112 protein-coding genes and 1 tRNA gene (1 of these 113 cut by a window edge) are annotated in these 111,656 nt (G+C 69.4%); 43 read left to right on the top strand and 70 right to left on the bottom strand.

Annotation, left to right across the window (positions count from 1 at the left end):
* Positions 1 to 43 precede the first annotated feature (43 nt).
* Both G9C85_RS06115 and G9C85_RS06110 read left to right on the top strand, forming a co-directional pair.
* Positions 44 to 583 carry a hypothetical protein gene (locus tag G9C85_RS06115; RefSeq protein ID WP_193570663.1) on the top strand — a complete coding sequence of 180 codons (540 nt, stop codon included), beginning with the start codon at positions 44 to 46 and terminating at the stop codon, positions 581 to 583.
* A gap of 90 nt (positions 584 to 673) precedes the next feature.
* Entirely contained in the window at positions 674 to 1,330 is a 657-nt protein-coding gene (locus tag G9C85_RS06110) for an HAD family hydrolase (RefSeq protein ID WP_166037951.1), read from the top strand.
* A gap of 8 nt (positions 1,331 to 1,338) precedes the next feature.
* Here G9C85_RS06110 and G9C85_RS06105 read toward each other — a convergent pair whose 3' ends face one another.
* Both G9C85_RS06105 and G9C85_RS06100 read right to left on the bottom strand, forming a co-directional pair.
* Complete coding sequence (locus G9C85_RS06105; RefSeq protein ID WP_166037919.1) at positions 1,339 to 1,851, bottom strand: hypothetical protein; 513 nt, start codon at positions 1,849 to 1,851, stop codon at positions 1,339 to 1,341.
* Between the two features lie 72 nt (positions 1,852 to 1,923).
* Positions 1,924 to 2,379, bottom strand: a complete 456-nt coding sequence (locus G9C85_RS06100; protein WP_166037918.1) for a DUF2240 family protein — start codon at positions 2,377 to 2,379, stop codon at positions 1,924 to 1,926.
* A 150-nt stretch (positions 2,380 to 2,529) separates the two neighbouring features.
* On the opposite strand from G9C85_RS06100, the gene G9C85_RS06095 reads away from it, so the two are divergent.
* Together G9C85_RS06095 and G9C85_RS06090 are read left to right on the top strand one after the other, a co-directional pair.
* A complete protein-coding gene (locus tag G9C85_RS06095) occupies positions 2,530 to 2,901 on the top strand; it encodes a 30S ribosomal protein S8e (RefSeq protein WP_166037916.1) in 372 nt (123 codons plus the stop codon).
* Positions 2,902 to 3,063: 162 nt separating this feature from the next.
* Complete coding sequence (locus G9C85_RS06090; RefSeq protein WP_166037914.1) at positions 3,064 to 4,380, top strand: carboxypeptidase-like regulatory domain-containing protein; 1,317 nt, start codon at positions 3,064 to 3,066, stop codon at positions 4,378 to 4,380.
* Between the two features lie 55 nt (positions 4,381 to 4,435).
* On the opposite strand, the gene G9C85_RS06085 is transcribed toward G9C85_RS06090, so the two are convergent.
* The 10 genes from G9C85_RS06085 to G9C85_RS06040 form a co-directional block, all read right to left on the bottom strand.
* Complete coding sequence (locus G9C85_RS06085; protein ID WP_166037912.1) at positions 4,436 to 5,494, bottom strand: NAD(P)/FAD-dependent oxidoreductase; 1,059 nt, start codon at positions 5,492 to 5,494, stop codon at positions 4,436 to 4,438.
* Positions 5,495 to 5,722: 228 nt separating this feature from the next.
* Positions 5,723 to 6,484, bottom strand: a complete 762-nt coding sequence (locus tag G9C85_RS06080) for a hypothetical protein (protein WP_166037910.1) — start codon at positions 6,482 to 6,484, stop codon at positions 5,723 to 5,725.
* 143 nt (positions 6,485 to 6,627) lie between these two features.
* Entirely contained in the window at positions 6,628 to 7,821 is a 1,194-nt protein-coding gene (locus G9C85_RS06075) for a redox-regulated ATPase YchF (protein WP_166037908.1), read from the bottom strand.
* Between the two features lie 117 nt (positions 7,822 to 7,938).
* Complete coding sequence (locus G9C85_RS06070; protein WP_166037906.1) at positions 7,939 to 8,562, bottom strand: GNAT family N-acetyltransferase; 624 nt, start codon at positions 8,560 to 8,562, stop codon at positions 7,939 to 7,941.
* On the bottom strand, positions 8,559 to 9,206 hold the full coding sequence (locus G9C85_RS06065) for a GNAT family N-acetyltransferase (protein WP_166037904.1): 648 nt from the start codon (positions 9,204 to 9,206) through the stop codon (positions 8,559 to 8,561). Before G9C85_RS06065 ends, G9C85_RS06070 begins: the two co-directional genes overlap by 4 nt.
* A complete protein-coding gene (locus G9C85_RS06060) occupies positions 9,203 to 9,841 on the bottom strand; it encodes a GNAT family N-acetyltransferase (RefSeq protein WP_166037903.1) in 639 nt (212 codons plus the stop codon). The genes G9C85_RS06065 and G9C85_RS06060 overlap by 4 nt, the downstream gene beginning before the upstream one ends.
* 72 nt (positions 9,842 to 9,913) lie before the next feature.
* Entirely contained in the window at positions 9,914 to 10,675 is a 762-nt protein-coding gene (locus G9C85_RS06055; RefSeq protein ID WP_166037901.1) for a GNAT family N-acetyltransferase, read from the bottom strand.
* 26 nt (positions 10,676 to 10,701) lie between these two features.
* Positions 10,702 to 11,328, bottom strand: coding sequence for a GNAT family N-acetyltransferase (locus G9C85_RS06050; protein WP_166037900.1), 627 nt, complete (start codon positions 11,326 to 11,328; stop codon positions 10,702 to 10,704).
* A 78-nt stretch (positions 11,329 to 11,406) separates the two neighbouring features.
* Positions 11,407 to 12,936 carry a hypothetical protein gene (locus G9C85_RS06045; RefSeq protein ID WP_166037898.1) on the bottom strand — a complete coding sequence of 510 codons (1,530 nt, stop codon included), beginning with the start codon at positions 12,934 to 12,936 and terminating at the stop codon, positions 11,407 to 11,409.
* Between the two features lie 93 nt (positions 12,937 to 13,029).
* Positions 13,030 to 13,470 (bottom strand): pyridoxamine 5'-phosphate oxidase family protein, encoded by a 441-nt coding sequence (locus tag G9C85_RS06040; protein ID WP_166037896.1) that lies wholly within the window; start codon positions 13,468 to 13,470, stop codon positions 13,030 to 13,032.
* Between the two features lie 172 nt (positions 13,471 to 13,642).
* Here G9C85_RS06040 and G9C85_RS06035 point away from each other — a divergent pair, with 172 nt between their 5' ends.
* Positions 13,643 to 14,311, top strand: a complete 669-nt coding sequence (locus G9C85_RS06035; RefSeq protein WP_166037894.1) for an alpha/beta fold hydrolase — start codon at positions 13,643 to 13,645, stop codon at positions 14,309 to 14,311.
* An 85-nt stretch (positions 14,312 to 14,396) separates the two neighbouring features.
* Positions 14,397 to 14,558: a hypothetical protein gene (locus G9C85_RS06030; RefSeq protein WP_166037892.1), complete on the top strand. Its 162-nt coding sequence runs from the start codon at positions 14,397 to 14,399 to the stop codon at positions 14,556 to 14,558.
* 41 nt (positions 14,559 to 14,599) lie between these two features.
* Here the strand turns inward: G9C85_RS06030 and G9C85_RS06025 are convergent, their stop codons facing one another.
* Together G9C85_RS06025 and G9C85_RS06020 are read right to left on the bottom strand one after the other, a co-directional pair.
* The gene (locus G9C85_RS06025; RefSeq protein ID WP_166037890.1) at positions 14,600 to 14,827 is read right to left on the bottom strand and encodes a hypothetical protein; all 228 of its coding nucleotides are present in this window, start codon (positions 14,825 to 14,827) and stop codon (positions 14,600 to 14,602) included.
* A 101-nt stretch (positions 14,828 to 14,928) separates the two neighbouring features.
* Positions 14,929 to 15,735: a MarR family transcriptional regulator gene (locus G9C85_RS06020; protein WP_166037887.1), complete on the bottom strand. Its 807-nt coding sequence runs from the start codon at positions 15,733 to 15,735 to the stop codon at positions 14,929 to 14,931.
* 179 nt (positions 15,736 to 15,914) lie between these two features.
* Between G9C85_RS06020 and G9C85_RS06015 the strand changes: the two genes are divergently transcribed.
* Complete coding sequence (locus G9C85_RS06015) at positions 15,915 to 16,919, top strand: PhzF family phenazine biosynthesis protein (RefSeq protein WP_166037885.1); 1,005 nt, start codon at positions 15,915 to 15,917, stop codon at positions 16,917 to 16,919.
* A gap of 22 nt (positions 16,920 to 16,941) precedes the next feature.
* Here G9C85_RS06015 and G9C85_RS06010 read toward each other — a convergent pair whose 3' ends face one another.
* Complete coding sequence (locus G9C85_RS06010) at positions 16,942 to 17,649, bottom strand: DUF2270 domain-containing protein (RefSeq protein WP_166037883.1); 708 nt, start codon at positions 17,647 to 17,649, stop codon at positions 16,942 to 16,944.
* A gap of 143 nt (positions 17,650 to 17,792) precedes the next feature.
* On the opposite strand from G9C85_RS06010, the gene G9C85_RS06005 reads away from it, so the two are divergent.
* The 3 genes from G9C85_RS06005 (at position 17,793) to G9C85_RS05995 (ending at position 22,736) form a co-directional block, all read left to right on the top strand.
* Positions 17,793 to 19,361: a replication factor C large subunit gene (locus tag G9C85_RS06005; protein ID WP_166037881.1), complete on the top strand. Its 1,569-nt coding sequence runs from the start codon at positions 17,793 to 17,795 to the stop codon at positions 19,359 to 19,361.
* Positions 19,362 to 19,487: 126 nt separating this feature from the next.
* A complete protein-coding gene (locus G9C85_RS06000) occupies positions 19,488 to 21,026 on the top strand; it encodes a hypothetical protein (protein ID WP_166037879.1) in 1,539 nt (512 codons plus the stop codon).
* Between the two features lie 171 nt (positions 21,027 to 21,197).
* On the top strand, positions 21,198 to 22,736 hold the full coding sequence (locus tag G9C85_RS05995) for a hypothetical protein (protein WP_166037877.1): 1,539 nt from the start codon (positions 21,198 to 21,200) through the stop codon (positions 22,734 to 22,736).
* A 105-nt stretch (positions 22,737 to 22,841) separates the two neighbouring features.
* Here the strand turns inward: G9C85_RS05995 and bioD are convergent, their stop codons facing one another.
* The 9 genes from bioD to G9C85_RS05950 all read right to left on the bottom strand — a co-directional run bounded on the left by bioD (position 22,842) and on the right by G9C85_RS05950 (position 31,707).
* Positions 22,842 to 23,531 carry a dethiobiotin synthase gene (gene bioD / locus G9C85_RS05990; protein ID WP_166037875.1) on the bottom strand — a complete coding sequence of 230 codons (690 nt, stop codon included), beginning with the start codon at positions 23,529 to 23,531 and terminating at the stop codon, positions 22,842 to 22,844.
* Positions 23,532 to 23,537: 6 nt separating this feature from the next.
* The gene (locus G9C85_RS05985; protein ID WP_166037873.1) at positions 23,538 to 24,770 is read right to left on the bottom strand and encodes an 8-amino-7-oxononanoate synthase; all 1,233 of its coding nucleotides are present in this window, start codon (positions 24,768 to 24,770) and stop codon (positions 23,538 to 23,540) included.
* A 251-nt stretch (positions 24,771 to 25,021) separates the two neighbouring features.
* Positions 25,022 to 26,152, bottom strand: a complete 1,131-nt coding sequence (locus G9C85_RS05980; RefSeq protein ID WP_166037871.1) for a transcriptional regulator — start codon at positions 26,150 to 26,152, stop codon at positions 25,022 to 25,024.
* 19 nt (positions 26,153 to 26,171) lie between these two features.
* The gene (bioB, locus tag G9C85_RS05975; protein WP_166037869.1) at positions 26,172 to 27,341 is read right to left on the bottom strand and encodes a biotin synthase BioB; all 1,170 of its coding nucleotides are present in this window, start codon (positions 27,339 to 27,341) and stop codon (positions 26,172 to 26,174) included.
* Between the two features lie 160 nt (positions 27,342 to 27,501).
* A complete protein-coding gene (locus G9C85_RS05970; protein WP_166037867.1) occupies positions 27,502 to 28,410 on the bottom strand; it encodes an amino acid ABC transporter permease in 909 nt (302 codons plus the stop codon).
* Complete coding sequence (locus tag G9C85_RS05965; protein ID WP_166037865.1) at positions 28,410 to 29,165, bottom strand: amino acid ABC transporter ATP-binding protein; 756 nt, start codon at positions 29,163 to 29,165, stop codon at positions 28,410 to 28,412. Before G9C85_RS05965 ends, G9C85_RS05970 begins: the two co-directional genes overlap by 1 nt.
* A 54-nt stretch (positions 29,166 to 29,219) precedes the next feature.
* Positions 29,220 to 29,960 carry an amino acid ABC transporter permease gene (locus G9C85_RS05960; RefSeq protein ID WP_166037862.1) on the bottom strand — a complete coding sequence of 247 codons (741 nt, stop codon included), beginning with the start codon at positions 29,958 to 29,960 and terminating at the stop codon, positions 29,220 to 29,222.
* Between the two features lie 4 nt (positions 29,961 to 29,964).
* Positions 29,965 to 30,756 carry a basic amino acid ABC transporter substrate-binding protein gene (locus tag G9C85_RS05955; protein ID WP_166037860.1) on the bottom strand — a complete coding sequence of 264 codons (792 nt, stop codon included), beginning with the start codon at positions 30,754 to 30,756 and terminating at the stop codon, positions 29,965 to 29,967.
* Between the two features lie 105 nt (positions 30,757 to 30,861).
* Positions 30,862 to 31,707, bottom strand: coding sequence for a COX15/CtaA family protein (locus G9C85_RS05950; RefSeq protein WP_166037859.1), 846 nt, complete (start codon positions 31,705 to 31,707; stop codon positions 30,862 to 30,864).
* A gap of 131 nt (positions 31,708 to 31,838) precedes the next feature.
* Here G9C85_RS05950 and msrB point away from each other — a divergent pair, with 131 nt between their 5' ends.
* Positions 31,839 to 32,249, top strand: coding sequence for a peptide-methionine (R)-S-oxide reductase MsrB (msrB, locus tag G9C85_RS05945; RefSeq protein ID WP_166037856.1), 411 nt, complete (start codon positions 31,839 to 31,841; stop codon positions 32,247 to 32,249).
* A 24-nt stretch (positions 32,250 to 32,273) separates the two neighbouring features.
* Here the strand turns inward: msrB and G9C85_RS05940 are convergent, their stop codons facing one another.
* The 4 genes from G9C85_RS05940 to G9C85_RS05925 all read right to left on the bottom strand — a co-directional run bounded on the left by G9C85_RS05940 (position 32,274) and on the right by G9C85_RS05925 (position 34,660).
* Positions 32,274 to 32,534, bottom strand: a complete 261-nt coding sequence (locus G9C85_RS05940) for a HalOD1 output domain-containing protein (protein WP_166037854.1) — start codon at positions 32,532 to 32,534, stop codon at positions 32,274 to 32,276.
* A 105-nt stretch (positions 32,535 to 32,639) separates the two neighbouring features.
* Entirely contained in the window at positions 32,640 to 33,110 is a 471-nt protein-coding gene (locus tag G9C85_RS05935; RefSeq protein WP_166037852.1) for an Lrp/AsnC family transcriptional regulator, read from the bottom strand.
* 136 nt (positions 33,111 to 33,246) lie between these two features.
* Positions 33,247 to 33,858 (bottom strand): translation initiation factor IF-2 subunit beta, encoded by a 612-nt coding sequence (locus G9C85_RS05930; RefSeq protein ID WP_166037850.1) that lies wholly within the window; start codon positions 33,856 to 33,858, stop codon positions 33,247 to 33,249.
* Positions 33,859 to 34,186: 328 nt separating this feature from the next.
* Entirely contained in the window at positions 34,187 to 34,660 is a 474-nt protein-coding gene (locus tag G9C85_RS05925) for a dihydrofolate reductase (RefSeq protein ID WP_166037848.1), read from the bottom strand.
* Between the two features lie 227 nt (positions 34,661 to 34,887).
* On the opposite strand from G9C85_RS05925, the gene G9C85_RS05920 reads away from it, so the two are divergent.
* The 4 genes from G9C85_RS05920 (at position 34,888) to G9C85_RS05905 (ending at position 39,198) form a co-directional block, all read left to right on the top strand.
* A complete protein-coding gene (locus tag G9C85_RS05920) occupies positions 34,888 to 35,172 on the top strand; it encodes a translation initiation factor eIF-1A (protein ID WP_166037846.1) in 285 nt (94 codons plus the stop codon).
* 469 nt (positions 35,173 to 35,641) lie between these two features.
* Positions 35,642 to 35,992, top strand: a complete 351-nt coding sequence (locus tag G9C85_RS05915) for a hypothetical protein (RefSeq protein WP_166037844.1) — start codon at positions 35,642 to 35,644, stop codon at positions 35,990 to 35,992.
* A gap of 305 nt (positions 35,993 to 36,297) precedes the next feature.
* Positions 36,298 to 37,878, top strand: coding sequence for a type IV pilin (locus G9C85_RS05910; protein ID WP_166037842.1), 1,581 nt, complete (start codon positions 36,298 to 36,300; stop codon positions 37,876 to 37,878).
* 78 nt (positions 37,879 to 37,956) lie between these two features.
* Positions 37,957 to 39,198: a TIGR00300 family protein gene (locus G9C85_RS05905; RefSeq protein WP_166037840.1), complete on the top strand. Its 1,242-nt coding sequence runs from the start codon at positions 37,957 to 37,959 to the stop codon at positions 39,196 to 39,198.
* Positions 39,199 to 39,223: 25 nt separating this feature from the next.
* On the opposite strand, the gene G9C85_RS05900 is transcribed toward G9C85_RS05905, so the two are convergent.
* The 3 genes from G9C85_RS05900 to G9C85_RS05890 all read right to left on the bottom strand — a co-directional run bounded on the left by G9C85_RS05900 (position 39,224) and on the right by G9C85_RS05890 (position 41,296).
* On the bottom strand, positions 39,224 to 40,534 hold the full coding sequence (locus G9C85_RS05900; protein ID WP_166037838.1) for a S8 family serine peptidase: 1,311 nt from the start codon (positions 40,532 to 40,534) through the stop codon (positions 39,224 to 39,226).
* A 177-nt stretch (positions 40,535 to 40,711) separates the two neighbouring features.
* Positions 40,712 to 40,909, bottom strand: coding sequence for a heavy-metal-associated domain-containing protein (locus G9C85_RS05895; protein ID WP_166037836.1), 198 nt, complete (start codon positions 40,907 to 40,909; stop codon positions 40,712 to 40,714).
* 192 nt (positions 40,910 to 41,101) lie between these two features.
* Complete coding sequence (locus G9C85_RS05890) at positions 41,102 to 41,296, bottom strand: cold-shock protein (protein WP_166037834.1); 195 nt, start codon at positions 41,294 to 41,296, stop codon at positions 41,102 to 41,104.
* Positions 41,297 to 42,150: 854 nt separating this feature from the next.
* On the opposite strand from G9C85_RS05890, the gene G9C85_RS18815 reads away from it, so the two are divergent.
* On the top strand, positions 42,151 to 45,126 hold the full coding sequence (locus G9C85_RS18815) for a hypothetical protein (protein WP_240148781.1): 2,976 nt from the start codon (positions 42,151 to 42,153) through the stop codon (positions 45,124 to 45,126).
* 541 nt (positions 45,127 to 45,667) lie between these two features.
* Positions 45,668 to 47,728, top strand: coding sequence for a hypothetical protein (locus G9C85_RS05880; protein ID WP_166037831.1), 2,061 nt, complete (start codon positions 45,668 to 45,670; stop codon positions 47,726 to 47,728).
* A gap of 75 nt (positions 47,729 to 47,803) precedes the next feature.
* Here the strand turns inward: G9C85_RS05880 and G9C85_RS05875 are convergent, their stop codons facing one another.
* Both G9C85_RS05875 and G9C85_RS05870 read right to left on the bottom strand, forming a co-directional pair.
* A complete protein-coding gene (locus G9C85_RS05875; RefSeq protein ID WP_166037829.1) occupies positions 47,804 to 48,583 on the bottom strand; it encodes an NAD(P)-dependent oxidoreductase in 780 nt (259 codons plus the stop codon).
* A gap of 80 nt (positions 48,584 to 48,663) precedes the next feature.
* Entirely contained in the window at positions 48,664 to 50,160 is a 1,497-nt protein-coding gene (locus tag G9C85_RS05870) for an FAD-dependent oxidoreductase (RefSeq protein ID WP_166037827.1), read from the bottom strand.
* Positions 50,161 to 50,399: 239 nt separating this feature from the next.
* Between G9C85_RS05870 and G9C85_RS05865 the strand changes: the two genes are divergently transcribed.
* On the top strand, positions 50,400 to 52,265 hold the full coding sequence (locus G9C85_RS05865; RefSeq protein ID WP_166037825.1) for a glycoside hydrolase family 15 protein: 1,866 nt from the start codon (positions 50,400 to 50,402) through the stop codon (positions 52,263 to 52,265).
* A gap of 57 nt (positions 52,266 to 52,322) precedes the next feature.
* Here G9C85_RS05865 and G9C85_RS05860 read toward each other — a convergent pair whose 3' ends face one another.
* Positions 52,323 to 52,814 carry a ferritin-like domain-containing protein gene (locus tag G9C85_RS05860; RefSeq protein ID WP_166037823.1) on the bottom strand — a complete coding sequence of 164 codons (492 nt, stop codon included), beginning with the start codon at positions 52,812 to 52,814 and terminating at the stop codon, positions 52,323 to 52,325.
* A 208-nt stretch (positions 52,815 to 53,022) separates the two neighbouring features.
* Between G9C85_RS05860 and G9C85_RS05855 the strand changes: the two genes are divergently transcribed.
* The 3 genes from G9C85_RS05855 (at position 53,023) to G9C85_RS05845 (ending at position 57,098) form a co-directional block, all read left to right on the top strand.
* Positions 53,023 to 54,240, top strand: a complete 1,218-nt coding sequence (locus G9C85_RS05855; RefSeq protein WP_166037822.1) for an NAD(P)/FAD-dependent oxidoreductase — start codon at positions 53,023 to 53,025, stop codon at positions 54,238 to 54,240.
* A 104-nt stretch (positions 54,241 to 54,344) separates the two neighbouring features.
* The gene (locus G9C85_RS05850; protein ID WP_166037819.1) at positions 54,345 to 55,595 is read left to right on the top strand and encodes a hypothetical protein; all 1,251 of its coding nucleotides are present in this window, start codon (positions 54,345 to 54,347) and stop codon (positions 55,593 to 55,595) included.
* Between the two features lie 159 nt (positions 55,596 to 55,754).
* Complete coding sequence (locus tag G9C85_RS05845; protein ID WP_166037817.1) at positions 55,755 to 57,098, top strand: glycosyltransferase family 2 protein; 1,344 nt, start codon at positions 55,755 to 55,757, stop codon at positions 57,096 to 57,098.
* A 273-nt stretch (positions 57,099 to 57,371) separates the two neighbouring features.
* Here G9C85_RS05845 and G9C85_RS05840 read toward each other — a convergent pair whose 3' ends face one another.
* The 5 genes from G9C85_RS05840 to G9C85_RS05820 form a co-directional block, all read right to left on the bottom strand.
* On the bottom strand, positions 57,372 to 57,659 hold the full coding sequence (locus G9C85_RS05840) for a hypothetical protein (protein ID WP_166037816.1): 288 nt from the start codon (positions 57,657 to 57,659) through the stop codon (positions 57,372 to 57,374).
* Between the two features lie 80 nt (positions 57,660 to 57,739).
* Complete coding sequence (locus G9C85_RS05835; RefSeq protein ID WP_166037814.1) at positions 57,740 to 57,976, bottom strand: hypothetical protein; 237 nt, start codon at positions 57,974 to 57,976, stop codon at positions 57,740 to 57,742.
* Positions 57,977 to 58,186: 210 nt separating this feature from the next.
* Positions 58,187 to 58,846: a cyclase family protein gene (locus tag G9C85_RS05830; RefSeq protein ID WP_166037812.1), complete on the bottom strand. Its 660-nt coding sequence runs from the start codon at positions 58,844 to 58,846 to the stop codon at positions 58,187 to 58,189.
* A 97-nt stretch (positions 58,847 to 58,943) separates the two neighbouring features.
* Positions 58,944 to 59,408: a universal stress protein gene (locus G9C85_RS05825; RefSeq protein WP_166037810.1), complete on the bottom strand. Its 465-nt coding sequence runs from the start codon at positions 59,406 to 59,408 to the stop codon at positions 58,944 to 58,946.
* 94 nt (positions 59,409 to 59,502) lie between these two features.
* Positions 59,503 to 60,588: a deoxyhypusine synthase gene (locus G9C85_RS05820; RefSeq protein ID WP_166037808.1), complete on the bottom strand. Its 1,086-nt coding sequence runs from the start codon at positions 60,586 to 60,588 to the stop codon at positions 59,503 to 59,505.
* Between the two features lie 119 nt (positions 60,589 to 60,707).
* On the opposite strand from G9C85_RS05820, the gene G9C85_RS05815 reads away from it, so the two are divergent.
* Positions 60,708 to 62,159 (top strand): PAS domain S-box protein, encoded by a 1,452-nt coding sequence (locus G9C85_RS05815; RefSeq protein ID WP_166037806.1) that lies wholly within the window; start codon positions 60,708 to 60,710, stop codon positions 62,157 to 62,159.
* A gap of 20 nt (positions 62,160 to 62,179) precedes the next feature.
* On the opposite strand, the gene G9C85_RS05810 is transcribed toward G9C85_RS05815, so the two are convergent.
* Positions 62,180 to 63,043, bottom strand: coding sequence for a mechanosensitive ion channel family protein (locus G9C85_RS05810; RefSeq protein ID WP_166037804.1), 864 nt, complete (start codon positions 63,041 to 63,043; stop codon positions 62,180 to 62,182).
* Between the two features lie 164 nt (positions 63,044 to 63,207).
* Between G9C85_RS05810 and G9C85_RS05805 the strand changes: the two genes are divergently transcribed.
* On the top strand, positions 63,208 to 63,435 hold the full coding sequence (locus tag G9C85_RS05805) for a hypothetical protein (protein ID WP_166037802.1): 228 nt from the start codon (positions 63,208 to 63,210) through the stop codon (positions 63,433 to 63,435).
* Positions 63,436 to 63,469: 34 nt separating this feature from the next.
* On the opposite strand, the gene G9C85_RS05800 is transcribed toward G9C85_RS05805, so the two are convergent.
* From G9C85_RS05800 to G9C85_RS05785, 4 genes are all read right to left on the bottom strand, one after another.
* Complete coding sequence (locus G9C85_RS05800) at positions 63,470 to 64,246, bottom strand: Nif3-like dinuclear metal center hexameric protein (protein ID WP_166037800.1); 777 nt, start codon at positions 64,244 to 64,246, stop codon at positions 63,470 to 63,472.
* An 87-nt stretch (positions 64,247 to 64,333) separates the two neighbouring features.
* Entirely contained in the window at positions 64,334 to 64,606 is a 273-nt protein-coding gene (locus G9C85_RS05795; protein WP_166037798.1) for a ubiquitin-like small modifier protein 1, read from the bottom strand.
* A gap of 81 nt (positions 64,607 to 64,687) precedes the next feature.
* Positions 64,688 to 65,860 (bottom strand): TrkA C-terminal domain-containing protein, encoded by a 1,173-nt coding sequence (locus tag G9C85_RS05790; protein ID WP_166037797.1) that lies wholly within the window; start codon positions 65,858 to 65,860, stop codon positions 64,688 to 64,690.
* Entirely contained in the window at positions 65,857 to 67,131 is a 1,275-nt protein-coding gene (locus G9C85_RS05785) for a potassium channel family protein (protein WP_166037795.1), read from the bottom strand. Before G9C85_RS05785 ends, G9C85_RS05790 begins: the two co-directional genes overlap by 4 nt.
* 184 nt (positions 67,132 to 67,315) lie before the next feature.
* On the opposite strand from G9C85_RS05785, the gene G9C85_RS05780 reads away from it, so the two are divergent.
* The gene (locus tag G9C85_RS05780) at positions 67,316 to 68,497 is read left to right on the top strand and encodes an NAD-binding protein (RefSeq protein ID WP_166037793.1); all 1,182 of its coding nucleotides are present in this window, start codon (positions 67,316 to 67,318) and stop codon (positions 68,495 to 68,497) included.
* 256 nt (positions 68,498 to 68,753) lie between these two features.
* On the opposite strand, the gene G9C85_RS05775 is transcribed toward G9C85_RS05780, so the two are convergent.
* Positions 68,754 to 69,479, bottom strand: a complete 726-nt coding sequence (locus G9C85_RS05775; RefSeq protein WP_166037791.1) for a nucleoside phosphorylase — start codon at positions 69,477 to 69,479, stop codon at positions 68,754 to 68,756.
* Between the two features lie 669 nt (positions 69,480 to 70,148).
* On the opposite strand from G9C85_RS05775, the gene G9C85_RS05770 reads away from it, so the two are divergent.
* The 4 genes from G9C85_RS05770 to dpsA all read left to right on the top strand — a co-directional run bounded on the left by G9C85_RS05770 (position 70,149) and on the right by dpsA (position 72,930).
* Positions 70,149 to 70,853, top strand: a complete 705-nt coding sequence (locus G9C85_RS05770) for a thymidine kinase (RefSeq protein ID WP_166037789.1) — start codon at positions 70,149 to 70,151, stop codon at positions 70,851 to 70,853.
* A 93-nt stretch (positions 70,854 to 70,946) separates the two neighbouring features.
* Positions 70,947 to 71,549 (top strand): YIP1 family protein, encoded by a 603-nt coding sequence (locus tag G9C85_RS05765; RefSeq protein WP_166037787.1) that lies wholly within the window; start codon positions 70,947 to 70,949, stop codon positions 71,547 to 71,549.
* Positions 71,550 to 71,681: 132 nt separating this feature from the next.
* Positions 71,682 to 71,972 (top strand): twin-arginine translocase TatA/TatE family subunit, encoded by a 291-nt coding sequence (tatA, locus tag G9C85_RS05760; RefSeq protein ID WP_166037786.1) that lies wholly within the window; start codon positions 71,682 to 71,684, stop codon positions 71,970 to 71,972.
* A 415-nt stretch (positions 71,973 to 72,387) separates the two neighbouring features.
* On the top strand, positions 72,388 to 72,930 hold the full coding sequence (dpsA, locus tag G9C85_RS05755) for a DNA starvation/stationary phase protection protein DpsA (protein ID WP_166037784.1): 543 nt from the start codon (positions 72,388 to 72,390) through the stop codon (positions 72,928 to 72,930).
* Positions 72,931 to 72,970: 40 nt separating this feature from the next.
* Here the strand turns inward: dpsA and G9C85_RS05750 are convergent, their stop codons facing one another.
* The 8 genes from G9C85_RS05750 to G9C85_RS05715 form a co-directional block, all read right to left on the bottom strand.
* Complete coding sequence (locus G9C85_RS05750; RefSeq protein WP_166037782.1) at positions 72,971 to 73,135, bottom strand: hypothetical protein; 165 nt, start codon at positions 73,133 to 73,135, stop codon at positions 72,971 to 72,973.
* An 86-nt stretch (positions 73,136 to 73,221) separates the two neighbouring features.
* Positions 73,222 to 73,818, bottom strand: a complete 597-nt coding sequence (locus G9C85_RS05745) for a hypothetical protein (protein WP_166037780.1) — start codon at positions 73,816 to 73,818, stop codon at positions 73,222 to 73,224.
* 94 nt (positions 73,819 to 73,912) lie between these two features.
* A complete protein-coding gene (gene pstB / locus G9C85_RS05740) occupies positions 73,913 to 74,842 on the bottom strand; it encodes a phosphate ABC transporter ATP-binding protein PstB (RefSeq protein WP_166037778.1) in 930 nt (309 codons plus the stop codon).
* Positions 74,835 to 77,495 (bottom strand): phosphate ABC transporter permease PstA, encoded by a 2,661-nt coding sequence (gene pstA / locus G9C85_RS05735; RefSeq protein WP_166037776.1) that lies wholly within the window; start codon positions 77,493 to 77,495, stop codon positions 74,835 to 74,837. The genes pstB and pstA overlap by 8 nt, the downstream gene beginning before the upstream one ends.
* A complete protein-coding gene (gene pstC / locus G9C85_RS05730; RefSeq protein ID WP_166037774.1) occupies positions 77,492 to 78,613 on the bottom strand; it encodes a phosphate ABC transporter permease subunit PstC in 1,122 nt (373 codons plus the stop codon). Before pstC ends, pstA begins: the two co-directional genes overlap by 4 nt.
* A gap of 90 nt (positions 78,614 to 78,703) precedes the next feature.
* Positions 78,704 to 79,834 (bottom strand): PstS family phosphate ABC transporter substrate-binding protein, encoded by a 1,131-nt coding sequence (locus tag G9C85_RS05725; RefSeq protein ID WP_166037772.1) that lies wholly within the window; start codon positions 79,832 to 79,834, stop codon positions 78,704 to 78,706.
* Between the two features lie 809 nt (positions 79,835 to 80,643).
* Positions 80,644 to 80,718, bottom strand: a tRNA-Val gene (locus G9C85_RS05720).
* A gap of 44 nt (positions 80,719 to 80,762) precedes the next feature.
* Complete coding sequence (locus G9C85_RS05715; protein ID WP_166037769.1) at positions 80,763 to 81,032, bottom strand: hypothetical protein; 270 nt, start codon at positions 81,030 to 81,032, stop codon at positions 80,763 to 80,765.
* Between the two features lie 285 nt (positions 81,033 to 81,317).
* On the opposite strand from G9C85_RS05715, the gene G9C85_RS05710 reads away from it, so the two are divergent.
* Positions 81,318 to 82,265: an MBL fold metallo-hydrolase gene (locus tag G9C85_RS05710; RefSeq protein WP_166037767.1), complete on the top strand. Its 948-nt coding sequence runs from the start codon at positions 81,318 to 81,320 to the stop codon at positions 82,263 to 82,265.
* 29 nt (positions 82,266 to 82,294) lie between these two features.
* On the opposite strand, the gene G9C85_RS05705 is transcribed toward G9C85_RS05710, so the two are convergent.
* Together G9C85_RS05705 and G9C85_RS05700 are read right to left on the bottom strand one after the other, a co-directional pair.
* Positions 82,295 to 82,828 carry a cob(I)yrinic acid a,c-diamide adenosyltransferase gene (locus tag G9C85_RS05705; RefSeq protein WP_166037765.1) on the bottom strand — a complete coding sequence of 178 codons (534 nt, stop codon included), beginning with the start codon at positions 82,826 to 82,828 and terminating at the stop codon, positions 82,295 to 82,297.
* Positions 82,829 to 83,341: 513 nt separating this feature from the next.
* Positions 83,342 to 83,590 carry a hypothetical protein gene (locus G9C85_RS05700; RefSeq protein WP_166037763.1) on the bottom strand — a complete coding sequence of 83 codons (249 nt, stop codon included), beginning with the start codon at positions 83,588 to 83,590 and terminating at the stop codon, positions 83,342 to 83,344.
* A 318-nt stretch (positions 83,591 to 83,908) separates the two neighbouring features.
* On the opposite strand from G9C85_RS05700, the gene G9C85_RS05695 reads away from it, so the two are divergent.
* Complete coding sequence (locus G9C85_RS05695) at positions 83,909 to 84,082, top strand: hypothetical protein (protein ID WP_166037761.1); 174 nt, start codon at positions 83,909 to 83,911, stop codon at positions 84,080 to 84,082.
* Between the two features lie 74 nt (positions 84,083 to 84,156).
* On the opposite strand, the gene gcvPB is transcribed toward G9C85_RS05695, so the two are convergent.
* From gcvPB to G9C85_RS05680, 3 genes are all read right to left on the bottom strand, one after another.
* Positions 84,157 to 85,647 carry an aminomethyl-transferring glycine dehydrogenase subunit GcvPB gene (gcvPB, locus tag G9C85_RS05690; protein ID WP_166037760.1) on the bottom strand — a complete coding sequence of 497 codons (1,491 nt, stop codon included), beginning with the start codon at positions 85,645 to 85,647 and terminating at the stop codon, positions 84,157 to 84,159.
* Positions 85,644 to 86,981 carry an aminomethyl-transferring glycine dehydrogenase subunit GcvPA gene (gcvPA, locus tag G9C85_RS05685; protein WP_166037757.1) on the bottom strand — a complete coding sequence of 446 codons (1,338 nt, stop codon included), beginning with the start codon at positions 86,979 to 86,981 and terminating at the stop codon, positions 85,644 to 85,646. The genes gcvPB and gcvPA overlap by 4 nt, the downstream gene beginning before the upstream one ends.
* A gap of 288 nt (positions 86,982 to 87,269) precedes the next feature.
* Complete coding sequence (locus tag G9C85_RS05680) at positions 87,270 to 88,229, bottom strand: PfkB family carbohydrate kinase (protein WP_166037755.1); 960 nt, start codon at positions 88,227 to 88,229, stop codon at positions 87,270 to 87,272.
* A 118-nt stretch (positions 88,230 to 88,347) separates the two neighbouring features.
* On the opposite strand from G9C85_RS05680, the gene G9C85_RS05675 reads away from it, so the two are divergent.
* Complete coding sequence (locus G9C85_RS05675; protein ID WP_166037753.1) at positions 88,348 to 89,304, top strand: nucleoside hydrolase; 957 nt, start codon at positions 88,348 to 88,350, stop codon at positions 89,302 to 89,304.
* 174 nt (positions 89,305 to 89,478) lie between these two features.
* Here the strand turns inward: G9C85_RS05675 and G9C85_RS05670 are convergent, their stop codons facing one another.
* The 3 genes from G9C85_RS05670 to gcvT all read right to left on the bottom strand — a co-directional run bounded on the left by G9C85_RS05670 (position 89,479) and on the right by gcvT (position 91,574).
* Positions 89,479 to 89,910, bottom strand: a complete 432-nt coding sequence (locus G9C85_RS05670; protein WP_166037751.1) for an ester cyclase — start codon at positions 89,908 to 89,910, stop codon at positions 89,479 to 89,481.
* Between the two features lie 120 nt (positions 89,911 to 90,030).
* Positions 90,031 to 90,414, bottom strand: a complete 384-nt coding sequence (gcvH, locus tag G9C85_RS05665) for a glycine cleavage system protein GcvH (protein ID WP_166037749.1) — start codon at positions 90,412 to 90,414, stop codon at positions 90,031 to 90,033.
* Complete coding sequence (gcvT, locus tag G9C85_RS05660) at positions 90,411 to 91,574, bottom strand: glycine cleavage system aminomethyltransferase GcvT (protein WP_166037747.1); 1,164 nt, start codon at positions 91,572 to 91,574, stop codon at positions 90,411 to 90,413. The genes gcvH and gcvT overlap by 4 nt, the downstream gene beginning before the upstream one ends.
* Before the next feature lie 152 nt (positions 91,575 to 91,726).
* Here gcvT and G9C85_RS05655 point away from each other — a divergent pair, with 152 nt between their 5' ends.
* The 7 genes from G9C85_RS05655 (at position 91,727) to G9C85_RS05625 (ending at position 96,078) form a co-directional block, all read left to right on the top strand.
* Positions 91,727 to 92,158 carry a universal stress protein gene (locus G9C85_RS05655; RefSeq protein WP_166037745.1) on the top strand — a complete coding sequence of 144 codons (432 nt, stop codon included), beginning with the start codon at positions 91,727 to 91,729 and terminating at the stop codon, positions 92,156 to 92,158.
* 45 nt (positions 92,159 to 92,203) lie between these two features.
* Positions 92,204 to 92,782, top strand: a complete 579-nt coding sequence (locus tag G9C85_RS05650; protein ID WP_166037743.1) for a hypothetical protein — start codon at positions 92,204 to 92,206, stop codon at positions 92,780 to 92,782.
* A gap of 6 nt (positions 92,783 to 92,788) precedes the next feature.
* The gene (locus G9C85_RS05645) at positions 92,789 to 93,391 is read left to right on the top strand and encodes a hypothetical protein (protein WP_166037741.1); all 603 of its coding nucleotides are present in this window, start codon (positions 92,789 to 92,791) and stop codon (positions 93,389 to 93,391) included.
* A gap of 113 nt (positions 93,392 to 93,504) precedes the next feature.
* A complete protein-coding gene (locus tag G9C85_RS05640) occupies positions 93,505 to 94,833 on the top strand; it encodes a DUF92 domain-containing protein (RefSeq protein WP_166037739.1) in 1,329 nt (442 codons plus the stop codon).
* Positions 94,830 to 95,294 (top strand): N-acetyltransferase, encoded by a 465-nt coding sequence (locus tag G9C85_RS05635; RefSeq protein ID WP_166037737.1) that lies wholly within the window; start codon positions 94,830 to 94,832, stop codon positions 95,292 to 95,294. Before G9C85_RS05640 ends, G9C85_RS05635 begins: the two co-directional genes overlap by 4 nt.
* 107 nt (positions 95,295 to 95,401) lie before the next feature.
* Positions 95,402 to 95,686: a HalOD1 output domain-containing protein gene (locus G9C85_RS05630; protein WP_166037735.1), complete on the top strand. Its 285-nt coding sequence runs from the start codon at positions 95,402 to 95,404 to the stop codon at positions 95,684 to 95,686.
* 107 nt (positions 95,687 to 95,793) lie between these two features.
* Entirely contained in the window at positions 95,794 to 96,078 is a 285-nt protein-coding gene (locus G9C85_RS05625; protein WP_166037734.1) for a HalOD1 output domain-containing protein, read from the top strand.
* Between the two features lie 44 nt (positions 96,079 to 96,122).
* Here G9C85_RS05625 and dnaG read toward each other — a convergent pair whose 3' ends face one another.
* The 3 genes from dnaG to pdxS all read right to left on the bottom strand — a co-directional run bounded on the left by dnaG (position 96,123) and on the right by pdxS (position 100,137).
* Positions 96,123 to 97,532, bottom strand: coding sequence for a DNA primase DnaG (gene dnaG / locus G9C85_RS05620; RefSeq protein WP_166037732.1), 1,410 nt, complete (start codon positions 97,530 to 97,532; stop codon positions 96,123 to 96,125).
* Between the two features lie 406 nt (positions 97,533 to 97,938).
* A complete protein-coding gene (locus tag G9C85_RS05615; protein ID WP_166037730.1) occupies positions 97,939 to 98,916 on the bottom strand; it encodes a helix-turn-helix domain-containing protein in 978 nt (325 codons plus the stop codon).
* A gap of 312 nt (positions 98,917 to 99,228) precedes the next feature.
* Complete coding sequence (pdxS, locus tag G9C85_RS05610; RefSeq protein ID WP_166037728.1) at positions 99,229 to 100,137, bottom strand: pyridoxal 5'-phosphate synthase lyase subunit PdxS; 909 nt, start codon at positions 100,135 to 100,137, stop codon at positions 99,229 to 99,231.
* A gap of 208 nt (positions 100,138 to 100,345) precedes the next feature.
* On the opposite strand from pdxS, the gene G9C85_RS05605 reads away from it, so the two are divergent.
* Positions 100,346 to 101,080: a DUF1405 domain-containing protein gene (locus G9C85_RS05605; protein ID WP_166037726.1), complete on the top strand. Its 735-nt coding sequence runs from the start codon at positions 100,346 to 100,348 to the stop codon at positions 101,078 to 101,080.
* Positions 101,081 to 101,105: 25 nt separating this feature from the next.
* On the opposite strand, the gene G9C85_RS05600 is transcribed toward G9C85_RS05605, so the two are convergent.
* The 4 genes from G9C85_RS05600 to G9C85_RS05585 form a co-directional block, all read right to left on the bottom strand.
* Positions 101,106 to 103,766, bottom strand: a complete 2,661-nt coding sequence (locus G9C85_RS05600; protein ID WP_166037724.1) for a valine--tRNA ligase — start codon at positions 103,764 to 103,766, stop codon at positions 101,106 to 101,108.
* Between the two features lie 321 nt (positions 103,767 to 104,087).
* Entirely contained in the window at positions 104,088 to 105,182 is a 1,095-nt protein-coding gene (locus tag G9C85_RS05595; protein WP_166037722.1) for a phosphotransferase family protein, read from the bottom strand.
* A 106-nt stretch (positions 105,183 to 105,288) separates the two neighbouring features.
* Entirely contained in the window at positions 105,289 to 106,977 is a 1,689-nt protein-coding gene (locus G9C85_RS05590) for a TrkA family potassium uptake protein (protein WP_166037720.1), read from the bottom strand.
* 90 nt (positions 106,978 to 107,067) lie between these two features.
* Positions 107,068 to 107,976: a DUF6293 family protein gene (locus G9C85_RS05585; protein WP_166037718.1), complete on the bottom strand. Its 909-nt coding sequence runs from the start codon at positions 107,974 to 107,976 to the stop codon at positions 107,068 to 107,070.
* A 151-nt stretch (positions 107,977 to 108,127) separates the two neighbouring features.
* Between G9C85_RS05585 and asd the strand changes: the two genes are divergently transcribed.
* The 4 genes from asd (at position 108,128) to G9C85_RS05565 (ending at position 110,070) form a co-directional block, all read left to right on the top strand.
* The gene (gene asd / locus G9C85_RS05580) at positions 108,128 to 109,162 is read left to right on the top strand and encodes an aspartate-semialdehyde dehydrogenase (protein WP_166037716.1); all 1,035 of its coding nucleotides are present in this window, start codon (positions 108,128 to 108,130) and stop codon (positions 109,160 to 109,162) included.
* Between the two features lie 64 nt (positions 109,163 to 109,226).
* Positions 109,227 to 109,583 carry a phosphatidate cytidylyltransferase gene (locus tag G9C85_RS05575; RefSeq protein ID WP_166037714.1) on the top strand — a complete coding sequence of 119 codons (357 nt, stop codon included), beginning with the start codon at positions 109,227 to 109,229 and terminating at the stop codon, positions 109,581 to 109,583.
* Positions 109,584 to 109,658: 75 nt separating this feature from the next.
* Positions 109,659 to 109,829, top strand: a complete 171-nt coding sequence (locus G9C85_RS05570) for a hypothetical protein (protein ID WP_166037711.1) — start codon at positions 109,659 to 109,661, stop codon at positions 109,827 to 109,829.
* A 34-nt stretch (positions 109,830 to 109,863) separates the two neighbouring features.
* On the top strand, positions 109,864 to 110,070 hold the full coding sequence (locus G9C85_RS05565; protein ID WP_166037709.1) for a hypothetical protein: 207 nt from the start codon (positions 109,864 to 109,866) through the stop codon (positions 110,068 to 110,070).
* Between the two features lie 66 nt (positions 110,071 to 110,136).
* Here G9C85_RS05565 and G9C85_RS05560 read toward each other — a convergent pair whose 3' ends face one another.
* Both G9C85_RS05560 and G9C85_RS05555 read right to left on the bottom strand, forming a co-directional pair.
* Positions 110,137 to 111,114, bottom strand: a complete 978-nt coding sequence (locus G9C85_RS05560) for a D-2-hydroxyacid dehydrogenase (RefSeq protein ID WP_166037707.1) — start codon at positions 111,112 to 111,114, stop codon at positions 110,137 to 110,139.
* A gap of 2 nt (positions 111,115 to 111,116) precedes the next feature.
* Positions 111,117 to 111,656, bottom strand: the 3' portion of a protein-coding gene (locus G9C85_RS05555; protein WP_166037705.1) for an enoyl-CoA hydratase/isomerase family protein. The gene runs 258 nt beyond the window's last position; 540 of the gene's 798 nt are visible here — the last part of the coding sequence; its start codon lies off the right edge, out of view; it ends in the stop codon at positions 111,117 to 111,119.

Below are 111,656 nucleotides of genomic sequence, written 5' to 3'. Positions count from 1 at the left end.
CATGGCCACTGTCGACGAGAGTGGGGCTCGCGGCATCCGTGGGATGGCCGAGCGCGCGAACCCAGCGTTCGCCGCGGGCGCCGTTGCCGTCCCGATACTCGCACTGGCGGTCGCGCTCGCGACCGGGAACACGCGCTACCTCTTCTATGTGCACGTCATGGCCGGCGCGCTCTGGACGGGCGTCGACGTCTTCATGGGCGCCGTCCTCGGGCCCGTCCTCGGCGGCCTCGACCTCGAGGAGCGCGCGAGCGTCTTCGAGCGGTTCACGCCGAAGATGACGTTCCTCATGCCCGTCCTCGCCGCCGTCACGATAACGGCCGGCGTCGAACTCGCGACCACGCTCCACGGCGGCCTCGGCACGTTCTGGATACAGGTCGCGCTCGCCGTCGCCCTCGTCCTCTCGGTGATCGGGTTCGGCGTCATCCTCCCCGGCGAGGTCGCGATCTACCGCGAACTCGTCTCCCCCGACCCCGACACGGAACGCATCAGCGACATCGGGATGCGGAACGCGAAACTCGGCGGCGTCCAGGGACTGCTCCAGCTCTTCATCATCTTCGTCATGATGCAACTGCGATTCCTCTAGGCGAGCGATCGACGACGGGTAGAGCGTTCGCCGACGGAGCACGAACCGATATCGGGCACGCTCAAGTACGGGGAGCGCGTTCCCCTCACCGTGACAAACGCCGTCGGGTTCGACCTCGACCACACGCTCGCCGTCCCCGGCCGGGACCGTCGACGGATCCTCGCCGCGGCCGTCGACGACGTCGACGCGCCCCCGGTGTCTCGGGAGGCGTATCTCGCCGCGCACCGCGAGACTCACGACGCGGTGACGCGCGCGCCCATCTTCGACGCCGTCCTCCCCGAGGACGCGACCGTGTCCCCGGACGCGCTCGCGGCGGCGTACCGGCGACGCATCGCCGAAGGCATCCGTCCCGTCGACGACGCCGCCGCGCTCGTCGAGTCCCTGCGCGCGGACCGCCCGGTCGGTCTCCTGACGAACGGCCCGGTGAAAGCGCAGGGCGACAAGCTCGACGCACTGGACTGGTGGCAGGCGTTCGACGCCGTCCTCGTCACCGGCCAGCTCCCCGCGGGGAAACCAGACCGGCGCGCGTTCGACGCGCTCGCGAGCGCACTTGGCGTCGACGTCGTCGACCTCGTGTACGTCGGCGACGAACCCGTCGTCGACGTCGAGGGCGCGGTCGACGCCGGCGCCCGCGCGGTCCAGGTCGTCTGGCCAGAGGGCCCCGAGAGGAGCCCGCACGCGGACGCCGTCGTCGACCGCGCGCACCTCGCCCGCGACCTCCCCGGCGTCCTCGACGACCTCGACTGAGACCGATCCTACGCGTCGTCTTCGCTGCCTTCGGCGTCCTCTGCATCATCGACGTCGTCTTCGCCGGTGTCCTCGAGGAGTCCGTCGACGACTGCGACGACGACGTCCGCGGCGTCCTTCGCGGCCGCACCCGACTCCACGAACGCGAGCGTCCGCGGTGGCGTCGTCCCCTTCGGTCGCACACGGAGTCGCGTCCCATCGGCGGCCTCGGCGGCGATGGCCGCACCGGCGACGAACTCGACGCGAGCGCGCTCGGGGTGCACGTACACCGACGCGACCGTCTCGCCGGTCGCCGACCCGACGTCGACCTCGAGGACGTCGACGTCCTGCTCGGGTTCCGCGACCAGCGGCTCCGCGGCGTAGACGACGTCGTACGCGCGCTCGCCGTCGACGCTCGGCTCGACGTCCGCCACCGCGTCCGTCACCGCGACGTGCACGAGCACGCCGTCCGTGCGGCCGTGCAGCTCCGAGGACAACAGCTCCGCGATGCGGACGCCGTCGGTCACGCGCTCGCCCGTCACGCGTCCCCACCGCCTCGTTCGGTCGCGTGGTCGATCACTCGTTTTCACCCTCCGGTTCGGTCGCGCGGTCGGTCACGCGTCTTCACCCTCCAGTTCCGTCATCGCCTTCGACGCGGCGTCGGCGACGTCCACGCCCTCGCGGCGACCGTAGACGACCGCGGCCGCGGACACCGTCACGCCGAGGCGCTGCTGGAGGTCGTTGATGCCCGCGACCGCCTCGTGCTTCTGGGCGCCCGCGTCGACGAGCGCGTCCAGCACGCGCTCGAACGTCGACCGCTCCCGGAGCACGTCGTCGTCCGGCACGAACCCGTCGGGGACCTCGACGCCGCTCGGGTCGAACGTCGGCGACAGCTCGCCGTCGTCGCGCTCCAGCAGTCCCTCGCCGGCCGCGACGTCGACGAGGCGCTTGGCCTGGTCGGGCGAGAACCAGTCCCGGTCGAGGGACAGCGCCACGACGAACTCGCTCTCGGCGAGGCTGTCCGTGCCTCGCTGGCGGAACGGGGCGGCGACGGCGACGCGCAAGCTCACGCCAGACACCTCTGCCCGCGCGGCGCGTAAAGACTGCGATTCCACGCCAGCGCGGGGACCGCACCGACGCAACCCCGGCGGCGCGAGCGCGCGTCGTCGCCGCGGGGGCGTTCCGAGCCTTTCAAGTAGTTCCTGGGGCTTCTCTCGGGTATGCAAGACCAGGGTCCGTCGCCGCGCAAGCGCACCGGCGGTCGACGTCGACGCTTCAACAAGCGCAAGAAGCACCAGCTCGGTCGCCTGCCGACCGAAACGCAACTCGGCGAACCCCGCTTCCGCGTCATCGACACGCGCGGGAACACCGAGAAGACGCGCGCGCTCGCCACCGACGTGGCGTGCGTCGCCGACGCCGGCGACACCGTCGAGACCGAGATCGAGGACGTCGTCGAGAACCCGGCGAACCCGAACTACGTCCGCCGGAACATCATCACGAAGGGCGCACTCATCGAGACGGGCGAAGGCACGGCTCGCGTCACGTCCCGTCCGGGCCAGACCGGACAGGTCAACGCCGTCCTCGTCGAGTAATCGATACTCGCTTCTCTCCCGACCGCTCCGCTCCGGTAGTGACTGGTTTCGAGCACCGAGCCTGCGGTATCGACCGTTCTCCGCCGGGATCTGGTCGGCGAAAGCGACCAATCGTTAACGGTCGGGTGTATTTATGTGTAAACCCGTTCCACAGTAGCGTACATGAGAACTCTTCTGGGTCTACTCGTCGTCGCGATCTGTCTCGCCCCGGTCGCGTCGGCCGCGCCGGTCGCGTCGACAACGGGTGCGGACGAAGTCGCGTCGAGCGCACAGGTGACGATCACGGTGGCAGTGGTCGACGAGGCCGGCGATCCGGTCGACGGCGCGAACGTGACGGTGACGTACGACGATACCGTGTTGAGAACGGAGACGTTCGCGAACGGGAAGGCGTTCGTCGACGTCCCCGAGGGCGCGGACGTGACGGTCGACGTCTCCAAGTCGGGGCTCGCCCTGAACAGACCGGCGTCGGTCGCGAACGTCGACGGGGAGACGGTCGTGGACGTGCAGTTGTTCCCGGTGGCGACGGCGCTCGTGACGGTGAAGACGCCGAACGGCGAGGCGATCGAGGGCGCGCGCGTCCGCCTCGAGAAGGACGGCGAGGTGCTCGCGGCGGCGACCGGTGAGACGGCGGCGAACGGGACGTTCGTCGCGAGCGGCCTCGAGCGCGGGGACTACTCGGTCGACGTGTCCGGCGACGGCTACTACTCGACGACGACGTCGTTCGTCGTCCGGAACCGGGCAGGGAAGACGGTGACCCTGGAACCGGGGACGGTGTCGGTGAACTTCCGGACGGTCGACGGGCACTTCTCGGATCGCCGGCCGGTGTCGGCGACCGTCGAGATACACGACGGCGACCAGTTCGTGTCGAACGTCTCGACGGGCGAGTCCGGGTCGCGGACGGTGAGTCTGGACGTGAACACCGAGTATCGCGTGGTCGTGAAGAAGAACGGCTACGAGCGCGAGCGCAACACGTTGACGACCGGCGAGGGCGATTCGAACGCGACGTACGCCATCAATCGCACGCCGTCGCTGTCGCTGTCGGCAACGAACTCGCAGGTCGTGACCGGCCAGACGGTGCAGGTGTCCGTGACCGACGAGTACGACGAACCGGTGTCGGGTGCGTCCGTCCGCGTCGGCGATGAGACGGTGGCGGAGACGGACGACGCCGGGGAGGCGGTCGTCACCATCGAGAGCGACGGCGACGTGACGATCACGGCCGTCAGCGGGTCGCTGGAGGCGACGACGACGGTCGAGAGCGTGTCGCCGGGATCGGACGAACCGACGACGACGGCGACGACGACGCCGACGACCCAGGAGACGACGACGATGCCGACGACGAGCGAGACGGCGACGACCGCTGGACCGCCTGACGACGGCGACGACGACGGTGTCCTCCCGACGCCCGGGTTCGGGAGCGTCGCGGCGCTGCTCGCGGTCGCGCTCGCCCTCGTGGCGCTGGCGGCACGCCGGACGGCGTAGGGCTGGGGCTGTCTGGGCTTCGGTCGCGGAATACGGTTCGCTCGCTTTCCACGGACTATCCTCGCTCGCGGAGTCGACGCCCGACCGTGCGTCCGTTCTCGAACGCGCGGTGGACGCGGCCGTCACCGACGACCCAGTCGCCCGCGCAGTAGAGGCCGGCGGCTTCGGCGGCGCGGACCGCGTCGCCGGCCGCGTTCTCGGGGAGTGCGTACCGCCAGCCCTGCGAGTCCACCCAGTTCGGGTCGCGGTACCGGTCGTCCGCGAGGAGGTCGGCGACGCGGTCCGCGGCCGCGCTCGCGGCCGTCTCGGTCGGGTCGTCGTCGTGCGCGACGGACCACGCGGGACTCATCTGGGCTATCAGGAGGCTCTCGCCGTCGGGGACGTGCCCGGGTTTGCACTCCTCGCGCGCCAGCCACCCGACGGGATGGGTCTGCTCGGGGTCGACGAGCGCGTACCACGGACGGTCCACGCGGAAGTCGTAGTGGAGGACGAGCGTGCGGACGGTCCGGTACGCGACGCCGTCGGCGGCCGCGCGAACGGCGTCGCGTCGGTCGTCGTCCCACGCCGTCGCCGCAAGCAACGCGGCGGTCTGGGGTGCCGGTGGCGTCAGTACGACCCGGTCGAAGCCGGCGTACCGCTCGCCGTCGGCGTCGACGAGGGACCACGGACCGGTGGCGGTTGCGTCGTCACTCGCGGCGTCGTCGCGTTCGAGGCTCTCGATCTCGGTCTCGAGTTCGACGGTGGCGTCGCTCGCGTCGAGGACGCGCTTGGCGAACTGCGTGATGCCGGCCTCGTACGTCCACTTGCGCGCGTCGCGCTCCCGACCCGGCTGGATGTCGCCGTCGGCGTCGTGCACCCACACCGGCTCGGCGACGTCGTGCAGTCCCTCGACGCCGAAGGACTCGAGGACGCCCGTGAACTCGTCGTCCTCGCCGGGTTTGACGTAGTTCGCGCCGTGGTCGTAGCGACAGCCGTGTTTGCGTCGCGTCGCCGCGCGGCCGCTCACGCCGCGGGCCTTCTCGACCACCACGACCTCGCGGTCGGTCCCGGCGAGGGCGTCCGCGACCCCGCAGCCGGCGACGCCGGCGCCGACGACCGCGACTCGCTCGCTCATGACCGAGGCTACCCGCGGTAGGAGTAAGTACGGCTAGGTCGCGGCAGGCGCGAGCGACCGCGCCGCCCGCTCCTCGCGACCGCGACGCTCACGGTCGATGCTCCGGTGGCGAACAGGGAGTGCGTGGCGTACCCGGGACGTCGGCGCACTCCGCTCCGGCCTGGACCGACGCCCCACGGGAACGGGGGGACGTCGACACTGGTCGCGGCCTGCTACAAGAACCGTCGTCTACGCTGGCGTCGGCGTTCGGTCGCTCGCGCGGTGTTCGTCCTGGCGGTGTTCGCCCGCGCGGGCTGCGGTGATGGCGGTCGCCATCCCGCAGGCGCGACCGAGCGCGTCGAGGCGCGCGCCGAGCGTGGGGTTGCGGAAGTGCGGGTCGTCGCGGAGCGCCTGGACGAGGCGTCCCGCGGTCTCGAACGCGACGGCGGCGTCCTGCTCGCGGTGTGCGGCGAGTGCGGCGTCGGCTTCGGCGAGGTCGTCGCTCGCGGCGATCCCGCCGCCGGCCAGCTTCTCGCGGAGGAAGCGGACGGAGACGAACCGCCGCCCGGCGCCGAGGACGTACAGAGTCGGGCCGACCCACGGAACCGCCCAGGTGAGGACGAGGACGTGCTCGTAGCGCCGCGGCCGCCAGCCGCGCCTGACGCGCTGGCCGGGGCCGCGAGCGAGCGCGACGACCGCGACGCCGACGGCCACGGCGACGGCCGGTGCGACGACGAGGGCGAGGTACGTCGAGACGCTTCCGGGGGCGATGCCGGCCCACGTCGCGATCGCGTCGCGGAGCACGCCAGTCCGTGGGAGTCCGAGGACGACGACGGCCACCTGTGCGGCGAGGAGAGCGAGCGCGAGCGCCGGGAGGACGCCCGCCCAACCGGCCGAGTACCCGAACGTGTCACGGAGTTGGTCTCCCGGGTGCGTCTCCGCGACGTGTCGAGGGAACCGACGCCGGGGCGTCTCGGTCCCGCAGACGGGACAGCGAACGCGCGCATTCATCTATCAGAATCGACACGTCGGCGCGTAAAAAATACCACGGTCCAGCGAAGCGAGTGCGGCGGCGTCCGCGGCCGCCGACCGCGCTGGCCCGCGCTCGGCCGGGACTGCGCTCGGCCAGGACTGCGCTCGCTCGCGGCCGGTCCTCAGCTCGTCGTGACGAGTTCGACGACGTCGCGGTGGTCGAGTTCGTGACTCGTCGAGATCTGGCGGCCGCTCCGGCAGTCCATCGCGTGCAGGAGGCCGTCGCCGATGTCGCTGTGGAGGTGGTACGCGAGGTCCTCGGTCGTCGCGTGGTCGGGGAGGAGCCAGCAGTCCCGCATCACGCGCCCCTGGTCGTCACCCATCGCGTCCGCGCCGCCAGGGAACACCGCCTTCGTGCCGAGCTCGTCGAAGAGTGCGGTCTCGATGGCGTCCTGGACGCCCGTGCCGTCGAACGCCGTCACGAACTCGCGGATCTGCTCGAGGCCGGCTTCCTGTTCGTCGCTGACGTCGCCGACGATCTCGAACTCGCCGGCGCCCGGCGTGTACTCGACGACGCCGCTCTCGGCCGCCGACTTGAGGGCCTTCTCGGCGTGCGCGCTCGCGGGGACGATCGTGAGGTGCTCGTACTCGGGGTCGCTCGTGATCGCCTCGAAGTTCGCCTGTGCCTCCGGGGTGTCCATCTTGTTCGCCGCGATCACCATGGGCTTCGTGCGCTTGCGTAGTTCGCGAGCGAGGCGTTCGCGGTCGTCGTCGTCCCACGCGTCCGGGTCGAGTTCGAGGTCGAGCGCGAGGATGACCTGCTTGATCTCGTCCTTGTTCGTCCCGAACGCGTTCATCTGCTCGGCGAGGTCCACCTCGATGTCGCCGTCGTTCCCGTGGTAGCCCGACCGGTGGCGTTCGATGCCCTTCTCGAGGACGTCGACGTACCACTGGTCGAGTTCGTCCTCGAGGAACGCGACGTCCTCGCGCGGGTCGTGGCCCTCCGTCGGTTCGCCCTCGAGATCGGTCTCGCCGGAGAAGTCGACGACGTGCACGAGGACGTCCGCCTCGTTCAGGTCCGAGAGGAACTGGTTCCCCAGGCCCTTCCCCTCGTGAGCGCCGGGGACGAGGCCGGCAACGTCGACGAGTTTCGTGGGCACGAACCGCGTCCCGTCGGCGCAGTAGCCGGTGTCCGGCGTACAGGACTCGTCGAACTCGGGCGCCGCGCAGTCCACGCGGACGTACGCTTCGCCGACGCTCGGGTCGATCGTCGTGAACGGGTACGCGCCCTCCGGGACGTCGTTCATCGTCGCCGCGTTGAACAGCGTCGACTTGCCCACGCTGGGCTTGCCGACGAGTCCGATCTTGTAAGTCATTGCACCATCGGAGGCCGTGGTCGGGCTTGAGGTTTGATACTCGCCCCCGCCCAGTCACGCGATTGCATAGCACGGGCGACGGCGTTCTCGGTCGCGCTATCCGCGCCGCGTCGCGCCTCACTCGACGACGATGAGGTCGACGTCGACGCCGGCCGTCTCGTAGTGGTTGCGCGCGATGCTGTACCGGTGGAGGGTCACTGGGTCGTCGCCGTGCGTCCGGAGGTGCCGGAAGTGGCCGTCGTGGCGGCCGCCCCAGCGGTCGACGTACTTCTCGATGGCGCGCACCGACCGGTCGTTGTCGTCGACGACGGTGACGGTGACCGCGTCGAGGCCGAGGCGCGCGAACGCGAGTTCGACGAACGCGTCGGCGCGCTCGCCCGAGTATCCGCGCCCCCAGAACGGCTTGCGGAGCCAGATGCCGAACTCGGCGGTCCGCCGGTCCCAGTCCGGACTCAGGCCGGCGTTCCCCGCGAACTCGCCGGCGCCGTCTTCGCCAAGCTTCGGGTAGAGCGCGTAGTTCCCGCTCTCGGCCGCGTCGTTCGCGTCCCCTACGTGCGAGACGTACTCCATCGTCTCCCTCGGGTGCGCGTGGGGGTCCCAGGTCATGTACTGCGTGGCCTCGGCGATCCCGGACTCGCTGGAGACGTACGGATACAGTTCGCGGGCGTCGAGCGTCTCCGGCTGGACGCGCTCGAACCGGAGTCGCTCGGTCTCGAAGACGCGCGGGAAGAGGTCGGTCACGCGTCCGCACCTCCATCGGCGTCGTAGACGAACTCGCAGTTCGGTCGCTCGCCGCTGGCCTCGTAGTCCGCGGCGGTGATGGCGTACCGCAGGAGGTCGACTGGCTCGCCGTCGACGACGTGCATCTTCCGGAACCGGCCGACGCGCTCGCCGCCGAACCGGTCGACGTACTTCTCGATGGCCCGGCGCGAGTTCTCGTTCTCGACGAGGTGCGTGACCGACACGAGATCGAGGTCCAGGCGCTCGAACGCCAGCAGGAGGAGGGCGGCGGCACGTTCCGCGGAGTACCCGCGTCCCCAGAAGCGCTTCCGGAGTCCGAACGTCATGAACGCCGTCCGTTCGTCCCACATCGCGAACAGCTCGGCCTCGCCGGCCACCTCGCCAGCGCCTGGTTCGCCATTACGTGGGCGGACGACGTACGTGCCCGCGTCGCCGCTCTTCATGCGCTCCTCGCGTTGTGCGACGAACTCGCGGGCGTCCTGCAGGTGCTCGAACGGCTCGACAGGGACGTACGCGAGCTCGTCGTCGTCGACCGCCTCGGTCGACAGCGACGCGTAGCGCTCCCCGAGGTCGCTCTCGGCGACAGACTCGCGGACGAGCCGCAGCCGCTCGGTCAGGATCTCGTCGGCGAACAGCGCGCTCACGCGCCGGCACCTCCGTCGCGGAACGCGACCGGCGGGCGTTCGCCGCTGTCCGCGTACCCGCGCCGCGGAATGGTGTACCAGACGAGGTCGCAGGGCTCGCCGTCGAGCCGGCCCTCGTTGCGCGTCCGTGCGGTGCGCTCGCCGCCGAAGCGCTCGACGTACGTCTCGACGGCGCGCCGCGAGTTCTCGTTCCCGACGGCGTGACACGTTCGGACGACTTCGAGGTCGAACCGCTCGAACGCGAGCGCGATGAGTGCCGCGGCGCGTTCGCCCGAGTACCCGCGGCCCCAGAACGGCTTCCGGAGAGAGCACGAGAGGTGGCCGGCTCGCTGCGGCCAGTCCATCGACAGCTCGGCTTCGCCGGCGAGTTCCCCCGCACCGCGTTCGCCGTCCCGCGGCCGGATGCCGTAGACGACCCCTCTCCGCTCCTCCCAGTGGTCCTCGCGTCTCTCGACGTACTCGCGAGCGTCGCCGAGGTGCTCGAACGTCTCCACGCCGGCGTACTCGACTTCCTCGTCGCTCACCGAGTCGGCCGCGAGGGACGCGTAGCGCTCGGCGAGGTCCACGTACGCGTCTGTCTCGCGGACGAGCCGCAAGCGGTCGGTGCGGACGACGTCCGGGAACAGATCGGTCACGCCGACTCACCGCCGAGCGCTGTCGATTGGTCGGTCACGCCGACTCACCGCCGAGCGCTGTCGATTGGTCGGTCACGCCGACTCACCGCCGACAGCCGTCGGGTCGTCGGTCGCGACCGGCACCGTCTCGGGGTCGAGTTCGACCTCGGGTGCGCCGCCCGCGTCCCGGTAGTTCTCGGCGCTGATGCTGTATGACCGGAGGTCCCACGGCTCCGCGTCACCGTCGTCGCGCGGCACCCAGTTCCGGAACCGGCCGTCCTCCTGGCCGCCGAAGCGGTCGACCCACGACTCCATCTGGCTGCGCGAGTTCTCGTTCCCCTCGAAGTGCGCGACGGACGCGACGTCGAGGTCGAGGCGCTCGAACCCGACCTTCAGGAGCGCGGGCGCGCGCTCGCCAGCGTACCCGCGGCCCCAGTACGGTCGATGGAGCGCGACGCCCGTGTGGAAGCGTCGTCGGTCCCAGAGCGGGTCGAGACTCGCGACGCCGACGTGCACGCGGTCGCCCGTCTCGCGGACTCCGTCCGCTCGACCGTCCGAGACGCGTGGCGCCTCGCCTGCCTCGACGGGGTCGCCGCCGGCGTCGGGTTCGCCGGGGCGGAGGAAGATCGTCCACTTCGCCCCGTCAGCGTCGCCCCACGCCTCGCGCGCGGCGCCGAGGTCGTCGACGGTCGCCTTCGGGTGCGAGTCCGGCGTATCCGTGACGAAGCGCGTCTCGCGCTCGCGGGCGTCGCGACTCGCCCGCGTCCACTCGTAGCGCTCGAACGCGTCCACGGCCTCGTCCAGTCGCTCGAACCGCAACCGGGGCGTCCGCATCGTCTCCGGGAACAGCGTCATCGTCGGTGGTGTCCTCGCGGCATCGACTACTCCTCCAGGGTCTCCTCGACGGCGAGGTCGACGTCGACGCCGGCCTCATCGTACTCCGCGGCGCTGATGGAGTACCGGTGGAGGTCGCGCGGTTCGTCGTCGAGCACCACCCAGTTCCGGAGGACGCCCTCGTACTCGCCGCCGTAGCGCTCGACGTACCTCTCGATGGCCTTCCGCGAGGCGTCGTTCGCGTCGGTGTGCCCGGCGGCGACGAGTTCCAGGTCGAGCCGGTCGAACGCGAGCGCGATCAGGGCGTCGGCGCGTTCGCCGGCGTACCCGCGACCTTGGTACTCCTCGAGCAGCCAGACGCCGAGGCGCGCCGTCCGGCGGTCCCAGAGCGGGATGAGGCTCGCGACGCCCGCGAACTCGCCGGCGCCTCCCTCACCGTCGCGCGGGAACATCGCCCAGTTCGCGCGGTCGCCCTCGCGCCACTTCTCGGCGCTCTCCTCGAGGTAGTCGAGGCTGTCCTTCGGGTGGTGATGACGGTCCTTCGAGATGTGCTCGCTGAGGCGCTCGAACTCGTCGGTTCCCATGTGCTCGTAGCATTCGAACGCGTCCATCGCCGCGTCGAGACGCTCGTACCGCAGTCGCTCGGTCTCGAACGCGTCCGGGAAGAGGTCCATACGCCGTCATCTTCGGCGGTCGACGTAAGGATTCGGTCGCCGTGCGATATAGTATCACGCCCGCGGCCGCTGCAGAACTCAGTCGGTGATCTCGCCGCGAGCGACGTCGACGGCGTGCTCGAGTGCGCTCTCGGTCGCGCACGCCGCGATCCACTCGAGGTCGACCGCGTCCGCGGCGTCGAGCGCGTGCAGTGCGTGGACAGCTTCGCGGACGACGCGCTGGGGGTACCGGGACGGGTCCGCGTACTCGACGGCGCGGTCGACCGCGACGGCGCGCCCGACGGACTCGCCGGGGAGGGAAGCGAGCGCGCACGTCGCCGGGACGCTCGCCGGGTCGCCCGTGCGAGCGGCGAGGAACTCGAGTTCGTCCGTCGCCGCCACGCCGACCTCCGGGTAGCGCGCGCTCGACCCGGCGACGGCGACCGCCGCGTACAGGCGTATCGTCGGGTGGTCGTCGGCGAGGTGCGAGCGGAGTTCGCCGGCGAGCGGGTAGACGGCGTTCGGGTGCGTGCGAGCGAACTCGCGGAGCGCGCCCAGGGCTTGCTCGCGCGAGTCCACGGCCGTCTCGCCGAGCATCGCGGCGAGGTGCCGGACGACGAGCGGTGCCTCGTCCACGGGCTCGCCGTCGTCGCCGAACACCTGCTTCAGGTACCCCGTCGGCACCGCGTCGTCCCCCACTGCAAGGAGGCTCTCCGGGCGCTCCCACGCGAGGCTCGCGACCGCCGCCGCGCTCGCCTGCCGGATGCGGGCGTCGTCGTCCGCGAGCGACCGCACGAGCCGCGCGCGCACCGACCCGTCGACGAGCCCGAGGTGCGTGAGCGCGCGCGCCAGCTCGCGGAGGTACTCGACGTTCACGAGGTCCGCGCCGCGCTGGGACTCGAACTCCTCCAGTACCGCGTCGACGACCGGCCTGACCGCGTGCGGGTCGTACGCGGCGACGTCCGCGATCTCGCGCGCCGCGTCGATCGCGAGCGCTTCCTCGGTGAGGCGGTTCGCGTGATCGAACGCCTCCGACGGCGTCGGGTGGTCGACCTCGTCGCGAGCGGCCTCGACGTACTCGCGGTGGAGTTCGCGGTGATGGCGCTCGCAGCACTCGTAGATCGTCGCCGTCGCACCGTCGCCGTCGCTCGACTTGCCACCGACACCGCCATCGCCGCCGTCGCCGCCACCGGGGGCTGCGGCGTCGTCGGCGCCGGTCTCGAACTCGCGCACCGAGCACTCCGGGCAGTCGGTCGCGACCGCGGTGGCGCGCTCTCTGCAGTCGGCGTCGTCCTGGTAGCTCTCGACGGTCGCACCGGGTCCGCCGAGGCGTGCGTCTGCGGCGGCGAGCGCGCGCAGGAACCGCGTCAGGTCCCGGAACTCGACGGGATCCCGCGGTCGGTCGTAGCGCTGCCCCCACGTGGGATGCCATTCCTTCGAGGCGAGCCGGCCGGCGGCCGCGGCGAGCGCGCTCGCGTCGGCATCGCCCGTGGCGTCGAACCCGACCTCCTCGCGGAGGAACGGCCGGTAGGCCGGGTCGAGGCCGTCGTCGACCGTGGCGACCGACAGCGGCGCGTCGAACGCGACGAACGTCCGCGCCGGGAGCGTCCACCGGATCGGCTGGTCCATGTCGAGTCCGCAACGGCCCGCGACGTAATAAACCCGCACCAATGCCGCGAGAATCGACGGTCGAACGCGGCCGCCGGCGCAACCGCGTCGCGATCACTCGAGTGTGCGCTTCCCGGTGGCGTCCGCGGCGTCCAGTCGGACGAACTCGAACTGGATCTCACGCGTGTCGCGCTCGAACGCGTCGAACAGCGGGATGTCGACGCGCGAGAGCCCGTCGAGGACGGACGGGTCGACGTCCTCCTCGGCGATGGACTCGAGTTGCCCCTGCGCGACGACGCTCTCGTAGCCGTCCTCGCCCTCGCGGTAGACGGTGAACGTCGCCGGGGCGTCGAGGAGTTCCGCCTTCGTGCTGTCGCCGCCGACGGCGAGCCGGAAGAATAGCGACTCGGTCTCGGCGTCGTACCCGTAGGAGACTGGCACCGAGTGCGGGGGGTCGTCGGCGCCGCTGGCGAACGCGAGCACGCCGACGCCGCCCGTGCTCAGCACCGCGTCCAGCGCGTCGTCGTCGAGCCGGTGAGAGTCGGTATCGCCCATGCATGCTACGTCGAGACGTACCACGAAAAGGGTGCCGTCGATTCCCGGCGCGGCGGGACCGACCAGACTGGGTATGAACCACCGGGTCCGACCCTCTGACCGCCAGCCAGACCGGCGGTGCCGGCGCCGACTCGCCCAAAGAGATACCGGGCTCGCGGTCGCAGGCCGTGGCATGCAAGTGGACGCGTTCGGGAGCGACCGCGACCTCGCGTGGGTGATGGGGTGGGGGAACGTCGTCGAGAGCCGGCACGAGCGCTGGTTCGTCGACAGACTCGTCGACGCCGGCTACCGCGTGCACGCCGTCGAGTTGCCGACGACGACCCCGGACTTCCAGCGCGACTGCGTCGCCCCCGTTCGCGAGTTCCTCGACGGACTCGACGACCCCGTCGTCCTCGCGCACTCGATGGGCGGCCTCGCGCTCGCGCACGCCGACCCGGACCCGCCCGCGGTCTACCTGAGTCCGTGGTGGGGGATGCACGACCTCCCCATCGTCGTCGAACCACTGCTCGCGCTCCCCGTCGCCACGCCGTTCCTCCCCATCAGCGTCGACCCCGAGGACCTCGGCGGGCTCGCGACCGCCGCGGACGCGACCGCCCCGAACCGCGTCGCCCCGAAGTGGATCCAGACGATTCGCGCCGCCCAGCGCTCGCTCCCCGACCTCGATCCCGAGGACCACGTCTTCTACACGCCAACGGACCGCGTCGTCGACCCGCGCGCGATCGAAGCACACGCCCCCGAGGACCAGCGGACGGCGTACGACGGTGGCCACGAGTTGTTCGCCTCCGAGCGCCGCGACGAGTACGTCCAGTGGGTGCTCGACGCACTCCCCGACGCCGCCTGACGCCCCACCCGTCGGTCTCCGGCGAGAGTCGTCGCGCCCGACCACCCGACAGAATCCCTATGCTACCACGCAACATAGAGCTGGTATGGCGCAAGACACCGTCCAACCCGCTCGAACCACATGCAAGAACTGCGGCTTCAGCGCCGAGGTCGGCGCCGACGTCTGGGAGACCGCAGTCCATCCCACGCTCGGGGACCTGATGCAGTGCCCCGAGTGCGGGAGCACAGACACGACCAGCGGCGGCTGACGCGTCGCGAGGGCGTCGCGCGTCGACCCGCGGGAGGCCGCTCAGCGGTACTCGCGGCGCTCGTGCGCGAACCGCTCGCGGTACTCGCGGAGCGCGACCCGAGCGCGACGCCGGGACTCGAACCCGAACCCGATCGCCTGACAGTCCTCTCGCGGACACCGCCACCCGCAGCGGCGCGTCGCGGGATCCGGACCGGGTTCGTAGAATATCTCCGTCTCCCCGTCGCAACGCGGACAGTTCCACCCACGCAAGAAGCCGTATCTCGCCATGCACGCCAGTAACTGGATGCTACGTCTTCAATACGTCGCCGCCAGGAATCGCTCTCGAGTCGGCGTCTCCCTGCTGCCCGTCGCGCGAGTGTCGGCGTCGGTCAGTCCGCGGGGTCGACGACCTCGTAGGAGATGTTCGCGTCCCGCAGGCGGTCGGTGTGCGCGCTCAGTTCCGCAGTCGCCGCGAGCAGGAGGACGGACAGGCCCTTCGTCGCGGCCTCCTGGACGGCCGCGGCCGTCCCGAACCGGACGTCCGGCGTGAGGTCGGCGCGACCCGCGGCGACGTACGCCTCCGTGCCGGCGGTCGCGAGCAGGTCGTGGTCGTCGGCGAGCGACCGGACGCGCTCGATGTCGACCGCGCGACTCCCGCCGTCCTGCACGCGCGGCACGGACACGACCGTCACCGACCCGAGCTCGTAGTCGACGACGCCCTCGAAGTTCGTCACGCCGACGTCCTCGCCCGCCGCGGCGTCGGTCACCGCAACCGCAGTTGCACTGCCGGCGTCGCCCGCGATGGCGCGCTGGACGCCATCGCGCATCGTCACCGACACCGTCTCGCCCTCCGAGACGTCGGTCCGTGCGACCACCGTCTCGACCTCGACCTGCCCGATGACGTCGTCCGCGACGTGACTCACGTACTCGCGGAGCCCGTCGGTCTGCCCGATGAGCCAGTCCACGCCCTCCTTCGTCACCTCGTACCGGCCGCGGCCCTCCTTCACGACGAACCCCTCCTCGACGAGCCCCTGGAGGTAGTCGCTCACGGCCTGCGCGGTCACGCCGATCTCGTCCGCGATCTCCTGCTGGCTGACCGCCGGCTGACGCTCCGCGATCTGCACGAGGATCTGGTAGCGCGTCGCGTTGCGTTTGCTCCGGAGGACGTCCGCGTCCGACTGCGAGTGGTCGGCCATCACCACCGCTTCGAACCGAGAAAACAAGTACCTTTGCGATAGCACCGGGCGAGTTGTCCTCTGGGGTGCGTTCGCGCGTCGCTCGACAACCTGAGTTGACCGACCGGCATCGACTCGAGTCGTTGCGTGCTAGCACGCCAGGCACAGAACTTTCCCGGCGGCGGTCGCACTCGAACGCAATGGGAGGCCGTCGCTTCCACACCGTCGACGTGTTCGCACGCGAACCCTACGCAGGCAACCAGCTCGCCGTCTTCCACGACGCCGACGCTTCCGACCCCGAGGCTGCCGACTTCGAGGTTGCCGACCTCGACGACGAGACGATGCTCGCGCTCACGCGGGAGACGAACTATTCGGAGGCGACGTTCGTCGAGGACGCCGACCCCGACGACGACCGCTACCCCGTCCGCATCTTCGACCCTGCCGAAGAGATCCCGTTCGCAGGGCATCCGACGATCGGGACCGCCGCCGTCCTCCGCGAGTTCGTCCGCGACGACCGCCCGGACGAACTCGTCCTCGACCTCGCGGTCGGCGACGTCCGCGTCTGGGTCGAGACCGACGCCGACGGCACCGAACGGTACTGGATGGACCAGGTCGAACCCGAGTTCGGTGCGTCCATCGAGCGCGACGCCGTCGCGAGCGTGCTCGGCCTCGCCTCGGACGACGTCCGGGACGCGCCCATCGAAGTCGTCTCCACGGGGCTGCCGACGCTCGTCGTCCCGCTCGCGTCGCTCGACGCCGTCGAGCGCGCCGCCACCCAGCCCGCGGCCTACGAGCGCGAGATCGTCGACGGCCTCGGCGGCGCGAACGTCCTCGTCGTCGCGCCCGAGACCGTCGACGCCGACGCCGACCTCCACGCACGCGTCTTCGCCGACTGGGCGGGCGTCCCCGAGGACCCCGCGACCGGGTCCGCAGCCGGCTGCCTCGCCGCCTACCTCGCCCACCACGACGACGCCGCCCGCCGCATGGGGCTCCACGTCCCCGAGAGCGGCCGCGAACGCGACGACGGCGGGGACGCCGTCGACCTCGCCGTCGAACAGGGCTACGAGATGAACCGGCCGTCGCGACTCCACCTCCGCGCCAGCGTCCGCGACGGCGGCGACGGCGACTCGGAAGGCGGGATAGACGTCCGCGTCGGCGGCCGCGTCGTCCCGATCTCCGAAGGCCACCTCCTCCAGCCGACGTAATCGCGCTCGTCCCGGACGCACGTCACTGCTTGCGGTCGAGCATGCCACGGTCGCCTGCCTCGTCGACCTCCGAGGCGACCGCCGCGTCCGGGACGAACGCGAGGGCCGCGAGCCCGAGAAATCCCGTCCCGACGACGGCGAGCACGACCACGCCCGGGACGTCGAAGACGCCCGCCGCGTCGACGAGCGACCCGGACGCGCCCCGCAACCGAAGCAGCCAGACGACCCCGAGCGCGACCAGCAGCGGCAGGTACACGCGTCGGAGTCGGTGCGAGAGCGCGCGGGAGAACGGCAACTGCATCCGCGGCGCCCGGTAGCTCTCGCTCAACTCCCGCCGCCAGTCGCGCTGTTCGACGTCCTGCGAAGGATCCAGTGCCGTCGCGAGCAGGTTCTCCTGGATGCTTCGGACGCGCGACCGCCAGACGTCGTAGCGCTGGAATCGCCGCGCCTCGATGACGAGGAACACGACGCCGATGAGCATCGCGACGAGGAGGATCGCGTGCGACACCCGGTCGCTCGAGAACGCGTACGCCAGGATGCCGGCGATGACCGTCACCGCCCAGTTCGTCGTCGAGTCCAGTCGCGCCCGCCAGGACGTCTCGCGGTCGACCTCGCCGCGGTACGTGTGCGCGAGCACCGACCCGAGCCCGGTCGACTCGTCGACCATCTCCCGACCGACCGCTCGTTCACCGGGCGCCTCCGGGTCGAACTCGTCCCAATCGCGAGTCATCGTGCACCGCTACGGTCGTTCGAGAGTAACGTCTGCTGCAGGCACGTTCACCGTCACCCCCGGCGCTCGAGGACGGTTCCTCGCCACCCCCGACCGGGGGTCGTCCGCAACCACTAAACGCGGCACGCGCCTGGGTTCTCTCAATGACCGATTGGACGGAGAAGTACCGCCCGACGACGCTCTCGGCGGTCCGCGGGAACGACAAGGCGCGGGACGCGTTCGAGAAGTGGGCTCGGTCGTGGGACGAGCACCGGCAGGCGGTCATCCTCCACGGGAGTCCGGGCGTCGGGAAGACGTCGGCGGCGCACGCGCTCGCGAACGACATGGGGTGGACGGTGATGGAGTTGAACGCGAGCGACTCCCGCACCGCGGACGTCGTCGAGAAGGTCGCGGGCGAGGCGGCGAAGTCCGGGACGCTCACCGAGGGTGGCGCGGGGCGTCGGCTCGTGGTGCTGGACGAGGCGGACAACTTCCACGGGAACGCGGACTATGGTGGCAGTCGAGAAGTCACCAGGGTCGTGAAGGCGGCGAACCAGCCGATCGTCCTGATTGCGAACGAGTTCTACGACATGAGTAATGGGCTCCGGAACGCGTGCCAGGACGTCGAGTTCCGGGACGTCTCGAAGCGCTCGATCGTCCCCGTGCTCCGAGACATCTGCCGGCAGGAGGGCATCGAGTACGAGGACGCGGCGCTTTCCGCGATCGCGGAGGAGACCAGCGGCGACCTGCGGTCGGCGGTGAACGACCTGCAGGCGCTCGCCGAGCAGACCGAGGTGTTGACCGCGGACGCGGTCGTGACGAGCGAGCGCGACCGCACCGAGGGCATCTTCGACTTCCTCGACGACGTCATCAAGAACGTGGACGCGGAGACCGCACTGAAGCAGTCCTACGACGTGGACGAGACGCCGGACGAGCTCCTGAACTGGGTGGAGGACAACGTCCCGAAGGACTACTACGGGGACGAGCTCGCGGACGCGTACGAGTTCCTGTCGAACGCGGACCGCTGGCTGGGGCGAGTGCGGGCGACGCAGGACTACTCGTACTGGCGGTACGCGGGCGACAACGTCGCCGCCGGGGTGGCGGCGGCACGTCGGCACGACCACGGCGGGTGGACGCGGTACGGGCCGCCGAGTTACTGGTCGAAGCTCGGACGGACGAAGGGCAAACGCAAGCAGCGGGACGCGATCGCGCGGAAGATAGCGGAGCGCAGCGGGACGAGCATCGGGTCGGCGCGCCGGCACGTCCTCCCGTACCTGTCGACGATGATCCATCACTGCAAGCCCCGCGAGTTGACGGTGGCGGTCGCGGCGACGTACGACCTCGACGAGTCCGATATCTCGTACGTCACGGGGAGCGGGGAGAGCACGAACAAGGTCGAGTCGATCGTCGCGGACGCCCGGGAGCGCCGCGAGCGGGCGGCGGTCGAGCACTCCGGCGGCGCGTTCGCCGGTGGTCGAGCGAGCGACCCCGATGCGGACGACGGCGACGGCGTCGACGCTGGAGACGACGGGGCGTCGGCGGCGGACGATCGCGGGCAGGCGACGCTCGCGGACGCCGGCGGCGACGGCGACTCGGCGAGCGACGGCAACCAGTCGGGCGACGGTGACGACGACGGTGCGAGCGACGAGACCGAGGACGGGCAGGACGTCGAGGAGCGCGCCGAGGAGGCCGAGGACGACGACGGCCAGTCCGGGCTGACGGACTTCCTCTGATCGCGACGAACTGGTGACCACCTGCGTCGCGCTTCCTCCCGGAATCGGAACGTTCACTGCCCGACAACCGTGGATTCAGGCGACAATAGCCAGCGCGAAACCCCCGGCGGTCGTACGACACCGGTGATGCAGGATCGGACCTTCCTGGCGCTGGCGCTCGCTCTCACGCTCGTGCTCGCTGGCTGTACCGGCGGTAGCGATCGGACGACTGCGTCGTCGACGATCGCGACGACGGACGGGGCGACGACGGAATCGGAGACGACCGCGACGACGGACGGGGCGACGACGGAACCGACAGGGACGGAATCGACGGGGACGGAATCGACGACGGTGGCGGACCCGCCCGAAGTGAAGACGGAGAACTGCCGGTACGGCGGCGAGGGCGACGACGAGATCGTTCGCGAGTCCGGTGCGTGCCTGCCGTTCGACGCCGACACCGTCTATCGGCGAGTGCTCGAGATGGCGGGCGTCGACCTCGATGAGGGCCCGACGCTCCGGGCGATTCCGGCGCGGGAGACCGACCGATTCGAGTTCGGTTTCAACGACGCCACGTTCGGTGCGACGATGGGGATCGCACCCGACGGCCCTCCGAGCGTCTTCGTCCCGGGGTTCGCCCAGCCGAACCAGAACCCGGACGGCACCGTCAGTCCGGCGGTGACAATGCGGTACGTCGGCCTCTGGAACGATAGCGCGCTCCAGGATGACCTCGACATCACTTACACCGCGAGGGACGCTGAAGTGACGGCCGCCCACGAGTTCCTGCACGTCGTCCAGTTCTACCGCGGGAGCCAGCAGCGCCTCGCTCGCAACCTCACCAGCGAGGGTGTGAACCTCGCGGACGTCGAACTCGCCGTCGTCGAGGGGTCGGCGACGTTCTTCGAGGCCGAGTACCAGCGCGAGCACATGAACGAATCGGACGCGGGTCGGAATCGGTCGGCGTGGGCGAACGCGTCGGCGTACGCAATGGCGCAACTCGGCCCGTACGTGACGGGCGCGGACTACGCGCGCTGGTACCTGAACGGGTCGACTGAGAACTTCGAGAAGCTCTACGACGACCCGCCGGTGTCGATGGAGCAGATCATCCACAAGTACGAGCCCGACGAGGAACTCCCGAAGAACCTCAGCGTGAACGGCGAGGTGTCCTCGGAGTGGGCGACGCCGTCGTTCCCCGAGACGAGGGGCGAGCTCTTCCTGCGGTCGGCGCTCCGCTCGGGCGTCAACGGCTCGCAGGCGGCCCGCGGTGCGGCCGGCTGGGGTCAGGATCGCGTCGTCGCGTTCCAGAACACGTCGTTCTCGCCCCAGGGCTACTACAAGTACGGCTGGGGGTGGACGATCCGGTTCGACGACGCGACCGAGGCCGCGGAGTTCGAGACGATCTTCCAAGAGTGGCTCGAAGCGAAGGACCTGCGCGAGAGCGGCGTCTACGGCGAGGACGAGCACGAGACGTTCCGGCTGATCGAGGTCTCCGACGAGACGGTCGTGGTGCTCGCCGGCCACGAGGACTTCACGACGCAGGCGACGGCGAGCGGGAATACGACGCAGGTCGTCGTCGAGCACACGAGCAGGGACCAGACCGGCGAGGACGAGGACGAGGATGAGTGGACAGAGGAGGGCGACGGCAACCAAACGGTGACGGCGATTTGGGCCGGACGGTCGGCGGCGTGAACGGTTCGAGCGACTCCGGAGCCGTCGACGCGACTCGGCAGTCCGAACCGTTGGGGAACACCGGCAGATATCGTCGGATACGACAACGCGAGCGTCGTTTCGCGTCGTTTCTTCTTCCAATCATACCACAACAGTTAATGCGAAAACATACTGTTTTGTAATTAGTTTTTGATGACGAACCGAACGCTCATCGCAGTCGTCCTCGCTGTCACGATGGTCCTCGCCGGGTGCAGTACCGGGACCAACACGGGGACGACGGCACCGACTGACGACACGACGACCGCCGAGACGACGGTCGCGACGACGACGGAGGCGGACAGCACGACCACGTCCGCGGACTCGTCGGACGACACGACGACCGCGGAACCCACGACGACGACCGAGGACTACCCCGAGGTCAAGACCGAGAACTGCAGGTACAGCGGCGAAGGTGACGACGACATCGTCCGCGAGTCCGGCGCGTGCTTGCCGTTCGACGCCGACGAAGTGTACAAGCGCGTCGCCGACATGGCGGACATCGACATCGACAAGGGGCCGTCCGTGAACTCCATCCCCGCACGAGAGACCTCCCGGTACGACTTCAACTTCAACAACGACACGTTCGGTGCGACGATGGGGATCGCACCCGACGGCCAGCCGAGCGTCTTCGTGCCCGGGTACGCGTCGCCGAACTCGAACCCCGACGGCACCGTCAGTCCGGCGGTGACGATGCGGTACATCGGCCTCTGGAACGACACCGCGCTCCAGGAGGAACTCGGCATTCGCTACACCGCGGCGGACGCGGAGGTGACGGCCGCCCACGAGTTCCTGCACGTCATGCAGTTCTATCAGGGAAGCCAGGAGCGGCTCGCACAGAACCTCTCGAGCGAAGGCGTGAACCTCGCCGACGTCGAGCTCGCGATGGTGGAGGGGTCGGCGTCGTTCTTCGAGAGCCAGTACCAGCGCGAGTACATGGACAACCCGGACGCGATGCGGAACTTCTCCGCGTGGTCGAACGCGAACGCGTACTCGATGAAGCAACTCGGCCCGTACGTGGCCGGCTCGCACTACACGCGCTGGTACCTGAACGGGTCGACGGAGAACTTCGAGAAGATCTACGACAACCCGCCGAAGTCGATGGAGCAGATCCTCCACAAGCATCCGCCCGACGAGGAGCTCCCGAAGAACCTCAGCGTGAACGGCGAGGTGTCCTCGGAGTGGGCGACGCCGTCGTCGGCGGAGACGAAGGGCGAGCTGTTCCTGCGGTCGGCGCTGCGGTCGGGCGTCAGCGGTGACGATGCCGCGGCCGGTGCGGCCGGCTGGGGCCAGGACGGCGCGATCGCGTTCCAGAACACGTCGTACTCCGCAGCGGGGAACTACAAGTACGGCTACGGCTGGGCGATCCGGTTCGACAACGCGACCGAGGCCGCGGAGTTCGAGACGATCTTCCAGGAGTGGCTCGAGTCGAAGGGCCCCCAGGAGAACGGCGTGTACGGCGAGAGCGACGACCAGACGTTCCGCATGATCGAGATCTCTGAGGAGACCGTCGTGGTGCTCGCGGGCCACGAGGACTTCACGACGCAGGCGACGGCCTCCGGGGACACGACCGCGGTCGTCATCGAGCACACCGGCGAGAACCAGACCCAGAGCGACGCCGTTACGGACGACGGTGACGACGAGGACGACGAGTCAACTGTCGCCGGGTCGGTCCACGTCCGTCCGCTGGCGTAACCACCCCCGCGACTCTTCCGTCTGCTTCATCGGTCGACGAGCGACGGCGCAGTCAGACACGATCCGAACGAATAGCCGTCGTCGTCGGGCGATGTGACACGCGAGTCAGTCGAGGTGGGCGTCGCCGCCGGGGACGACCGTCGCGGGGAGGTGTTCGCGGACGCCGCGGACGGCGGCGGCCGGGTCGTCGTCGACGGCGAGCGCGGGGAGCGCGTGGACGGACAGGTCGGTCATGCGTTCGAGTTCGCGCGGGTTCGTGCGTTCGGCGACGGTGTCGCCGGCGTAGTCGTTCAGTACGACGCCGGTGACGGGGACGTCGGCGTCGTGGAGGGCGTCGACGGTGAGCGCGGTGTGGTTGAGGGTGCCGAGGCCGCTGCGGGCGACGACGACCGCGACGTCCGCCAGGTCGGCGACGAGGTCGAGGACCTCTGCGTCGCCGGCGAGGGGCACGCGGACGCCCCCGATGCCCTCGAGGACGCCGACGTCGGCGGTCGCGAGCGCGCTCGCCGCCTCGTCGCGGACGACCTCGTAGGAGAGCGCGACGTCCTCGCGGTCCGCGGCGACTCGTGGCGCGAGCGCCGGTTCGAGGTGGCGCGGGCAGACCGCGGCGTCGTCGTCGCCGCAGGCGACGCGCACGAACGCGGCGTCGTCGTCCGGCGGATGCCCCGTCTGGCAGGGCTTCACCGCGAGTGCGTCGACGCCGCTTTCACGGAGCCAGCCGGTGAGGCCCGCGGTGACCACGGTCTTCCCGACGCCCGTTCCGGTGCCGACGACCGCGAGCGTGCACTCGCTCACGGCGGCTCAGAGGACGCCGACGTCCTCGCCGGCTTCCTTGAACGCGAGGATGCAGTCCTCGATGTCGACGCGGTCGTGGGTCGCCATCGGGACGACGCGGATGCGGCTCGTGCCTTCGGGGACCGTCGGTGGCCGGATCGCGGGTGCGAGCACGCCGCGGTCCCGGACCGCGTCCGCGAGCGCGAGCGCCTCCTCGCGGTCTCCGACCATCACGGGGAGTATCTGGGTATCTCCGTGGACGTCGTACCCGACGTCCGTGAGTCCCTCGCGGAGGTGCGTGACGTTCTCCCAGAGCCGCGACCGGACGGCGCCGTGGCGCGCGATGTGCAGGGCCTCGCCCGCCGCCGCGGCCGCGGTCGGCGTCAGCCCCGTCGAGAACACGAACGACCGCGCGTCGTTCACGAGCAACTCAACGAGCGCGTCGCTCCCCGCGACGTACCCGCCCTGGCTCGCGAGCGCCTTCGAGAGCGTCCCGAGCTGGACGTCCACGCGATCGCTCAGTCCCTCGCGCTGGACGATCCCCCCGCCGTCGTCGTACAGGCCCGTCGCGTGCGCCTCGTCGACCATCACCCACGCGTCGTGGCGGTCCGCCGCGTTGCAGAGCTCCGCGAGCGGCGCGACCGTCCCGTCCATCGAGAACACGGTGTCGGTGACGACGAGCCACGACCCCGGCCGGTCGCAGGCCGCCATCTTCGCGCGGAGGTCGTCGGCGTCGCAGTGCCCGTACACCACGACCTCCGCGTTCGAGAGCCGACAGGCGTCGACGATGCTCGCGTGATTCAGCGCGTCCGAGAACACGACATCGGGGTCGAGCGCGGCGATGGTGCCGACGTTCGCCGCGTACCCCGAGGAGAACGCGAGCGCGCGCTCCGTGCGTTTCGTCTCCGCGAGCCGCGCCTCCAGGTCGCGATGCAGTAGCGTGTCGCCGGTCACGAGCCGGCTCGCACCGGCGCCCGTTCCGACGGTCTCGGCGGCCTCCGCGACCGCTCGCTGCACGCGCTCGTCCTGGGTCAACCCGAGGTAGTTGTTCGACGCGAACACGAGCTCGCGCTCGCCGGACAACACCGGGAGGTCGCCGCCCGGGTCGGGCGCGAAGTACGCCGCCGAGTCGACCGCGTCCGCCGGCTGCAGGTCTCGGTACAGGTCGGCCTCGCGGATCTCGGTCACGCGGCGTGCGACGTCGAACCCGTGCCCCGACGTCCCCCCGTCGACGCCAGCGTCGTCGTCCGTCCCACTCATCTATCTCAGTAACGGAAATCCGATGTGATAGGTTTCCCGGTATCGCACTCGCCGCTTGCGCCCTGCTAGCGCACGAGATCGCCGTCGACCCGACGACGGTGCGTATCGACCCGACGACGGCGCGTATCGACCCGACGACGGTGACCCTTGACCCGATGACGAGGCCTCTCGACCCGACGACGGTGTCCCTCGACGGTGGAACCGGAGCGTCTGCTCTCGGTCAGGACGAGACGGGAAACGGACCGGAAATATCAGAATCCGGGCATCAGTTCCGCGGGGCCGAACACGCCGGTTCGGCCGTCGCGGTTCATCGCGACGCCGCGACGCACGTACCCGAGCGCGGGCCCGTTCACGTTCGCCTCCATGCTCGTGTCGTCGCCGAGTTCGAACGTGTTCGTCGCCGTCTCGCCGTCGAACGTTCGCCCCGTGACCTCGACGGTCGTCGTCACCGGCTTCTCGTCGGAGCGGACGTCGAGGACGCCGCCGACGGAGACGTCCGCGGCGTCGCAGACGCCGGCGCGCTCGAGGAGGACGTCGTCTGCGTGCTCCATGTCGTGGAACTCGAACCGGCCGTCGTGCTCGTCGACGAGCGCCTCGATCTCGGCCTCGCTCATCTCACGAGCGGTCTCGACGTCGTAGCCGTCGAGGTGCGCGATGTCCTCGCGGACGGTGCCGCGGTTGTCCTCGTACCCGGACTTGAGCCCGACGCCCCACCAGATGTCGACGGACTCGACCTCGACGAACGACTGCGCCGCCAGTGCCGCCGCGCCCGTCAGGAACCCCGGCGTCGCGCCCGCGCCACAGACGAACGTCATCCCGGCGTCCGCGAACGTCTCCTCGCGCTCGTCGAGCGTCCCGATGACGCGCGAGCGCTTCAGGACGTCCACGAGCACGCCGTCGTAGCCCGCGTCCGCGAACCGCTCGGCGGTGTTCGGCACGAAGTCGTGCTCGAGGTTCGGGAGCGCGAGCAGGACCGCGTCGATGCCGGCCGCGACCGCCTCGTCGATGACGTCCTGGATCGGGGACCGCGTCGGTTCGGCCTGCGCGCTCGCGACCACGCCGGCACCCGCGCCGTGTTGCTTGACCCCGCCGTCCGCGTCGGCGGCGACCTCACCGCCGTCGGTGAGGGGGCCACCGTCGCTCCCGGTCGCGTCGCCTGCGCTCTCGACCCCGTCGCCGACCTCGTACGCCTCTTCACTCGCTATATTCCCTTCCGTCGCGTCGAGCAGTTCGTCGACGTCGAGGCCGTCGCGGTCGACCGCGATGCCGTTCCGGTCGCACGCCGCGACCGGCGTGATGCCGTCCTTGTACTGGGATACCTCGAGCGTTCGTCGACCGATGCCGCCCGTGCCGAGCACGGCGAACGTGATGTCTCGTGTCATGCGTGGATCGTGAATGTCGTCAGTCGTCGTCGTTTCGCGTCGCGGTACTGGTCGCGGACCCCGCCGCCGTCTCCGGCGGCACATCTGCGGTCGCGCCGTCGTCGTCGCTTTCGGCCGTCACCGCGTCCGCCGATTGCGTCTCGCACTCGCGGCCTTTCACCGCCTCGGGGTCGAACTCGTTGACGTCACGGTTCGGTTCCAGGCCCGCGCGTTCGATGATCTCGATGTCGTCGCCCGGCGACTGCCCGTCGGTCGTGAGGTAGTCGCCGGTGAGGATGCCGTCCGCGCCGGCCTCGAACGGGAGGTGCTGTTCGTCCATCGCGAGGTTCACCTCGCGACCGCCGGTCAGGCGAACGCGAGCGTGCGGGTGGAGGAGTCGATACACGGCGACCGTCTTCAGTATCTCCGCCGTCGAGATGTCCGCGGACTCCATTCCCCCCATCGCGGTGCCCTCGACGGGATTGAGGACGTTCACGGGGAGGCTGGAGACGCCGACGTCCTGCAAGGCGATGGCGGCGTCGACGCGGTCGGTCGGGCTCTCGCCCATTCCGAGGATGACGCCCGCACAGAGGTCCATGCCGGCGTCCTTCGCGACCTCGAGCGTCGCGACGCGGTCCTCGAAGTCGTGCGTGTCGACGACCTCGGGGAAGTACCGGGGACTCGTCTCGACGTTGTGATTGTAGTGATTGATGCCCTCGTCGGCGAGGATTGCGGCCTCCTCCTCGGTGAGGATGCCGAGGCTCGCGTCCACCTCGACGTCGGTCTCGTCGCGGACGAGTCGTATCGCGCGGATCACGTCGTCCCACTCGTCGGGACGACGCTCCTTCGAGACGCCTTTCTCCGCGACGACGATCCCGAACCGCTGCGCGCCGTCGCGCTCCGCGCGCTCGGCGGCGTCGAGTATCTCCTCGGGGTCGAGGAACCCGTACGTGTCGATGCCGGTGTCGAAGTGGACGGACTGCGCGCAGAACCCGCAGTCCTCGGCGCAGTTCCCGGCCTTCGCGTTCACGATGGAGCACGCGTCGACGGTGCCGTCGCCGAGTTCGCTTCGGACGTGGTCCGCGGCCGGTGCCAGCGCCTCGACCGGCTGTGCGATCAGCGCCAGTCCGTCGCGTCGGTCGAGGGTCTCCCCGTCGAGGACGCGTTCGACGGCGTCGTCGACCGTCCGATTCCCAGTCTCGTAAACCACGGCCTAGGTCGCGGTTGACGACTATATAATTGTTGGGGTATCGACGGCGGAACGAGTCCGACGTGGCGGGATCGAACGTCCGAAGCGGAGTCCGCCGGCGTCGCGACCGCTCGCGGTGTGACGGGATCGAACGACCGAGAAGGTGACCGACACCGCGGCGTCAGCGGTCCGTGCCGGTACCCAGGCCCGGGATGGCGACGCGCTCCTCGACGACGCTCATCCCCTTCGACGCGGAGACGACGAGCCCGAGGTAGAGGAGTGCGACGAGCGTGAAGATGCTCGTGTACGCGAAGTTCTGCGACGCGATGCCCTGCGAGACCTTGTACAGTTCCGGGACGGTGATGAACGCCGCCAGCGACGAGTACTTGATGAGGTAGACGAGCTCGTTCGACCAGCCGGGGATCGCGATCCGGAGCGCCTGCGGCAATACCACGTACCGGATGCCCGCGAGCCGCGAGAGTCCGACCGCGCGCGCCGCCGTCAACTGGTCGCCCTCGACGGACAGTAGCGCCGACCGGATGTACTCGCCCTGGTACGCGGCGCTGTTCACCGTGAACCCGATGAGTGCGACGTACACCGCGGTCGCGGGCAGGAACCCGCTCTCGGGGAGCCCGCGGAAGTACTGCGAGAGGTTCAGCGCGTAGTAGAGCACGAACAACTGTGCGAGCAGCGGCGTCCCCCGGATCAGTTCCGTGTACAGCAGCGAGACGGCGGACGACACGGACCCGCCGTAGACGCGAGCGACCGCGAGCGGCACCGCGATGACGAACCCGAGCACGATACCCACGACCGTCAGGACGATGGTGAGCCACGCCGCGTCCGCGAGCTGCGGGAGGAACTCGACGGCGAACGCCAGCGACTCCGACACCGGCCGGACCGCCTCCGGGTCGACGAACGGCTCGTCCGGTCCGACGCCCACGCCCGGCGGGAGCAGCCAGTTGTTCGCCCAGCGCAACGCCAGCCAGCCCCAGAACGCGACCGCCGCGATCGTCCCCACGCGCGAGAGGACGCGCCACTCCTCGACGACGACCTCGTCTCGCTCCGCGGAACTCCGTTCGGCGCCCGCCATCAGCGATCGTGCATCGTCGTGATGCGTTCGAGAAACTGTGCCGTCCGGTCCTCGCGCGGGTCCTCGAACAGCTGCTCGGGCGGCCCCTCCTCGACGATGCGGCCGTCCTCGAGGAAGATCGTGTCCGTCGCCGCCTCGCGCGCGAACCCCATCTCGTGCGTGACGACGAGCATCGTCATCCCGCCGGCGGCCAGGTCCCGCATCACCTCCGTGACCTCGCCGATGAGCTCCGGGTCGAGCGCGCTCGTCGGCTCGTCGAACAGCATCAACTTCGGCTCCATCGCCAGCGCTCGCGCGATCCCGACGCGCTGCTTCTGGCCGCCCGAAAGCTCGCCGGGATACGAGTCGAGCTGGTCCCCGAGCCCGACGCGCTCCAGGTGCTCGACCGCCGACGCACGCGCTTCCTCGGCGTCCATCCCGCGGACCTTCCGCAGCCCGAGCGTGACGTTCTTCAGCGCCGTCAGGTGCGCGAACAGGTTGATGTCCTGGAACACCATCCCGACGTTCCGACGGAGCTCGTCCACGTCCGTCTCCGGATCCGTGACGACCTCGCCACCGAGCCGGATCACGCCCGAATCGACCTCCGTCAACCGGTTCACGCACCGAAGCATCGTCGACTTCCCGCTCCCGCTCGGCCCCATCAGGACCGTCACGTCGCTGCGGTCCATCTCGAAACTCACGTCCTCCAGCACCTGCTCGTCGCCGTAGGACTTCGACACCGACTCGACGCTCAACAGTGGCTCGTTATCACTCATGTGTAGCCTCCGCCATCGCCTTCGCGATTCCTCCGGGATTGCGTATCGCTCTCATCACGAATCCTCCGGGATCGCGTACCGCTCGTTCAACTGGTCGAGTGCGCGGTTCGTCCCGAACGTCAGCACGAAGTACACCGCGCTGATCGCGAGGATCACTTCGGTCACGGCCGTCGTCTCCTGCACGAACAGCTCCTGGCTGCGCGTCAGGAGCTCCGCGAGCCCGATCGCGATCGCGACGCTCGTGTCCTTCAGGACGATCGTGAACTCGTTCTGGAACCCCGGCACGGACCGCCGTAGCGCCTGCGGGACGACGACGTGCCGGATCGCGTCGACCTTCGACAGCCCGACGGCGCGAGCCGCCTCCATCTGGCCCGCGTCGACGCTCTGGAGCGACCCGCGGAACAGCTGCGCCTGGTACGCAGCACTCCGCAGACCGAGCCCGACGACCGCTGCGACGAACGCGTCGCTCACCGGGAGGACGCGATGGATCGGGAACCACTCGGTCACCGGGAACACGAAGAACGTGAAGATGAAGATGACGACGATCGGCGTCCCCCGGAGGACCACGCCGACTATCTCCACCGCGAGCTTCGCGTACGTGCTCCCGTACACCTCGATCGCGCCCGCGGGAAAGCCCGCGGCGAACCCGAGGAGGATGCTCGCGATCGTCAACGCGACGGTCAACAGGAGGCCGCCGGCGAGGTAGTCCGCGTTCTGGCAGACGAACTGCCAGTCCGCGGGCAACCCCGCACAGACCGCGACCACCTCCAGTAGGGCGCCGACGCCGACGACCATCTGGTCAGGCCTCGCTGAACCACTCGTTCCGTATCTCCTCGTACTCGCCGCTGTCCTGGACCGCGGCCAGCCCGTCGTTGAGCGCCGACGTCATGTCGTCGGCGTCCTCGCGGAGCCCGAACCCGTACCGTTCCCCGGTCTCGTACGTGAACGCGATCGTCACGGGGCGCTGGGCCTCGAACGTGTTCGCGACCGGCGTGTCGACGACGACCGCGTCCAGGTTCTCGTTCACGAGGTCCTCGACGGCGAGGACGTAGCTCCCGTACGTCTTGAAGTTCGACTCCTCGAGGTCGCCGGACTGGACGAGTTCCTCGTCGACGACGCTCGCGCCCGTCGTCCCCTCCTGTGCGCCGACGGCGTGCCCGGAGAGGTCGTCGAGCGACCCCGGACTGAACGAGCCGTCCTCGCGGACGAGGATCGCCTGGTCCGCGTTGTAGTAGGGGTCCGTGAAGTCGATCGTCTCGTCGCGCTCGTCGTTGATCGTCATCGCGGCGGCGACGACGTCGATGTTCTCGTTCGTGAGCGCGGGGATGAGCGACGAGAACTCGAACTCTCGCCACTCCGTGAGTTCGTAGTCGGTCTCCTCGACGACGGCCTCGAGGAGGTCGATATCGAACCCGACGAGGTCACCGCCTTCCTTCATCTCGAACGGTGGGAAGCCGGGCGCCGTCCCGGCGACGATCTCCTGGTCGCCGCCGGCACCGAACGAGCTCAGGCAGCCGGCGAGGCCGGCCGTCGACGCGACGCCGGCGACCTTCAGGTACGAACGCCGGTCCATGCTGAATCTGCGAGACATACCTCGAAACGACATCCCGACGCCGCATCAAGGTTTCGTCGTCGACACCGCTCTCCGGTGACGGAGGCGGACTCCAGGCCGCGAGCACCGCCGGGCGGCGCCGGGTCAGGCGGCGGTGGCGCGTGCGGCCGGGCCGACGCGGTACGCGACGAGCGCGGCGGCGACGGCGAGCGCGAACACGAGCCCGATGACGGCGGCGTGCGCGGTGAGGAGTGCGCCGCTGGCGCCGCCGACGGCGACGCGACCGAGCGCGATCTGGACGGGGAACGCCCCGAGGGCCGCGGCGGCGAGCCAGCGCGCGCGAGCGTCGAGGACTCCCCAGCCGCCGACGACGGCGAACGCGAGCGCGGCGAGGACGGTCAGGGAGACCGCGTAGTGTGCGGTCTGCACGGGCGGCGTGTACCGCGAGAGCACCTGTGCACCGAAGAGGACGACGAGGGGCTGGGCGACGGCGGCGACGGCGAGCGCGCGCCGGTACGCGCCCGCAGAGACGACGTCGCGGTAGACGAGCGTCGTCGCGACGACGACGCCCGCGAAGATCCCCATCGCGACCCAGTAGTGCAGGAACAGGATCGGTCCGGTGAACTCGAGGACGGTCTGCCGGCCGAGGAGCACCTGCACGGGCAGGAGGACGACCGCCGCGGTCGCCGCGAGCTTGACGTATCGTGCGTGGTCGTCGAGCCACGCGACGGCCGCGGTCGCGAGGATGAACAGGCCGGTGACGCCCGCGACGACGCGGTGGATCATCTCGAAGAAGCTCGGGACGGACTGCGGGAAGAGGTTCAGGAACCCGCCGTCGCAAACCGGCCAGCGCGCCTGGCACGCCAGTCCCGCGCCGGTCGCCTTCGTCGAGACGCCGAGCAGGATGGTGAGGAACGTGGCGGCGACAGTCAGGGCGGCGAGCCACCGGAACCCGCGTCGCGAGAGGTAGGCGTCGCGCGTGCCACTCATACGCGGCCGTTCGGACAGCGGGTACTTACGTCGCTCGTTCTCGGACGCGGCCGACGACGCACTACCTCGTCCTCGCTTCGCGGCCCGCCGCCACGGACGCCCTTATTCGCCTGGACGCCCTTCCACCTACCATGAGCGAATCAGATGCGAGCGAGCGAGACGTTCCCGAGACCGACGCGGAGTGGCGCGAGCGACTCGACGACGAGTCGTACCGCGTGATGCGTGAGGCCGGGACGGAGGCGCGGTTCTCCGGCGACTACGTCGACCACTTCGAGGACGGCACGTACCGCTGCAAGGGCTGCGGCGAGGTCCTGTTCGACTCGGAGACGAAGTTCGACCACGGCTGCGGGTGGCCGTCGTTCTACGCCGCGGAGGACGCGAACGTCGAGACGCGCGAGGACCTGAGCCACGGCATGAAGCGCATCGAGGTCGTCTGCGCGAACTGCGACAGCCACCTCGGGCACGTCTTCGACGACGGACCCGAGCCGACTGGGAAGCGCTTCTGCATCAACTCGGTCTCGATCGAGTTCGACGACGAGTGAGGGTTCGAGTGCGTCTTCGATCGGTCACGTACTCGCGTCGGTGACTGCGACGTCGCCGACGCCGTCGACGTGGACGTCGTACCCGCAGTACGTGAACTCGATGCTGCAGGGACCCTGGTCACCGTCGTAGAGCGCTTCGAGCGCGTCGGGGTCGAGGACGTCGTAGAGCGGCGGTTTCAGCGAGACGGGGTTCGAACCCTCGGCGTCGGCGACTGCGCGAAGAATCGTCTCGGTGATGCTCTCGTCGTCCCGTCGCCGTGACGGCGAGGGTGAAGTAGCTTTCATCGGAGTGCTCTCGGCGACACTCGCAGAAAAACCTCACTCTTGGGTATAAGTAGGCTTCAGATTTCGAACCTCGGGCTGGGAACGAAACGGCGTCGCTGGTGGCGGTTACTGGCCAAACGCTTGCTCGAAGAGGTCGAGTGGTTGGGAGACGTGTTCCCGGACGAGGTTCTCATGCACGATGTCGAGCCCTAGCCCGTCGAGTTCGTACGCGAGGTCGGTCATGCCGTCCTTGTCATCCGCGGCGGCCAAGAGGTAGACGTTCTCTCGCCCGGTCATCAGCGTGACCGCCTCGACGATGCCGGGGCGTTCGAGCGCCTTCTCCGCCAGTTGTTCGCGTCGCTGCACGCGTGCCGTGCAGACGAACACGTAGTAGTGCTGGACGCCAGCGGCGTCGTAGTCCACGTCCGCGCGATACCCCTGGATCGCGCCCGTCTCCTCCAGGTGCTCGATCCGGTTCCTGACGGTGTTGTCCGATACGTTCACCGCCCTGGCGATCTCGGTGATCGGCTTCCTCGCGTTCTCCTGGAGGTGGTGGAGGATGGCTCGGTCGACGGCGTCGACGGGACGCTCGGGCATGCACTGGACTACCGAGCCACGGCGAAAACCGATTATCCCAGTTTCGTTACGGGTTACCGTCGTTCGGTTACGCCCCCCGAGCGAATCGACCGGTTCGTCCGAGACAAAAAGGGAGAAGCGAGGCCGCGAGCGGTCCTCAGGCGAGGCGGGCGAACGCGAGGTCGCCGCTGACGGACTCGACGAACGCGTCCACGACCTGTCCCTCGCGAGCGCCGGAGACGAAGATCGTGTAGCCGTTCTTCTTCGCGACGCCGTCGCCCTTCCGGCCCGTGCCGGTGATCTTGAGCTGGTACGTGCGCCCGGACTCGACGTCCTCGTTCACCGTCGAGGAGGACTTCGAGGAGGACTTCGCGACCGGCCGGAACGCACCGCAGGCCTCGCAGCGGAGCATGTCGACGCCGTCCTCGGTGACGAGCTTCGTGTCGGGGAGCCCGCACTCGGAGCACGTGACGAACTCGGTGACGTACGCGTCGATCGCGGCCTGGAAGTCCGCGATGTCGAACGACCCGCTGTAGCGTGCGGTGGAGCCGTCGAACTGGCCGCTCGTCCCGAGGTCGCGCTGGATGGACCGGTGGAGGTGGTCGGCCTCGCGCGAGAGCGCCTTCGAGATGCCTTCGAGGTTCGTGAGTCGCGTGAACGCCCCGTCGGTCTGGCCTTCGGGGTCGGGGACCTGGAGGCGGTCGCCACCCTCTCGCGGTGTCTCGGGCAGCACGTCGTAGGCTCTGTCGAGCGCTGTAGCGTATTCCATACCACTGAAAGACCACGGGGACGTAAAGCCCCTCCGAGACGTGCGTGGGCGCGCCGCACGCGCAGTGCGCTGCACGCGGAACGCGGCCGCTACGTGTCACTCGAAGACCGCCGCTACGCGTGAGGCGCAGACGCCGCTACGCGTGAGGCGCAGACGCCGCTACGCGTGAGGCGCAGACGCCGCTACGCGTGAGGCGCAGACGCCGCTACGCGTGAGGCGCAGACGCCGCTACGCGTGAGGCGCAGACCGCCGCTACGCGTGAGGCGCAGACCGCCGCTACGCGTCACGCGCCGGCGGTGCCGTCGAACCGTTCGACGTGCCTTCGCCGTCAGTCCGCGCGCACCCACTCCTCGAGCGTGTAGCCGTCGTACTCGGTCTCGCCGGCGAGGGTCCACTCGTCGCGGTCGAACTCGGGGTAGTGCGCGTCGCCGTCGTACTCGCCGTGGACGCGGCTGAGGAGCTGCCGGTCGACGACGTCGAGGAACGCCTCGTAGATCGCGCTCCCGCCGAGGACGTAGAGCGTGTCGCCGTCGAGGTCGCTGGCGACGTCGATGGCGTCCTCGACGCCGCCGGCGTGGTGTGCGGTCGGTCGCTCCCAGTCGCGCTCGGTCCGCGAGAGCACTATCTGCTCGCGTCCGGGCAGGTCGTCGAACATCTGGAACGTCCGGCGGCCGATCGCGACCGGGTCGTCGGCGACGCGCTCGCGGTACCGCCGCACCTCCTCGGGCAGGTCCCACGGTAGTCTGTCGCCCGCTCCGATGACGCCGTTCCCGGCGACGGCGGCGACGCTGACGATCTCCATGCTGGCCACTACGACTGCTGGTGCCGTGAACGTCCCGGTCGGCGACGGTCGCCTCCATCTTACGGGGCACGACCCGTCGTTCGTTCACCCGGGGTGAACGACGACAGTCGCGAGTGGCCGCTCACCGAAACGCCCGAAAGCGGTCGTCTGAGTGCCCGAGACGCACCGATGACACGTGCTCGCATGCCAATCAACATACTTAAGTCTATCCCTCTCCAGTAACGACTGTGAGTGAAAATACTGGGCGCAAGAACCTTCGAATGCCCAACGACGACGAGGTGTTCGCCGTGGTCACAGAGCACAACGGCGGCAATCACGTACGACTGCGATGCGCCGACGGCGAGGACCGAATGGGCCGGATCCCCGGTCGCATGAAGTACCGCGTCTGGATCAACGAGGGCGACGTGGTCATCGCGGAACCGTGGGACTGGCAGGACGAGAAGGCGAACGTCGAATGGCGGTACACCGACGAGGACGCGGACCAGCTCCGGGCGGAAGGCCACATCGACTGACAGCTGATTTCTGGACGTTCGACTCCCGCGACCCGACGCGGACAGCGATAGCTCGGCCGATACTACGACTCGAGGATCCGGCTCTCCAGCGAGCGCGATTCTCGGGGCGGACGCGGACCTCGTGCTCGGCTCCACTGGATCGTCCGCGAGCGCGGCGAGACCACCGACGTCCATGAGCACGAGTACGTCTGCAACGCGTGAGCGGGTAGATCAGGGGCGTGAACGGTTCGGTAAGCGACTGGTCGGGACGTGAAGCGCTTCAACCGCCGCTATCGACTCGACTTCGATCCGGTCGGTCGTCCGCCGGGCCGGTAACGCATCGCGGGGAACCGCTGTTCGCCGTCGCATCGAGCTAACGCAACCCTACGGTCGCTGAACGAAACGAACGATCTATCCGTCGTCCGTAACTTCGTCGTTGCCGTCGCTATCCTCCCAATAACCAATTCCGTCCGGGGCTGAATCCCGGTCGATGACACGACGCGAACTCACTCGACGGAAGCTCGTCACTGGACTCACGACTGCGCTCGCGGTCGGCGTCGCCGGCTGTGCCGGCCCCGAGACCGGTGACAACGAGACCGACCCCGTTGGTGGCACCGAGGAAGACGACGGACTGACCGAGGAAGAGGACGGTACGGAGACGGAGGTCGGCGAAGACACCGAGACGGAGGTCGGTGAGGATACTGAGACGGAGATGGGCGAAGACACCGAGACGGAGGTCGGTGAGGATACTGAGACGGAGATGGGCGAAGACACCGAGACGGAGGTCGGTGAGGATACCGAGACGGCGGCCGGCGAAGGAACTGAGACGGAGACCGAGTAGACTTCGGTGGCATCGCGGCCGGCGAGGAGACGAAGACCGAGTAGACGGCGGTGGCGTCGCGGCCGACCGGCGACCGACGCCTGCGGCGAGCGCTGGAACGGGGCTCCGAGGGATCGATTCTTCCTCGTCCGGATCGCGTTCGCGGCACTCCAGTCCTCCCGTACCTCCCGAAAGACGAGAGTCCGAGTAGGCCTCACCGTCGCACACCCACCGAGACCGATGGGTGGTCGCGGACTCGGGCGCGCGCGACGAGTACCACCTGGATTGCCACAACGCTGATTTGGAAGGACCGTCGATATCGACCGATGCGTTCGGGTGGCCGTACCGAGTGCGCTGAGCGTGCGGTGTCGCCAGTCGTCGGTGGCGTTCTCGTCCTGGCGATCGTCGTCACGCTGGCAGCTGTCCTGCTGTTCATGGTGTACGGACTCGGCGGCGAGACCGATCCGACGCCGCAGGCCCAACTCGAACTGACGCCCGACGAGGCCGGGAGCGGCTACGAGCTACGGCACCTCGGCGGCGACGCCATCGGCGACGGCGACGGCCGCGTCGTCGTCGAAGGGGTCGCGAACCAGTCGGTACTTGCGTCGAAGACGCTCACCGCGAGCACGGCCGTGAACGTCACGCCGCTCGCCGAGACGATCAGCATACTGTACTACAGCGACACGGGCGAGAGCTACGTCGTCGCGACGTTCGACGCCGAACCGCTCCCCGTCACGCCCGACGAGGGCTGCGAGTGGGTGGACGACCAGACGAACGGCGGCACCGACGACGTCACCGTCGACGGCATCGTCGTGAACTGCGACGTCGTCACGGACGGCGACGTCACCGTCGAGGACGGCGGCGCAGTCGTCGGCGACGTCGACGGCGAGGAGGTCACGTTCGACGACGGCGACGTGTACGGCGACGTCACAGCGGACGGCGAAGCGGACTTCGCGAACGCGCTCGTCGAGGGGACGGTGACGTCGCCCCAGGACGTCGACCTGGAGGACACCGAGGTCACGGGCCCCGTCGACTCCGGTGGGGACCTCACGCTCGACACCGGCTCCAGCATCGACGGGGACGCCGCGGGCGACGAGGTCGACCTCACGAACTCGGCGATCGACGGGTCCGTCACGGCGACGGAGGACGTCGACCTCTCGGACGGCGAGGTGACGGGCGACGTCGACGCCGACGACGACGTCACCCTGGACTCGGGGTCGCGGATCGGCGGCGACCTCGACGGGGACGAGGTATCCGTCGACGCGTCCACGGTCGAGGGATCGGTCGACTCGACGAGCAGCGTCGACGTCTCAGGCAGTACCGTCCAGGGGTCGGTCACCGCGGACGACGACGTGACGGCGTCGGGTGCGAGCCTCGTCGGCACGGTCGAATCCGACGGCGACGTCACCGTCGACTCCAGTACGTCGATCTCGGGCGGCATCGACGGGAACCAGGTCGGGGTCGCCGGGTCGTCCGTCGCCGGCGACGTCGACGCGGACTCGGACGCGTCGGTGTCGGGCGCGACGGTCGAGGGCGGCGTCGACTCGGACGGCGACGTCACGGTGGATTCGAGCACGGAGATCGCCGGGGACGTCGCCGGGAACGAGATCGGCGTCTCCTCGTCGACCGTGTCCGGCGGCGTCGACGGAGACTCGGACGTCACCGTCCAGTCCTCGACCACGGTGGACGGGAGCGTCGAGTCAGCTGGCGACGTCGGAGTCTCGTCGTCGACGGTCGGTGGCGACGTCGCGGGAGCGGGCGAGACGACCGTCGACGACGCGACCATTGGGGGCGACGTCTTCGAGGGCGGGTCCTTCTCCTGTAGTTCGTCGACGATCGACGGCGAGGACTGCGGGGACTACGCGCCCGAGGACTACGACGACTACTCGATTCGCCGCGCCCGCTGACGCGTCGCGACCGTCGACGCCTGACGCGGTTCGGCCGGGAGCCGAATCCTCAAGGCCCCCGTCGTCGTCCGTACGCCCATGACCGTCGCACGCGCCATCGAGGTCGAAGGGCACGTCATCGACTCGGGGACGCTCCAGCGGTGCATGACGACCATCATGGATTTGGGTGGGGACTTCGACGTCGAGCAGTTCGACGTCGGCCGCCACAAGCACGCGGAGTCGTACTGTCGGATGCTCGTGATGGCCGACGACGAGGAGACCCTCCACGAGATCCTGCACGAACTCCACCAGACGGGCGCGCACGTCCCGAACCCGCGGGACGCACGTCTCGAGCCGGCGCCCGCGGACCAGGTCGTCCCACAGGGGTTCTACTCGACGACGAACCATCCGACGCAGGTCCGGCACGACGACGAGTGGTTGGACGTCGAACGCATCGAGATGGATTGCGCGGTCGTCGTCGACCCGGACGCCGACGGCGGGCCGCGTGCGTACACGAAGGTCCTGAACGCGATCGAGGCGGGCGACCTCGTCGTCGCCGACGAGTTCGGGGTGCGCGTCGACCCGCCGGACCGTCCCCGGGGCGGGAGCGGTCCGTTCGGGTTCATGCAGGGCGGCGTGTCGAGCGAACGTCCGAGCGAGAGCCTCATCGAGGACGTCGCGGACGTCATCCGGGAGGCGAAGGCCGACGGCGGGACCGTGCTCGCCGTCACCGGCCCGGCGCTCCTGCACTCGGGCGCCGGCCCGGAGTTCGCGCGCCTCGTCCGCGAGGGGTACGTCGACGCGCTCTCGACGGGGAACGGGTTCGCGGTGCACGACATCGAACGGAACATCTACGGGACGAGCCTCGGGCTGAACGTCGAGACCCTCGAGAGCCCGCGGAAGGGCCACAAGCACCACATCTACGCGATCAGCGAAGTGATCCGCGCCGGCGGGATCGAGGCCGCGATCGAGGACGGCGTCGTCGACTCCGGCGTCATGTACGACTGCGTCCAACAGGACGTCGACTACGTGCTCGCTGGGAGCATCCGCGACGACGGCCCGCTCCCGGACACGATCACGGACGCCGTCGAGGCCCAGAACGCCATCCGCGACCAGGCGCACGAGGCGGACGTCGTCATCATGCTGTCGACGCTCCTCCACAGCGTCGCCGTCGGGAACTGCCTGCCGTCGACGACGCCCGTCATCTGCGTCGACATCGACCCGTCCACCGTCACGCAACTGCTCGACCGGGGCTCCTCGCAGGCGGTCGGGATGGTCACGGACGTCGGCACGTTCGTCCCGACGCTCGCCGACAAACTCATCGACCAGGACGACGAATAGGAGCGCCCGCGGCCGGACGTCGGGTTCAGAGCGCGTCGAGGATGTTCAGGTAGCCACTCCCGTAGTACGCCTTGTCGTAGTCCTCGGGTACGTCCGCCGCGCGCTTGAGCGCACTCTCGACCTGGTTCGCGGTGTAGTTCGGGTTCGCGCTCTTGACGAGCGCTGCCGCACCGGCGACGTTCGGCGCGGCCATGGACGTTCCGGCCGCCCATCCGTAGCTGTAGTCCGCTCCAGTATATGTTCCGTCCTCGAAGACGGGTTCTGCAATTGTGCTCAGAACGAGGTCGAAGTAATAATTTGGATTGGTCGTCTCAAGGTCGGCGTCACCGCCGGGTGCCGCGAGCGTGATCGCGTTCGTCCCGTAGTTCGTGTAGAACGCAGGACTCTCCGGCGGTGCGTCGAGGCGTTCCTCCCCCCAGTTGAACCCGATCGGGCCGGTCGCGGCGACGCTACACGCTTGCGCTCCCTCGTTCGGGAGGCTGATGACGTTCCCGTCGTGCTGGAGGTCCGCGCTGTCGTTGCCGGCGGCAATGCAGAGAAGGGTCCCCTCTTTGTTTGCGTGCGTCATCACGCTGTTGAGGGTCTTCCCGTAGAACTGCCCGTTACCCTTCCTAGAGACGGGGTACGCACCGAGCGAGAGGTTCGCGACGTCCGCGTCGATTCCCGCGCTGTAGACAATGGCAGCGAGGATGTCGCCGAATGATGCGAGCGAGTTCGGCGAGAACACGCGACAGTCGACGAGGTCCGTCTCGGACGCAGTTCCGATAACGCCCTTGCCGTTGTCCTGCGCGGCGACGATGCCACCGACGTGCGTGCCGTGATAGCCGCCAGCCGCGTTCGCCGAGCCGAGGTCGTCGCCGGTGAAATTCCTTGAGACGTCTTCGTTAACCTCGAGGTCCGGGTGGCCGGCAGCGACGCCCGTGTCGATGATCGCGACGCGTGTGTCCTCGCCCTTCGTCGTCTCGTGGGCCGTCGCGACGTCGAGGTCCTGCTTGTCCCATTGGAGTGGGTAGAGATCTTCGTCTTCGACCGACGTCTCCTCGACGGTCGGCGCTCGCGCGTTCACGTCGGGGTCGTCGAGTTCGATCTCGACGTCGGGCGCGAAGTCTTTCACGCGCTTGTGGCGTCGGAGTTCGTTCTTCGATCCGCGGACGACGGCGAAGTCGACGCCGGGCATCTCGTGGACGACGTCGAGGCCTCGGAGACCGCCTTTGCCCTTCGTCTCGACGAGGAATCGGTCGGTTCGCACGGCCGCGGTCACGCTGGTGCCCGTGGCGATGCCGCCGAGTGTTGCGCCACTCACTGTCAGGAACGTTCGCCTGTTGACGTTTGGCATGCGCTCGTCCATGCGAACGGATACCATATTGGTATTGCATGCATACCAATAGCAACCGAAACGGAAGCAACGGCTATCTGTACCGAAAATGACGATTGGAAATTCACATTGGGTCTTTACGGGCCCGTAGTAGCGCGTCGGCGTCGCCGGCGGCGTCGACGTGGGCCGAGCCGTCGATCAGGCGCTGGCGTCGTAGCCGGCGTCCTCGACGGCCGCGACGAGCGCGTTCGGGTCCGCGTCGCCGTCGACCGTCGCGGACTCGGCCTCGCGGTCGACGTCGACCGACGCGACGCCCTCGACGTCGGCGAGCGCGTCAGCGACGGTCTCCTCGCAGTGCTCGCAGGACATCCCGGTCACGGTGATGGTCGTGCTCATACACGAGGCTCGACGATGCAGGCATAAACGACTGACGGACGCGCGGACGCCACTGACCTGGCGGTCAGCGAGCGGTGCGAGGCCGTCGCTCGCGACGCCGCGGCCGTCCCGGTGGACGACGCGCCGGCTGTCGGACGTGAGCGTCGTAAAATCGCGGTCTGAAAGTCGCGCTGGCGACTGTTGGGACCTGCGTTAGACGCGAAGAACGTTCTTCGCGCGCGGGCCCTTGGGGGCCTGTTCGATGTCGAATTCGATCTCGGTGCCTTCCGTCAGGTCCTCGCCACCAACGTCCTCCATGTGGAAGAAAACGTCGTCGTCAGCGTCCTCGGTGGAAATGAAACCGTAACCGCCAGTGTCGTTGAAGAAATCAACCTTACCTTCTGCCATTACGATTTATCCTACCCCGAGTACGCGTATAAGCGTTCCGTGTTTGTATTCCAAACGGGAAAAATTACGGGCGAACGTGCGCGATACGGGGTTAGTTCTGTATATTTGTTCTATAACGGCGCGACTTGGCGAGATTTGCCGACCGGACGGGAAGACATGGTTCGATCACTGTCGGTATCCCCACTTCGCCACTGCACGCCAGTCACCCCCACGCACGGCCGTCCAGTGGGTCGGTTCGGGTCGTGCCCCTCGCCCCGGCGTCCCCTGACTCTCGTTCGCACGCCACCACCCGGCGCGCTGGCCTGCCAGTGCGAGCGCGAAGCGTCGCTGTCCCGGGAGCGCCCGTCGCTCGGATGTCTCACATCCACGCTGACACTGGACGTCCGCTCACGAATCGTCGCGATCGCGGTCGACCGCATACTCGGACTCACCGCTTCGACGGTCGTCTGTGCTCGGGTCTCCCGCGACGCCGTCGCCACTCCATCGGTCGTTCGACACGCCCTAACCGTGGTGGCGTGGTCGTCCGTCCGACGGTATCGGTCGGCTTCCGGACCAGTCCTGGAGCCGCCACGTTTCTCTTCGTGCTGGCGAAAACGGCGGGTTACTGGCGGTTCGAGCGCGGCCCGTCGCGACCGCAGTTCGAGGTACGGTCGAGTTATCGCTATCGCCCGTTCCCGTCGATACGTTTCGCCGGAGATGACAGCGAAAAGGGAGTTTGCGGTAACGTTCGCGTAGCGCTTTCACTCTCTTCGGTTACCGAGGTTGGCCCGCTGCATAACAAAACGCCTCGCGGCGAAATAGTCGAAAGCATGATAGACGAACGGACAACACGTGGAAAACTCGTCACACTGACCATGGTCGTCGCGGTCATGTTCGGAATCGGCGTCGCCGGCGCGGTGACCGGCGCACCGACGAACGCGGCCACGTCGGGACAGACAGACGCGAGCACAGCAGCGAATCAAGAGGTCACGGCGACGAACGTACAGGCCGAGGAGGTCACGATGAACGACGTGACCGTCACGAACTTCACGGTCGACCTGGCGGAGTTCGATGGCACGCAAGCCACGCTCCAGCAGGCGTTCGACGCCGCGGTCGGCGGGAACGTCGAGGGCTTCTCCGTCGAGTCGGTGGAGATCGAGAGCATCGAGTCGGCGTCCGTGAGCGTCGAAGACGACGTCGCCACCATCAACGCGGAGATTACGTCGATCACGCTCGTGGGCGTGCAGGCGGATAGCGTCACGTTCGACGGGCCGGCCTCCGAGGCCGGTGCGGTCGACGGGATGCTGTCCGGCGGAAGCCTGAGCGTCGGCGAGACGGTCGTCACCGGCCTCTCGGTCGAAGAGCTGCGAATCAGCTCCGCAGAGGAGGAACCGACGGAGACCGAGACCGAGACGGAGACCGAGACCGAGACGGAAACGGAGACCGAGACCGAGACGGAAACGGAGACTGAGACCGAGACGGAAACGGAGACCGAGACCGAGACGGAAACGGAGACCGAGACCGAGACGGAAACGGAGACTGAGACCGAGACGGAAACGGAGACTGAGACCGAGACGGAAACGGAGACCGAGACCGAGACGGAAACGGAGACCGAGACCGAGACGGAAACGGAGACTGAGACCGAGACGGAAACGGAGACCGAGACGGAAACCGAGACGACGACCGAGGAGGAACCCGAGCCGATGGCGTCGGTGACGTTCGACGACCAGACGCTCGAGAACGACACCGTGGTCGTGCAGAACGTCTCGGTGTCCGACGGCGGGTTCGTCGTGATCCACAACGACGAACTGCTGGAGGGTGACGCACTCGGAAGCGTCGTCGGGGTCTCGGAGTACCTCGAGGCGGGGACGCACGAGAACGTCACCGTCGAGCTGTTCGACGTGCCGGGGGCGAACGTCAGCGAGGAGGACCTCACTGACTCGCTGATTGCGATGCCGCACCTCGACACGAACGGGAACGAGACGTACGACTTCGTCCGGACTGACGGCGCCGAGGACGGTCCCTACCTCGATGACGGCGAGGCCGTCGTCGACGACGCCTTCGTGACCGTCGAGGACGAGACGGAGACGGAGACGGAAACGGAGACGGAGACGGAGACGGAAACGGAGACGGAGACGGAGACGGAGACGGAGACCGAGACTGAGACGACGACCGAGGAGGAACCCGAGCGGATGGCGTCGGTGACGTTCGAGGAACAGACGCTCGAGGACGACTCGGTGGTCATCGAGAACGTCACGGTGCCCGAGAGCGGGTTCGTGGCGATCCACAACGACGAACTGCTGGAGGGTGACGCGATCGGGAGCGTCGTCGGGGTGTCCGAGTACCTCGAGGCGGGGACGCACGAGAACGTCACCGTCGAGCTGTTCGACGTGCCGGGCGCGAACGTCAGCGAGGACGACCTCACTGACCTGTTGATCGCGATGCCGCACCTGGACACGAACGGGAACGAGACGTACGACTTCGTCCGGACCGACGGCGCCGAGGACGGCCCATACGTGCTGAATGGCGAAGCGGTCGTCAACACCGCAGTCGTGACCGCAGACGACGACGGCGATGACGGTAACGAGACGGAGACGGAGACGGAGACCGAGACCGAAACGGAGACCGAGACCGAAACGGAGACTGAGACGGAAACGGAGACTGAGACGGAGACCGAGACCGAAACGGAGACTGAGACGGAGACTGAGACTGAGACCGAGGAAGAGCCCGTACAGGAAGCGTCTGTGACGTTCGAGGATCAGGCGCCCGAGGATGGCACGGTCGTCGTGCAGAACGTCTCGGTGTCCGATGGCGGGTTCGTGGCGATCCACAACGACGAACTGCTGGACGATCCCGTCGGGAGTGTCGTCGGGGTCTCGGAGTACCTCGAGGCGGGGACGCACGAGAACGTCACCGTCGAGCTGTTCGACGTGCCGGGGGCGAACGTCAGCGAGGAGGACCTCACTGACCTGCTGATCGCGATGCCGCACCTCGACACGAACGGGAACGAGACGTACGACTTCGTCGCGACGAACGGGTCCGCGGACGGTCCGTACGTCGAAGCTGACCAACCCGTCATCGACGACGCCGTCGTGACCGCCGAGGACGGCGACGACAGCACCGAGACGGAGACGGAGACCGAAACGGCAACCGAGATGCCGAACGAGACGGAGACGGAGACCGAAACGGCAACCGAGATGCCGAACGAGACGGAGACGGAGGCAGAGACGGAGACTGGAACGGAGACGGAGACTGGAACGGAGACGGAGACTGGAACGGAGACGGAGATGCCGAACGAGACCGACGAGGTCTCGTCCGTGACGTTCGCGAATCAGACCTCGAACGGAACGGCCGTGGTCGTGGAGAACGTCACGGTGACCGAGGGCGGGTTCGTGGCGATCCACAACGCGTTCCTCTTCGAAGGTGACGTGGTCGGGAGCGTCATCGGGGTCTCGGAGTACCTCGAGGCGGGGACGCACGAGAACGTCACCGTCGAGTTGTTCAACGTGACTGGCGCGAACGTCAGCGAGGACGACTTCACCGAGCTGCTCGTTGCGATGCCGCACCTCGACACGAACGGGAACGAATCGTACGACTTCGTCGCGACGAACGGGTCCGATGACGGCCCGTACACGGTGAACGGCGGCGTGCTGATCGACGTCGCGAACGTCACCGTCGAGAACGAGACGACGGAGACCGCGACGGGGACGGAGAACGAGACGGACGGGAACGAGACGACGACCGAGAGCGTGACGGCGGCGACGGCCGCTGCCGTTGCGACGCCAGCGAGCGTGACGGCTGCACCGGTGGCTGCGCAGGCGGTGCCGGTCGCCGCGGAAGCGGCTCTCTGAGGCACGGAGTCGCGTTCGGTTCGCGCCGAGCGACCCCCGGTGCGAGCGGCCTCGTGGACGGCCACGGGACCGGCCCGCACCGCGGTCGCTGACGCAGTTTTTCTTTCGCGGTCGCGATCACAGCGATGCCCGTGATCGGCCGCTATCGGCGAATGCGTTGAAGCCGCTCGCGGACGAACGATAGCGCATGTCCTCGTCCTACGACTGTACGTGCGGTGCGACGCTACGCTACCGGCAGGACATGGAGCGACGACCCGGTGGTCGACGCACGAACTGGGTTTGCGGCGACTGCGGGACGCCCGTACCAGCGGCGACGGCGGAGAAGCTCCGTCACCAGAATCCGTCCTGACCGTTCGGGCATCGGGCGTGCGTCGATCGACGAGGGCGCTCGCGCACGGCGAGCGCGACGACTGCGGCGATGGACGAGGTTATGCACCCGGAGCCGGTTAGGCTACGGTATCTTGTCCACGCGCTCGCTCAACGCCATCGTGACCACCGGATCGATAGATCAGGCGTCGCGTCCGTCGGGGAGGGCGACGCGATGACCGTCGACGACCCGACGCGACTCGACCGACGGCGCGTCCTCGCGGCCGTGGCGTCGGGGGCCGCGGCCTCGATCGCTGGCTGTTCGATGCTCGAAGCGGGCGACGACGGCGACACGGCGGCCGTCGCCGACGATCGCGCTCGGGAACTCGCCGAGCGGTTCGCGCCGGCGATCTACTTCGACCGACGGGAACCCTGGTTCCTGACCGATCCGCGGCCGTTCGAGAGCGAGCGCGACGGCGACACCGTCGTCGACGGGTTCGACGCCCTGAACGGGTACGTCGAGGCCGGTGGCGCGGACGACCCGCCGGAGCCGCGCGTGTTCTTCAACGTCCGCGAGTACGAGGACTCGACGCTCGCGGTCGTCCAGTTCTGGTTGTATTCGGCGTTCGACCAGTTCACGACGAACTTCCACTGGCACGACTGGGAGCTCCTCCAGGCGTTCGTCGACACCGACGGCGACGATCCGCAGTTGTACGTCGCGAGCTCGCACTCGCGGCGCGTCCCGAACAACGAGTACCTCGACCCGGACCCCGAGGGGCGGCCGCGCGTCCTCTCCGAGCTCGGCTCGCACTCGAGCGGGCTGTCGGTGAACGCCGACGAGGACCGGTTCCAGCGGTTCCCGACCGACGACGACGTGGCGGACGTCACGAACAGCATCGTCGAGGGGCTCGCCGAGACCGCCGCCGAGATCCCGCTCGCGTACGGGCTGCCGCGCGACGAGGGCCTGACGCTCCCGTTCGCGGTCCCGGAACTGGACGGCGAACCGGTGTACGAGCACGAGCGGTTGCCGGACGTCGACGCGTCGGACTTCGTCCCGGAGGGCGTGACCGTGCGGTCGTTCGACGCGCTCCGGTCGCCGCCCCCGGACCTGCCGTCGCGCGAGAGCGGCCTGCTGTTCGAGTACGAGGGCCGCGACGACGCGGACGCGGACGTGACGTACGACCTCGTCGACACGAGCGAACTCGAGCACATCGCGGCGTTCGAGGGCCCGCAGTTGAGCTTCGAGTTCGCGATCCCGACGTTCGCGGAGGACGCCATCGCGAGCCACATCACGACGACCGGCGTCCCGTGGGACGACCCGCGGTACGAGAACCCGGCGTCGGACGTCACGGACCCGGCGCATCGGCGCGCGCTCGCCGAGCGCTACGACGTCGTTGGCGAGCCCGCGGCCACGAACCAGGTGATCGCGTTCGTCACGAACGCCGTCACCGCGTCGGAGGCGCCCGACGGCGAGGGGTTGACGACGGAGACGTCGGACGTCGAGTCCGTCGCGCTCTTGCAGAGCGACCCCGTCGCCGTCCCGACGTTCCGCGGCGTCGCGGCCGTCCAGGACGTCCCCGCTGGCGATCACACGCTCGCGGTGAACGGCGCGGGCGTCGCCCCGCACAGCGAACCGGTGACGGCGGACGAGTCGGGGACGACGGTCGCCGGCGTCGACGGCGAGATCCCGCTCGTCGCGCGCGAGAACGCGGTGAAGCTCGACGTCGACGGCCGCGACGCGGACCGCGACCTCGAGGGGGTTGCGGTCGAGGACGACTTCGCCGGTCGCCTCTACGACGCCCCGCTGGAGGAGCGCGACGGACTCTACGTGCACCGGGGTGGTGCGTTCACGACCGAGGTCCGGGACGCGGACGACGAGGTCGGCGCGTTCCGCGTCAATCCCGGCGACGAGGACGCGGTCCGGGTCGAGCACGCGACGACCGGGAAGACGCCGCTCGCGACGTACGTCGCGGACGTCGCCGAGGAGACCCTGGCGCAGGTCGAGGCCGTGGACACCGAGGACGCGGAGGGCCGCGAGAACTCCGTGAAGGGCCTCGCACGAGCGCTCGAGGCCGTCGTCGACGCCGCACGGCGCGCCGCCGAGCGCGCCGAGGCCGGCGACCGCGAGCGAGCGGACAGGCAACTCGAGACCGTCGTCGAGCGCCTCCAGCTCGTAGCCGACCGGCTCGCGGCGGCGAGCGACGCCATCCCGGACGACCTCGGGCTCGCGACCGACAAGCGCCTCCAGCAGGCACGGAACCGGACGGAGCAGGCGAGGGACGCGGAGAAGCTCTGAAACCGGGCTCAGTCGCACGCGACGTACGCGACGAACGCGACGACCGCGAGGGATGGGGCGAGCGCGCCACGGTCGTCAGCCGTCGAGGGTCTCCGCGGCGTTGTCCCGCGGTCGATAGTCGAGGAGACGCATCGCCTCGGTGACGGTGAGGAAGCGCTCGTCGTTCCGGGAGACGGCGTTCACCGTCACCGGCGACTCGGGGAGGTCGACGGTCGCGGCCTTCCGGTGGACGTCCGCGCAGTCGCGTGCGCTCAACCACATCGCTCGCGCGAACCGGTCCCGGCCGGGGTCGACGTCGTCGCCGGTCGCCTCGCGGAGGGCGTTCTCGGTCATGTACCAGCCGATGCGGAGGTTGACGACTTCGAGGTCGTGGCGGTGCGCGTAGTATCGCGTCAGGTTCTCGCAGGCGGCCTTGCTCACGCCGTAGAACGAGTCGGGGGCCGTCGGTGCGTCGCCGGGGACGGTCTCCTGTGCGCCGAGCGTGACGGTCTCGGGGTCGTCGCCGGCGGCGTTGTACGTCCCGACGGCGTGGTTCGAGGACGCGAACACGACCCTGTCGATGCCGTTCTCGACGGCGGCGTCGAGGACGTGCTTGGTGCCCTGGACGTTCGTCTCGGAGACGGTCTCCCAGTCCGCGTCCGGCGAGGACGCGCCGGCGAGGTGGACGACGACGTCGAACGCGCCGAGCTTCTCCGCGACGTCGTCGGGGTCCGTGACGTCCAGACGCGTGGCGTCCATGTCGTCGTGCGCGGAGTGCGTGAACGGTATCACATCGAGCGCGTCCTCCTCGCGGAACGCGTCGAGGAGCACCCGCCCCACGTTGCCGGCGGCGCCGGTGAGTGCGAGTCGCGTCATCGTCCCCACGCCGGACGGCCACGCGGGTAGGGCTGTGGCTGGCAGCCGCCGGTCGGGGTCCCAGATGCAGAGTCCCGGATTCAGAATCCGGAGAGCTCGAAGTCGACGGCGTCGCGGAACGCACCCTGGACGACCTCGGAGAGCGCGGGGTGGACGTGGATCGTCTCGGCGACCGTCTCGGCGTCCGCGCCGGCGGCGACGGCGGTGGAGACCTCGTGCACGAGCATCGACGCGTCGGGGCCGACGACGTGACAGCCGAGTATCTCGCCGTCGTCGCCGACGATGGCCTTCGCGAACCCGCCGCGGTCGTCGACGACCGCGCCGAGCGCGGTGTCGGCGTACGCGCACGTGCCGACCGCGTACCCGTGGTCGGCGCCGCCGTCGCCGTCCTCGCGGTCGGCGCCGTCGCCGCCCTCGTCCTCGTTGCCGTCGGCGCCGCCATCGCCGTCACTGTCTTCGAGCTCGTCCTCGGTCTGGCCGAGGCTCGCGACCTCGGGCGACCCGAAGACGGCGTGGGCCATCCCGGGGTACTCGACGGGTTCGGGGTCGTCGTGGACGACCGCGTTCACGACGTACTCGGCTTCCTTGTCGCCGGAGTGCTTGAACTGGTAGTTCCCCGCGACGTCACCTATCGCGTAGACGCCGTCGGTCGACGTCTCCAGGTACTCGTCGGTCTCGACGTAGCCATCGTCGTCGGTCTCGATGCCGGCCGCGGAGACGTTCCAGAGGTCCGCATTCGGTTTCCGGCCGACCGCGAGCAGGAGTTCGTCGCCGCGCACCGAGAGCTCCTCGCCGCCCTCGGTCTCGGCGTGGACGACGCGCTCCTCGCCGGCGTCGCCTCCGCCGTCCGCCTCGCCGATCTCGGTCGCTCGATAGCCGAGGTGAAGGTCGAACCGCTCGCGGTACGCGTCCGTGAGTCGCTCGGCTATCTCGCGGTCCTCGCGCGAGAGGAGGACGTCGCCGTGGCCGACGATCGTCACGCTCGCGCCCATCTGCCCGAAGAAGTGAGCGAGTTCGACCGCGACGTAGCCGCCGCCGACGACGACGAGGTGGTCGGGGCGATCCGCGAGCCTGAGGGCGTCGTCGCTCGTGAGGAAGTCGGTCTCGCTCGTCCCGTCGATGGCGTCCGGGACGGCCGGCCGGGACCCGCCGGCGAGCACGACGTCGTCGGCGGTGAGTCGCTCGCCGCCGGGGCCGTCCTCGGCGTCGACCTCGACGACGCGCTCGTCGACGAACCGGCCCTCGGTCTGGTAGAACGTCAGGTTCTCGTTCGCTCTCGCCGCTTCCTCCTTCCGCTCGGCCTCTCCGGTGACGGCCGCCGTGACGCCCTCGACGATCGACGCGAAGTCGACGTCCTCCAGGGTCGCGTCGACGTCGAAGCCGCCCGCGGACCGCACGATCTCGACGACGTTCGCGTGATGGATCAGTTGCTTCGAGGGATTGCAGCCGCGGTTGAGGCACGTCCCGCCGAGGGGTCCGCGTTCGACGAGCCCGACGTCGAGTCCGGCGTCGGCCGCGGTCGACGCGACGACGTTCCCGGTGCCGCCGCCCAGGACGAGCAGATCGTGGTCTCGCACGGTCGGACCGTCGTCGCGGCGACGCGTATCGCTTGTGCAGGCTATGCACACGCCGCCTCTACCGGCGCTTCCGGGCGACCGATGGAGGCGGCGCGCTGCGTCGGCCGCGATCGGGGTCTCGGCAAGAGTTTGCCGGGTCGGGGACTATGCGTTTGGTCGCCGAACCACCACCATGAACTGTCCCTCGCCGCTCGCCGTCGACGCGACCGCCGTCACGGGCGTCGCACGCGGTGAAGACGGTGCCTGACGGCTCGTACGCGCCGATCGAGGACTACGGCGTGGTCGGGAACCTGGAGACGTGCGCGCTCGTCGGCCCGGACGGCGCCGTCGACTGGTTCCCGTTCCCGCACGTCGAGTCCCCGAGCATCTTCGCCGGCATCCTCGACGCCGACCGCGGTGGCCGGTTCCGGCTCGCGCCGCGCGGGGCGTTCGAGTCGTCGCAGGCGTACCGCGACCGGACGAACGTCCTCGAGACGACGTTCGAAACGGACGAGGGGGTCGCGACCGTCACCGACTTCCTCCCGCCCGCCGGCCTCGACCACCCGAAGAAGGTCATCTACCGGCGCGTCGCGTGCGCGGACGGGGCGGCGACGTTCGACCTCGAGTTCGAACCGGCGTTCGACTACGCGCGCGCCGACGCCGCGTTCGAGCGGACCGACCGCGGCGTTCGCGCGGCTGGCGGCGAGGAACGCACCGTCCTCGAGGTCCCAGACGACTTCGATCTGGACGTCGACGCCGACGCGGGCCGAGCGACCGGGACGCTCGACGTCGACGCCGGCGACGTCGAGTGGGTGCTGCTGCGGTGCACGGGCGCCGAGACCGCCGCAGCCGACCCCGAGGGCGCGCTCGCGGACACCGTTTCCTTCTGGCGGGACTGGTCGCACGGCTGCGATGGCGCTGCGGAGTGCGCGTTCGCCGGGCCCTGGCACGGCCTCGTCGTCCGCTCCGGGCTCGTCCTCAAGCTCCTCACGCACGCCGAGACGGGCGCCATCGCTGCCGCGCCGACGACGTCGCTCCCGGAGGACGTCGGCGGCGTCAGGAACTGGGACTACCGGTACAACTGGCTGCGCGACGCCGGCTTCACCGTGCAGGCGCTCTCGAACCTCGGGCACGTCGACGCCGCGAGCGACTACGTCCAGTGGTTCGTCGAGCTCTGCCAGGCGAAGCACCCCGCCGACGTCCAGCCGCTGTACGGCCTCCACGGCGAGACGGACCTCGACGAGCACGAACTCGATCACCTCGAGGGCTACCGCGAGTCGCGGCCGGTCCGCGTCGGGAACGGTGCGGCCGACCAGCTCCAGCTCGACGTCTACGGCGAACTCCTCCTCGCCGTCGACGAACTCCACCAGCACGACCACGACCTCTCCGCGGACGAGTGGGACACGGTGCGCGGCATCGTCGAGCACGTCGCGGACGTCTGGGAGACCCCGGACGCCGGCATCTGGGAGGTCCGCGACGGCCCGAAGCAGTTCGTCTACTCGAAGGTCATGTGCTGGGTGGCGCTCGACCGCGGTATCGACCTCGCCGAGTCCGGCGGGTTCGACGCGCCCGTCGACGACTGGCGGACGACGCGCGAGGCGATCCGCGAGACCGTCCTCGGCCGCGGGTACGACGACGACCTCGACGCGTTCGCGCAGACGCTCGACGGGTCGACGGTGGACGCCACCGCCCTCCTCCTTCCCGTCGTCGGCTTCCTGCCGTTCGACGACGACCGCGTCCGCGCGACCGTCCGGACGATAGAGCGGCGACTCGGCGAGAACGACGCGCTCGTCAGCCGGTACGACGGCGACGACGGTCTCCCCGGCGACGAGGGCGCGTTCGTCCTCTGCTCGTGCTGGCTCGTGGACGCGCTCGCGCTCTCCGGCCGCGTCGACGACGCCCGCGAGCGCTTCGAGGCACTCCTCGAACACGTGAACTCGCTCGGCCTCCTCGCCGAGGAACTCGACGAGGAAACTGGCGCGTACCTCGGGAACTACCCGCAGGCGTTCAGTCACGTCGGACTCGTCAACAGCGCGCTCTACCTCGGCTGGGCGAACGGCCGCGACTTCCCGAGCGCACCCCCGATGGCGATCCGACTCGGCGACCCCGTAACCGCCGACCGCTGAAAAAAGCCAGCGCGGACCGTCACCGATCGTCGCGAGCCCCGGCGGGTCGTCGCGGGACTACTCGCTCTCGACCTGCTGCTGGTCGAACTGCTCGCTCGCCTTCGTGACCTCCTCCAGCGCCGTCTCTTCCTCGCGGAGCGTCTCCTCCAGCACGTCCGCCGCCTCGTCGTGCCCGAGCTTCCCCGCGAGCGACGTCAAGCTCCCATACGCCGCGATCTCGAGGTGCTCCGTCTTCTGACCGATCTCCATGTTGTAGCGGTCGAGCACCTCGCCCTCGTTCTCGCCGGAGAACTGCTCGTGCTCCTCGATCATCGCTTTCACGACCATGTCCTCTTTCTCCTGCGGGCTCTCGTCCAGCTGTTCGAATACTTTCTCCAGGCGGTTCACGTGCTCTCGGGTCTCCTCGCGGTGCTTGGAGAACCCCTGCTTCGCGGCGTCGTCGCTCGTCTGCTCCTCGAGCGTCCCGAGCGCGTCGATTAGCTGGTTCTCCGTGTAGTACATCTCCTGCAGGCCTTCGACGAGAAGTTCTTCTGTGGATTCTGTTGTCATCGTGTCCTCGTCGCTACGTTGGAGCAGGGACGGACTCAAGCGAGTGGGTTGCACCTGCAGGCCGTTCGCTCCAGCGAAAACCACCAGCAAGCGTGGCGGACGTCGGTCCCCGCATCCGCTTCCTCGGCGTTTCGAGCGTCTCGTGATCGGATCGGTCTCGCAGTACACGGGCGAAGGCATACGCCGGTCGCACGCGAAGGAAGTGGCCATGCACGACCGGACGTCTTACGAGGTCGTCGTCGTCGGCGGCGGCCCCGCCGGGATGACGACCGCGCTCTACGCGACGCGACTCGGGCACCGGACGGCCGTCGTCGAGGAGCGCGGCGGCCGTCACGCCGCGGTCGACCACGTCCACAACCTCTACGGCGTCTCAGAGGACGTCTCCGGTCGGGAGCTATCGGCGCACGCCGTCGCGCAGTTCGAGGAGTACGGTGGCGACTACTACCCGGACTCGGTGACGGCCATCCACCGCCGCGACGACGCCGACGGCCGCCGCGACGACGCCGACGACCGGAGCGACGACGCCGACGGTCGGTTCGTCGTCACCGGCGGGCACTCGACGCTCGAGGCCGAGCGCGTGGTCCTCGCGACGGGATTCTCGGACCGGGAACCGGCCGTCCCCGACCTCCAGCAGTTCTCTGGGCGCGGCCTCCACTACTGCCTGCACTGCGACGCGTACGTGCTCGGCGACGGCCGCGTGTTCGTCCTCGGGTGCGACGACCACGCGGCGACGGTCGCGATGCTCATGCTGAACTTCACCGCGGACGTCGACCTCCTCCTCGACGGCGACGACCCCGAGTGGAGCGACGACACCGGACGCCAGCTCGCCGCGCATCCCGTCGACCGCGTCGACCGCGAGGTCGTCGGCGCCTACGCCGCCGACCGGGACGCGACCGACGCGAACGCGGTCGGCAGCGACGCGGACGAACGGCGACTCGGCGGCCTCACGTTCGCGGACGGCACCGAGCGTGCGTACCGGGGCGGGTTCGCCGTGTACGGCAAGGAATACAACACGTCGCTCGCGAAGTCCCTCGGTTGCGACCTCGCCGACGACGGCGCGATCGCCGTCGACGACGACCACGAGACGAGCGTCGACGGCGTGTTCGCCGTCGGCGACGTCACGCACGGCCAGAACCAGACCGTAATTGCGATGGGCGACGGTGCCAGGGCCGGGATGGCGCTCCACAAACAGCTCCGCCGCTTCCCGCTCTCGGTAGCGGACGCGGACGACCCCGACGCCGACGACGCGGACGATGCCGACGCCGACGACGCGGACGACTCCGACGACGATGGAAGCGATGACGGTACGACCCACGTCGACGCGTCGGCGGTGCCCGCGGTCGCGGACGACCTCCGCGCGCGGATGCGACTCCTCCGGGACCGCGACGTGCACGCCGGCCTCCGCGGGCCGTCACCGAACCGCTAGCTGGCGAGAAAGCCGTGCGAGGCCGCGCGTAGCGGCACACCACGCGAAACCGCGACCGACATTGGCACAGTCCCTTAGTGCGCTCGCGTCGAACGAGCAGTCGAATGAGTGGCTCTCGACCGCAGCAACGCGAGACCCCGGAACTGGTCGCCGCCGAGTGCGAGGGAGCCCTCGAACTCCAGGTCGACGTCGGCTTGCTCGTCGCGCACGCACCCACGACCGACCCCGAGCGACTCCATTCGTTCGCCGCCCAGGCCGCCGCGGACGCGGTCGACGAACTGGCGTCGGCGACGGACGTCTCCTGGCGGTTCTACCGCGAGGACGCCGTACGCCTCGCCGACCACGACCGACGTCGACCCTCGGAGTTCCTCGACCGCGCCACGGAGCGGATGGTCCAGGGCCCCTACGACGTGGTGGTCGTCGTCACGGACGTCCCGCTCGTCTCGAGCCGAGAGCGATTCGTGCCCGGACTGGCGTCTCCGCTCTCGCGGGTCGCCGTCGTCTCCACGCGACAGCTCCGTCGCGGCTCGCGCGACCGCTCCCAGCGCTCGCTCGACGACCCGGCGGTCCGCTGGAACGGCGCGACGCTCCTCGTCCACCTGCTCGGGCACGTCCTGGGCGCTCGCCATCGCGACGCCGCCGACGGCGTCATGGAGTCGTTCCAGTTCGACCCGGACAGACGAGCCGTCCCGTCGATGGACGCCGACGTCGAAACGCGCCTGCACCGCGTCGCCGACGAGATCCCCGCCACCGAGATCACGCCACGCGGGCCACTCGCCCGGTTCGCGTTCCACGTACGCAGCGTCGTCCGGAACCCCGGCCCGGTCGCGCAGGCGCTCCGCAACAGCCGCGCTCCACTCCTGCCGCTGTCGCTCCCGAAGCTCTCGACGGCCGCGGTCGCCCCGACGCTCGTCATCGTCTTCAGCGCCGAGTCCTGGGACGTCGGCTTCCACATGGGGAACGTCACAGCCGCCCTGTTCGCCGCCGTCAGCATCGTCGTCGCTGCCGTCTACCTCCTGTTCTCCCAGAACCTCTCGTTCCCGCGGAAGCGACACGACCTCGTCACCGAGCACACCGCCCTGGTGAACGTCACCGTCTTCCTCGTCCTCGTCCTCGCGATGCTCGGCCTGTTCGCGCTCGTCTGGGGAATCATGCTCGTCATCGAACTCGTCGTCTTCCCGCCGAACCTGATGTCGAACTGGCCGAGCCTCGAGGAACCGACGGTCGGATTCGTCGACCTCGTCCGCACGGGCGCGTTCATCAGCACCATCGGCGTCCTCTCCGGCGCGCTCGCCGGCGGACTCGAGGACCGCACCATCGTCAGTCACCTCACGCTGTTCCACGACGAACCGTAGTCCGACCGACCCTCACTCGCGTCGTGGCACTGCACTCCACTCTTCGACGGCGAGGACCTGCCGCACGGGCCGACGAAGCGGTGGAAACCAGGGAACGATGCGAGGCGCGCTGCGGTACCCGGCCGTACGCTTTCCCGTTCGCGGCCCCTCCGTCTCGGCGTGGACACCGTCACGCCCGACGAGACGTCCCTCTCGACGCGGAGCGTCGTCAGCGGCGTCGTCGCGGCGGCGTCCTCCGCGGTCCTGGTCGCGCCAGGGCTCGTCGTTCCGGCGTACGGCCGCGTCTTCGCGACCGCCCTCCTCGCGGGGTGCGTGCTCGCGGCAGGTCGCCTCCTGGTCGCGACGACGGTGGCGGCCGTGCGACGCGACCCTCCACCCGTCCCGCCGACGGTGGAGTTGCCGTCCGTCAGCCTCGTCGTCACCGCGTACAACGAGGCGGACGTCCTCGCCGACACGATCGCCGCCTGCACTCGCGTCGACTACCCCGCGGACCGACTGGATGTCGTCGTCGGGTACGAGTCCGCGTCGACGGACGGCACCGCAGCGGTCGCGGAGGCGGCGGCCGACACCCACGAATCGGTGACGGCGGTCGAGCGTCTCGCCGCGCCGGGCGGGAAGGCGAGTGCGACCAACCAGGCGATGACCGCCGCCACCGGCGACGTCGTCGCGGTACTGGACGCCGACCAGCGTCTCGAGTCCGACGCGGTCGCCCGCGCAGTCCGGTGGTTCACCGCCGACGAGTCCGTGTGGTGCGTGAAGGGCCGGTGCCTGGGGACGAACCCCAGTGGGTCGCTCGTCGCGCTCCTCGCCACCGTCGAACGCAACCTCGTCGAGCGGACCGAGTTCGTCGCCCGCGACCGCCTCGGCGGGTTCGCCATCTTCACCGGCGGACAGGCGTTCTTCCGCGCCGCCGCGCTCGACGCCGTCGGGCGTTTCGACGAGTCGATCCTCCTCGAGGACCTCGACATGGCCTATCGCCTCCAGCGCGCCGGCGGCCGCGTCAGGGTCGACCCCGCTATCGTGACGCGGGAACGCAACCCCGTCGGCGTCTCCGCCTGGTGGAACCAGCGCAAGCGCTGGGCTCGCGGCGGCATGCAGGTCGCTCGCCGCTATCTCGGGACGACCCTCCGCTCCGGCCCGCCCGCACTCGGCGCTCGCGTCGACTTCGCTGCTACGCTCGGCGCGCTCCTGGCCGTCCCCCTCTTCGTCCTCGCTACGCCGCTACTGGTACTCGCTCCCTGGCACGGCTACGTGCCTCCGGCGGTCGCTCGCTGGCTCTGGGTAGCCGTGTTCCTCGCACCGATAGCGGCGGCGTACGCGTCCCTCACCATCGACGCCAGGGACGGCCACCATCGGAGCGCCCTCGAGTACTTCGCACCGCCGCTCCTGTGGCCCTACGCCGCCGTGCAGAGCATGGTCATCGTCGTGGCGTTCCTCGACGAGTTCGTCCTCCGACGACCGACGCGCTACGTGACCAGTACGGTCGACGACAGCGAGGACTGACGAGGAGCCGCCTCCCGACGAATCGATGGCCTCGGTACTCATAGGGTTCGTCATCGCGCGGGAGCCACCCCGTGCTCGGCCCGGTGGGGTCGTCATCGGCCACGTGCTGGTTCCCGTCGTCGCGCCTTCAGCGTTGTCGTCTCGCTCGGTTCGGGACGTTTGTGGCGCCGTCGCTCGTCGACGAGTGAGCGAAGAATGGGTCGGGTGGGCGGCGGCACGGACGGTGTTGCGAACGTCTCGACCCTGTCGGGGCGGGACCACGCCCGGTCGGCGTCAGGGCGTGGTGTCGCGGGTGTGTTCTTCCTCGTCGCCGGTCGGGTCGTTCCCGTAGTACAGGGCGAGTGCGCCGATGCCCGCGAGCAGTGCGACGACGAGCGTCCACGTTGCCGAGTACGGCCATACCTCTACGAAGGCCAGGTCCAGCAGGTACAGCGTGCCGAGGATGAAGAATCCTGCGGCGGAGAACCAGCCGAACCAGCCGAAGTCGTGTCGTGCCATGTCCGTCTGGACGTCGGCGGTGGTCGCGAATAGGGCCGCGGCCTGCGAGTGCCTGCTCTCCATGCGAAACTGTGGCACGCGGCGGCGGCGTGGCGTCTCGGGTGGTCGCGAGCCTCGACCGAGGGGCGCCGACTACGGGGTGGCTAGACGCCGTCGTGCATCGCCTGGTTCCGGTCGTCGGCGAGGTTTCGCATGCGGCCGGCGTCGTCGGTGGCGAACTGGCGCTTGCAGCGGTCGGTCCAGGACGGGCCGTCCAGGGGCGACGGCGCGTCGCCGGTCGCTGGCGGGGCGCCGGTGGTCTCGGTGGAGAAGTCGGTCGGCGTGGCAGTCCGAGTGGTCGTGGCGTCGTCGTCGCGCGTGAGTTCGGGTCGTGTGCTCATGTGGGATTCGGGGTGGGTGGTGTGGTGGTCGGGGTGCGGTATCGGGCGGTGGCGCGGTCGCTGGTGGCGGTGCGGGCGAGTGCGAGGTGTACTGCGGTCATCGTGTACCCACAACGGAACCAGTCTATAATAAAAGTTCATGTTGGTGCGCGCGTTGCCTGGACGCCGCGCTCGATAACTGGTGGTCGCCAGCAGCGGCGTGCCCCGCGGTCAGTGTTCGGCGACGGCGCGGACGGGACAGCCGTCGCCGCCCGCGATGGGGAGCGGGTACGCGTGGAGGACGAACGAGTCCGGGAGCGCGGTCAGGTTCGCGAGGTTCTCGACGATGCACTGGTCGGCCGCGAACAGGGCGGCGTGGGCGTCGTACGCGTCCGGTTCCGCGTCGCGCTCGCGGTCGGGGTCGGCGCTCGGCGTCGGATCCGGACTGAAGCCGTCGACGCCGACCGCGCAACCGTGCTCGGCGCACCACGCGGCCGCGTCGCCCGTCAGGTAGGGGTGATCCCGGTAGCGGTCGGTCCCCCAGTGTTCGTCCCAGCCGGTCGCGAACGCGAGCAGGTCCGCCTCCGCCGCGACGTCCGATTCCGGAAGGTCGTCGACCCCGATTGGTTCGCGGGCGTCCTTGTCCGTGCAGTCGACGCGAACCGCGTCGAACCGGAAGTCGTCGACGTCGAGCGCATCCAGACACGGCGCGCCGTCGCGCATGTGGCACGGAGCGTCGACGTGCGTGCCGGCGTGCGTCTGGAGCGTCAGGACGTGCGCGCGAGCGCCGTCCGCGGCGACCGAGGTCGTCTGCTCGATCTCGACGGGCGTCGTGTCCGGGTAGACGGGCATCCCGTCGGCGACTGCGTGCGTGAGGTCCGAGAGCGTCATGCCCGGGACGAGGGCGACAGTGGAGAAAGCGATGGTGGTTCCCGCGGCGGGGTTCCCCTCGATTGCCGCTCCGCAGACCACCCCCGGACGCCGGCCCCTACTCGTCGGCGAACTCGGGGTCGGGGTGGCGGACGATGTGGACGTCGTAGCGTGCGTCGTCCGCCACCGTACCGCCGATGCTGGCGAGCGGCCGCGTCACCTTCCCCGCGTTCTGGCTGCCGACGAACACCACGCTCACCGCCAGTTCGGCGGCTACCTCCTTGATGGTGCGGACGACGATCATCGTCGTGTCAGCCGTGGGTTCGGTGTTCTCGACGAACTCCGCGCGGACCTCGGCGTCCGGCGCGACGTCCCGGATCTCCTGGGTGAGCTTGCGTTCGACGACGCCGACGTCGAACGTGTCCGCGGGGTCCAGCCAGTCGTGGCGGTGCGCGTACCCGGGCTCGTCGGGGATGACGACGAGCGCGAGCAAGTCCTCGTCCGTGAACTCCGCGAACGTCTGGGCGCGCGAGAGCGCGGTCTTCGAGAGGGCAGAGCCGTCGTATGGAACGAGTAGCGTCACGCCCGTACAGAGGCGCGCACCGACCAAGAAGGTATCTCCGGCCAGACAGAACCCCTTCCGGTGCGGACGGGACTCGAACGGCGGCGGACCGTCCTCACTCGGCCTCGACGCGTTCGCGGGCGGCGGCGACGAGCAGCGGGAGCGTGATGGTGGCGTCGGCGTACACGCTCGCGTTCCGCGCGGCCTTCTCCAGTTTCCCCCACGAGCGCGCCTCGTCGAGCGTCGCCCCCGAGAGCCCGCCGGTGTGGGGCGGGTCCATCGTAAGCTGGACGGCGTAATCGTACGCGTCCGGCGAGACGAGCATCGTCTGGAGGACGAAGTTCTTCGGGACGCCGCCGCCGACGACGAACGCGCCCGCCGAGTCGGCGTCGAACGCCAGGTCGGTGAGCGGCGTCATGTCGCCGGTCGCGTCCAGCTGGAAGTCCGTGACCTGCGAGTACATCCACGCCTGCAGCCCCAGCACGGAGTCCTGGACGGCGGGACAGTAGACGGGGACGTCGTGCTCGTAGCACGCCGCGGCGAGCCCCGCGTCCTCGTCGATCCCCTCGCGCTCGTTCACGTCGGCGTTCGCGCGCCCGAGTTCCTCGCAGAGCCGCGCGATGGTGACGGTCTCCTCGATCTCCGGGAACACCTCGTCGCGGAGGTGGCTCTCGAACAGCGCGAAGTGCTCCTGTGGGAGGTAGACGTTGTAGATGCGGTCGACCTCCTCGTCACGCAGTCGCTCGTCGTGCTCGCGCGCACTCATGCCGTCGGCGCCCTCCACGCCGTGGTGGTGCTTCCCGCCGATCGCCTCGATGGCGTCGTGCGTGAGGTTCGCGCCCGTCGTCACGAGCACGTCCACGTACCCGTCGCGGACGAGGTCGGCGACGACCTGACGCATCCCCGTCGGCACCATCGCACCCGCGAGTCCCATGAAGACGCTCGTGTCCTCGTCGCCGAACATCTCCGCGGCGACGTCCGCGGCCTCGTGGACGTCCGCCGCGCCGATGCCCGCGTGCCCGTACTCTTCGACGAGTTCGCCGACGGTCATCCCGCCGCGGACGTCCGCGTGCCCGATCGGGTCGTGGTGGAACGTCTCTCGCTCGGGCTCCGCGTGACCGTGCTCGGCGTCGTGGCCGTCGCCCTCGCCGCTATGGTCCGCGTCGTGGTCGGCACCCTCGTCGTCGTGGTCCTCGGTCATGCTCCCCTGTCCGACGGCCACGCGTTTGAACGACTCGGATTCGGGCCCGCTGGCGCCGTCGGCGACCCCGTTCGTCTAGCAAGAACCGTTATGGCCCGTCACACGCTATCGCCCGAGAGATGACCGATCCGGGGGACTCGGGGGTGCTCGACGCCGTGCTGGACGCGACGAGTGACGGCGTCGCTGTCGTCGACGCGGACGGCCGCGTCGCAGCGGTGAACGACGCCCTCGTCGACCTCGCCGACGCGGACCGCGACGGCGTCGTCGGCGACGACTGGCGGTCGCTGTTCGTCGACCCGCCGACGCTCGACGTCCTGGTCGACGACCCCGATGACAGTGCCGGCGTCGACGAGAGCGAGCCGCCGATCGACGGGAACGAGCACGCGGTCGACGAGAGCGAGCGCGCGGCCGACGGAGACGCGAGGGGCGTCGACGCGATGCTCGCGAACGAAGCGGGCGAACGCCGCCTCACGATCGGGACCGTAGAGGGAACGCCCGCCTCGGTGTCCGGGAGTCGAGCCGGCGACCGCGTGGTGCTCGCCGTCACCGACCGGACCGCGGCCGTGGAGCGCGACCGGTTCGAGCGCATCCTCGAGAGCGTCGACGACGGCATCTACATGCTCGACGCCGACGGCCGCATCGAGTACGTCAACCAGGCCGCGCTCGAAGCGCACGACTTCTCGTACGACCGCTCGGAGGTCCTCGGCAAGTTCGCGACCGCGATCATGTCCGCCGACGACGTCGAGGCCTGCATCGACGTCATCCAGTCGCTGATCGCCGCCGACGACGCGACCAGCGAACAGGTCGCCGTGACGGTGACGGACACGGACGGGACCGCGGTCCCGGCTCAACTCAACCTCTCGCTGCTCCCGCCCGAGGACGGCGAGTACGCGGGCTCCGTCGGCGTGCTCCGGAACGTCGCCGAACGCCGCCGCCGCGACCAGATGCTCCGCGTCCTGAATCGCGTCCTTCGGCACAACCTCCGGAACGACATGAACGTCGTCCTCGGCATGACGCAGTTCGTGGAGGCCGAACACGACGGCGTCGAGGAGTACACGTCCCGCATCCGACGGGTCGCGTCGAATCTCGTCGAACTCGGCGGGAAGGCGAACGTCGTCGAGGAACTCACCGGCCCGAACGCGAGCGCGCCCGAGCCGGCGGACGTCGTCCCCATCGTCGAGCACGCGGTCGACAGCGTGACCGACGCCAGCACCCGGGACTCGGTGACGGTCGACGCGCCGGCGTCCGCGCGGGCGTCGGTCCCGCCGCTGTTCGAGGTCGCGGTGGAGAACGTCGTCGGGAACGCACTCGAGCACGACGACGACCCGCGCGTTCGAGTCGCAGTGGCGGTCGACGAGTCGAGCGTTCGCGTCGCCGTCACCGACGACGGCCCCGGCATCCCGTCCGCCGAACTCGACGCGCTCCGCGCGAACCGGGAGACCCCTCTGGAGCACGCGAGCGGCCTCGGGCTCTGGCTCACGAACTGGATCGTCGACTCCGCGGACGGCGAAGTGACGTACGTCGTCGACGACGGCACGACCGTCGCGATAGAACTCCCCGCCGCGAGCTGACCCGCTGTATTGGGGCCGCTCTACTCGTAGCGCTGGCCGTCGTCGACGCGGTACGTCCCGAGTTCGCCGGAGAGTTCGCGTTCCTCGGACGGCATCGCGACGTCCTCGTCCGCGAACCGCGTCTTCACGGCCTCGGTCACGTCCGAATGTACGCGCTCGAAGTCCACGCGGGCCGGGTCCGGGATCCAGAACCGCCCCTCGAGGACGATCGACGACCCGACGACCTCGGTGACGACGACCGTCGGCGCCGGTCGTTCGTCGATCCCCGGATGCGTGCGGGCTTCCTCGACGACGATCCTCCGCACTGCGTCGAGGTCCGCGTCCTCGCCGACTTCGAACCGCACCGTCACGCGCAGGCGGTCCTTCGCCGCCGGGTTCGTGACGGCGTTGCGCGTCAGCTCGGAGTTCGGGACGACGACGAGTTCGTTGTCGAACGTGTGGACGCGCGTCACGCGGAAGCTGATGTCCTCGATGATGCCCTCGCTGTCGTTCCAGCGGATCCAGTCGCCGATGTTGTACGTCGGGTCGAGGACGATGAACGCGCCGCTGACGAGGTTCCCGAGGACGTCCCTGCTCGCGAACCCGATCGCGATCGTCGCACCGGCCGTGATGGCCTGCGTCGCGGCGAGGAAGCTCGCGAGCCCGGAGACGGTGATGCCCGCGAACGCGGCGAACAGGATGACTCCCGCCCGCAGGAGGTTCACGGCGGGGAGCGCGAACGCCTCGTCGACGTTCGCCGCGTCGAGGAGCCACTGGAGGCCGGGGACGAGGAGGTATCGCCCGGGGAGGTAGATGGCGGCGACGACGACGACGAGGATCGAGGCGTCCAGCGCGAGCGCGAAGAACTCCGCGAAGAGCCGTCTGGCCGCACGCACCTGGAGCATGGTTCACGTGGGGTCGACCACGGCCTTGAGTATGCGCCCGGTATCAGCCGGTTCGGCGGGTGCGCGCCGCCGCCATCGGCCGACACCACCGGCCGACGCCGTCGGTCGTCGACGGGCGAGCGTCGGGGAAACCTACACGGGTCTGGGCGGCGAGTACCTATGCGATGACGCTCGGGAAGACGGACGCAGACGTGCTCGCATACGAGCTCGCGCGGACGGACTTCGACGCCGTGGAGCGGAAGGGCTTGCGGGCGGCGTGGTCCGCGGACGGGACGACGGTGACGGTGTCCGAGCTCGACGGGAGCGACGACTTCGAGTACGACGGCGAGGACCTCGTGCGTGCGACGAGCGACCGCGAGGTCTCGCACGCGCGGAACGAACCTGAGGTGTAGGGCGGCGACGCGATTCCGTTCGGTGCGACCCGATCTAGAGGCCGGTGGGGACGTCGAAGACCGTCGTCTCCAGGTCCTCGTCCCACTCGGTCTCGATCCAGTCCCGGAGGTTCCGGACGCCGAACGTCTCGGTGGCGTAGTGGCCGGCGACGACGACGGTGAGGTCGGCTTCGCGGGCCTCGTGGTACGTCTTCTGCTTCACTTCGCCGGTGACGAGCGCGTCGACGTCCGCCGCTGCGGCCTCGTCGACGTAGTCGCTCCCGTCGCCGGTGACGACCGCGACGTCCCGGAGGCGGTCGGGGCCGTGGTCGAGGACCTGGACGGGTTCGCCGCCCGTAGACAGCGAGGGTTCGAGCGCGTCGACGAGCGCGTCCGCGGACGTCGATTCGGGGAGGCGGCCGCGCGTGCCGGCGTACTCGGGGCCGACGGCGCCGAAGGGCTCGCGTGATTCGAGCCCGAGGACGTCCGCGACGCCCGCGGCGTTCCCGAGTTCCTGGTGTCCGTCGAGTGGGAGGTGCGAGACGTAGAGCGCGACGTCGTTCCGGACGAGAGGCGCGACCCGGTTGTACGCACGACCGGTCACGCGCTCGATGCCGCCCCAGGAGACGCCGTGATGCACCACCATCGCGTCCGCGCCCCAATCTGTCGCCATGTCGATGGTCTGCCGGACGCCGTCCGTGCAGAACGCGACGGACTCGACCTCCCCGGAGTCCGGGCCGACCTGGAGCCCGTTCGCGCTCGCGTCCAAATCGGCGTACGCTGCCGTCCGCAGCTCCTCGTCGAGTCGCTCGCAGAACGCTGACAGTCGCATACCAGACCCTGGCATCGCGGGCGCCTTCAGACCGCCGGTTCCAGCGACCGCGCCACCGTCGATCGCGTCGTGGTCGAGTTGGTCGCGCTATCCGCCCGAGACGGGCGGGAACAGCGCGAGTTCGTCGCCCTCGACGACTGGTTCGTCGAGGCCGTCGCCGGCGTCGAAGACGTTCTCGCCGTTCTTCAGGACGTTCACGTCCGGGACGACGTCGCCGTCGGCGTCGAGCACGCGCTCGCGGAGTGCGTCGCGGTCCGCGAGCAGCGCCTCGAGCGCGTCCTCCACGGTGGCGGCGTCCTCGACGGCGACGGTCTCCTCGCCGGCGCGCTCGCGGAGGTCGGCGAACAGCTTCCAGTGCACGCTCGCCACTCGGGCGCGGGCGAGTAAAGCGATTGCGGACGTTCCGAACCGACGAGAAGCGACTGCGCGGAACCGGCGCCGTCAGTCGTCGCCGTCGGGCGAGGCGGCGGGTTCGGTCACCTGGACGGGCGTCGCCGCCGCCTCGAACGCGCGGAACGCGTCCGGGCGGGCGACGACGTACAGCGTCGACCCGACCTCGATCGGCGTGTCGCTCTCGGGGATCGGGGCGACGCCGCGGTCGGGCCGTCGGATCGCGGCGACGGTGACGTCGAGCGCGCCGACGGTCGCGCCCTGGAGCGGGCTGTTCGCGTCGACGACGACCGCACCCATCGTCTCGTCGGCGGCGCGCAGGAGCGCGGCGAACTCGCGGTCGACGCTCGGCTCGGTCGGCATCGTCACGAGTCGGTACGCGACGTCGTCCGCGAGCGCGGCGGCGTCGGGCTCGTCGAGCGCGAGCGTCACCACGTCGTCGACGGCCGCACGCACCTCGGCGGTCGCGACGCGCTCGGGCTCGCCGTCCGCGCCGCCCGCCCACACCTGCACGAGGTCCCCGGCGCTCGCCGCGTTCGCCGGGTCGGCCTGTACCGCGACCGCCGCCGCACCCGGCGCGAGCGTCGGCCCGATGCCGGCCTCGCGCGCACCGACGCCGAGGTACGTCACGTCGCCCTCGGCGGTCACCTCGACGTCCACGTGCCCGACGCCGTAGTCGGTCTCGAGACGCGCACGGATGCGGTCGCCGAGCTCCCCGACCGTGACGCGCCGCGGGAACACGAACCGCTCCCCGGCGAACTCGGCCTTCTTCGCCTCCGGGACGGGATCGTAGCCGTCGATGTCGTCGATCGAGTCCGGGAGCGTCACCGTGACGGCGCGCCCGCCGGCACGAACCATCTGCGCGAGCTCGCGGTCGAACCGCGGCGTCGACCCGTTCCGGAACGCGCGCTCGGCGCTCCGGTCGCCGACGCGCCGCGCGACGTCCGCGACGATCGCGCTCGCGGTGAACGTCGTCACCGTCCGCAGCGCCTCCCACTGGTCGAACTCGCCGGTCCCGCCGTCGACGATGAACTGCTTGAGCGTCTGCTCGGTGTTCAGGACGAGCGCGACCGCGGTCACGCCGAGCAGGAGCGCGATGCCCTCGGGGATGCGCTCGCGACCCCACCACCGGTAGAGGACGGCGGCGAGGAGGCTCACGCCGCCGGCGAGCGCCGCGAGCGACGCGACGCGGACGGCGACCGCGAGCAGCGAGTGCGAGCTCACGCCGCCGCCTCCACGAACGCAGCGAGCGCGTCCGGTCGTCCGACGACGAACAGTTCGTCGCCCGCGGACAGCGCGACGGACCCGGTCGGCGAGAACGCCCACCGGCGGTCGCTCGAACCGTCCTTCGGGGTCGCGCCGCCGCTCGTGCCCGACTCGCGGACCGCGAGGACGGCGACGCCGTACGCGTCGCGGACGCCCGCCTCGCCGATGGTCGTCCCGTCGAGCGCGCCGTCGGCGCGGACGGTGACGCGCCGGAACCGGTTCCCCGCCCGCCGCAGCAGCGAGACGAGTTCGTACTCGCGGTGCGTGCCCCGCGAGGTCACGTGGACGCGCGCTCGACTCGCCCGGAGGAGGGCCGCGGCGTCCGCGCGGTCGACGGCGAGCGTCACGCGGCCCTCGCCGCCGTCCGTCGTCGGCGCCGTCGGCGTCGCCACGGATGCCTCCGCCGCGTCCGCCCCGCCGTCGGTCAGCACGTCCTCCTCGACTGGGGCGAGCGACGCTCGCGGCTCGGGCGGATCGTCACCGGTCGTTCGCGCCGAGACTACGGTCCCCGTCACCGGCCCCGTCGACGTCTGCGCGATCACGGTGTCGCCCCGCGCCACGCCGGTCGGGAGGAGCGCCGCAACCGACACCGCGCGCTTGCCCTTCGGGACCGTCCGCGAAAGGCCGCCCGTCGGCGGCGCCGCCGCGACCGTCGCCCGACCCCGGGAGTCGACGGTGACCGACGCGTCCGCGAGGTCGAACTCGGTCTTCAGTCGCTCCGCGAGCCGCAATTCGAGCTCGGAGAGCGGGAGGTCGCCGGGGAACGACCACGTCGACTCGGCGATCCGCGACCGGAGGTCCGCGGGCAGCGGCGGGTAGCCCTCGACGTCCCCGACCGTATCCGTCACCGTCACGGTGACGCCACCGAAGACGTCGAGCGCCTCCCCGGAGAGCGTGCGCTCGCGGAGTCGCCGGAGCGAGAAGCGCTTCGGGAGCGTCACGCCGAGCCTGTCCCCTTGACTGTGCGCGTACAGCGACAGCATCATCACCACGACCGCGGCCGTCACCACGCGCGGCGAGCTCGCGACCGCCGGGTCGAGCAAGCCCATGAGGCCGCCGTTGATGCCCGCGATCGCGACCGAGAGGACGACGACCCCGAGCCCGGGCAGCGTCACGCCCGTGAAGTACTTGAACGCGAACCCGAGCGCACCGGAGACGAACGCCGGAACGATGCCGGTGAGGAGGCCGAGGTAGACGCCGAAGAGGAACTCGACCGGTAACGAAGCCATACCCCGTTCGCACGGAGTCGTCACTGAAATCGTTGTCGACGCACCACGACGCAGTTGGGTTGACGCGTCGAATCCCGGAGACCCGACGAGGACGAGACCCGACGAGGACGAGACCCGACGAGGACGAGACCCGACGGGGACGGGACCCGACGGGATTAAGTCGACCGGGCGACCACGCGGGGGCATGGACTGGCGGTTCCGTCCGACCGGCGTCGGGGCGACGGCCGCGCTCGTCAGCGCGGTCGCCGTCCTCTCGATCGCCACCGGACTCGTGAACATCACGACGCCGACCGCCGGCCCGCTCGCCGCGTACGTCCCCGGCGGCGTCCAGCAGGCCGCTGGCTTCTCGGGCACCCTCACGGGGTTCGTGCTCCTCGTCACCGCCGCGTCGATGCGGCGCGCGCTCTACGTCTCGTGGCTTTCCGCGGTCGTCCTCCTCCCGGTCACGGCCGCGCAGGGCCTCGTGCAGTCGAGCGCGTACTCCATCCCGCTCGTCGCGCTCTCGGTCGTCGCGACCGTCGTCTGCTGGTGGAATCGCGCGCGCTTCGATCGCGATGTCTCGCTTTCGACCTCCCAGATCGCTGCGGGGCTCGCGCTCGTCGGCGCGCAGATCTACGGCACCGTCGGGACGTGGGCGCTCCGCGAGGAGTTCCCGCGCGTCGAGACGCTCGCGGACGCGTTCTACTTCACCGTCGTCACCGCCAGCACCGTCGGGTACGGCGACATCACGCCCGATTCGACGATCGGCGAACTGTTCGCGCTGTCGGTGCTCGCCGTCGGCGTCACCAGCTTCACCGCCGCACTCGGCGCGCTGTTCGCGCCGCTGCTCGAAGCTCGCTTCGCGACCGCACTCGGACGCATGAACGACTCAGAACTGGAACTCCTCGAGGACCACGTCGTCGTCCTCGGGTACGGCGACCTGACCGAACCGATACTGACCGAACTCGCGGACCTGGACGTCGACTTCGTCGTCGTCGCGAAACCCGACAACGAGTCGATCGCCGAACTGAAGGAACGAGCGGTCCCGCTCGTCGTCGCGGACCCGAGCGACGAGGAGCCGCTGCATCGCGTGCACCTCGACCGGGCGCGTGCCGTGGTCGCGGCGACGAACAACGACGCGAACGACGCGCTCTCGATCCTGACCGCGCGCGAACTCCGGCCGGACGCGAACATCGTCGCGGCCGCGACGGACCGCGAGAACGTCGACAAGCTGAAGCGAGCGGGCGCGAACACCGTCATCAGTCCCGCACAGATCGGCGGGCACCTCCTCGTCGAGTCCGCACTCGGGAGCACGGACTCCGAGCGCATCGCCGACCGGCTCGTCGACGGCCACCTCGCGTCGCCGAGCGACGACGCAGCGAACTGACCGCGCCCGACCGACCGGCGACCCGTCGACGGCCGTCCGTGACGGAGCGTGCGAGCGCTCGATGGCGGCCGTCGTCAGTGACGGCAGGCCCGGGAAGCGAGGGGGGCGGCGGCCTGCGACGGTGCGATCGCTCGTCGAGGACTCGATATAGCGTACAGGCAGTCAGGGGCGAGGTCCGCGGGTCGACTGCGCTCCCGCCGTGGCCGCGCGGACGACGACGCGTCAGGGCACGCCGCAGTTCGCCCCGGCTTCTGGCTTAAACCTGCGTCGTGGCGTCGAGCGTGATCTGGATGGCGCGCTCGACGTTGTTCTTCGCTTTCTCGGGGAGTTCGTCGTCGTCGGTCGCGCCCTTCTGGGTGCCCTCGACGAGGTTCCCGTCGACCGTGCAGATGGCGCCAGCGCGGAGGCCTTTGCGGCGCGCGAGCGTGAACAGCGTCGCCGCCTCCATCTCGACGGCGAGGATGCCGGCGTCCTCCCAGTCCTCGACGTACTCGTCGGTCTCGGCGTAGAACGCGTCGTCGCTCGCGATCGCGCCGACGTGCACGTCTTCGTCGTTCGCTTCGGCGCCGTCGACGAGCGCGGAGAGAACGTCGTAGTCGGGGACGGCGGGGTACTCGACGGCCTCGTAGCGCTTGCTCGTCCCCTCGTTCTTCGCGGCGGCGGTCGCGACGACCATGTCGCCGATCTCGATGCCTTCCTGGAGCGCGCCCGTGGTCCCACAGCGGACGAACGTCTCCACGCCCACGGCAGCAAGTTCCTCCACGGCGATCGCGGCGCTCGGGCACCCGATTCCGGTCGAACAGATCGTGAGATCCCGACCTTCGTACGTCGCATTCACGACCTTGTACTCGCGATTCTCCGCAACGACCTCGCTGTCGTCACACAGCCCCGCGATCCGATCGACGCGCCCGGGGTCACCCGGAACGATCGCGACCTCGTTAACGTCTCCCTCCTCGACCAACAGATGCGGTTGCTTGGCCATACCGCCGCATTCGAGAGTCGACGCCAAAAACGACGCGTTCCTCCACCACCTTTTTCACTACCACCTTTTTCACTACCACCTTTTTCCTGCGTCGGGTGCGCCTGCGGCGCACCACTCCTTGGAAAAACGTGGGCGAAAAAATCCCGCTCGCGCCCGCTGGGCGCTCGCGGTGAGTGCGCTGGACCAACCGCAACAGCAACTGCACCGCCACCGCTCCGCAGCCTCGTCCTCCCCAGCCGACTGCGCGCCGCGGTTCCCGTCGGTCACCGCGGTGCTCATCCCTCGCGCAGTATCGACGCAGCCGCGCTCACCTTCGTTCGCGCGGCTGCGTCACCGCTCGCCAGCCGGCATTCGAAAGCGTGGTTCGACCCGACAACTCGGCCGCGAGCAGCGCGCGCCGACGGCGCGTGCTGCGAGCAGGGGAAGGGCAGGGCGCGGTGCGGTCGCGGAAGCGGTGCGGTCGCGGTCGGGTGGGACTGGAAGGGGCGGCGCGGTCGCGAGCGCGCCGGGGCTTCCTGTGTGTTGGCGGTGCGATGGATTCTCCGCATTCGCGTTCTCCCCTTCGTCGCGGGTGTGCCGGGGCTTCGTGGTGCTGTTCGGAGGTGCGTGATCGACGGATGCGTCGCGATACAGGAAGTTTTTGCACCCTCGACTCGTCGGCCAGTTCGAATGCACGCGATCACGAACAGTGGCTGGGTGGAGGTCATCACGGGGAGTATGTTCTCCGGGAAGACCGAGGAGTTGCTGCGGCGGCTTCGGCGTGCGAAGATCGCCGAGCAGGAGGTGGCCGTGTTCACGCCCGCGGTCGACGACCGGTACGGCGACGACGTCATCGGGAGTCACGAGGGCCGGGACTGGGACGCGACGGCGGTGCCCGCGGAGGGCGAGGGCGTCTGGGAGATCACGGAGTGCGTCGACGGCGAGGACGTGGTGGCGGTGGACGAGGCGAACTTCTTCGACGAGACGCTCGTGGACGTCTGCGACGCGCTCGCGGACGACGGTCATCGCGTCGTCGTCTCCGGGACCGACCAGACGTTCCGCGGGGAACCGTTCCATCCGCTCCCGGCGTTGATGGCGACCGCGGAGTACGTCGAGAAGTTCCAGGCGATCTGCTCGGTCTGCGGCGAGCCCGCGACGCGGAACCAGCGACTCGTCGAGGGCGAGCCCGCGCACGTCGACGACCCGACGATCCTCGTCGGCGCCGAGGAGTCCTACGAGGCGCGCTGCCGGAACTGTCACACGCTCCAGACGGGGTCGCTCGACCGGAGCCTCGACGAGTTCACCGAGGCGGCCGACCCAGCGGAACTCGCCGCCGACGGCGACGGCAGCGGCGAGCGCGACGACGACGCCGACCCAGGGGCCGCGAACGAGTGACCGCATGACTGAACGCACCCGGAGTACCGCACGCACGACCGAACGGCATCGGCCGGGTAGCAGCGCGATCGGATTCGGTCGGGTGATGCGGCGATGACGCAGTGGGTGGAGTCGACGACCGGCGGCCGCGACCGGGGGCCGCGAGCGGTCGCTCGCGCGTGGTTCGAGGTCGCGACCGCGCCGTCGCGGTTCTTCCGGACGGGCGTCGCACCAGGCGACCAGGCACCCGGGTTGACGTTCGCGATGGTGGTCGTGCTCGTCGCGGAACTCTCGCGGTTCGCGCTCGTCCCCGAGGCGTACCCGGTCGTCGCGGGCCGCCCGCTGCTCTCGGGCGTGCTCTGGATCGGCGTCGCCGTCTTCCTCGTCGCTCCCGCGGGATTACACTTGCTCGCGGCCGTGGAGACGCTCCTGCTCGCCGCGCTCGCTCCGGACCGCGGGGGCATCAGCGAGACCGTGCAGGTGCTCGGGTACGCGACCGCACCGTGCGTGTTCGCGGGCATCCCGTCGCCGCTCGTCCGCGCCGTCTGCGGCGTCTACGCGTTCGCGCTGCTCGTCGTCGGCATCGCGACCGTCCACCGGGTATCCACGCGGCGCGCGATCCTACTCGCGGTCGTTCCCGGCACGGTCGCGTACGGCTACGGCTTTCGCGCGCTCGACGCCATCGTCACCCTTCTCCGGGATTGGTACATCATCTGACCGCACGACCGCGGCCGCGGTCACGACCTACGGCCCGAGTAACGACCCACGACCCGAGAATCGTCTCTCGAGGTCGCTACCCGTGCTACTGCGTACTTAAGCTCGTGCCGCGCGTACCTACTCTCGATACCAATGTCGTTCCAGTTGTTCGTCGGTGGACTCGGCGGCCCCGAACTCGTGATCGTGTTCCTCCTCGTCGTCCTCCTGTTCGGCGCGAACAAGCTCCCGAAGCTCGCGCGCGCCAGCGGCGAAGCGATGAGCGAGTTCGAGCGCGGCCGCGCGGAACTCGAAAACGACATCCGGAACGCCGCCGACGCCGGCGCGCAGACCGACGCCACCGCGGCGGACGCCGACCGCGAGACCGACCTCGACGCGGACGCCGACCACGAGACCGACGTCGATCGCGGCGCCCCCTCGGCCTGATCCGGCACCCCCTCGCTGGCCCCGGCCGGACGTCCGTTCGCGACACCTTCTACCGTTTCTCTCGCAGTCGTAGTCGCGGGCTCGCTCTCGGCAGCAGCGATGCCGTCGGGCCCATCGTTCGCGCCGCCGAACTCGCCGTCGAGCGCGTGCTGCGGTCATCGCCCGTCTTCTCCGGCCAGGGCGCGCTCTCGGCCCGCCCGGAGCGATTTCCTATCGTGCTCTGTAGTTTATCGACGACTGTGGCGGTCTGTTCTCGTCTGTTCGTGGCTGTCGTCGACGGTCGCAGGACGTGCAGCGTCGTCGCAGATCGCGCGTCCGAGTGGAGCTCCCGACGACGCACTGGGTTTAGGCGAGGCGAAAAAATATTTTCTTACTGGAAAACTATAAGTGGTCCAAGACCGTATCTACAGGAGCTATGAGTACACAGAAAGAAGTCCAGAAAGAGGCGGGTAGCGTCGGCGAGAACCCGGTACGGCTCGACGAGGAGAAGGCCGCACAGATCATCGACGCGCTCAACACCGACCTCGCAGACGCGTACGTCCTCTACCACCAGCTCCACAAGCACCACTGGAACGTCGCCGGCGCCGAACACCGCGACATCCACGTTTTCCTCCAGGAGGCCTACGAGGAGATCGAACTCGCCGCCGACGAACTCGCAGAGCGCGCACAAGCTATCGGTGGCGTCCCGCACGCCAGCATGGCGACGCTCTCGGAGAACGCGACCGTCGAACCCGAGGACGAGGACGTCTACGACATCCGCACGTCCCTCTCGAACGACCTCGAGATGTACGGGGACATCATCGAGAGCTACCGCCAGCACATCGAACTCGCGGAGGGCTTGGGCGACTACGCGACCGCAGAGATGCTCCGCGAACACCTCGAGGACCTCGAAGAGCACACCCACGTCATCGACCACTACCTCGAGGACGACACGCTCAAGGTCGACGCGTCGAACTGACGCGATCGACTCGCGAGGAGACGAACCGTCTTTTCGGCGACTATCGTTGCACGTCGACGGTCGTGTCGCTCGCGAGCCAGCCGTCGCTGTTGTCCGATTCGATGAAGACCGTCTTCCCGGGGGCGGTCTCGCAGACCGATAGCTCGGGGGTCTCCGACCGTTCCGTTTCCACGTCGGCAGTCTCAGACTGCGTCCCAGCGGCCATTACGAGTGTTTAGGCGAGCCTAAAGTAAAAAGGGCTCGGTTCGCGTCGACTTTGACGGTCGCCGGACGGCTGGGACGGCTCGGACGTCACCGACGGAGCGGTGCGAGCGCGTGGCGGACGCCGCTCCCGAGACCGAACCCGAGGACAGCGACCGGGACCGCGACCGCGATGGCGACGAACGCGGCGAACGCGGCCGCCTCGGGGAGCGAGACGACCTCCGGTCCGTAGCGAGAGAGGGTCTCGCGCGTCCCGTAACGCGCGAACGCGACGCCGTAGACGGGGCCAGCGACGAGGACGACGGTCGGTACCAGCCCCGAGTTCCCGGCGGCACTCGCCGTCGCGAGCGCGAGCAGCGCGGCGACCCCGAGGAACAGGAGCGGTTCGGGATTCGTGCCCGTCCAGGTCCCGTGAACCCAGGACCCGACGGTGCCGTAGCCGACGGTCGCGGCGACGTGCTGGGCGGCGGCGACGGCGAGCGCGAACGCGAGAGCGATCAGGGCGACCGATACCGTTGTACGACGACCGAACACGCCATGGCGCACGCGCGTCGTCGGGAACGCGTCGCGGCCACGACCGACGGCCGCGACCACTCGGTCGAGACCGTCGGCCGGACTGACCGGGGACGCGACCGTGCGCCAGGAGGGTTCGTCGTTCGAGGGGGGCTCGTCTGTCGACTGGACCATGCGCGACACTCCACGCGGAAGAACAATCAATGCATCGGACTGTCGACGCCGGTGACAGGAACTCCGGCGGTTTCGGTACTGCGAGGACTGACCGCTATCCGAACTTGCCGGTGATGTAGTCCTCGACGCGCTGACTCTCGGGGTTCTCGAAGATCTTGTCCGTGTCGTCGTACTCGACGAGTTCGCCGCCCGTGAGGAAGACCGCGGTCTGGTCGCTGATGCGAGCGGCCTGCTGCATGTTGTGCGTGACGATCACGACCGTGTAGTCCTTCGAGAGTTCCTCGACGAGGTCCTCGATCTTCGAGGTGGCGATGGGGTCGAGCGCGCTCGCGGGCTCGTCCATCAGGATGACCTCCGGGTCGACGGCGAGCGCGCGAGCGATGCAGAGACGCTGCTGTTGGCCGCCAGAGAGGCCGAGTGCGTTGTCGTCGAGGCGGTCGCTGACCTCGTCCCAGAGCGCGGCCTGCCTGAGCGCGCGCTCGACGAGCTCCAGCTCCTCGTCGCTGTCGTCGCGCCCGAACAGGCGCGCGAGCAGCCCGGTGTCGATGTCGCCGTGCTTGCGGGGGCCGTACGAGATGTTGTCCTTGATCGACTTCGGGAACGGATTCGGTGCCTGGAACACCATCCCGATGCGCTTCCGGAGCTCGACGAGGTTCGCGTTCGCGTCGTAGATCTCGGTCCCGTCGAGCTGCACCGACCCCTCGACGCGCGCGGCCTTGATGCGGTCGTTCATCCGGTTCAGGCATCGCAGGTACGTCGACTTCCCACAGCCGGAGGGACCGACGAGCGCAGTGACTGAGTTCTCGGGGATGTCCATCGAGACGTCCTTCAGGGCGTGGTCGTCCCCGTACCAGACGTTCAAGTCTTCGACGCTCACCTTCGCGTCGCCCTCGAACTCGTACGCCGTCCAGGACTCGCGGGTCTCCTCGGCGGTCTCGCCCGCGACCGTCGCCGAGGACTTGGAGCTCGCCGTCTCGGTTCCCGTGCTGTCGTCGTCGTCGAAGTTTGATTCTTGCTTACTCATAGTCGAGTTTCCGCCGGAAGATCGTTCGTGCAGTGATGCCGACCGCGTAGAACGAGAGCACGACCATCAGGAGGACGAACGCGCTCGCCCACCCCATCGACGGCGACCCGCTCACGCCAGCCGAGATGACCGCCCACACCTGCGTCGGGAGGCTCGCCGACGCCGCCGTGAGCGCGTCGTTCACGACGAACGGCGGCTCGGCGACGAACCGGAACCCGCCGACGACGTCCACGGCCTCGGTCGCGTTCAGGGTCGACCCGAGGACGAGGATGAGCGGCGCGGTCTCGCCCGCGATCCGGCCGACGCCGAGGATGACGCCCGTGATGACGCCCGGCATCGCCGCCGGGACGACGACGCTCCGGATGGTCGTCCACTGGTCCACGCCGAGTGCCGCGCTCGCGTCCCGGTACTCGGCCGGGACCGCCTTGATGGCCTCGCGACTCGTGATGAGGACGAGCGGCAGCAGCATGAACCCGAGGACGAGCATCCCAGCGAGCAGCGACTCGTCGCCGCCCAGGCGCGGGATGAGGAACGCCGCCCCGAACAGGCCGAACACGATGCTCGGCGTGCTCCAGAGGGCGTTCGTCGCGATCTCCACGAGGTTCGTGAAGTTCCCCTGCTCGGCGTACTCGGTGAGGAACACGGCCGCGCCGAGGCCGAGCGGGACGGCGAACGCGGTCGCGCCGACGACGAGCCACACCGTCCCGACGATCGCGGGGAAGATGCCGCCGGGGTCCACGCCGAGTGGAATGTACGCCTGCATCGCCATCGGCCAGGAGAGCGATCCCGTGGTCGCGACCGCGGCCGGCCCGACGCGGAACGGGACGCCCGTGCCCGCGACGTGGACGCCGAGGACGACCACGTACCCGGCCGCGGCGGCGAGCGAGAGCGTCGTCTCCTCGCCGAGCAGTCGTTCGGTGATCGTCTCGTCGACGCCGCGCGCTCCCGCGACGGTGAGCGCGGCGAGCGCGAGCGAGGCGAGACCGGCGACGAACGCGGCGAACGCGACCACCGGGACGCCGGAGACGTTCGGGACGGTGCGCGCGGTCGACTCGAGGAACGCGCTCGCGAGGAGGACGGACACGCCACCGAGCGCGCCGACGACGACGAGCGGCGCGAACCGCACCGCGCGCTCGCCGACCGCGGCCGGGTCGCCACCGGCGAGGACGGCCGCGAGCGGGGCGACCGCGAGCGCCATCGCGGCGACCGCGGCCGCGACGACGATCCAGTACGCTATCGTCTCGCCCAGCACCGTCAGTCCGAACGGGTTCGCGCCGAGAACGCCGAACGCGGCCGCGAGCACGACGAGCGCGCCGACGACGAGCGGGACGGCCCGACGCACTCTGGCGACCGACTGGAACTCCTCGCCGACGTTGTCCAGGCTCCCGTACCGCCGGAAGAAGTACGCGAACAGCGCGACGCCGACGACGAGGACGAGCGGCGTCCCGACGACGAGCGACCGCGTCACGGCGACGCTCGTGTCGAGGACCTCCGGCTGCCGGTTCACCTGGACCGTGTACGTGAAGTCGTACGCCAGTCGCCGCCCAGTCACCGCGACGTACGCGAACAGCGCCGCGAGCGCGCCAGCGGCCGACAGCGGGAGCACCCGGAGCAGCTGGCGGGCGCCGCTACGCCACTCGGGCGACCCGGCCGGTCGCTTCGCGCGCCGAACGGTGAGGACGAGCAGCGGGAGCGTGGCCAGGAGCGCGCTCGCCGCACCGACCTGGAACCCGTGGAACGCGTACCCGGCGCCCTTGATCGTGACGAACACGACGATGGCCGCCATCACGACCAGCATCATCAGCGCGTTCAGGTCGATGACGAGGAACGTCCCGTACTGGCGGCCCTGCGCGCCGAAGCCCTCGCGCGCCTTCGCCGCACTCCACGCCGACAGCAGCGACCCCGTCAGGACGAACAGCGGAATGACGATCCCGCCCGTGAACCCGCCCGAGACAGCTTGCGGGTTCCACTGCCAGCCGACGCCGAGGACCGCCGACGCGATCGTCGCACCGAGCGCGCCGACGACGAGCGCCGCAGGCAGCGTCGACCCGACGTCCTCGCGAGGGAGGATCGTCAACGCGGCGAGCGCGACACCGACGACGACCGCGGGTGCGAGCCACGCGACCGCCCCCGCTCCGAGCAGCGAGCCACCGACTGCCGCACCGAGCGCGAGCCCGACGACGCCGAACGCGAATCCGGCGACCAGGCCCGCGCTCGCATCGGGCGTCGTCTCGACCACGCCCGCACGCGAAGCCACGCCGGCGACGACGATGACGGCCGCCTCGAACAAGAGCACCCAGCCGAGCATCGACGCGAGCGTCACCCCGGTCGCGTACGCGACCGCCGTCAACGCCACCAGACTCACGACGAGTCCGACCGCCACGCCGCGCACGCGCTCGGACGTGATGGGGACGACGTTCGCCCACGAGAACGCCGCGACGACGCCGACGCCGCCGGCCGTCACCGCGAGCACCGCGAGCAGTGACTCGCCGAGCGCGGCGCCGCTCGCCGCCAGCTCGACGACCTGCACGATCCCCATGAGCGCGAGCGCGAACCCGACGACCGTCAGCGCGACGACGCCGTCGAGCGCACGATCGTACAGTCGCGAGTCCGCACCGACGAGCGTCGTGTCGCGTGCGTACGCGTCGCTCATGCGTCACCCCGCAGCTTCTCGTTCATCCGTCGCTCGACGTACTGCGAGAGCACGCTCATCCCCGCGACGATGACGAACAGGATGACGCCGGCGACGAACAGCACGCCGAGCGTCGACTCCGAGGCACTCCCGTAGTTCGTCGCGATGAGGCTCGTCAACGTCGCGCCCTGGTCGAACACGTCGAACAGCGGGTTCGCGAGCCCGACGCCCGCCGCCATGATCGCCGCCACCGCCATCGTCTCGCCAACCGCACGCCCGAGTCCGAGGATGAGGCCCGCGGAGATCCCCGAGAACGCCGCCGGGATCGAGATGGACTTCATCGTCTGCCACTGCGTCGCCCCCATCGCCACCGACCCGTCCTTCATCGACCGCGGGACGCTCGACAGCGAGTCCTCCGCCACCGACACCACCGTCGGGAGCGCCATGATGCCGACGACCAGTCCCGCGATGAGGAACGACGCCCCGTCGTCGAGGAACGACGCCTGCACGAACCCGTTCAGGACCTGGAACCCGATGAAGCCGTAGACGATCGAGGGGATGCCCGCGAGCACCTCGACCGCGGGCTTGACGACCTCGCGCACGCCGTCGCTCGCCACTTCGCTGATGAACAGCGCGCCGAACAGCCCGAGCGGGCCGGCGACGAACGCCGAGATCGTCGTCACGATCACGGTCGCCCAGATCGTCGGGATGAGCGAGTACGCGCCCGAGAGCGGGTTCCAGACCGTCCCGCTCGACGGCAACAGTGCGTCCAGCCAGAAGAACCATCGCGTCCGGCCGTTCTCGACGGGGAGCACGAACAGGCTGGCTCCGCGCTCGACGACCGCGGGGAACGCGCTCGCGAACAGGTAGATCGTAATGAACGACACCGTCAGCACGGTCGACACCGTCGCGACGAGCGTCAACAACCGCGCGGTCTCCGCCTGGTTGCGCACCCACGCCACGGTCGTGACGAGCACGAACGCGAGGAGCGTCGGGAGCGCGTACGCCGGAGCGACGAGGAACACACCGACCGTCGCGACCAGCAACAGTGCGGTCAGGCCGACCGAGAGCAGTGCGCCCTCGGACGCGTCCCGACCGAGGAGTGTCGTACGAACGTTCGACGTGAGATCCCGTGACATTTCGTGTGTTTGGTAGCGTGCGTTTGGTAGCTTGCGTTTGGTCGTCCGCGTTCTCGAACGCCGGTACGGGTCGCTCGCTCGCGACCGCGGTCAGTTCGACGGTTCGGGGAGCTTCGCCAGCTGCTCCTCCTGGCGACGCTTCCCGAGCGCGAAGTAGTTGTTCGGCTTCACGAACGTGTCCTGCCCGAAGTCGCTCAGTATCATTCGGAGGAACGCCGCCTCCTTCTTCGACGTCCCCTCCCACGTGTACCCGTGGAGGTCCCGCGAGAGCGGGTAGTCCTTCGAGTCCAGGCCGTTCCGGTCGTCCTGGTAGGAGTACGTGGTGCCCTCCCACTCCAGCGCGATCGGGGACACGCCGTCGGTGTCGATGAACGTCAGCGCGAGGTAACTGATCGCGTTGTCGGCCTGCGCGACCGCCTGCGCGAGGCGCTGGTTCTGCCCGAACCGGCTCGCGACCTGCGTGTCCTCCTCGGGGTTCCCGAAGACGTTCGCGACGAACGACGTCCGCGTCCCCGAGCCCTTCACGCGCCCGAGCACCTGGATCTCGCGGTCGGGGCCACCGAGTTCGCTCCAGTTCGTGATGCGGCCCTTGTAGAGGCCCTTCAGTTCGTCGCCAGTGATCTTCGTGACGCCGGCTTCGGCGATCTCTTCGGAGACGACGAGCGGCTGGCCGTCCACGCCCACGACGTGATCGGTGAACGCGTCGTAGGACTCGCGGTCGGGGAGTTCGTCCTCGACGGCGCCCGACGAGTTCCCGATGTCGACCTGCCCGCTCATCACCTTCTCGACGCCCGTCCCCGAGTGCGAGAGCGCCACCGTGAACCGGAACGGCGGCTCTCCGCTGTCCCCGGACTCGAACCCGTACAGGCCAGCCCAGTAGTCCGCGAGGTTCTTCTCGGTGTCGATGCCGTACTCGTCGTGCGGCCAGTACTCGGTGTCGTCCGCGGGCCGGTTCGCGTTCCAGTACGACCCACCGGAGTTCATGATCGGGTACACCGTCGAGGAGCCGTCGGACGTCAGCGGCCCCGGGCCGTCACTGCCCGCCGACGTCGTCGACGTGGCCTCACTCGTGGTCGACGTGGCCGCCTCGCGTCGGCGTCGTGCACCACGTAACGAGTCGCCCATGCACCCCGCGAGCGCCGCTACCCCAGCGACGCCGGCCGTCGCGATGAACTTGCGACGCGATGCCCCGGCCGGGAACCGCCTCCGGTCTTCCGCCATTACACGTACGAAGACGGATTCCGATTAAAGCGGTTGCTAATAGACCTATAGGCATCTATGCACTCTCGTGAGAAAACATTCTCCTATATAGACAAACGTTGTCATTGGCGGCTTTCGATGACCCTCGGAAAACCCCTGTCGAAGCCGCCGAGGCCTACTATTACGGTAAAATACGCGCGTAGGTCTCGACGAACATTCGTCGAGCGATGCCACCAAATATCACGCAAACGAAACCAACACATCGTCTAACCGACCAACTAGTAATACAACTGATAACTGTGTGCGTTCCTCTGATCCTGCCCTATATACCTCCCCACCAACCTACAGTCCCACCCACCCGACCGAACCCAAACACGCCGCTCACCACACACAGCCCGACGAATCCCGGCCCACCACCCGGCGCTCCACGAACGTGGACGGAATCGAACCACAGTCACTCCACTCACTCGCGCCCCTCCTGATTCGAATCCCACCTCACACTTCCTCGCTCCCCGGACTCCTCGCTCTCGACCGCCATCACGGGGCCGGAAGAAGCGGATTCGGGCGGATTCGAACCTCGGTCACTCCGCTCACATCGTTCGCTTCGCTCCCTGTTTCGAATCGCACCGTCAACACTTCTCGCAGCACAGACTCCCCGCTAGCGCTCGTCGTATTGTGCTGCGAGAAGTGGGTTGGGGCGGATTCGAACTAGAGCCAGACGTGCTCGCTCACTCCGTTCGCTGCGCGCGACTGGCAGGGTTCGAATCCGCACAGAACCATTCTGCTCCCGCAGCCTCCTCGCTACGCTCGTCGGTTTGCGGAAGCAGAAGTGGGTTGGGGCGGATTCGAACCGCCGGCCTGCTCCGTGTGAAGGAGCCGTCATAACCTGGCTAGACCACCAACCCAGGCACTCGTCGGTACCCGGTTGGCGAACTAAAGGGTTCCGTTCTCAAGCGGGTTGTTCGGTGCGTTCGCGGTACGCACTCACCTTCTCGCGGGCCTCGGCGAGGCGTTCGCGTGCCTCCCCCTCAGCGCGCTGCTCTAACTCCAGGAGGTCCGCCTGGAGCCGCTCCACGCGCGTCGGTTCGGGCTCGGGCTCGACGCCACGGAACTCGTTGACGCGCTCGACGAGCGGCTCTACCTCCTCCTCGAACCCGGCCTTTGCGTGTTCGCCCGCGCGCTGCAGGTAGTATCGGGCGTCCTCGAAGTGCTTGTTCATGCTACGTATTATGTTGGTACTGAGAGGACAAGAACCTGTCGCCGACGTACCTGGTTTTAGGCGAACCGAAACCGGTGGATTTACCAATGATTTAGGCAAACCTAAAACCGTGGCGGCGGGCGCTCCCCCTCTGCCACTCGCACAAGTCTGTCCCAACCAGGGACCGTCGCCTCGTGACCGACGGTCCAGAAGAGCCGTGGGCATCACGCGGCCACCGCCGCGACACGGCTCCGCTCCTGCTTCCGCCCCAAACCGTTTACCAGCACCGTCGCGTACGCCACTGGCGTGTTCGAACGACTCTCGATCCCGACCCCCTTCCAGATCGGGCGCGTCAACGCCTACGTCGCCGGCCACACCATCGTCGACCCCGGGCCCGCCAGCGAAGAGGCCTGGTCCGCGCTCCTCACCGCCCTCGCCGAGGCCGACCTCGACCCCGACGACGTCGAGCAGGTCCTCGTCACACACCCCCACCCCGACCACTTCGGGCTCGCGAGGCGGTTCCGCGACCGCGGCGCGCGCGTCCTCGCCAGCGAACCCGCCGCCGGCATCATCGCCAACTTCGGCGACCGACTCCAGTACGAACAACGGTACTTCCAGGAGTTCTTCCAGCGTCACGGCATGGCCCAGTCGACCGCCAAGACCGTCACCGAACTCCCCGAAGCGTTCGTCCAGTACGCCCCGGACGTCGACACCGACCGCGTCCTCGACGCCGCCGACACCGTCACCGTCGACGGCCGGACGCTCGACGTCGGCACCACGACCGGGCACGCCCCCGGCGAACTCACGTTCGCGTACGACCACGACGACGAACGCCACGCCGTCGTCGGCGACAACGTCCTCCCGGAAATCACTCCGAACCCCCTCCTCCAGCCGCCCATGGAGGAGGGCGACGACCGACCGCGCGTCCTCCCCGCGTTCAACGACGCCCTGGCGGCACTCCGCGCCCGCGACTACGACCGACTGCTCCCCGGCCACCGAGAGGTCATCGACGACCCGGCGGCACGGATCGACGAGATACTCGCCGCGCACGAGGACCGCACCGAGAACGTCCGCGACCTCCTCGACGACCCTACGACCGCCGTCGACGTCATGAACGGCCTCTTCGAGGACCTGCCCGCCACCGAGCAGTTCTCCGGCATGAGCGAAGCCGTCGGGCACCTCGACGTCCTCGAAGCCCGCGGCGAGGTCGAACGCGACGAACGCGGCGGCATGGTCGTCTACGAACGCACCTGAGAAAATCCCTCCCGGGATCGAACGGCGGGTCAGTACGTCGGGTTGTCCTCGCGAGCGCCGTCGCGCTTGTTCACCACGCGCGCCCACGTGAACAGTCCGTCCGACAGCCGGTTCAGGTACTGGATGGCCTCGGCGTTCACCGGGTCGCCCGCGGCGAACTCGACCGCGCGGCGCTCCGCGCGCCGACACACCGTCCGCGCGTGATGCAACCGCGAGCCCTTCTCCGACCCCGTCGGGAGGATGAACGACTCCAGGGGATCGAGCTCGTCCTCGTACTCGTCGATCCACGCCTCGACCTCCTCGACGTGGGATTCCTCGACCTGCGGGTCGTCTTCGTCGGGGTCCGGGTTCGCGAAGTCCGCCTGCACGACGTGCAGGTGGTTCTGGACGCCGCGGAGGATCTCGTCGACGTCGTCGTGCCCCGTCGGCCGCACCGTCCCGATGAGTGCGTTCAGCTCGTCGACGGTCCCGTACGCCTCGATCCGCGGACTCGTCTTCGACACCCGGCTCATGTCCCGCAGGTCGGTCATCCCCTCGTCGCCACGACCGGTGTAGATCTTCATGCCTCGCCGTCGGGCCCGCTGGCACTTAACTATCGCCCGGAACACCTCCGATAAACCAATATGCGCGATACGAAATCGCCGGGGCGGAGCTAACACTCGCCGGTTACCGACGCGCGGACTCCAGGGTACGACGGCGGAGTCGCCGCTCGAACGTCCGGAGGACCGTGACGACGAGAATCGATGCGCCCGCCCCCGACGACAGCTAGCGCCAGAGCGACGAGGTCTCCGGTCTGGAGGACGACGCGTTCGACTGGGTGTGCGCGTTCGACTGGGGGTACGCGTTCGACTGGGGGTACGCGTTCGACTGGGGAGCGTTTCGAGCTCGGTGCGATGCTCGCCCCCGCGTGCGCGATGTAGAACCGATCCACTCCACCGGCGACGCTGTCGCTGCGCGAGGTGGACGACGCGTCGACCGCGGTCAGCTCTTCGGTCCGTCGTTCGTGCAGGCCGCAGGTGTGGCTTCGCCGAACGAGCTGGCGTTCGCGTACGGACGACGACCGCGCCCACGTCCCGTCAGCAGGTGGTCTTCGCGAACGCGTAGGAGCCGATGGCGACGAGAACGACGCCGACGACGAGGGGTGCGACCACGAACAGCGGATGCCAGGGCGCACAGCCGTCGCAGGCACCATCGGCGACGGCGCGCGAGATCGTGTACTGCGTGTACCCGCCGTAGCTGGCGAGTCCGAGGCCGGCGAGGACGGCGGCGGCGCTCGCGACGCGCGTCGGTGTGAGCACCGCCGGGGCGGACTGGCTGGTCGACATACGATACCCATCAGACGGACGGTACTTCAGTCCACGACCTGGGTGAAACTGGACTTTCACCGTCCGTTCGCTTCTCGCGGACCTGCGGGATCTCGCAGCGGACTCGGGACTGGTCTGGCCGCGTTCCGGCGGCTCCCTACTCGAGCGAGCCTGGAATCGGGAACGGGCCGTGCTTCGGCGAGCGGTGCGAGACGCCCGCTCTCGAACCACCGACGCCGATTTGCTATCGCGATATGTGATTTACGAGTGCGTCGTCAGGCCGTCCACACCGTGACTCGAATCGGTACGTTCAACAGTCCGCGTCGGAAATCCGGGCACATGAGCCTCGAACTCGAGCACTACTGTCCCGACTGCGGCGAGGAACGCGTCTTCTATCGCGCGGCGAGCACGACGCTGCACCTCGGCACGAAGGTCAAGTGGCACTGTCCCGACTGCGACTACGGGTTCGTGCAGGTCGACGGCGTCATCGACACGTCCGAAGCCGACGCCTGAGGCGTCTTCTCCACGAGTTCACGGACGGTCGATAGCGACTGCGTCGTCGAGAAGGTGAGTGGGGTGGAGGCTGGTCAGTCCTCGAGTGCGTGCCAGGAGAGCCGGAGGTCGCGTGCGGCCTCGGTCTGGTCGATGCGGGCGGCAGTCGTCCGTTCGGGCGCGCTCTCGATGGTGTCGTCGCTCTCTCCGGCGACAGCGTTGAACGCGCGCGCGAGCTGGTCGAGCGTGCGCTTGCCCTCGATCTCCGTGGGTTCGGTCATCAGGGCTTCGCTCACGATCTCGGGCCACTTCGTCGTCGGCGGGTGGACGCCGTAGTCGAGCATGCGCTTGGCGACGTCGGCGGCGTCCTGGTCGCCGGCGCTGGCGACGAACTCGTGGTGGAAGGGGCCGTATGGGACTTCGTACTCGATCTGACTCGCGAGGTAGTTCGCGTTCAGGACGGCTTTCGCGCTCGAGTCGCTGAGTCCGTCGTCGCCGAGGCGCGCGATGTACGCGTACGCCTTCGCGAGCACGAGCCAGTTCCCGTACTGGCCGTGGACTTTCCCGATGGAGTGCTCGGGCGTCTCGAACTCGTAGGACAGCGAGCGCTCGTCGGGCGCTTCGACGACCTGCGGGTCGGGAAGGAAGGGCGCGAGTTCGTCGGTCACGCCGACGGGGCCGGCGCCGGGGCCGCCGCCGCCGTGGGGCGTGGCGAACGTCTTGTGGACGTTGTAGTGCATGAGGTCGAACCCCATGTCGCCGGGGCGACCGCGGCCGAGGAGCGCGTTCAGGTTCGCGCCGTCGTAATACAGCAGCCCGCCGGCGTCGTGGACCATGTCCGCGATCTCCTCGATGTCGCGCTCGAACAGCCCGAGCGTGTTCGGGTTCGTGAGCATCAGGAGTGCGGTGTCGTCGCTCAATGCGGCGTCGAGGGCGTCGAGGTCGACGCGGCCGTCGTCGCCACCGGGCAGCGAGACGACGTCGAACCCGGCGAGCGCGGCGCTCGCGAAGTTCGTGCCGTGCGCGCTCTCGGGAACGATGATCTCCGAGCGGTCATCGCCGTTGTGTTCGTGGTACGCGTCGGCGACGAGGACGCCCGCGAACTCGCCGGCGGCGCCGGCTGGCGGCTGGAGCGTCACGGCGTCCATCCCGCCGATGCGCGCGAGGTAGTCCTGGAGGCCGTGGAGGACGGACAGAGTCCCCTGCACGGTCTCGACCGGTCGGTCGGGATGCACGAGGCCGTTCGGGTCCGCGGCGACGTCCTCCGTGAACTTCGGGTTGTACTTCATCGTACACGACCCCAGCGGGTACGGGCCGCTGTCGATCCCGTAGTTCATCTCGGAGAGGCGCGTGTAGTGACGCGCGAGCTCCGGCTCCTCGAGCTTCGGGAGTTCGAGGCCGTCCCTGGTGAGGTCGTCGGGGAGCGGGCTGTCGTCGTAGTCGGCCTCGCTCGTGTGCTTCTCGGAACTCAGGGGTTCGTGGCGATCGCCGTCGCTCCACCGCGCCTGGTCGAAGTGGAAGCCGTCGTCCGAGCGGTCCGCGTCGGTGCCTTCGGGTGCCTCTCCGTCGGTGGCGTCTCCGCTCATCGCGCCACCTCCGCGAGTGCGTCGACGAAGTCGTCGCGTTCGGCGTCTGTCGTGCCAGTCGTACAGATCTGGACGTGGTGTTCGCCGATGGCGTGCACGGCGAACCCTTCGTCGGCGAGGTCGTCGACGACCGCGGGCGCGGGCTGGTCGGTGTGCGCGACGAACTCCCGGAGGTGGTGGCGGTCGTGGACGGGCGCCTGGACGCCCCGGACGTCGTGGACGCGGTCGGCGAGGTCGCGGGCGTCCGCGACGTCGCGCTTCGCGAGGTCCGCGAGGCCGTCCGCGCCGAGACCGGTGGCGTGCATCGCCGCGCGGAGCGCGACCCACGCCTGGTTCGTGCAGATGTTCGACGTCGCGCGCTCCCGGCGGATGTGCTGTTCGCGCGTCTGGAGCGTGAGCGTGTACGTCCGCCGGCCGTCGGCGTCCGTGCTCGCGCCGACGAGTCGACCGGGGACCTGCCGGACGAAGTCTTCGCGGCACGCGAACAGCCCGAGGTCCATCCCGTAACTCTGCGGGAGGCCGAGGGCGCTTGCGGAGCCGACGACGACGTCCGCGCCGGCGCTCGCCGGTTCCTCGAGGAGCGCGAGTGCCACGGGGTCGCTGCCGAGGACGAACAGCGCGTCCGCGTCGTCGGCGAGGTCGCCGACGGCGTCGAGGTCCTCTTCGATGCAGCCCCGTACCGTCGGTGTCTCTGCGTACACCATCACGGTCTCGTCGTCGACGGCCTCACCGAGCGCGTCGACGTCGGCGACGCCGTCGTCCATCGCGTACGACTCGACGACGAGGTCGGTGCCGGCGACGTAGTTCGCGAGGACCTCGCGGCGGCCGTCGGCGAGGTGCTCGGGGACGAGCACGCGCGACCCACTGGTCTGTCGGACGCGTTCGGCGAGCGTCGCCGCCTCGCCGAGTGCGGTCGCGGCGTCGTACATCGAGCAGTTCGCGATCCCCAGTCCCGTCAGCTCGACGAGGAGGCTCTGGTACTCGAACAGCGCCTGCAGGAACCCCTGCGTGACCTCCGGCTGGTACTGCGTGTAGCTCGTCAGGAACTCCGAGCGATCGGCGAGGTGGTCGACGACGCTCGGGACGTAGTAGTCGTAGTGGCCGCGACCCAGCAACTCGACGAGGTCGCGGTTCCGCGCGAGTTCGTCGGCCATCTCCGCGCGAATCTCGCGCTCGGTGCGCGAGTCGATGCCGAAGTCGCCGTCGAACCTGACGTCTTCGGGGATGTCGAACAGGGCCTCCTCGGAGTCGACGCCGACCGCGTCGAGCATCGTCCGGGTCTCCGCGTCGCCGTGTGGCGCGTACGGCGTTCCCGCGGTCTCTCGTCCGTTCATGCCTCGGTCCTCCCTCGGGCGTTGGTGCTGCCTGTCATGCGTAGTGGTGGATGTGGTCCCGCGTCGCCCGCGGCCGGCGGCCGGAGCGCTGCTGTCGGTTCTCTGGCGGCGATTCGAACCGGGGCCACATGAGCGGTACGGTTCCGGGAAAGAGCATATGCACGGACGTGCGTAGAACAAGGGCCGTGGTTCGCCCCGATGGGGTCGTCCCTGTATACCGAGCGCGCTGATTGGCTGTCGGCCACCGATCAGTCGCGGTACTGGTGGACGCGCTCGCGGTTTCGGCGGTCAGTCGCGGTACTGGCGGACGCGCTCGCGGTCGGGGACGGCGGACTGCACGCCCTCGCGCGTGGTCGATAGCGCGGCGGCGACGGCGGCGTCGGTGACTGCGTCGCGGAGCGGTCGGTCCTCGGCGAGCGCCGCCGCCAGGTAGCCGTCGAACACGTCGCCCGCGCCGGTGGTGTCGACCGCGTCGACGGTCGGCGACGGGACCGTGAACGCCTCGCCGGTCCACGGGCCGCGCTCGCCGGGGTCGACGGCGGCGCCGTCCGCGCCGCGCGTCCGCACGATCGTGCCGTCGAACGCCGCGAGCGCCGCGTCGAGGCGGTCGGCTTCGCCCGCGTTCGGCGTCGTCGCGTCCACGCACTCGTGAGCGAGCACGCGCGCCGCGTTCTCGTCCGCGGGCGCGGGATCGAACACGACAACTGGCCGATTCGGACGGTCTGCGAGGACGTCGAGCGCGCCCAGGACGGCTTCGACGGGGAGCTCGTTCTGGAGCACCACGCAGTCCGCGCCGGCGAGCGCGTCGGCGTGCCGGCGGGCGTACGCGGCGTCGACCGCGCCGTTCGCGCCCGACAGGACGGCGATGTGGTTCTCGCCGGTCGCCTCGTCCACGGCGACGTACGCCGCGCCCGTCGGCCCGTCGACCGACTCGACGGCCGACGCGTCGACGTCGCGCTCCGCGAGTCGCTCCCGGACCGCGTGCTCGTTCGCGTCCGCTCCCACTGCCCCGAACAGGGCGGCGTCGGCGCCCGCGGCCGCCGCCGCGACCGTCTGGTTGGCGCCCTTCCCGCCGAGGAACGTCCGGTCGAACGCGGCCGCGAACGCCTCGGGGACCGACTCGACCTTCCGCGTCTCGCCCGCCGCCGGGAACCAGTCGTAGCGCTCGGCCTGCGCCGCGAGCCACGCGCGCTCGCAGTACCTGACGTGGTCGACGTTCACGCTCCCGAAGCTCGCGACCCTGCCCATGCGCCACCGGACGTCGCGGGGTGCAAAGAGCGTTCCCGACTCAACCCGGGGCGTCGCGGTGCCGGCAACGACGACGGATGACGGTGCGGTTATGGTCCCGGTCACGCTGGGTGACGGCATGGGACGCCGCGTACTCCTCGACACAGACACCGCGGGCGACGACACGATGGGCATCCTGCTGGCCGCGCTCGCGGACGGCATCGACCTCGAAGCGCTCACGATCGTGGCGGGGAACGTCGAGTTCGACCACCAGGTCGAGAACGCCAAGCACACGCTCGAACTCGCCGGGAAGGCCGACGACGTTCCCGTCTACGAGGGCGCGCGGTCGCCGCTCGTGAAGGACCACGAGCACGTCGACCACATCCACGGCGAGGGCGGCCTCGGCGGCGAGATCTTCCCGGACACTGGCGTCCCCTCGGCCGAGGGATTCGGCCCGGACGCCATCGTGGAGACCGCCCGCGAGCACCCGGGAGAGGTGACGCTCGTCTGCATCGGGCCGCTCACGAACGTCGCGCTCGCGCTCCGGAAGGAGCCCGAACTCGACCGCCTGCTGGACGAGGTGTGGGTGATGGGCGGCGCCGTGAACACGCTCGGGAACGACACCCCGAGCGCGGAGTACAACTTCTGGGTCGACCCCGACGCCGCGAAGGTCGTCCTCGACGAACTCGACGTCACGCTCGTCGACTGGGGCCTCACCGTCCGGCAGGCGATGCTCGAAGCCGACGAACTCGCCGTCTTCGAGGACGCAGACAGCGAGTACGCGCAATTTTTCACGACCATCACCGAGCACCCCCGCGAGTTCTCGAAGGAACGCCTCGGCGTCGACGCCACCACCCAGCCGGACTCGCTCACGGTCGCGTGCGCGCTCGACCCCGACCTCGTCACCGACGCCAGCACGTACCACGTCGACGTCGACGAACGCGAAGGCATCACGCGCGGCTACAGCATGGTCGACGAACTCGGAATCACCGACGGCGAACCCCGAACCAGGGTGGTCGAAGCCATCGACGCCACCGCGTTCGAGACGATGTTCAGCGACATGCTCCTGCACGGCGACCCCGAACGGTCGCGATGAATCGACCCAGTCGAAACGCTCTGCGCTCGATAGAACCGGTATGCGCTACTCAGCGGCAGATTCCAGCGCGATGGACCGGTTCGATTCGCGGACCGCTCGCCGAGTCACTCGTTCAGTAGGTCTGCTCGGTAGTCGGCATCCAGTCTCGGCCGATCGCGTGATCCGGCGATCGGTTCAGGCTCCAGTGGCGGGCAGCTCCTCGATACCCAGTTGCTGGAACAGTCCGAGCAGATCGGGGTTCGCTCGACGTTCCACGACCTTCCCGCTCTCCAATCGGGCGAACCCCATCGCCTCGATCTCGAAGGACCGTCCGGTCGGCTCGATCCCCATGAACGGCCCATCGTGTGTCCCCCGCTGAATCATCCGAACGGCGACGGTCTCGCCCTCCGCGATCACTTCTTCGAGCGTCACAGCGAAGTCGGGGAACGCAGTCCAGATCGTCCGCATGGTTTCGACCACGGCGTCACGTCCGGACGTTTCCCCAAACGGAGTGGAGTCGGCGATGTCTTCGGCGAGAAACTCGCCGGCCGCGTCGGTATCGCGCTCGTTGATGACTTCTTCTGCGAACCGACGAACGACTTCCTTGTTATCGATTAATTCTACCACTGTTGTTCGACCCGTACAGACGCGCCTTCGGGTGATAAGCTAGCATGCAACGATGCTGTCCGGATGCTCCGAAAATGACCTCGAATACGGCGGATCGTCGCGTGGTCGAAACGACCGCGTTCAGGCGACCTGCGCCTCGTACTCGTCGGCGCTGAGGAGTTCATCGAGTTCGCTCTCGTCTTCCATCTCGATCTCGAGCATCCAGCCGTCGCCGTAGGGGTCGTCGTTGACGAGTTCGGGCGCGTCGAAGAGGTCCTCGTTGACGGCCGTGACCTCGCCGCTGACGGGCGCGTACACGTCGCTGACTGCCTTGATGGATTCGACGACGCCGAACGCTTCGCCGTGGGTGACGTCGTCGCCGACGTCGGGCAGTTCGACGAACACCACGTCGCCGAGTTCGTCCTGCGCGAAGTCGCTGATGCCGACGCGGACCGTGTCGCCGTCGCGGGCCGCGTACTCGTGCGATTCGTTGTACCGTCGGTCGTCCGGAATGTTGAAGCTCATCGTTCGTAGAAGGGGAGTGATTCGACGCGTGCTCGCTTCGAGTCACCGCGGACCACGACGCGTAGCGTGGTCCCCGGGTCCGCGTAGTCGGTGTCGACGTACGCCAGTCCGATCGGTTCGCCGAGCGTCGGACTCATCGTGCCGCTGGTCACCTCGCCGACGACCAGGTCGTCGGTGTCGGTGACGTCGTACCCGTGCCGTGGGACGCCGCGCTCGACGAGCCGGAACCCGACGAGCTTCTCGTCGACGCCCTCCTCCTTCGCTCGCTCGAGGGCGTCCCGGCCGACGAACTCGGTGTCGAGCTTCACCGTGAACCCGATGCCGGCCTCGTAGGGGTTCCGCGGGTTCTCCTCGTGGTCGAAGTCCTGCCCCGAGAGGAGGAGTCCTGCTTCGAGGCGGAGCGTGTCGCGCGAACCGAGTCCGCACCGCGTCACGTCTCGGTCCGCGGCGAACGCCGACCACACCGTCTCCGCGTCGGCCCACGGAACGACGAGTTCGACGCCGTCCTCGCCCGTGTAGCCGGTTCGTGCGACGAGGCACTCGACGCCCGCGACGTCCATCCACGTCGCGGAGAACCGCGACAGGTCCGCGACCGACTCGCTCGCCGCGTCCGTGACGTGCGAGACTGCGTCGGGCCCCTGGACCGCGAACATCCCGTAGTCGTACGTCGCGTCGCGAACGGTCGCGTCCAGCCCGAACTCGTCGCGGTAGTCCGTCCAGCGCTCGTGCATCTGGTCGGCGTGCCCCGCGTTCGGTACGAACAGGTACGACGGCGAATCGCTCGCACCTCCGTCGTCCGCGTCGTCGGCGTGCTCGTCGACGCCGTCCGCAGTATCGCCGCGTTCGGGGAGTCGGTAGACGACGGTGTCGTCGATGATGTCCCCGGCCTCGTCGGTGATCGTCGCGTACTGTGCATCGCCGGCCTCGAGCGCGGCGACGTCGTTCGTCGTCAACCGCTGCATGAGCCGCGTCGCGTCCGGTCCGGACACCTCGATCTCGCTCATGTGCGAGACGTCGAAGATGCCCGCGTGCTCCCGGACGGCCTCGTGCTCGACGCGGATGCCATCGAACTCGACGGGCATGTCCCACCCGCCGAACTCGGTGAACTTCGCGCCGGCCTCGGCGTGACGGTCGCGCAACGGCGGCGTCTCCAGGGCCATATTCGACCCGTCGCCCGCCGACAAGTAATGCTTTCGTATCGCGAGCCGGCCCCACCGCGGGAACGACCGTGCGGCTGGCGGTTTCCGGTCCGCGGCGCGACCAGTACGCTGCCGGCCTCGGCCTTTTGCCCGAGACCCGCGAAAGTCGATGCATGTACGACGAGGTCCTCGTGCCGACCGACGGTAGCGACCCGGCCTCCGTCGCGGTCGACGAGGCAGTGGCGCTCGCGGCGACCGCCAACGCGCGCGTGCACTTCCTGCACGTCGTCGACGTCGGGACGGAGATGTCGGCGTCGGCCGTCGGAACGATCGCGGACGACCTCACCGAGACGCTCGAGTCCGTGGCCGACGACGCGCTCGACGACGCGGTCGCGGTGGCCGAGGAGGCCGACGTTCGGTACGAACGAGAGACCCTCGAGGGCGTTCCGCACGAGGCGATCGAGGCGTACGGTCGCGAGCACGACGTCGACCTGATCGTCGTCGGAACGAGCGGCCACTCCGGACTGAAGGAGGACCTGCTCGGGAGTACGACCGACAGGGTCGTGCAGTCCGCGGACTCGTCCGTGCTCGTCGCCCGGCCGTAGCGACGTCGACCGCTGGCGTTCGTCACGATCACCACCTTTCGTCACATGGATCAGAACCGAACCGAATCGCTGGACTCGCGCCGGGACGCCGTCGTCGGCTGGGCGGCGATAGCCACGGTCACACTCGCCGCCGTCGCGCAGTTCCTCGCAGGTCGGGTCGTCTGGAGTGGCGTGGCGCTGTTGGTCGCCGCATTTCTCGCGTTGCCGGCCGTCGCGACCCGGTCGTCGACCGCGTCGGTCCCGTGGTCGTTCTCGGCCGTCGCCGCCGTCGCCGTCGTGCTCCGCGCGGCCGGCGTCTACCCCGACCTCTCGGGCTACCTCGTCGTCAGTTCGGTCGCGCTCGTGCTCGTCGCGGCCCTCGCCCGCCACACCGACGTCGAGCTGAGCCGGCGGTTCGCGGTCGTCTTCGCGACGATGACGACGATGGCGCTCCAGGCGTGCTGGATAATCGTCCAGTTCTACGCCGACCGGTGGCTCGGGACCGGCTTCCTGCCGTCTCAGGCCGAACTCCAGTGGGACATCGTGTACGTCGTCGTCGTGAGCGTCGTCCTCGGCGTCGCCCTCGAATGGTCGTTCGAACAGTTCGACGCCGCCGGCTCCCTCGACCGGCAGTCGAGGGGGTGACCGTCCATGGGCATCGGCGACGTCGACGCGCCGACGACCGAACGCCGCCTCACCAGAGTCCTCCAGGTCTCCCTCGCCTGTCTCGCGGTGTACGGCGCGGTCACGGTCGCACTTGGGACGTTCGGGGCCGCGGCCGTCAGTCTCGGCATCACGTTCGTCCCCGCCTTGCTCCGCCGCGAGTACGACTACGCCATGCACCCAGGCCTCGTCCTCTGGATCACGGTCGCGGTGTTCCTCCACGCCGTCGGGGCGGCCGGCCTGTACGAACGCTACCAGTGGTACGACGAGATAGCGCACTTCGTCTCCGCGGCGCTGATGGCGGCGTTCGGCTACGCGCTGTTCCGGGCGCTCGAGACGCACACCGACGAGATAGACGTCCCCGACGCGTTCCGCGGCGTCTTCATCGTCGTGTTCGTTCTCTCGACGTCGATCGTCTGGGAGGTCGCCGAGTTCCTGATCGGGTTCTTCGTCGTCTACGGCATCGAGGACATCGCCACCGACATGGTCGCGAACGTCGTCGGAGCACTGGTCGTCGCGCTCGCCGGCGCCGGCCCCGTCAGCGGCCTCGTCGGGTTCTTCCGGGACCGCCTGCATTCCGAGCACTCGTGACCGCGGCGACCTCGAATTCGGTCCTCGGCGCGCGAACGGAATCCCCGGACGCGACGGGTGGCGCGCCCGCGCGTTCGGAACAGGTAAGTAATCGCCGGGAAAACCGACGGCGCGTGAATCGGACCGTACGGCGAGCGGGTGCGTTCGCGCTCGTCGGATCGCTCGTACTCGCCGTCCCCGTCGTCGGCCGCGTCGCCGTCGTCATCCCGGCGGTGGTGCTCGCGTTCACGGCGGCCGTCGAGTCCGGCCCGCTCTTCGAGTTGTTCGCTCGCCCCGGCGACCGCGAGGAAGACCGGCTCTACGGCCTCATATCGTTCACGCTGGCCGCGACCGGCCTGGGCATCCTCGGGTTCATCGCCGCGCTCCCGCTGGAGGTGTTCGTCGGCACGGTCCTCCTGCTCGTGTGGGGGAACCTCGCGAGCGAACTCGTCAAGCAACGGTACCCGGACCCGTTCGCGGCGAGCGCCGGGTTCGCCGCCGGCGGCGCCGTCGCGTTCGTTCCCGGAGCGGCGTTCGCGCTCGTCCGCGAGGGTGCGACCGTCAGCCTCCCGGAACTGGCGTTCCTCGGCGTCGCCGGCGCGGTCATGGGCGCGCTCGTCCGCGCGGCGCTGTTCGAGCGCGACGACCCGCTCGTGCTCTGGTCGGTCGCGCTCACGCTCTGGTTCCTGAACGACCTCGTCGTCGCCCCCGACCCCGGCGAGGTCGCGCTCGCCGTCGGCGTCACCGTCGCCTTCGGGTACGTCTCGTACTACCTCGAGACTGCGAGCGTCCCCGGGATGCTCACGGGCGTCCTGCTCGGCCTCCTCACGATCGTCCTCGGCGGTCTGGAGTGGTTCGCGGTCCTCATCGCGTTCTACGGGCTCGGCGGGCTGTCGACGAAGTTCCGGTACGAGGAGAAGGCCGAGCGCGGCGTCGCGGAGGACAACGACGGCGCGCGCGGGAGCGGGAACGTCCTCGGGAACTCGGCGGTGGCGCTCGGCGCGGTCGTCGGGTACGCCGCGGTCGGCGCGGGCCACGTCCCGCTCGCGGAGGAGGTGTACCTGTTCGCGTTCGTCGGGTCGCTCGCGACCGCGATGAGCGACACGCTCTCGAGCGAGGTCGGTGCGGTGTACGACGAGCCGCGGCTCGTGACGACGGGCGCGCGCGTGGAACCGGGGACCGACGGCGCGATCACGTGGCAGGGGGAACTCGCCGGCCTCGTCGGTGCAGCACTCGTCGCGGGTGTGGCGTTCGCGCTGTTCCCGGCGGTGGACGTCGCGGGCGCGGGCGTGGTGTTCGTCGCGGGGTTCGTCGGGATGACCGCCGACAGCGTCCTGGGTGCGACGATCGAGGACACGCTGGTCGGGAACCAGGGCGTGAACTTCCTCGCGACGCTCGCGGGCGCGCTCGTCGGCGGCGGCCTCGCCGTCGTCGCGCTCGACGTCGCGCTCTCCCTGCCGTGACCGTCCGCGCCGCCACTCGCGTCGACTTGCCGACGATCCGCGTCCTCCAGACGCACCTCCCGGAGCCGGTCGAGGACCTGTTCGCGGACGGCCTCCCGGGTGGCGTCACGGTCGTCGCCGTCCCCGATCGAGCGCCCGAGACGGACGGATCCGACGGTATCGACGGGAGCGCGTACACCGCTCCGGTCGGGTACGTGCACGCGTACGACACCGGGTACGTGTCCGAGCTCGTGGTCGCGCCCGCCAACCGCGGCCGCGGGCACGGTCGTGCGCTCCTCTCGCGTGCGCTCTCGGAACTGCGCTCGCGCGGCGTCGCGGCGGCGACCCTCGAGGTCGCTGCCGACAACGACCGCGCGCGCTCGCTCTACGAGGACCTCGGGTTCGAGGTCGCCGCCCGTCATCCCGGCCGCTACGAGAGCGGCGACGGCCTCCGGATGACGCGCTCGCTCGGCCTGGCGTAGCGCTCGACCGACGCGGCAGGTCGCCGCCCGATCCCCCGCCACGTGGGGCGCTCTGGCCGGCGATAACGCCCCTATAACTTTGCACGCGCCGCTACAGGACCGAGTGGATGAGCGACACTGGGTCAGACGACGTCTTCCATCGACAGCTCCAGACGGACGTCCGCGAACCGGCCGAACAGGTGGCCGAACACGTCGCGAACATCGCCGGCGAGGAGGTGACGGACCTCGAGAGCACGTGGGAGTGCTTCGACCACCTCCTCGACGAGATCTTCCAGGATCCGCCTGCCCCCGACGCGCAGGTACAGGTGACGTTCACGTACGAGGGCTACCGCATCACCGTCGAGCAGGACGGGCACGCGACGTTCGTTCCCGTCGGCGACCCGCCGACGTGACCCGGTTGTCGAGCGAAATACTGGCTTGAGGCCGAGTAACGGCGTCCTACCTCGGCTGTATGTTCATGGTTAGCAATTATATCAGTCGGGCCGTTACTCCCGTACCCATGCTATCCGGACCCACCGAGCAGGTACTCCACAGACGTCTGGACCTCGACGGCCCCGAACCAGCGATCCAGGTCGCCGAGCACGTCGCGGACATCGCCGACGAGGACGTCGACGACCTCTCGAGCACGTGGGAGACGTTCGGGGACGTCATCGCCGACCTCTTCGAGGACCCGCCCGCGCCCGACGCACAGGTACAGGTGACGTTCACGTACGAAGGCTACCGCATCACGGTCGAACAAGACGGCCACGCGACGTTCGTTCCCATCCACGACCCACCGACGTGACCGTCGGTCCAATCCCGCTCGAGACGTCCGCACCGGTCGATGGTTCAGACCGTGAGGTCGGCGGCGGTCCGGATCCGGACGCTCGTCGGGCGCTTCACGAAGTCTCCGAAGGAGTCGGCGACGACGTGGTCGACGCCGCGCTGGGACGCGACGTCCAGTACCTTCTGCGTGAGTTCGCCGTCGAGGACGACGGCGTGCGGGTCGACGGCGGCGTCCCGTAGCAACTCGAACGCGTCCGCGGCGCTCGCGCTCCCGAGCGTCTCGTACTCGTCGTCGAGCAACCGGACCTCGCCGGTGCCCTCGTCGACGACCGCCGCGACGTGCTCGCGGAGCGACGTCGGCGCGCTCTGCGACGCCTCCGGCGCCGACGGCTCCTCGACCGACGCCGACTCACCGTCGGACGCAGCCTCGACGTCTGAGGCTGGCGCTGCGTCCGACGCCGCCTCGGCGTCGTCAGTCATCGCCGACGAGGCACCGTCCGTCGCGTCCGGCGTCGTACTCGGGCCGTCGGGGTTCCGCGTCCCGTCGTCCGGCGTCGCCGCTGTCTCCGCACCCGAGGCGTCCGTCGGCGACCCCGACCCGTCGCCGTCCGCCGGTGCCGGCGTCGCGCTCCCGTCCGTCGCCGCGACCGCCTCGCGCGGGTCGTTCGCGCCCGCCACCGTCTCGTAGGGCACCTTCTCGCGGAGCGCGTCGAACACGTCGTGATGCGAGAGGTCCTCGACCGACTTGTCCGCGGGCGCGAGCGCGACGTAGTCCACGTCCCCGACGTCCGCGAGCTCCCGGAGGATGAGGTCCCCGCCGCGGTCGCCGTCGAGGAACGCCGTCACCGTCCGCTCCGCGGTCAACTCCGCGATCACGTCCGGGACGTTCGTTCCCTCGACCGCCACCGCGTTCTTGATGCCGTACTTCAACAGCTGGAGGACGTCAGAGCGACCCTCGACGACGATGATCGCGTCGCTGTCCGCGACCCGCGGACCCGCCGGGAGGCCGTCGTACTCCGTGACGTCCTCGACGCGCACGTGCTCGCGGACTTCCCGGAGGATCTCGTCGCTCGACATCACCGAATCGTCGAACGCCGAGTTCAGGAGCTCCTTCGCGCGCTCGACGACGCGACGGCGCTTGGCCGCCCGAACGTCCTCGATGTCCGCCACCTCGCAGCGCGCCTGGCACGGCCCGATCCGCGTGAGCGTCTCCAGGCTCGCCGCGAGCGTCGCGGTCGCGACCCTGTCCAGACCGCTCGCGATCGTTATCGTCCCCTCCGTCTGGCCGCGCGTGACGTCGGCCTCGACGTCGATGCGACCGACCTTCGAGGACTGCTGTAACTCCCTGAGGTCGAGCTCCTCGCCGAGCAACCCCTCGGTCTGTCCGAAGATCGCGCCGACGACGTCGCTCCGCTCGACGACCCCATCCGCTGTGAACGTCGCGTGAATCAGGTACTTTGCTGTGTCTTCCATGGTGAACTGGCCCCGGCGGGGGCCGACGTGTCTCCGCTGGCCTGAAGGGCCCCGCTGCTACCGCCCCGACGCGAGGCGGCCTCGCTCCCGATGCCCCGCGATGGAGCGGTCGGTCTGCTGATGCCCCGCGATGGAGCGGTCGGTCTGGCGTTCCCCCGCGAGGGGGCTACCGCGTCGTAACCGCGTGATGATGCCCGACGTGGGCGCCGCGTGAGGCCACCGCGATGGGTGGCGCGTGAGTGTATCGTGACAGTGAACTCGTGCATGCTGCACGAACTCGTCGACAGTACGTGGCCGAATGGTGTATACTTGTTGCAGGGATCGCGTCCGACGCACCCTGCCCGACACCCTCCAGGTGACTCCGCGGTCGACGGTGCGGGGTGCCCGCAGTGATGCGGGACCGCGCTCAACGGTACGGGGACGCGGAGTACTGGTAGGCGATGAGCGCGACGAGGACGACGAACCCGCCGAGGAAGAACATCGCGCCCGGCGGGAGGCCGCCAGCGAGCAGGTCGCCGCCGCCGGCGCCGCCGCTCGCGGCCGTCGTCGCCGCGTCGGCCGCAGTCCGGGTCGACTCAGCGGCGACGTTGAAGCTCTCGTTCCCCGCCGCCATCTCCGTCGCCGGTTCAGCCGTCGTCGCCGCATCGGCGGTCGTCGCCGGCTCCGTCCTCGCCGCTTCGGTCTGCGTCGCCGCCTCGACGGTCGTCGGCTCGCCGGTCATCGCACTCGTCTCCTCGCCGCCGCCGCTCGCGGTCGTCGTACTGTCGACGTCGTTGATGCCGACGTCGGCGCCGTCGCCGCCGTCACCCTCGCTCGTCGTCGACGCCGTCGTGCTGGCGGCGTCGCCCGCGGCCTGGTCGTCGCTCGCGGCGGTCCCCGACAGTTCCGTCTCCGGGCCCGGCGCACTGCCGTCCGAACTCGCACCGGTGGTGGCGAGGCCACCGAACAGTTCCTGCCACCCGTACTGCACGAGGAGGCTGGACGCGAGCAGGACGCCGACGCCACCGACGAGACGACTCAGCGCCGTCCGGATGCGGCTCGCGCGAGACTCGTCGCTCGACACGATGAGCGGGCCGTCCTTCGGCGCGTACACCTTCATCTCGTTCCCGCGCGAGGAGTACCACGTGTCGACGACCTCGATCAGGCCCGCCTCCGAGAGGTTCTCCAGGTGGTACCTGACGTTCTGGATCGAGGAGTCGACCGCGTCCGCGACGTCGCTCGCCGTCATCGGCTCCTCGTGCAGCGCCGTGAAGATCGAGCGCGCCGTCTCCGAGGAGAGCGCACCGAACACCTTCTCGGCGTCCTCGCCCTCGAGGTCGACGACGCGCGGCGCACGGTCCTGCGGGACCTCTGTCTCCGACTGGAACGGGAGGAGCCGCGACATGCCTTACCTGCACAGTTGGCCCATACCCTAAAGCCGGTTTCGCAAGCTGAAAACTCGTTTTGAGCTACGTCGACCCGTCGCTTCCTGCCGATTACCCGATCGAGGCCGTCCGGCGGGTCGCGAAGCGAACGCGTCGGTGAAAACCCGACCGTACCCTCGAGCGGGTAGGTACCACGCACGTTTCACCGACCGATCGGACGACCGAACCCGGCTCGATTCGCCTGCTGACGCCGGACTCGCAACGCTGGTTCGTCGGTCGAACCGCGCAGAATAGCCGAACGGAGCTGACGCCCCGTCTCCGTTCCGCCTCGCTCAGACGCCGCGGCCCTGCATCTTCTCCTCTTCGGGCAGGTCGACGTTCGCGTCGCCCTTCATCGACTTCCCGAGGTTCGACGCGATCTCCGCGAGCGTCTCCGGGTCGTCGTGGTTGTTCACGGCCTGCACGATCGCTTCGCCCATCGCCTCGGGGTCCTCCGCGCCGAAGATCCCGGAGCCGACGAAGATGCCGTCGCACTCGTGGTACATCATCAGCGCCGCGTCCGCGGGCGTCGCGATGCCGCCGGCGGCGAAGTTCACGACCGGGAGCCGCCCCATCTCGGCGGTCTCGTGCACGAGCTCGGCGGGCGCCTCGTTCTCGCGCGCCCACTTCTCGCGCTCCTCCCAGTTCATGCCCTCGAGCTGGCGGATCGAGCCCTTGATCGTGCGCTGGTGGTGGACGGCCTGGTTCACGTCGCCCGTCCCGGCCTCGCCCTTCGTGCGGATCATCGCCGCGCCCTCGTCGATGCGACGCAGGGCTTCGCCGAGGTTCCGCGCGCCGCAGACGAACGGCGCGGTGAACTCGCGCTTGTCGATGTGGTAGGCGTCGTCCGCGGGCGTCAGGACTTCGCTCTCGTCGATCATGTCCACGCCGACGGCCTGCAGGATCTCGGCTTCCTTCCGGTGGCCGATGCGGGACTTCCCCATGACGGGGATGGAGACGGAGTCGACGATGTCCGCGACGTCCGCGGGGTCGGCCATCCGCGCGACGCCACCGCGCTTGCGGATGTCAGCCGGCACGGCCTCGAGCGCCATCACCGCGACGGCGCCGGCCTCCTCGGCGATCCTCGCCTGCTCTTCGTTCACGACGTCCATGATGACGCCGCCCTTCTGCATGCGAGCGAACCCGCGCTTGACCAGGTCGGTCCCTCGCTTGAGGTCCTCCAGGTCGGTCTCGGTTGGCATGCACGACGATTGCACCCGGTCGCACTTATACGGTCCGCAACGGGCGTCGCCGACCGGTGTCGAAGGACGCCGCGAACGGGGGTGGTGGCGCGGCCGCCGTTCGCGCGGACGACTTGGGGTGGCGGCGCGGACGCGGTTCGCGTCGCCGACCGGGGTCGTCGTCCGCGACCGGGAGTGATTTGTGGGAGCCACGCACAGGGTGGGCGTGATGGAGCTGTTACGCGACGAGTTGCCGGCCCGTGAAGACCTGCCGTGGTACGTCGCGCCCGTTCCCGAGGCGATCGAGGACCTCGGCCTCCGCCTCGTCTGGCTGGTGGTCGCGACGAACGTCCTCGGGACCGCGTTCGGGTTCTACTACTACGGCATCGACCCCCTGGCACCGGGCTTCGTGTGGGAGGGCAGCCAGTTCGCGTTCGAGCCGCTCGCGATGTGGCCGTTCGTCCCGGACTCGCCGGTCGCGACGCTGTTCATCGCGCTCGCGTTCGGCGCGTGGGCCGTCGGCCGGTCGAACGAGTACCTCACGGCGCTCGCGTTCTTCGGGTGCCTGAAGCTCGGCGCGTGGACGCCGTTCGTCCTGCTCGCGTTCCAGAGCGACTTCGCGTACACGGGCGCGCTCATGTACAACTTCCTGTTCTGGAGTCACCTCGCGATGGTCCTCCAGGGGTTCGTCCTCCACCGGATCGGCGACTTCCCCGTGAAGGCCGTCGCCGTCGCCGCGGGCTGGTACCTCCTGAACGACGTCGTCGACTACTTCGTTCCCGTCGTCGGAACGCCGCATCACACGGTCATCCCCGCCGAGGAGGTGACCGCGAGCGGCGTCGTCCACACCCCCGGCCCGCACCGCATCGCGGCCGCGGGCGCCGTCGTCCTCACGGTGCTCGCGACGTTCCTCGCGCTCTCGACGCGCGCGAAGAAACTGGAACGCCGTCGCGTCCGCGAGTAGCTCGAAGCGACGGTCGCAGTGACGGTCAGTGCACGACGACGACCGCGCGGTCGGTCTCGACCATCTCGCCGCTCCCGGCGTACGTGCGTTCCTCACGGACCTCGAACTCGTCGCTGGCGAGGACTTCGCCGGCGACGTGCAGTTCGCCGTCCGCGATCTCGTAGTCGCCGTCGGCGATCGCGCTGTCGAAGTCGTTGACCTGTCCGCCGTACTTCGGGCCGAGCGTTGAGTAGTCCAGGTCGACGTCGACGACCGCGGTCGTGATGTCCGGGGACTCTTGGTGGACAGTCAGATTGTCGACGTGCATGACGCCCGTGATGGCGTCCTCGAACCCGGTGACGGACCCGAACACCTCGACGTGATCGAGGTCGGCGTTCAGCGCGAGCTGGGCGTCGGTCTTGTACTTCCGCAGCGCACTGATGACCTCCATCGCGGTCTCGCCCGCTTCGAGGTCCGCGTCGTACCCGCGGACGTCGGGCCAGTCCTCTAAGTGGACGCTCGTCTCGGTCGCGTCGACGTCGTCGCGGTCGCCGGCGACGTAGTGCTCGTGCCAGAGTTCCTCGGTGACGTGAGGCATCACGGGCGCCCAGAGTTTGAGGAACGTCTCGTGGGCGAGCGCGAGCGCGTACCGCGTCGACTCGCTGTCGCGCTCCTTCGCGATCTCGAGGTAGTCGTCGCAGAACGTCCCCCAGAAGAACGTCCGCAGGCGATTCCGGGCTTTCGCGTACTCGTGGTCCTCGAAGCGCGCGCTGAGGTCCGCGACGAGGTCGTCGAGTTCGGCGAGCAGCCACTCGTCGAGCGTGTCGAGGTCGTCGGGCGCGTCGCGCTCGCTCGGCGGCGTCGAATCCTCGTCGGTGAGGCTATCGACCAGTTTGCTCGCGTTCCAGAGCTTCCGGATGAGCTTCTCGCCGGCGACGATGTCCGTGTCGCTGTAGGGGAAGTCGTCGCCGACGCCCGAGGACGCCGCCCAGTACCGGATCGCGTCGATCGGGTACTCGGAGACGACGTCCGCGGGGTCGACGATGTTCCCCTTGGACTTGCTCATCTTCTCGCGGTTCTCGTCGAGCACCCAGCCGTTGATGAGGACGCTATCGAAGGGGACCTCGCCCGTGTGCTCGTAGCACTTGACGACCGTGTGGAACAGCCAGAAGCTGATGATGTCGTGGCCCTGCGGGCGAACGTCGAACGGGTAGAGTTCGGGGTGTGCGAGGTCGCCGGCGGCGAGTTCGCCGTCCCCGAGCGTCTCGGGGTCCCAGTCCGCGTTGATCAGCGGCGTCAGGCTCGAGGTCGCCCACGTGTCGAGGACGTCCTCCTCGGGGCGGAACTCGCCGTGCCCGCACTCGGGGCAGGCGTCGGCGGGTGGGTCGTCAGCGAGCGGATCCGCGGGCAGTTGCTCGCGCTCCGCGAGGACCTCGTGGTCGCACTCGGTGCAGTACCAGACCGGGAACGGGATGCCGGAGTCGCGCTGGCGCGAGATCAGCCAGTCCCACTCCAGGCCCTCGATCCAGTGCTGGTACCGCGAGAACATCTTCTCGGGGAACCAGTCCATCTCGCGACCCGCCTCCAGGTACTCCTCCTTGTGGTCGAGGAGCTCGATGTACCACTGGCGCGAGACGCGGTACTCGACGTCCGTCTCGCAGCGCTCGTGGACCTGGACCGCGTGCTCGTGGGGCTCGCGGTCGACGAGGTGCCCGGCGTCGTCGAGGTCCTCGACGATCGCCTCGCGGGCCTCTTTCGTCGACAGGCCCTCGTAGTCTTCGGCGAGGTCCGTCATCGTCCCGGACTCGTCGATCGCGACCCGCAGCGGGAGGTCGTGGGCCTGGTACCACTCGATGTCGTTCTGGTCGCCGAACGTACAGCACATCACGACCCCGGTACCCGTCTCGAGATCGACGCGGTCGTCCTCGATGATCGGGACCTCGTGCCCGAAGATGGGGACTTCCGCGGTCTCGCCGACGAGGTCCTGGTTCTCGTCGTCGTCGGGGTGGACGAAGACGCTCACGCACGCCGGCAGCAACTCGGGCCTGGTCGTCCCGATGACGAAGCTCTCGCGGCCGCTCTCGGTCGGTTCCGCGAGGTCGAACCGGACGTCGTTGAAGTGCGTGTGGCGGTCGGCGTCCTCCATCTCGACTTGCGAGATCGCGGTCTCGCACTCCGGGCACCAGATCGCGGGGGCCTTCTTCCGGTACTCGCGGCCCTGCTCGTAGAGGTCGAGGAACGATAGCTGCGAGATCCGCTGGACGCGCGGCTCGATGGTCTTGTACGTACTCGACCAGTCGATGCTCATCCCGAGTTCCTGCATCTTCCCCGTGAACTCGGCCTCGTACGTCGAGCAGACCTCGCGGCACTTCTCCTGGAACTCGCGACGCGAGTAGTCCTGGTGGCGGATGCCGAGCTCGTCCTCGGTCAGGCGCTCGCTCGCGATGCCGTTGTCGTCGTACCCGAACGGGAACAGGACGTGGTCGTCCGCCATCCGGTGGTAGCGCGCGGCGAAGTCCTGGAGCGTGTGCCCGTACACGTGCCCCATGTGGAGGCTCCCCGAGACGGTCGGCGGCGGCGTGTCGATGCTGTAGACGGTGTTCGGGTCGACCTCGGGATCGCCCTCGTAGGCGTACACGTCCTCGTCCACCCACGTCTCCTGCCACTCCTCCTCGATCCGGTCCGGCTCGTAGTCACCTGCTGGCATGTGTTCTCTTGTTCGGTTTGTCGTGCATTCGGCTGTTAAGGTTCTCGATGCGCGGCCGCGACGGACGGCGCACTCGCTCGATGAGATGGCGATGCTGTCGACGATGCCGGAGCTCTCCCGTACTCGCCTCGGCGACTCCGCGGTGACGGCGCGAATGCTCGCGACTGATCGGTCGCGAGCGGCGTCGAGAGAACGAAGGCACCGCTGTCAGACCAGGGGACATACTACGGCGACAGCGTGGTGCTCCATGCTCGTGCATGAACGCCGAGGCTGCAAAAGCGTAGCGATGGTGTGGGACCGAGACAGTCGCGGACGAACGCGTCAGGCGAGCGCTCGAGCGCGCTCGCGGAGCCCTCGCGCGACGACGTCGCGGACGGCCGGGGGCTCGTCGTCGAGGACGCGCTGGAGGTGGTTCATCGCGCGGACCGTCGCGAGCAACTGGTAGGTCTCGCCGTGCGCGCCGTACTCCACTGGGACGCGACCGGCTCGCTCGCGGTAGCCGTCGAGGAGGGCGTCCGCCGCGAGATTGCGTCTGTCCGGGTGGTCGTCGCGGTGGACGCGAACGCCACCGGTCAGGACGTCCGCGACGACGGCGAGGTCGTACCCTGGCGTGGTCGCGAGCGCGAACGCCCAGTCGATGACGCTCGCGACGTCGCCGCCCTCGTCCGCGAGCACGACGTTGTGGAGGCCGTGGTCGATGCGGGCGAGCACGGGGTCGAACTCGAGGTCGCCGCGCTCGCTGGCGGTCTCGAGCGCGCGAACGCGGTCGTCGAGCGCGGCGCGCAGGGGCGAGCGGCAGTCCGCGAAGCGCGTGCTTTCGAGGTTCGAGCACTCGAGGTCGACCCAGTCCGCGACGACGTCGGGCCAGTCCGGGCCGCCGTCGACCACCGCGAACGCGTCCGCACTGGCGCGAGGCCGGCCGCCGTCGAGCGGGCCGTCGCCGCTCCACGCGACGGTGCCGAACCGATCGACGACGTCCAGGTCGTGCAGCTCGGCGAGGAAGCGCCCGGTGGTCCGGGCGAGCCGTGCGAGCGCGTCGGCGTCGAGGAGGCGGTGGTCGTCGACGTGCCCGTCCCGGTCGACGTGCTCCATCAGGAAGCACGGCGTGGGAAGTCGAGCGCGCTCGTCGACGACGCCGTACACCGTCGGGACCGGGATCGACGTACGGTCGGCGACGAGCGCGAGCAAGCGCGGTTCCGCGTGCACGCCCCCGCCGTCTGCGAACTCCGGCGGCGTCGCCTTCAGAACCGCCGAGTCGGGACCGTCCGGGGCATCGAGATCGAGAACGTACACCGCGAGGTGCCCCCCGTCCGCGAGGGTCGCGTCCGCGACCTGCCACTCGGGCGCGACGGCGGCGACTGCGCGTTCGATGACGTCCCGCGAGAGCGACCGAGGGTCGTCGTCACCGTCGGTCATCGACCGAATCCACGCCCGCCATTCGCAAGAACGTTCCCGTGTCTCGGTAGCGTACCGCTCGCCCTTGCCCACTCTCGACGTAACGGGTCCGCGACGAGCGCGGATGTCACTCGGGCTCGGGGGGCTTCGGCGAGACGTCGTATCGCTTGAGGAACCGCTGGACGGCTTCGTCGGAGCCGACGAGCGTCAGGCGCTCGTAGCCCGTTAACTCCCGCTGGGGGTCGACTGCGGTGGTGGTTCCTGCGTCGTCCTCGACGGCGATGACGCGACAACCCGTGCGCTCGTAGATGTTCGAGTCGGCGAGCGTCGATCCCGCGAATGGCGCCGCCGACACGCGAACCAGCCGGATCTGGCTCGCCGGCGCCAGGACGTCCTCGCCGCGCAGCTCCATGGCGACCAGCCTCGCACTCACCCGCGGGACCGAGAGCACGTAGTCCGCGCCGGCACTCAGCGCCTTCCGGGTGGCGCCCGCGTCGCTCACGCGCACGAGTATCTCGACGTCCTCGTTCAGTGACCGCGCCAGCACGGTCGTCAGGAGCGAGGTCGAGTCGTCGGGGAGCGCCACGATGACGGCGTCCGCTTCCGCGACGCCCGCCGCCTCCAGGACCTCCCTGGACCCGGCGTCGCCGACGACGTCGACCCCGTCCCGCTCCGTCACGTCGATGGTCACCGCCTCGATCCCGGCATCGGTGACGACGGACTCCGCCGCCTCCCCGACCTCTCCCCGGCCGGCGACGACGATGCGGTCGTACTGGCGGTGCACGCGCCCCTGCCGGGTGACGTCGCTGAACGCTTCGAGGGACTCGCGCGCACCCGAAACCAACAGGACGGTGTTCGGTCGGATGACCGAGTCCGGGTCGGGCGGCAACTGGAGTTCGCCGTCGATCCACGCCGCGATGACGTTCGCGCCCGTACGCTCTCGAATCTGCGAGTCCCGAATCCGCGTCCCGACGAGCGGACTCTCGTGGTCGACTGGGACCTCCGTTACCTCGATGTCGGCCCCCAGGGCGACCGTGTCGGTGAGTTCCGCACTGAACGAGGAGATCGCCTTCTCAGCGAGTCGACGCCCGAGCACGGCGTGAGGCGACAGCACCGTGTCCGCGCCAGCGGACTGGAGGACGTCCCGCATCTCGCTGTCGTCGGTGAGCGCGATCACGTCGACGTCCTCGCGCACCGATCGCACGGTCAGTATCGTGTTCACGTTCGCGCCCTCCGCGTCAGTGATGACTGCGCGTGCCGTCCCGATGCTCGCTCGTTCGAACGCGGACGCGTCCTGGGGCGAGCCGTGGATGACGGAGTAGCCGTCGTTGGACAACTCGAGGGCGTTCTCCTCGTCAGAGGCGATCAGGACGTACTCGATGCCGAGCTCGCGGAGTTCGTCGAGGAGGACCTTCGAGTCGCGGCGGTACTCGCAGACGATGACGTGATCGCGCTTGGGCGACAGCCGGTCGTCGAGTTCCACGTCCGCGTCCGCGAACAGCGGGATGACGATGAGTCTGAGCGTGAAGAACCCGATCGCGATGCCCGAGACCTGCGTGAGGACGACGAACAGGAACATCGCCGGATGACTCCAGTGCCCCGAGTCCTGGCCGTACCCCGTCGTCGTCATCGTCTGGACGACGAACTCGAGCGACGCGAAGATCGACTGGTTTACGCCCTCGAGCTCCGCCATCATGACGTTGTACACGACCGTGTAGAGGCCGACGAGGGCAAGGAGTCCGGTGAGGTAGTAGACGACCAGCCGGTTCCGGCGGGAGAGGTTGGTGACCGACAGCGACTTGGGAACGTGAACCATGCGGGCGTACACCAACAATTCGACGGCCGAACGACAAAAGTTCGCCGTCTCGGCGGTCGCGGTGGTGGCGTCGCCGGCGGGTACCGTCGATCACTCCCCGTGGCGGCCGTCGCCGTGTGCGCGCACCCAGAGTTCGCCGATCCGCGACAGTCGCGTCCGGTAGGACTTCCCCGCGCTCTCTTGCTCGATGTAGCCTTTCCCGCCGGGGCCGAGGCGGTCGACGTTGTAGATCACTTTCGACCGGAACGAGTCCGAGTACTCCTCGTTCAGTTCCTCGGCGAGTGCCTCCGCGAGTTCGCTCACGGACGCGAACTCGCCGTGCTCGCCGAGTTCGAACAGGATGACTTCCTCGAACGGTTTCACGTTCGAGAACGACGCCACCGGGAGTTCGATGACGTGACTGCCGTCGATCTCCTTCGCGCCGATCGTCGTCCCGCGCTCGTCGAACTCCGAGAGGAGGTCGCGGGACGTCTCCAGGCGCTCGGCGACGCGCTCCTCGAGGTCGCCGTCGACGCCCGCCGCCTGGAGGTCGTCGAGGAGGTCCTGCTGGCGCCGCAGTTCCTCGGCGAGCTCGGTCTCCAGGTACTTCTCGGGCGCCGTGTAGTACGTGTGGATGAACTCCCGTTCCTCCTCGCGCTCGACCATCAGCGAGTGCGCGGCGGTCGCGAACGCGAACGACACCGTCCGCGGCATCGCCGCGATGTTCACCCAGACCTCGTTCCCGCGGTCGAGCTCGGCCGTGATGAGGTCGTACGCCTGCTCGAACGCCGCGTCGTAGTCGTAGACGTCCGCCACCACCACGCGCTCGGTGTCCGCGCCCAGCAAGTTCCGGAAGTCCTGCTCGAGCTTCTCCGAGAGGTTCTGCGAGTACTCGACGTTCGCCTCCGACCCCACCGCTCCCTCCAGGAGGATGACGCGCTCCACGTCGAACTGGTCGCGCACGAGCGGCGCGATCAGCCGGTCGTAGTCGAACCCGACCGGCACGATGTGCGTCTGCATACCTCCAAGCAACGCGGCGCCGCTAATGAAACCCCGTACGTGCGATGCCTCGGAGAACCGTGGGATGGCTCCGTGACGCTGCGCGGACTTCCGTCAAGCGGTGACGGCACCCGAAGGTCTTTGCTTGGGTAACTCCGACCGTCGACCAAGCATGAGTGTACGCGTCGGCGTCCTTGGCGCCACCGGTGCAGTCGGACAGCGACTGATCCAGCTTCTCGACCCCCATCCCGACTTCGAGATCGCGGCGTTGACGGCGAGCGAGTCGAGCGTCGGCCGGCCGTATCGCGAGGTCGCGAAGTGGCGCGTGGATTCACCGATCCCGGAGGACGTAGCGGAGACGACGGTTCGCGAGACGGACCCGAGCGCGGTGCCCGACGACGTGGACCTGATCTTCTCGTCGCTCCCGTCGAGCGTCGGCGAGCGCGTCGAGCCGGCGTTCGCGGAGGCGGGGTACGTGGTGTCCTCGAACTCGTCGAACGCGCGGATGGACGAGGACGTGCCGCTCGTCGTTCCGGAGGTGAACGCCGAGCACATGAACCTCATCGAGGTGCAGCGCGACGAGCGCGGGTGGGACGGTGCGCTCGTGAAGAACCCGAACTGTTCGACGATCACGATGGTGCCGACGCTCGCCGCGCTCGATTCGTTCGGACTGGAGCGCGTGCACGTGTCGACGCTGCAGGCGGTCAGCGGTGCGGGGTACTCGGGCGTGAGTTCGATGGAGATCATCGACAACGTCGTCCCGCACATCGGCGGGGAGGAGGCGAAGATGGAGTCCGAGTCCCGGAAGCTCCTCGGCGAGTTCGACGGCGCGGCGCTGTCGCTACACGACGCGGCGGTTTCGGCCTCGTGCAATCGCGTGCCGACGCTCGACGGCCACCTGGAGAACGTCTGGGCGGAGCTCGACGATGACCCGTCGGTGGGCGAGGTGGAGGCGGCGATGGCGGACGCGCCGAGCGCGGACCTGCCGTCGTCGCCCGACCCGCTCGTGAAGGTGTTCGACGAGCCGGATCGGCCGCAGCCGCGCCTGGACCGCATGCTCGGCGGCGGCATGCAGGTCGCGGCCGGCGGCGTCCAGGCGACGCCGGCGGGCGTCCAGTACAACTGTCTCGCGCACAACACGATCCGCGGGGCGGCGGGTGCGAGCGTCCTGAACGGCGAACTGCTCTCGCGCGACGGCTGGCTCTGAGCGTCGCGGGGTCCTGCCGCGACCGACCGCATCGCTTTTCTATCGGAGAACCGTCACGTGGCGTATGGTCTCGGTGCCCTCCCTCGGTCGCGTCCACCTGGTTCCGGTCGGTCTCGCCGCCGTCGTGGTCGCTATCCTCGTCGGTGCGATCGCACTCGGCGCGTCCGTCGCGCCGGTCGAACTGGCGGGGATGGCGCTCGCCACGCTCGCCATACTGCCGAAAGCGTTCGAGCGGACGCGCGAGGACCCGCGGACGCCGATGACGACGTCCTTCCTGTTGACCGTCTCGTTCGCGCTGTTGTACGCGAGTCCGCCGCGGTCGCTGTTCGAGGGTGGGCTGGCTGCGCTCATGGCCGTCGGCACGGTCGTCGAGGCGTACAACTACCGCACGGGATCGACGTTGCTCCGTCTCGACGCGTGACAGCCACGCTCACGCCGACGGCTCCGCGAGCCGTGTACGCGAACAGTTACGTCACTGCGGCCGACAGGTACTCGTATGTCGGATAGTCCGAACGAGACGATGGTTCACGTCGTCGCCGTCGCGCTCGCGTTCGCCGTCCTCGCCGGGACGTCCTGGGCGGTGAACGCGTACGACCTCTCGGACGCCGTCTTCGTCGGTGCGAGCGTCGTCTTCAACGTCCTCGTGTTCGGCGGCGCGCACCTCTAACCTCGCGTCGCGCGGCGAGTCCGGGAGCGTCCCAGTGGACGCGCGCTGGCGGTTCCTCGCGTTCCTCGGCGTCGTCGCCGTCGCCACGCTCCTCGCGGTCGCGTTCGGCGGGACCCTGGAGTCCACGCTCGGCGTGGACGTCCGTGGCGTCGGCGTCGCGTTCGTCGCCGTCGTCGGCCTCGCGTACCTCGTCGTCGAGGTGCGCGCGGGCTATCGGGACTCGCTCTCGCGAGACGCCTGAGCGCACGAGAACCCTCCGCCGTCGGCGCGATCCGTCGGTGCGTTCGTCGTCGGCGCGATCCGTCGGTCAGGCGACCTCGTTCTGGAATCCTTCGTCGTCGACGCGGCCGTCCGCGAGCCGCTTTACGTTCTCGGCGACGATCTCGGCGAGGCGGTCGTAGTACTTGGGCGTATGGCCGGCGTTGTGGGGCGTGACGAGGACGTTGTCGAAGTCCCACAGGGGGTGGCCGGAGGGGAGCGGTTCCGGGTCGGTGACGTCGAGCGCGGCGCCGCGGATCTCGTGGCGCCGGAGCGCGGAGACGAGGTCGTCGGTGTCGACGACGGGGCCGCGCGCCATGTTCACGACGACCGCGTCGCTGGGCATCGTCACGAACGCGTCGTGGTCGAGGAGGCCTTCGGTGGTGTCAGTGAGCGGGCACGCGAGCACGACGTACGAGGACTCGGCGAGTGCTTTCTCGACGCCGGCGGGGTCGTCGTAGCCGACGACGCGGTCGACGGGCCCGCCCTTCTCGGGGGAGTGCCGGACGCCGACGGTCTCGACGTCGAACGCGTCGAGGCGCTCGGCGACCGCGGTTCCGATCGCGCCCAGGCCGACGACCGTGACGGTCGAGTCCGCGAGTTCGTGCGTCGGGTACGAGCGCCAGACGTCCTCGGCCATCTGGCGGCGCGCGACGTGGAACCGTCGCGTGAACGAGAGGACGGCGGCGAGCGCGTGCTCGCCCATGTTCGGGGCGTGGACGCTGGAGGCGTTCGTCACCGCGACGCCCTTCTCGCGGAGCGCGTCCATCGGGAGGTGGCCGGTGCCGGCGAACGCGCACGCGAACAGGGAGACGTCGTCGAAGTTCTCGAGGACGCGGTCACTGATGTTCATGCCGGCGACGACGTCCGCGTCCCGGACGACCTCGCGTTCCTCGCTCGGCGTGCGTGCGCGAACGACCTCGTGGTCGGGGAGGTGCTCGCGGAGCGAGTCGACGTAGTCTTCGAGGGGGATGCCGTGGACGGTCTCGCGGAGGACCGCGACCGTCAGCTGGTTGCTGTCACTCATGATTACTCGCCTCTGAACGTCGGTTGCTCCTTCGTGAAGAACGCCTCGTATCCGGCCGCGTAGTCGTCGGTGCGCGCGAGCGCGCCGATGGCGTCCTTCTCCGCGGTCAGTTGCGTGTTGAGCGTCCGCTCGTACGAGCGGTTCATGAGCTTCTTCGCGGCACCGTAGGCCTTCGTCGGGCCCGCGGCGAGGTCGGTGGCGACCGCGTCGATGCGGCCGGTCCAGTCGTCGGCGTCGACGACCTCGGTCGCGAGCCCCATGTCGACGGCGTCGGTGGCGGACGCGGGTTCGTCGAGGAGGAGGAACTCGCGGGCGCGACGCATGCCGACGAGGCGCGGGAGGAACCACGTCGCGCCGGCGTCGCCGGACAGCCCGACGCGGGGGTAGGAGTACTCGAAGCGCGCGGACTCGTGGGCGAGCACGAGGTCGCCGGCGAGCGCGAGCCCGAACCCGCCGCCGGCGGCGACGCCGTTCACGGCCGTGACCGTGGGGACCGCGCTCGTCGCGAGCGCTCGCACGGCGGCGTGCAGGCGCGTGGCGAC

It is taken from the genome of Halorubellus sp. JP-L1, assembly GCF_011440375.1.
Lineage (GTDB): Archaea > Halobacteriota > Halobacteria > Halobacteriales > Natrialbaceae > Halorubellus.
This window is presented reverse-complemented; position numbering and strand designations above follow the sequence as displayed.

Bases quoted from the DNA above. Each gene is read 5' to 3' on its own strand.
- G9C85_RS05605 (WP_166037726.1), top strand. From the start codon at position 100,346: ATGGAGCTGTTACGCGACGAGTTGCCGGCCCGTGAAGACCTGCCGTGG.
- G9C85_RS05700 (WP_166037763.1), bottom strand. From the start codon at position 83,590: ATGTCGACCAGCCAGTCCGCCCCGGCGGTGCTCACACCGACGCGCGTC.
- G9C85_RS05765 (WP_166037787.1), top strand. From the start codon at position 70,947: ATGACGCAGTGGGTGGAGTCGACGACCGGCGGCCGCGACCGGGGGCCG.
- G9C85_RS05980 (WP_166037871.1), bottom strand. From the start codon at position 26,152: ATGACACGAGACATCACGTTCGCCGTGCTCGGCACGGGCGGCATCGGT.
- G9C85_RS06055 (WP_166037901.1), bottom strand. From the start codon at position 10,675: ATGACGCTGTTCCCGGAGACGATGCGGACGCCCCGGTTGCGGTTCGAG.
- pstC (WP_166037774.1), bottom strand. From the start codon at position 78,613: ATGTCACGGGATCTCACGTCGAACGTTCGTACGACACTCCTCGGTCGG.
- pstB (WP_166037778.1), bottom strand. From the start codon at position 74,842: ATGAGTAAGCAAGAATCAAACTTCGACGACGACGACAGCACGGGAACC.
- G9C85_RS05680 (WP_166037755.1), bottom strand. From the start codon at position 88,229: ATGGGCAGGGTCGCGAGCTTCGGGAGCGTGAACGTCGACCACGTCAGG.
- G9C85_RS05935 (WP_166037852.1), bottom strand. From the start codon at position 33,110: ATGCCCGAGCGTCCCGTCGACGCCGTCGACCGAGCCATCCTCCACCAC.
- G9C85_RS06050 (WP_166037900.1), bottom strand. From the start codon at position 11,328: ATGGACCTCTTCCCGGACGCGTTCGAGACCGAGCGACTGCGGTACGAG.
- G9C85_RS06015 (WP_166037885.1), top strand. From the start codon at position 15,915: ATGGGAGGCCGTCGCTTCCACACCGTCGACGTGTTCGCACGCGAACCC.
- G9C85_RS05705 (WP_166037765.1), bottom strand. From the start codon at position 82,828: ATGAAGATCTACACCGGTCGTGGCGACGAGGGGATGACCGACCTGCGG.
- G9C85_RS06005 (WP_166037881.1), top strand. From the start codon at position 17,793: ATGACCGATTGGACGGAGAAGTACCGCCCGACGACGCTCTCGGCGGTC.
- gcvH (WP_166037749.1), bottom strand. From the start codon at position 90,414: ATGAGCTTCAACATTCCGGACGACCGACGGTACAACGAATCGCACGAG.
- G9C85_RS05970 (WP_166037867.1), bottom strand. From the start codon at position 28,410: ATGGCGGGCGCCGAACGGAGTTCCGCGGAGCGAGACGAGGTCGTCGTC.
- G9C85_RS05915 (WP_166037844.1), top strand. From the start codon at position 35,642: ATGACACGACGCGAACTCACTCGACGGAAGCTCGTCACTGGACTCACG.
- G9C85_RS05950 (WP_166037859.1), bottom strand. From the start codon at position 31,707: ATGAGTGGCACGCGCGACGCCTACCTCTCGCGACGCGGGTTCCGGTGG.
- G9C85_RS06020 (WP_166037887.1), bottom strand. From the start codon at position 15,735: ATGGCCGACCACTCGCAGTCGGACGCGGACGTCCTCCGGAGCAAACGC.
- dnaG (WP_166037732.1), bottom strand. From the start codon at position 97,532: ATGGAAGACACAGCAAAGTACCTGATTCACGCGACGTTCACAGCGGAT.
- G9C85_RS05835 (WP_166037814.1), bottom strand. From the start codon at position 57,976: ATGAGCACACGACCCGAACTCACGCGCGACGACGACGCCACGACCACT.
- G9C85_RS05780 (WP_166037793.1), top strand. From the start codon at position 67,316: ATGGACTGGCGGTTCCGTCCGACCGGCGTCGGGGCGACGGCCGCGCTC.
- G9C85_RS05860 (WP_166037823.1), bottom strand. From the start codon at position 52,814: ATGACAACAGAATCCACAGAAGAACTTCTCGTCGAAGGCCTGCAGGAG.
- G9C85_RS05600 (WP_166037724.1), bottom strand. From the start codon at position 103,766: ATGCCAGCAGGTGACTACGAGCCGGACCGGATCGAGGAGGAGTGGCAG.
- G9C85_RS05905 (WP_166037840.1), top strand. From the start codon at position 37,957: ATGACCGTCGCACGCGCCATCGAGGTCGAAGGGCACGTCATCGACTCG.
- G9C85_RS06090 (WP_166037914.1), top strand. From the start codon at position 3,064: ATGAGAACTCTTCTGGGTCTACTCGTCGTCGCGATCTGTCTCGCCCCG.
- G9C85_RS05695 (WP_166037761.1), top strand. From the start codon at position 83,909: ATGAGCCTCGAACTCGAGCACTACTGTCCCGACTGCGGCGAGGAACGC.
- G9C85_RS05745 (WP_166037780.1), bottom strand. From the start codon at position 73,818: ATGGTCCAGTCGACAGACGAGCCCCCCTCGAACGACGAACCCTCCTGG.
- tatA (WP_166037786.1), top strand. From the start codon at position 71,682: ATGTCGTTCCAGTTGTTCGTCGGTGGACTCGGCGGCCCCGAACTCGTG.
- G9C85_RS06035 (WP_166037894.1), top strand. From the start codon at position 13,643: ATGCAAGTGGACGCGTTCGGGAGCGACCGCGACCTCGCGTGGGTGATG.
- G9C85_RS05965 (WP_166037865.1), bottom strand. From the start codon at position 29,165: ATGAGTGATAACGAGCCACTGTTGAGCGTCGAGTCGGTGTCGAAGTCC.
- G9C85_RS05810 (WP_166037804.1), bottom strand. From the start codon at position 63,043: ATGCTCCAGGTGCGTGCGGCCAGACGGCTCTTCGCGGAGTTCTTCGCG.
- G9C85_RS05785 (WP_166037795.1), bottom strand. From the start codon at position 67,131: ATGGCTTCGTTACCGGTCGAGTTCCTCTTCGGCGTCTACCTCGGCCTC.
- G9C85_RS06115 (WP_193570663.1), top strand. From the start codon at position 44: ATGGCCGAGCGCGCGAACCCAGCGTTCGCCGCGGGCGCCGTTGCCGTC.
- G9C85_RS06000 (WP_166037879.1), top strand. From the start codon at position 19,488: ATGCAGGATCGGACCTTCCTGGCGCTGGCGCTCGCTCTCACGCTCGTG.
- G9C85_RS06030 (WP_166037892.1), top strand. From the start codon at position 14,397: ATGGCGCAAGACACCGTCCAACCCGCTCGAACCACATGCAAGAACTGC.
- dpsA (WP_166037784.1), top strand. From the start codon at position 72,388: ATGAGTACACAGAAAGAAGTCCAGAAAGAGGCGGGTAGCGTCGGCGAG.
- G9C85_RS05570 (WP_166037711.1), top strand. From the start codon at position 109,659: ATGTCGGATAGTCCGAACGAGACGATGGTTCACGTCGTCGCCGTCGCG.
- G9C85_RS18815 (WP_240148781.1), top strand. From the start codon at position 42,151: ATGGTCGTCGCGGTCATGTTCGGAATCGGCGTCGCCGGCGCGGTGACC.
- pdxS (WP_166037728.1), bottom strand. From the start codon at position 100,137: ATGCCAACCGAGACCGACCTGGAGGACCTCAAGCGAGGGACCGACCTG.
- G9C85_RS05655 (WP_166037745.1), top strand. From the start codon at position 91,727: ATGTACGACGAGGTCCTCGTGCCGACCGACGGTAGCGACCCGGCCTCC.
- G9C85_RS05630 (WP_166037735.1), top strand. From the start codon at position 95,402: ATGAGCGACACTGGGTCAGACGACGTCTTCCATCGACAGCTCCAGACG.
- G9C85_RS05775 (WP_166037791.1), bottom strand. From the start codon at position 69,479: ATGGCCAAGCAACCGCATCTGTTGGTCGAGGAGGGAGACGTTAACGAG.
- G9C85_RS05830 (WP_166037812.1), bottom strand. From the start codon at position 58,846: ATGACGCTCTCGGACCTCACGCACGCAGTCGCCGACGGGATGCCCGTC.
- G9C85_RS05625 (WP_166037734.1), top strand. From the start codon at position 95,794: ATGCTATCCGGACCCACCGAGCAGGTACTCCACAGACGTCTGGACCTC.
- G9C85_RS06010 (WP_166037883.1), bottom strand. From the start codon at position 17,649: ATGACTCGCGATTGGGACGAGTTCGACCCGGAGGCGCCCGGTGAACGA.
- G9C85_RS05805 (WP_166037802.1), top strand. From the start codon at position 63,208: ATGACGCTCGGGAAGACGGACGCAGACGTGCTCGCATACGAGCTCGCG.
- G9C85_RS05560 (WP_166037707.1), bottom strand. From the start codon at position 111,114: ATGAGTGACAGCAACCAGCTGACGGTCGCGGTCCTCCGCGAGACCGTC.
- G9C85_RS06095 (WP_166037916.1), top strand. From the start codon at position 2,530: ATGCAAGACCAGGGTCCGTCGCCGCGCAAGCGCACCGGCGGTCGACGT.
- G9C85_RS05930 (WP_166037850.1), bottom strand. From the start codon at position 33,858: ATGGAATACGCTACAGCGCTCGACAGAGCCTACGACGTGCTGCCCGAG.
- G9C85_RS05820 (WP_166037808.1), bottom strand. From the start codon at position 60,588: ATGACCGAGGACCACGACGACGAGGGTGCCGACCACGACGCGGACCAT.
- G9C85_RS06085 (WP_166037912.1), bottom strand. From the start codon at position 5,494: ATGAGCGAGCGAGTCGCGGTCGTCGGCGCCGGCGTCGCCGGCTGCGGG.
- asd (WP_166037716.1), top strand. From the start codon at position 108,128: ATGAGTGTACGCGTCGGCGTCCTTGGCGCCACCGGTGCAGTCGGACAG.
- G9C85_RS05890 (WP_166037834.1), bottom strand. From the start codon at position 41,296: ATGGCAGAAGGTAAGGTTGATTTCTTCAACGACACTGGCGGTTACGGT.
- G9C85_RS05900 (WP_166037838.1), bottom strand. From the start codon at position 40,534: ATGCCAAACGTCAACAGGCGAACGTTCCTGACAGTGAGTGGCGCAACA.
- gcvPA (WP_166037757.1), bottom strand. From the start codon at position 86,981: ATGAACGGACGAGAGACCGCGGGAACGCCGTACGCGCCACACGGCGAC.
- G9C85_RS05590 (WP_166037720.1), bottom strand. From the start codon at position 106,977: ATGGTTCACGTTCCCAAGTCGCTGTCGGTCACCAACCTCTCCCGCCGG.
- G9C85_RS06075 (WP_166037908.1), bottom strand. From the start codon at position 7,821: ATGACTTACAAGATCGGACTCGTCGGCAAGCCCAGCGTGGGCAAGTCG.
- G9C85_RS05800 (WP_166037800.1), bottom strand. From the start codon at position 64,246: ATGCGACTGTCAGCGTTCTGCGAGCGACTCGACGAGGAGCTGCGGACG.
- msrB (WP_166037856.1), top strand. From the start codon at position 31,839: ATGAGCGAATCAGATGCGAGCGAGCGAGACGTTCCCGAGACCGACGCG.
- gcvT (WP_166037747.1), bottom strand. From the start codon at position 91,574: ATGGCCCTGGAGACGCCGCCGTTGCGCGACCGTCACGCCGAGGCCGGC.
- G9C85_RS05815 (WP_166037806.1), top strand. From the start codon at position 60,708: ATGACCGATCCGGGGGACTCGGGGGTGCTCGACGCCGTGCTGGACGCG.
- G9C85_RS05955 (WP_166037860.1), bottom strand. From the start codon at position 30,756: ATGTCTCGCAGATTCAGCATGGACCGGCGTTCGTACCTGAAGGTCGCC.
- G9C85_RS05925 (WP_166037848.1), bottom strand. From the start codon at position 34,660: ATGGAGATCGTCAGCGTCGCCGCCGTCGCCGGGAACGGCGTCATCGGA.
- G9C85_RS05650 (WP_166037743.1), top strand. From the start codon at position 92,204: ATGGATCAGAACCGAACCGAATCGCTGGACTCGCGCCGGGACGCCGTC.
- G9C85_RS05770 (WP_166037789.1), top strand. From the start codon at position 70,149: ATGCACGCGATCACGAACAGTGGCTGGGTGGAGGTCATCACGGGGAGT.
- G9C85_RS05725 (WP_166037772.1), bottom strand. From the start codon at position 79,834: ATGGCGGAAGACCGGAGGCGGTTCCCGGCCGGGGCATCGCGTCGCAAG.
- G9C85_RS05675 (WP_166037753.1), top strand. From the start codon at position 88,348: ATGGGACGCCGCGTACTCCTCGACACAGACACCGCGGGCGACGACACG.
- G9C85_RS05875 (WP_166037829.1), bottom strand. From the start codon at position 48,583: ATGACGCGACTCGCACTCACCGGCGCCGCCGGCAACGTGGGGCGGGTG.
- G9C85_RS05960 (WP_166037862.1), bottom strand. From the start codon at position 29,960: ATGGTCGTCGGCGTCGGCGCCCTACTGGAGGTGGTCGCGGTCTGTGCG.
- G9C85_RS05940 (WP_166037854.1), bottom strand. From the start codon at position 32,534: ATGAAAGCTACTTCACCCTCGCCGTCACGGCGACGGGACGACGAGAGC.
- G9C85_RS05895 (WP_166037836.1), bottom strand. From the start codon at position 40,909: ATGAGCACGACCATCACCGTGACCGGGATGTCCTGCGAGCACTGCGAG.
- G9C85_RS06040 (WP_166037896.1), bottom strand. From the start codon at position 13,470: ATGGGCGATACCGACTCTCACCGGCTCGACGACGACGCGCTGGACGCG.
- G9C85_RS05750 (WP_166037782.1), bottom strand. From the start codon at position 73,135: ATGGCCGCTGGGACGCAGTCTGAGACTGCCGACGTGGAAACGGAACGG.
- G9C85_RS05985 (WP_166037873.1), bottom strand. From the start codon at position 24,770: ATGAGTGGGACGGACGACGACGCTGGCGTCGACGGGGGGACGTCGGGG.
- G9C85_RS05575 (WP_166037714.1), top strand. From the start codon at position 109,227: ATGGTCTCGGTGCCCTCCCTCGGTCGCGTCCACCTGGTTCCGGTCGGT.
- G9C85_RS06025 (WP_166037890.1), bottom strand. From the start codon at position 14,827: ATGGCGAGATACGGCTTCTTGCGTGGGTGGAACTGTCCGCGTTGCGAC.
- G9C85_RS05715 (WP_166037769.1), bottom strand. From the start codon at position 81,032: ATGAACAAGCACTTCGAGGACGCCCGATACTACCTGCAGCGCGCGGGC.
- G9C85_RS05840 (WP_166037816.1), bottom strand. From the start codon at position 57,659: ATGGAGAGCAGGCACTCGCAGGCCGCGGCCCTATTCGCGACCACCGCC.
- G9C85_RS05995 (WP_166037877.1), top strand. From the start codon at position 21,198: ATGACGAACCGAACGCTCATCGCAGTCGTCCTCGCTGTCACGATGGTC.
- G9C85_RS05645 (WP_166037741.1), top strand. From the start codon at position 92,789: ATGGGCATCGGCGACGTCGACGCGCCGACGACCGAACGCCGCCTCACC.
- G9C85_RS05595 (WP_166037722.1), bottom strand. From the start codon at position 105,182: ATGACCGACGGTGACGACGACCCTCGGTCGCTCTCGCGGGACGTCATC.
- G9C85_RS05880 (WP_166037831.1), top strand. From the start codon at position 45,668: ATGACCGTCGACGACCCGACGCGACTCGACCGACGGCGCGTCCTCGCG.
- G9C85_RS05850 (WP_166037819.1), top strand. From the start codon at position 54,345: ATGAGTGGCTCTCGACCGCAGCAACGCGAGACCCCGGAACTGGTCGCC.
- G9C85_RS05615 (WP_166037730.1), bottom strand. From the start codon at position 98,916: ATGTCGCGGCTCCTCCCGTTCCAGTCGGAGACAGAGGTCCCGCAGGAC.
- G9C85_RS05910 (WP_166037842.1), top strand. From the start codon at position 36,298: ATGCGTTCGGGTGGCCGTACCGAGTGCGCTGAGCGTGCGGTGTCGCCA.
- G9C85_RS05585 (WP_166037718.1), bottom strand. From the start codon at position 107,976: ATGCAGACGCACATCGTGCCGGTCGGGTTCGACTACGACCGGCTGATC.
- G9C85_RS06045 (WP_166037898.1), bottom strand. From the start codon at position 12,936: ATGGACCAGCCGATCCGGTGGACGCTCCCGGCGCGGACGTTCGTCGCG.
- G9C85_RS05855 (WP_166037822.1), top strand. From the start codon at position 53,023: ATGCACGACCGGACGTCTTACGAGGTCGTCGTCGTCGGCGGCGGCCCC.
- G9C85_RS06080 (WP_166037910.1), bottom strand. From the start codon at position 6,484: ATGAATGCGCGCGTTCGCTGTCCCGTCTGCGGGACCGAGACGCCCCGG.
- pstA (WP_166037776.1), bottom strand. From the start codon at position 77,495: ATGAGCGACGCGTACGCACGCGACACGACGCTCGTCGGTGCGGACTCG.
- gcvPB (WP_166037760.1), bottom strand. From the start codon at position 85,647: ATGAGCGGAGACGCCACCGACGGAGAGGCACCCGAAGGCACCGACGCG.